Origin of the sequence: Isoptericola halotolerans, assembly GCF_003003075.1 — a bacterium.
Lineage (GTDB): Bacteria > Actinomycetota > Actinomycetes > Actinomycetales > Cellulomonadaceae > Isoptericola > Isoptericola halotolerans_A.
On the sequence record NZ_PVTX01000007.1, the window covers coordinates 1 to 113,003 of the forward strand.

Here is a 113,003-nt window from a genome sequence, read left to right on the forward strand (position 1 = left end):
CACCCGTTCGCCACTGATCCACCCAGCAAGCTGGGCTTCACCGTTCGACTTGCATGTGTTAAGCACGCCGCCAGCGTTCGTCCTGAGCCAGGATCAAACTCTCCGTAAAAGAGAGAAAACAACCAACGACCCCCGAAGGAGCCACCAGTCGCCTATCGATACTGGCCAGACCAAACAGACTAGCTGTTCAATCCAGTCCAAAGGAACCAAAAAGGTTCAAAATTTGGCATTGACTATCAAGCACACTGTTGAGTTCTCAAACAACCGACGCACACCATCCACGACCGGAACACCGTCCCGACCCCGTCCGGGGCAACCCTTCAACCTTACCCGATCCGATCTTCGTGGTCAACCTGCGCTCTGTGAGCGGCAGCCGGCCGAACATCGGTGGGTCCTCGATCGTCGGGCACATTACTGTACCCGATCTGAAGGTCGAGGTGAACACCCACGGGACCGGCCACCGGTACCCAGCCCGTGGGCTGTCTCCTCGGTGTCCGTGCCTCCCTCTCGGGCGAACGACCAGAACATTACACACGCTCTGGCCTGACGACCAAATCCGCAGGTCAGTGCGCATCTTGGGCCTTCTCGAGCACGTTCGACGCGTGCTCGAGAAGGCCCCGCAGGCGCGGCCGTCAGTCCGCGACGGCGACGGCGAGCGTCTTCTTGCCCCGCCGCAGCACGGCGTACCGGCCGTGCAGCAGGTCCTCCGCCCGCAGGACGGCGTCCTCCGACTCCACCTTGGCGTTGTTGACGTAGGCCCCGCCGTCCGCGACGGCTCGCCGGCCCGCGGCGCGGGAGGCGACCAGCCCGCTGTCGACCAGCGCGTCCAGCACCGGTGTTCCGACGGCGACGTCGGCGCGCGGCAGCTCAGCCGTCGCTGCCCCGAGCGTCTCGGCGTCGAGCGTGGCGAGCTCGCCCCGACCGAAGAGCGCCTGGCTCGCCGCGACGACCGCCTCGGTCGCTGCGGCGCCGTGCACCAGCGTCGTGACGTCTGCGGCGAGGGTCTTCTGGGCCACGCGTGCGAAGGGGCGTTCCGCCACCTCGCGCTCCAGCTCGGCGATCTCCTCGCGCGAGCGGAAGGTGAAGATCTTCAGCCACGGCACGACGTCGGAGTCGGACGCGTTCAGCCAGTACTGGTAGAAGGCGTACGGGCTCATCAGGTCGGGCGCCAGCCAGACGGCACCGCCCTCGGTCTTGCCGAACTTGGTGCCGTCGGCCTTGGTGATCAGCGGGGTCGTCATGACGTGGACGGCCTCACCCTCGGTCCGCCGCACGAGCTCGACGCCGGAGAGCAGGTTGCCCCACTGGTCGTTGCCCCCGGTCTGCAGGGTCACCCCGTGGCGCCGGTAGAGCTCCAGGAAGTCGATGCCCTGCAAGATCTGGTAGCTGAACTCCGTGAAGCTGATGCCCTCGTCCGAGCTCAGCCGGCGCGCCACCGTGTCCTTCGCCAGCATGGTGCCGAGCCGATAGTGCTTGCCGACGTCGCGCAGGAAGTCGATCGCCGACATCCCGGCGATCCAGTCGAGGTTGTTGACCAGGACGGCGGGGTTGTCCCCCTCGAAGTCGAGGAAGCGCGAGATCTGCGCCTTGAGCCGCTCGGACCAGTCGGCGACCGTCTCCTTCGTGTTGAGCACCCGCTCTCCGGACTGCCGAGGGTCGCCGATCATCCCGGTCGCGCCGCCCACCAGCGCGACGGCGCGATGGCCGGCACGCTGCAGGTGCCGCAGCAGGATGAGCTGGACGAGATGGCCGTGGTGCAGGCTCGGCGCCGTCGGGTCGAAGCCGCAGTAGTACGCGATCGGACCCTCCGAGAGCGCGTCGCGCAGCGCAGCCTCGTCGGTGGTCTGCGCCACCAGGCCCCGCCAGTGCAGCTCGTCGAGAACGTCGGTCACCGTGTGCTCCTTGAGGTGGTTCGTCGCGGCCCGGACGAGCCGCCCACCTAGTGTGCCCGATGCGGCCACCGCGTCACCGCACGTCTCAGCGCACGCGTCGTGCCACCGGCCGGTACGCCGACACGCTCGGCTCGTCGACGAGCCACGACCGCCAGCCGAACCGCGACGGGTCGGCGCCCTCGCCACCGACGCCGACGCGGGGCCCGGTCGCGATGGTGCGCGGCAGCGGGTCCACGGGCAGGTGCACGACGACGGCGCCGTCGGCGTCCGTGACGCCCACGCCGTCGTCCTCACGATCGAGCGCGAGGGCCACCGTGAGCCGCGCGGGCCCGCGGGCGATCTGACGGTCCGAGTCGCAGCGCCCCGCGGCCGTGCGACGCGAGCGCGCGAGGTCGGTACCGGCGACGACCTCTCCGGCGCGCAGCAGGACGGCCGAGGCGGTCCCGGCCGGCCCGCACACCACGTTCACGCAGTGGTGCAGGCCGAGGTGACGGTAGACGTAGAGACGGCCAGGTGCGCCGAACATGGACCGGTTGCGCTCCGTGCGGCCCCGGTAGGCGTGCGACGCGGGGTCGACGGCCCCCGCGTACGCCTCGACCTCGGTCAGGCGGAGCGTGACGTCGCCCTCCGCCGTCCGGCGCGTGACATAGGCACCGAGCAGGTCGCGGGCCACGGTGTGCACGTCCCGGTCGTACCAGGACGGCCCGGGAACCTGCCACGGCGCGGTGGGCACCTGCGCCGGACCCGCCGTCGTGCCTGTCATCCCGCCTCCCGAGGACCCGGTGCCGTGGCGCGCGGCCGACCGAGGCCGTCGAGGTGGACGTCGGCCCTCGCGCACGTCTGCTCCGCAGCGTAGTGGGCCGCCTCGTCGGCCATCCACCGCTGCCAGTGCGCTCGTGCCGCCTCCCCGTCACGCACGAGACCGCGGTGCAGGCGCTCGGCGTCGTCGGCCTCGACCCAGATGCGCAGCGCGGCCCACGGGTCCACCTGCCGTGCGGCCGCACCGCACCCCTCGACGACGAGGAACGGCGCCGGCTCCACGGTGTGCGCCTCGGCGTAGGAACCGGTGACCCAGTCGAACCGTCGGTACTCCCCCGCCCTGCCGGCCACCAGCGGCTCCAGGACCCACGAACGCAGCCGCGCCGCCCCACCGCCGGGCCCCGCCTCCCAACCCTCGTAGAGGTCGTCCATGTGCACCACCTGGCACGCCAGCTCGACGGCGAGCTGCGTGGCGAGCGTCGTCTTGCCCGACCCGGCCGGGCCGTCGACGCAGACCAGCCGGGTGCGTCGCCACGGAGCCGGCGCACCCGGTCCCGGCAGGCGCGGCGCGCCGTCGTGCACCCGCTGCACGACGGCGGCCAGCACCTCCGCGCCGACGCTCACTCAGCCCTCGGCCCAGAACCTGAACTCGGTGGCGCGCTCCTTGGCCGCCTCCAGCTGTTCCGCCACGCGCCGCGGCGACGTCCCGCCCACGCCGTCCCGGGAAGCGACGGAGCCCTCGACGGTCAGGACCTCGCGCACCGCCGGCGTGAGGTGCGCCGAGATGGCCGCGAGGTCCTCGTCCGAGAGGTCCCACAGCTCGATGTCGCGCTCCTCGCACACCCGGACGCAGGCGCCGGCGACCTCGTGCGCCACCCGGAACGGCACCCCGGAGCGCACCAGCCACTCCGCCACGTCGGTGGCCAGGGAGAACCCCTGCGGCGCGAGCTCCGCCATCCGGTCCGTGTCGAACGTCAGCGTGCGCACCATGCCGGCGAAGGCCGGCAGCAGCACGGTCAGCGTGTCGACCTGGTCGAAGACCGGCTCCTTGTCCTCCTGCAGGTCCCGGTTGTACGCGAGCGGGAGTCCCTTCAGCGTCGCCAGGAGGCCCGTGAGGTCACCGATCAGGCGCCCGGACTTGCCACGTGCCAGCTCGGCGATGTCCGGGTTCTTCTTCTGCGGCATGATGCTCGACCCGGTCGACCAGGCGTCGTCGAGGCGGACGAACCCGAACTCCTTGGTGTTCCACGTGATGACCTCCTCGGAGAACCTGGAGAGGTCCACCCCGATCATCGCGGCGACGAACGCGAACTCCGCGACCACGTCCCGTGCGGCGGTGCCGTCGATGGAGTTCTCGACCGGGCCGTCGAAACCCAGCTCGGCGGCCACCGCGGCCGGGTCCAACCCCAACGACGAACCGGCGAGGGCCCCGGACCCGTACGGCGACCGGGCGGCCCGCACGTCCCAGTCGATGAGCCGGTCCACGTCGCGCAGCAGCGGCCACGCGTGGGCCAGCAGGTGGTGGGCCAGCAGCACCGGCTGGGCGTGCTGCAGGTGCGTGCGGCCCGGCATGACGGCGGCGCCGGCGGCCTCCGCCTGGGAGATGAGCTCGTCGACCACCGTGACGACCTGCTGGGCGATCAGGCGGGCGTTCTGGCGCAGGTACATCCGCACCTGCGTGGCGATCTGGTCGTTGCGCGACCGCCCGGCGCGGAGCTTGCCGCCCAGCTCGTCCCCTGCCCGCTCCAGGAGCCCTCGCTCGAGGGCCGTGTGCACGTCCTCGTCCCCGAGCCGGGGCAGGAAGGTGCCGTCCTCGACGTCGGCCCGCAGCCGGTCGAGCGCCTCGAGCATGGCCGTGAGCTCGTCGTCGGTGAGCAGGCCTGCCCGGTGCAGCACCCTGGCGTGCGCCCGCGACCCGGCGACGTCGTACGCGGCGAGCCGCCAGTCGAAGTGGGTCGACTGCGACAGCGCCTGGAGCTCCGGCGACGGGCCGCCGGCGAACCGGCCGCCCCAGAGGCTCACCGACGCGGGGCTGTCGAGGGTGCCGTCCGTCGCGTGCGCGCCGTCGTCCGACCGCTTGTCGATCTCGCCCATGATCAGAGGTCCCCGGTGCCGAAGTCGACGCCGTTGCCGAAGCGCTCGTCGCGGGCGGCGGCCTGCTTGGCGGCGAGACCGTAGATCTCGATGAAGCCCTTGGCGTGCGACTGGTCGAACGAGTCACCCTCGTCGTAGGTGGCGAGGTTGAAGTCGTACAGCGCGGCGTCGGACCGCCGCCCGGTCACGGTGGCGCGGCCGCCGTGGAGCACCATGCGGATGTCGCCGGAGACGTACTTCTGGGTCTCGTCGACGAACACGTCGAGGTTCTTCTTCAGGGGGCTGAACCACATGCCGTCGTAGACCAGCTCCGACCAGCGCTGCTCGACGCCCTTCTTGAAGCGTGCCTGCTCGCGCTCCAGGGTCACGTTCTCGAGCTCCTGGTGCGCCGCGATGAGCGCCATGGCACCCGGCGCCTCGTACACCTCGCGGGACTTGATGCCCACGAGGCGGTCCTCGACGATGTCGATCCGGCCCACGCCCTGGGCGCCGGCCCGGCGGTTCATCTCCATGATCGCCTGGAGCGGCGAGACCGCGACGCCGTCGAGCGCGACGGGGACACCCCCGTCGAACGTGACGACGACCTCGTCGGCGACCGGCGGGAACGTCGGGTCGTCGGTGTAGGAGTAGACGTCCTTGGTGGGCTCGTTCCAGATGTCCTCGAGGAAGCCCGTCTCGACGGCGCGGCCCCACACGTTCTGGTCGATCGAGAACGGGTTCTTCTTCGTCGTCGCGATCGGCAGGTCGTGCTTCTCCGCGTAGTCGATCGCCTTCTCCCGCGTCAGGGCGAGGTCGCGCACCGGGGCGATGGTCTTGAGGTCCGGCGCCAGCGAGGTGGTGGCCACCTCGAACCGGACCTGGTCGTTGCCCTTGCCGGTGCAGCCGTGCGCCACGGTCTGCGCGCCGAACTGCCGGGCGGCGCGCACCATGTGCTTGACGATGACCGGCCGCGAGATCGCCGAGACGAGGGGGTAGCGGTCGAGGTAGAGACCGTTGGCCTTGAGCGCCGGCATGCAGTACTCGTCGGCGAACTCGTCGCGCGCGTCGGCCACGTAGGCCTCCACGGCGCCGCAGTCGAGGGCGCGCTGGCGGATCATCTCCATGTCCTCGCCGCCCTGGCCGACGTCGACGGCGACGGCGACGACCTCGGCACCTGTGGCCTCGGCGATCCAGCCGATCGCCACGGAGGTGTCCAGGCCGCCGGAGTAGGCGAGCACCACGCGTTCAGTCATGAAAGGTCATCCTTGCTGTGCGGTTGAGGGTCGAGTCTGACAGGCTCACGCGTCCGGTGACGCCGTGAGCTCGAGGAACCGGGCGGCGAGCTCGTCGCCGCCGGCCGGGTCCCGGGCGATCACGAGGATCGTGTCGTCCCCGGCGATGCAGCCGAGGACCCCGGGGAAGACGGAGTGGTCGATGGCGGAGGCCAGGTAGTTGGCCGCCCCCGGTGGTGTGCGCAGGACGACCTGGTTGCCGGACGCCTCGGCCGAGACCAGGAGGTCGGCGCAGAGCCGGGCCAGACGGGCCGCCAGGTAGCCGGTGTCGTGGCCGCCGACCCCGGCCGCCTGCACGCTGCGGTCGCCGCCCTCGCCGGGCACGGCGTAGACGAGCGAACCGCCGGCGCTGCGGACCTTCTCGGCCCGCAGCTCGATGAGGTCGCGGGAGAGCGTGCCCTGGGTGACGGACAGGCCTTCGTCGGCGAGCTCGCGGGCGAGCTCGGCCTGCGAATGGATCGCGGTGCGGCGCACGATCTCCACGATGCGGGCGTGCCGTGCCGCCTTCGTGGTGAGCGGCCCGTGGGCAGGTGCGGTGCTCATCGCTGCTCCAGCAGGAACGTCAGGACGGCCTTCTGGGCGTGCAGGCGGTTCTCCGCCTCGTCCCAGACGACGGACCGGGGACCGTCGATCACCTCGGCGGCGACCTCCTTGCCGCGGTAGGCGGGCAGGCAGTGCAGGAAGATCGCGTCCTGCTTGGCCCGTGCCAGGAGGTCGGGCGTGACCTGGTACGGCAGCAGGTCGGCGACGCGCTCGGCGGCCTCGTCCTCGTCGCCCATCGACACCCAGGTGTCGGTCACCACGACGTCGGCGCCGACGACGGCGGCCTCGGCGTCCGTGGTGACCTCGACGGAGCCGCCGGTCGTCCCGGCGATCCCGGCCGCTCGGGCCACGACGTCGTCGTCCGGGAGGTACCCCGCGGGACCGCAGACGACGACGTGCAGGCCGGCGGTCGCCCCGGCGAGCAGGTACGACACCGCCATGTTGTTCGCCGCGTCCCCGACGTAGACGAGCCGCTGGCCCGGCAGGGCGGCGAGGCCACCGCGGTGCTGCGCGACGGTGAGCAGGTCGGCCAGGAGCTGGCACGGGTGGAACTCGTCCGTGAGGGCGTTCACCACGGGTACCCGCGAGACGGCGGCCATCTCCTCGATCCGGTCCTGGCCGAACGTCCGCCAGACGATCGCGGACACCTGCCGGTCCAGCACCCGGGTGACGTCGGCCACGGACTCGCGCACCCCGACCTGGGCGAGCCGCCCGTCCACCATGACCGGGAAGCCGCCCATCTCGGCGATCCCCGTCGAGAAGGAGACCTGCGTGCGCAGGGTCGGCTTGTCGAACAGGAGGGCCACGCCCTGGGGCCCGGCCAGCGGCGTCCGGACGGTGCGGTCCTCGCGGAACGCCATGGCGAGCTCGAGCACCTCGCGCTGCTCGGCCGGCGTGAGGTCGTCGTCACGCAGGAAGTGGCGGGGCATCATGCCTCCTCCGGGTTCTCGGGGACGGTGACGCCGGCGAAGAAGCGCGCGGCGTCCAGGGCCTGGTCGGCGGTCAGGACGAGGGGCGGTGCCAGCCGGACGGCGTCCGGCGCGACGGCGTTGACGATGATCCCGGCGTCGAGGGCGGCGGCAGCGACCTGCGGTGCCACGGGACGCGCGAGCTCGACGGCGAGCAGCAGGCCGTGCCCGCGGACGCCCCTGACCAGCGGGTTGCCGCCGGCCATGATCGCCTGGCGCAGGACCTTGCCGACCTCCGGGGCGCGGGCCAGCAGGCGGTCGCGCTCGATCACGCCGATCGTGGCCAGGCCGGCCGCCGCGGCGACGGGGTTCCCACCGAACGTCGTGCCGTGCTGCCCGCGGCCCAGCAGCGTCGCCGCCCGCTCCCCCAGCGCCACGACCGCCCCCACGGGGAAGCCGCCCCCGAGCCCCTTGGCCAGCGTCACGACGTCGGGCACGACGCCCCCGCCGATCTCCGGCTGCTGGAAGGCGAACCAGGCGCCCGTGCGCCCCATGCCCGTCTGGACCTCGTCGAGCACGAGGAGCGCGCCGGCGGCGCTCGTGAGGCGCCGGCCCAGCGCCAGGTATCCCGGCGGCAGCGCCCGGACACCGGCCTCGCCCTGCACGGGCTCGACGACGAGTGCCGCGACCTCGCCCCGCTCGGCGACGGCGTCCGGGGAGAACGCGGCCTCCAGCGCGTCGGTGTCACCGAAGGGCAGGTGCTCGACGCCGCCGGGCAGCGGTTCGAAGGGTTCGCGGTAGGCCGGCTTGTGCGTGAGGGCCAGCGCACCCATCGTCCGCCCGTGGAACCCGCCCTCGAGAGCCAGCACCCGGGTCCGGCCCGTGCGTCGGGTCATCTTGAAGGCCGCCTCGTTGGCCTCCGTGCCGGAGTTCGTGAAGAAGACCTTCGAGCCCTCCGGGGCCCCGGCGAGCTGCAGCAGCCGCTCGGCCAGCGTGATCTGCGTGGGCGTGCCGAAGAAGTTCGACACGTGGCCGAGCGTGCCGAGCTGCGCGCTCACGGCGGCGGTGAGCGTGGGGTGGGCGTGGCCGAGGACGTTGACCGCGATGCCGGCGAGCAGGTCCAGGTACCGCTTGCCCTCCGCGTCCCACACGTACGCACCCTCGCCGCGCACCAGGATCCGCTGGGGCGGGCCGAAGGTGTCCATCACCGAGCGGGTGTACGCCTCGGTCCACCCGGCGGCGCTCAGGTCCCGGGCGGTGCTGATGAGCTCGCTCATGCGTCCACGCTCGCAGTCTCGGGGTCGGGGTCGGGGTCGGGGACGACCATCGTGCCGTTGCCGCGGGAGGTGAAGACCTCCAGCAGCACGGAGTGGGGCTGGCGGCCGTCGATCACGGAGGCCCGCGGCACGCCGCCCTGGACGGCTCGCAGGCACGCCTCCATCTTCGGGACCATGCCGGAGGTCAGGCTGGGCAGCAGCGTCGCCAGCTCGCCGGCCGTGATCTGCTCCACCAAGGAGGTCGGGTCGGGCCAGCTCGTGTACAGGCCCTCGACGTCGGTGAGCACGATGAGCTTCTTCGCGCCGAGCGCCACCGCGAGCGCCGCCGCGGCGGTGTCCGCGTTGACGTTCAGCACCTGGGTGGGATCGTCGACGTCAGGGGCGACCGTGGAGACCACGGGGATGCGGCCCGCCTCGAGCAGGTCCTCCACCGCGGAGGGGTTCACCTGGACCACGTCGCCCACCAGACCGACGTCCACGGGCTCGCCGTCGACCGTGGCGTGGCGGCGCACCGCACCGAACAGTCCGCCGTCCTCCCCCGACAGCCCGACGGCGCGGGGCGCGTGGGCGTTGACCAGGCCGACGAGCTCCCGCGAGACCTGGCCTGTGAGGACCATCCGCACGACCTCCATCGCCTCCGGGGTGGTGACCCGCAGGCCACCTCGGAACTCGGAGGCGATGCCGACCCGGTCCAGCATCTTCGAGATCTGCGGACCGCCGCCGTGCACGACCACGGGGCGCAGGCCGACCTGGCGCAGGAAGACCATGTCCTGGGCGAACGCGGCCTTGAGGTCGTCGTCGATCATGGCGTTGCCGCCGTACTTGACCACGACGAGCGCTCCGGCGAACTCCTGCAGCCACGGCAGGGCCTCGATGAGGACCTCCGCCTTCTGGTCAGGACGCAGGCCGGTCCGGGTGTCGAACCCCGGCCCGGCGGCGGCACCGATCGTCTCGTGGTCGCTCATGAGGAGTACGCGCTGTTCTCGTGGACGTAGTCGTGCGTGAGGTCGTTGGTCCAGACGGTGACCTCGGCGTCGCCGGCGTGCAGGTCGACCTCCACGTGGACCTCGCGGTCGGCGGCCAGGTCGACGAGCTCCCGCGGCTCGCCGACACCTCCTGCCCGGCAGACCTGCACGCCGTTGACGGAGACGTCGAGCGTCAGCGGGTCGAAGGGCGCGACCTCGGGCGGCACCGTGCCGACGGCGGCGAGCACGCGGCCCCAGTTCGGGTCGTTGCCGAACACGGCGGCCTTGAAGAGGTTGGACCGGGTCACGGCGCGGGCGCACGCGAGCGCGGCGTCCTCGGTGGTCGCGTTCCGCACGGTGACCGCGATGTCGTGGCTCGCGCCCTCCGCGTCCGCGACGAGCTGGCGCGCCAGCGACGCGGTGACCTCGGTGATCGCTGCCGTCAGTTCCTCGAGACCGGTCTCGACGCCCGACGCCCCGCTCGCGAGCAGGATCACGGTGTCGTTGGTGGACATGCAGCCGTCGGAGTCGACGCGGTCGAACGTCGTGCGGGTGGCGGCGCGGAGCGCGGCGTCGGCGACGGCGGGGTCCACCACGGCGTCGGTGGTGATCACCGAGAGCATCGTGGCGAGCCCGGGCGCGAGCATGCCTGCGCCCTTCGCCATGCCGCCGACGGTCCAGCCGTCACGCTCGGCGACCGCGGTCTTGGCGACCGTGTCGGTGGTCATGATCGCGTGCGCGGCGTCCGCGCCGCCGTCGGCAGCCAAGGAACCCGCTGCGGCGTCCACGCCACCGAGCAGGGCTTCCAGGTCGAGACGGATGCCGATGAGGCCCGTGCTGCACACGAGGACGTCGCCCGCACCGACCTCGTCGTCGGGAGTCGAGGCGCCGGACGACAGGACGGCCGCGACGTGCTCGGCCGTGCGGTGCGTGTCCGCGAACCCCTCGGGGCCGGTGCAGGCGTTGGCACCGCCGGAGTTGAGCACGACGGCGCGCGCGGCGCCGTCCGAGACCGCCTGCCGCGTCCAGACCACCGGCGCGGCCTGCACGCGGTTGGTCGTGAGCACCGCGGCGGCCGTGCGCCGGGGCCCGTCGTTGACGACGAGCGCGACGTCACGCCCGCCCGAGGCCTTGAGGCCGGCGGCGACGCCGGCGGCCCGGAAACCTGCCGGTGCGGTGATGCTCACGGTGCGACTCCTTCGGTGCCGAGGCCGGCCGTCTCCGGCAGGCCGAGGGCGAGGTTCATGGCCTGGACCGCCTGGCCGGCGGTGCCCTTGACCAGGTTGTCGAGGGCGGTCACCGTAACGACGCGGCCGGCGGCCTCGTCGAGAGCGACCTGGACGAGCGCCGTGTTGGCCCCGAGGGTCGCCGCCGTGGACGGCCACTGGCCTTCGGGGAGCAGCTCGACGAACGGCTCGTCCGCGTAGGCGCCCGCCCAGGTCTCGCGCACCTGCGCGGACGTCGCGTCCTCGTGCCCCGGCGCCAGACGCGCCGTGACGGTGGCGAGGATCCCGCGCGACATCGGCACGAGCGTCGGGGTGAAGCTGATCGTCACCTCGGCCGCACCCGCGGTCCGCAGGTTCTGGGTGATCTCGGGGATGTGCCGGTGCGTGCCGCCGACGGCGTAGGGTGCCGCGGCACCGAGCCCCTCGGCGGCGAGCAGGTGCGGCTTGAGCGCCTTGCCCGCGCCGGAGTAGCCGTTGGCGAGCACCGCGACGAGGTCGGTCGGGTCGAGCAGCCCGGCGGCGACGCCCGGCTGCAGGCCGAGCGTCACGGCGGTCACGTTGCACCCGGGGACCGCGATCCGTCGGGCACCGGCCAGGTGGTCGCGCTGGCGGGTGCCGTCGGCGTGGGCCAGCTCGGGCAGCCCGTAGGGCCAGGTGCCGGCGTGGGGCGAGCCGTAGAAGGCCTCCCAGTCCGCCGCCGACGCCAGCCGGTGGTCGGCACCGAGATCGAGCACGAGGACGTCGTCGGGCAGCTGCGCCGCGATCTCGCCCGACGCGCCGTGCGGCAGCCCGAGCACGACGACGTCGTGCCCCGCGAGCACCTCGGCCGTGGTCGGCTCGAGCACCCGGTCGGCCAGCGAGCGCAGGTGCGGCTGCAGCTCACCCAGACGGCTGCCCGCGGTGGAGTGCGCGGTGAGGGCGCCGACCTCCAGGTGCGGGTGCGCCACGGCGAGGCGCAGGAACTCTCCGCCGGCGTATCCCGACGCACCGGCGACGGCGACGCGCAGCGGGGTGGGGGTGTCCGGTGTGCTGACCATGCATCGCACTATACATACATATGCGCCACTCAGCGAAGATATTCCACGACGCGGTCAGAGCGAGGCGGTCATACCAGGCTGCGGTACATCACGTGCAGCCCGACCTCGCCGTGCGCGGGGCTGCGGAACGCCCCGGGCACCGTGCCGACGATCTCGAAGCCCAAAGACCGCCACAGCCGCACCGCGGCCGTGTTGGACTCGACCACCGCGTTGAACTGGATGCCGCGGTACCCCTCCGCGCGGAGCCGGTCGACGACGTGCTCGGCCAGCGCCCGGCCGACGCCACGGCCGCGCGCGGCCTCGGCGACCATGAACGACGCCGTGCCGACGTGGTCGCCGTGGCCCGGGCGGTTGGGCCCCATCTTCGCGGTGCCGAGCACGACCCCGGCCTCCACGGCGACGACGGTGCGGCCGGGTGGCCGCTCCATCCAGAGCTCGCACGCCTGCCCGGACGTCAGGTCGAGAGGATAGGCGTAGGTCTCGCCGGCACGGACGACCGCCTCGACGACGGGCCACAGGAGCGGCCAGTCGGCGTCGGTCGCGGTGCGGATCTCCAGGGTCACGGCCACAGGCTACGGCGGGTCGTAGGCTCGGACCATGCGTGCAGTCGTGGCCCGTGCGGCGGGCGGTCCCGAGGTCCTGGAGCACATCGAGCGTCCCGACCCGGAGCCCGGGCCGGGCGAGCTGCTCGTGCGCGTGGCTGCGGCGGGGGTGAACTTCATCGACACCTACCGGCGCGCGGGCGTCTACCCGATGGACTACCCGCACGTGGTCGGCGTCGAGGGCTCCGGCACGGTCGAGGCGTGCGGTCCGCAGGTCCACGGGTTCGCCGTCGGCGACCGCGTCGCCTGGCACCAGGCACCCGGGTCGTACGCCGAGCTCGCCGTGGTCGGCGCCGACGTCGCGGTGCACGTGCCCGCCGGCCTCGACCTGAGAACGGCGGCGGCCCTCCCCCTGCAGGGCATGACGGCGCACTACCTGGTCGCCTCGACCTTCGAGGTCGGTCTGGGGCACGACGTCCTGCTCACCGCCGGCGCCGGCGGCGTCGGCCTCCTCGCGACACAGCTCGCCGCGGCGCGGGGCGGACGGGTGCTGACCACCGTCTCGACGCCGGAGAAGGCGGCACTGTCGTCCGCGGCGGGAGCGGCCCACACCATCGACTACGCGGCGATGGACGACCTCACGGCCGAGCTGCCCGCCGTCGTGCACGAGCTGACCGACGGAGCCGGCGTGCACGTGGTGTACGACGGCGTCGGCGCGGCGACCTTCGACGCCTCGCTGGCGTCGTTGCGTCCGCGAGGGACCCTGGTGCTGTTCGGCGGGGCGTCGGGACAGGTGCCACCGTTCGACCTGCAGCGGCTCAACGCGGGTGGATCGCTCTACGTCACCCGCCCCACGCTCGCGCACTACACCGCGACCCGCGCGGAGCTGGAGTGGCGGGCCGGCGAGGTGCTCGGCGCCGCGGCCGACGGCGACCTCGAGGTGCGCGTCGGGGCGACCTACCCGTTGGCGGAGGCCGCCGCAGCGCACACGGCCCTCGAGGGCCGGGCGACGACCGGCAAGGTGCTCCTGCTCCCCTAGCATTGTATCTTGACGTCAAGATACTTGATGTCAAAGGAGCCTGCCGTGCCCGACTGGTCCCCCACCGCCTACCTGCGATACACCGACGAACGGTCGCGGCCGTTCGCGGAGCTCCTCGCGCGCGTTCCCGGCCGACCCGCCACCGTGGTCGACCTCGGCTGCGGGCCGGGCCACCTCACCGGGCGGCTGCGCGCCCGGTGGCCCGACGCCGACGTCCTGGGCATCGACGCCTCCCCCGCCATGATCGAGCGGGCGAGCGCAGACAACACCGACCCCCACGTGCGGTACGAGATCGCCGATCTGCGCGACCTCGCCCGCGGCCGTGCGTCGGTGGCAGGCGCCGACCTCGTCCTCAGCAACGCTGCGCTGCAGTGGGTGCCCGACCACCGCCGGTACCTGGCACCGTTGGCCGCGGCCGCCGCCCAGACCTTCGCCTTCCAGGTACCCGGCAACCACGACGCCCCCAGCCACACCCTGCTCCGCGAGGTCGCGGCCCGCGCACCGTACGCCGACGTCGTCGGGGCGGTGCCCCGCCGCGCGACCGCCGACCCGGCCGAGTACCTCGACCTGCTCGCCGCGCCCGGCTGGGCCGTCGACGCGTGGGAGACCACCTATACCCATGTGCTGGACGGCCCGGACCCGGTGCTGCGGTGGATCGCCGCGACGGGGGCGCAGCCCACGCTCCAGGCCCTGGCGGCGCACGACGCCGCCCACGGCACCGCGCTGCACGCGGCCTTCGAGGCGGAGTACGGCGCGGCGCTCCGTGACGCCTACCCCGAGCGGTCCTGCGGGACACCGCTGGCGTTCCGGCGCGTCTTCGTCGTCGCGACGCGCGTCGGCTGACCGGCTCGTCCCCGCCGACCGATCGGCCGGCGAGTCCCGGCCGGTCGACCGATGCCCCGGGACCGACGGGCGCCGCATGCTCCGAGCATGACCCTCTCCTCCACGCAGCCGCACCCCTCCCGTCCGGCGTCCGGGCCCTCGGCGCGCCGCGCCCGCCTCGCCGTCGCCGGACTCCTGATGCTGTCCCTCGTCCCCGTCCTGGCCGGTGCGCTCCGCGTGGGCGAGGTCGTCGCCGGCGATGTCGGCCCCGACGACGCACGGTTCCTCGCCGCGCCGGTGCCCGTGCTGCTGCACATCGCCGCCGCGACCGTCTACTCGGTGCTCGGTGCGCTCCAGTTCGCCCCCGGCCTGCGGCGTCGCCACAACGCCTGGCACCGTGGGGCCGGCATGATCCTCGTCCCGGCCGGGTTCGTGGTGGCCGGCTCCGGTCTGTGGATGACAGCCACCTACGACATGCCGGCCCACAACGACGCCGGTCTCGCTGCCGTCCGCACCGTCGTCGGCGTGGCGATGATCGCGCAGCTCGCCCTGGCGGTCCGGGCACTCGTGCGCCACGACCACCGTGCCCACGGCGCCTGGATGACCCGTGCGTACGCCCTCGCGCTCGGGGCGGGGACACAGGTCGTCACGCTGTTCCCGATGATCGTCACCGGCACGACCACGGCGTGGGTGAACACCCTGCTGATGACTCTCGGCTGGGCCGTCAACGCTAGTGTGGCCGAGTGGGTCATCGTGCGGCGGCGACGGTCGTGAACACGGCCGGGGTCGTGCGGCGGACCGGGCTGCGCCCTCTCGCCCTCCGGCCCGCGGCGCCCGGGGCGGAACCACCGCGCCGGCGCGACGCGATCCTCAGCGGCCTGCTCGTCGCAGCCGCCGTCGCCGAGGGCGTGCTGCGCACCGACCTGGTCTGGCCCGTGGCCGGCACGGCGGTCACCGTCGTCGCGCTCGCCGCCCTGCCGTGGCGCCGGGTCCACCCCTTGGCGGTGGTGGCGGTCGCCACCCTCGGCGGGACGGCGCTCGCGCTGGTCCAGCTCGCCGCCGGACGGACGCCGACCACCCTCTACACCGCCGTGGCCCTGATCCTCGCCGCGTACGCCTTGTTCCGCTGGGGCAGCGGCCGGGCCGTGCTCGGCGGTGCGACGCTCCTGGTCGCCGGGCTCGCCGTGTCGATCGGCGTGCAGCCCGCCGGGCTCGACGACGTCCTGGGTGGCATCGCGTTCCTCCTCCTCGTGGCCGCGCTGGGCGAGCTGCGGCGACACCACGTCGCGGCGCGGGCTCACGATCTCGAGCAGGCCGGGTTCCAGGAGCGCACGCGCATCGCCCGCGACCTGCACGACACGCTCGCCCACACGCTGTCCGCGATCGCGGTGCGCGCGCAGGCGGGTCAGGTCGCGGCACGCCGCGAGCCCGCCGCCGCCGTCGACGCCCTCGCCCCCATCGAGCACGAGGCCCGCGCGGCCCTCGGCGAGCTGCGCGCGATCGTCGGCGCGATGCGCACCAGCGGCGACGACGCGCTCCGACGCCCCGCACCGGGTCTCGACGACCTGATCGCGCTCGCCGGGCAGGACGGGGCCGGTTCCCTCGAGGTGAGCGTGCGGGTGGCCGACGACGTCGGCGCCCTCGCCCCGTCCGTCGCCACGGCTCTCTACCGCATCGCCCAGGAGGCCGTCACCAACGCCCGGCGGCACGCCGACGCGGCCAGCCGTGTCCGGGTGGACGTCGGGCGCACCTCCGACGCGGTCACCCTGCGGGTGCACGACGACGGCGTACCGCCGGTCGCGCGGCACACCGCCGGACACGGCACCGTCGGGATGGCGGAGCGCGCGGCGCTGCTCGGCGGCCGGTGCACCGCGGGACCGGACCCGGACGGCGGCTGGACCGTGACCGCTGCGCTGCCCACCGGGGCGGTGCGGTGATCCGGGTACTGCTCGCCGACGATCAGGAGATCGTCCGCACCGGCCTGCGCACCATGCTCGAGGCGCACGACGACGTCACGGTGGTGGCCGCGGCACCCGACGGTGCCGAGGCGGTACGCCTGGCCCGCCTCCATCGACCCGACGTCTGCCTGCTCGACATCCGCATGCCGGTCCTCGACGGCGTCGCCGCCACCCGCCGGCTCGCCGGCCCGGACGTCGCGGACCCTGTCCCGGTGGTGGTCATCACCACGTTCGACCTCGACGAGCACGTGCACGCCGCGCTCGGCGCCGGGGCGCGCGGGTTCCTGCTCAAGGACGCCGGACCGGACCTGCTCGCGCAGGCGGTCCGCGCGGCCGCCGCCGGCGACGCCCTCATCGACCCGTCGGTGACGGTGCGGCTGCTGTCGCACTTCGCCCGTTCCGCACCCCGGCCCGCAGCCCCCGCAGAACCCCTGACGAGCCGCGAGACGTCCGTGCTGCGCCTCGTCGCCGACGGCTGCACCAACGGGGAGATCTCCGTGGCGCTGCACCTGAGCCTGAGCACCGTCAAGACCCACCTGGGGTCGGTGCTGGCGAAGACCGGGACGCGCAACCGTGTCGAGGTCGCCCGCTGGGCCATTGAGTCGGGTCTCGCCGGGCGTTAGCGTGCCCGCATGACCTCACGCCCGCTCCGCATCGCCGTCCAGCTCCAGCCGCAGCACGCCGAGTACGCCGACCTGCGCGACGCCGTCCTGCGTGCCGAGGAAGCCGGCGTCGACGTCGTGTTCAACTGGGACCACTTCTACCCGCTGACCGGCGACCTCGACGGCAAGCACTTCGAGTGCTGGACCATGCTCGGAGCCTGGGCGGAGCAGACCGAACGGGTCGAGATCGGCGCCCTCGTGACCGGCAACGGGTACCGCAACCCCGACCTGCTGGCCGACATGGCCCGCACGGTGGACCACATCAGCGGTGGGCGGCTCGTCCTCGGGATCGGTGCCGGCTGGAACCAGAAGGACTACGAGCAGTTCGGCTACGAGTTCGGCACGGCCGGCTCCCGCATCGCGCAGCTCAGCGCAGCGCTCCCCCGCATCCGCGCACGGCTCGCCGCCGGGAACCCCGCACCGACGCGTGACGTCCCGCTGCTCATCGGCGGCGGGGGAGAGAAGAAGATGCTGCGGCTGGTCGCCGAGCACGCCGACATCTGGCACTCGTTCGGCGACGCCGAGGTCCTGCGCCGCAAGTCGGCGATCCTCGACGCCCACGGCGCCGACGTCGGACGGGACACGACGCGGCTCGTCGAGCGGTCCGTCGGCGTCTCGCGGCCGCCGGCCGAGGTCGGTGACGCCGTCACCGCCGCCGGTGCGACGCTCCTGACCATCGGCGTCGACGGACCGGACTACGACCTGTCGCTCGTGGAGCAGTGGGTCGCCTGGCGCGACGAGCGCCGGCAGGACTGACGGCTCGGGCGGCACCGGGCCGGCGCGCGCACGGTGGGCTCACGGTGGGCTCAGCGCCCCGTGAGGTCCGCACCCAACGGGTCCGCGCCGTTCGCCGGCAGCACGCGCAGGTGGCGTGCTGTGGGCCCGGAGCCGCTCGCCACCATCTCCTGCAGCGAGGAGGGCGTGTCGTGGGTGACCCGGATGTACCAGCCCGCGCAGGCGTCCAGGGCACCGGTCGCGATCGCCGCGATCATCTCGACCGTCCGTTCCACCGGGGTCCACTCGGTCCGCTCGGCGTGCATCGGCATCGATCCCGTCATGTCGGTGGCCACCGTCCCCGGTGCCACCTCGAAGACCCGCAGGCCGCGCTCGGCACCGGCGGCGTCGAGGTGGTGGCCGAGACGCAGCAGCGCCGTCTTGCTGACGTTGTAGGCGCTCGCCACCGTCATGTCGTGCGTGCCGGCCCCGCTGTTGAGGTCCACGACCCGCCCGCCGCCGCGGGACAGCATCCCGGGCACGAGGTGCCGGGCGAGGAGGAAGGGACCGCGGACGTTCGTCTCCACCACGGACCACCACTCGTCGGCGTCCGCCTCCCACAGCGGGACCTCCGTGTCGATGCGCCCGGCGTTGTTGACGAGCAGGTCGACACCGCCCAGACCGCCCTCGGCGACCGGCGCCTCGGCACGCCCCACGGCCTCGGCGACCCCCTCCGGGTCCGTGACGTCGACCTCCAGCGCCAGCGCCGTCCGGCCGCGCTCGCGCACGAGATCCGCGACCTCGGTGAGCCGCACGGCATCCCGGGCGAGGAGCGCGACGTCGAGTCCGGCGTCGGCCAGGCCGAGGGCGACCGCCCGGCCGATGCCCCGCGTGGCCCCGGTGACGAGCGCCGTCCGGGCGGCCGGGACGCCGTGCTCAGCCACGCAGGACCGCCCCCACCCGCTCGGCGGCGGCCGCCACCACGCCGTCGCGCACGCTGCGCACGTCGTCGGCGCTCAAGGTGCGGTCGGCGGCACGCAGGCGCAGCGAGTACGCGAGCGACTTCTTGCCTGCGCCGACCTGCTCGCCGGTGAAGACGTCGAAGAGGTTCACGTCCTCGAGGAGCTCCCCGGCCCCCGCCACGATCGCCGCACGGACGTCCTGCGCGGGGACCGCCGCGTCCACGACGAACGCGAAGTCCTCCTTGGCGGCGGGGAACGCCGAGACCGGGGAGGCCGCGACGGGCTCCCCGCTCGACGCCTCGACCAGCACCGACAGGTCGAGCTCGAAGGCCGACGTCCGGGCCGGCAGACCGAGCCGCTCGACGACCTTGGGGTGCAGCTCGCCGGCGTGGCCGACGAGCGTCCCGTCCGGCAGCGAGAGGCGCGCGCACCGTCCGGGGTGCCACGGCTGGTGGTCCGGATCGGCAGACACGACCACGTCGACACCGACGACGTGGGCGACGAGGCGGGCCGCCTCGAGGGCGTCGGCCCAGTCCACCGACCGGCCCTCGCCCCACCATCCGGTGGGCACCGCGTGGCCCGCGAGCACACCGGCCACGCGACGCGGCTGCGGCGGCGTGGCGGCGGCGAGGGCGTCGAGCTGCTCCTCGCTCGGGCGGACGCCGACCGGGAGCTGCGGCGCGGCCGGGGCACCCGGCGTCGGGCGGGAGACCAGGCCGACCTCGAAGACGGCGACGTCGTCGAGACCTCGCGAGACGTTGCGGCGTGCGGCGTCCAGGAGCGTCACCAGGAGGTGCGTCCGCAGCAGCGGCTTGTCGTCCGCCAGCGGGTTCACGAGCCGCAGCGCCGCTCGGCGCGGGTCGTCGGCCGGCAGGCCGAGGGCGTCCAGGTCGGCCTCGCCGATGAACGGGTAGGTGAGCACCTCCACGAGTCCGGCGTCCGCGAGCGCCCTGGCGACCGACCGGCGCGTGCGCTGCTCGGCGGTCAGACCGCGGCCGCCGCGCGCGGCCGGGAGGACCGACGGGATCTGGTCGTAGCCGGCGATCCGCACGACCTCCTCCACCAGCGTCGCCGGCTCGGTGAGGTCCGGTCGCCACGTGGGGGGCGTGACCTCCACCAGGTCGCCGGAGGCGTCGGCCACGGCGCAGCCGATCTGCGCGAGGATCCCGACGACCTGGCTACGGGTGTACGTGACGCCCGCCGTCCGCGAGGGCAGGGCCACGTCGAGGACGATCGGCCGCGGCGGTGTCGTCGCGTCGAGGTCGCTGACGGCGGGGTCGGCCGTGCCGCCGGCCAGCTCCACCAGCAGGTCCACCACGCGCTGCGCCGCCACGGCGGGCAGGTGCGGGTCGACCCCGCGCTCGAACCGCTTGGCCGCCTCGGACGGCAGCTTGTGCCGCCGGGCGGTCCGGGCGACGGTGACCTGGTCGAAGTGCGCGGCCTCGATCAGCACGTCGGTCGTGCTCCCCGTCACCTCCGAGGAGGCGCCGCCCATGACGCCGGCCAGACCGAGGACCCGCGAGCCGCGGGCGCCGTCCGGCGAGTCGGTGATCAGGAGGTCCTCGGTATCGAGGGCGCGGTCGACGTCGTCGAGCGTGGTCAGCCGCTCCGACGGTGCGGCCCGGCGCACCACGATCGGCTCGGCCACCTCGGTCAGGTCGTAGGCGTGCAGCGGCTGGCCCAGGTCGAGCATGACGTAGTTGGTCACGTCGACCGTCAGCGAGACGGACCGCATGCCCGAGCCCTCGAGCCGGCGCTTCATCCACGCCGGGGTCGGGGTCGACGGGTCGATGCCGCGCACGACGCGCGTCACGAACCGGTCGCAACCGACCCGGCCGTCGATCGGCGCGCCGTCGTCGACCGTGACGGCGAACCCGTCCGCGGTCGCGGCCGGCGGCGCCGTCGGCAAGGCGTCGGGCAGGCCGCGGTCCGTGAAGGCGGCCCCGGTGGAGTGCGCGTACTCCCGCGCCACACCGCGATAGCTGAAGGCGTACCCGCGGTCCGGCGTGACGTTGATCTCGAGGACCTCGTCACCCAGCCCGAGCAGCGCGATCGCGTCCTGGCCCGGGGCCAGGTCGGCGGCGTCGAAGCCGGCCTGCGTGAGCACGAGGATGCCGTCGTGGTCGTCGCCCAGCCCCAGCTCCTTCGTGGAGCAGATCATCCCGTCCGAGACGTGGCCGTAGGTCTTGCGCGCCGCGATCTCGAACCCGCCGGGCAGCACCGTGCCGGGCAGCGAGACGACGACGAGGTCACCGACGCCGAAGTTGTGGGCACCGCAGACGATGCCGCGAGCGCCGTCGTCGTCGTTGTGCTCCGGGCCGACGTCGACGCGGCACCAGTTGATGGTCTTGCCGTTCTTCTGCGGCTCGCCCGTCAGCTCGAGGACACGTCCCACGACGAGGGGACCCGACACGGCGGCCGGGTGGATCTCCTCCTCCTCGAGACCGACCCGCACCAGGTCGGCGGCGAGCTGTTCCGTCGTCAGGTCCGCCGGCAGCTCGACGTGGTCGGCGAGCCAGTCAGCAACGATGCGGGGCATCAGATCTCCGTCCCGAACTGGGTGGAGAAGCGCACGTCGCCCTCCACCATGTCGTGCATGTCAGCGATGGAGTGCCGCAGCATGAGGGTGCGCTCGATCCCCATGCCGAAGGCGAAGCCCGAGTACTCCTCGGGGTCCACGCCGGTGGCGCGCAGCACGTTGGGGTGCACCATGCCGCAGCCGCCCCACTCGATCCAGCCCGGGCCGCCCTTCTTCTGGGGGAACCACAGGTCCATCTCGGCGCTGGGCTCGGTGAAGGGGAAGAAGCTCGGGCGCAGGCGCGTGCGCGCCTCGGGCCCGAACATCGCCCGGGCGAACGCGTCCAGCGTGCCGACCAGGTTCGCCATCGTCAGGCCCTTGTCGACGGCGAGGCCCTCGACCTGGTGGAAGACGGGCGTGTGCGTCGCGTCCAGGGCGTCGGTACGGAACGTCTTGCCGGGGCAGGCGATGTACAACGGAACCCCGCGCTCCAGCAGGGACCGGGCCTGCACCGGGGAGGTGTGCGTGCGCAGCACGAGGTTCGGGGCCGCGGCGTCCTGCGCTCCGTCGGTACCCGCCACGTAGAACGTGTCCTGCATCTGACGGGCGGGATGGTCGGGCCCGAAGTTGAGGGCGTCGAAGTTGAACCACTCGGTCTCGACCTCGGGCCCGTCGGCGATCTCCCAGCCCAGGCCGACGAAGAAGTCGGCGATGCGCTCCTGGATCGACTCGATGGGGTGCCGGGCCCCTCGCGGCGCACGGCCCGTCGGCAGCGTGACGTCGACGGCCTCGTCCGCCAGCACCCGGGCGTCCCGCTCGGTCTCCAGCTCGCCCTGGCGGGCGGCCAGCGCCTGGTTGATGCGCCCGCGGCGAGGCCCGACGTTCTTCCCGGCGGCGGACTTGTCCGGCCCGGGCAGTCCCCCGATGGCGCGGTTGGCCAACGCCAGCGCGCTCCGGTCGCCGGTGTGACGCGTCCGGACGGCCTTCAGCGCGTCGAGGTCGGGAGCCGCGGCGATGTCGGCCAGCGCGGCCTCGACGGCCGTGTCGAGGGCGGCGACGTCCAGCGGATCGGGCAGCGGTTCGGGCGCAGACATGCGGGCCTTCCTGGAGATGAGCGTGGCGGCAGGGGTCAGTCTATGGGTCCGCCGAGCGGCACCACCGCGACCTCGCTGTGGGCCGGGCCGCCGGACCGACCGGCCCCGAGGACGGACTGCACGACGCGCACCTCGCGGACGGGCCAGGCGGGACCCCGGTAGACGGCCAGCGCACGCGCCCAGTGCGCGAACGGGGCGTCCTGGGGCGCCGCTCCCGCACCGCGGGATGGTGCGCCACCCCGGCGCCGGCTGCGCGCCGCTCCGACGCGGGCGGCCGACGCACGTGCGACCGTCAGGTGCGGACGGCCACCTGCCCGGTCCTGCCCACCCACGCCGGACACGTCTGCGGTCTCCGCCGCACCAGCGGCGAGCGCACGGAGGCCGTCGACGTCGCCGCCCACGCCGAGCCACAGGGTCCGGCCCCCGAACGTCCCGCTGCCGGCCAGGAACACGTCGAACGGGTCGACCTGACCCAGCGCCGCGGTGAGCGCCTCGACGTATCCGGGCACCGCGCCGTCGGGCACCTCGCCGTGGAACGCGAGCGTGACGTGCCGGTGCTCCCGAGGCACCCAGCGCAGCCCGCTGCCCGGCTGTGCCACGGCCGGACCGCCGACACCACCCAGGGCGAGGTCGAGGTGTGCCGCGGCCTGCGCGGACGGGTAGACCGCCGTGAAGAGTCGCACGCGTCGATGCTAGGCCCCTCGTGCGGCCGGACGACATCTCGCCCAGGTGCATCCGCACAGCACCTCGGGACCGAAGGTTCCCTCGTACAGCCCCCGAAGGAGAGGACAGTCCCATGCACCGCACGATCATCACCGCAGCCTCGGCCGCCCTGGCGGCGCTCACCACCGTCGGCCTCGCCGCCGGCGCCGCCGCCGCGCCGCCCGAGGGCGCCGGGCAAGGCGGCAAGCCCGCGGGCGTCACCTGTCAGCAGTTCGGCCTCGGCGTGCTGCGCGACACCGGTGTGCTGACCGCGGTCGCGAAGGACGGCCTGGAGTACCCGATCGGCAGCGGGGAGACGATCCCGTTCAGCACCGTGCTGGCGATCCACCGCACGGACCCGGCCACCGCCAACGTCGTCCTCAAGGACTACGCCGCGGTACTCCTCCCGGGTGTCGAGGTCGGGGCCGCGATCGACGCCGCCTGCCCGGCCTGAGTCCTGTCCGTCCCGGCGGGGCCGTCGCGGTGCCGCGACCTTCCCGCCGGGACGGTGCTCAGCGCTGCGCGCGGCTCGAGGCGTACAGGCAGACGGTGGCGGCCGTCGCGAGGTTGAGGGACTCGGCCGCCCCGCGGATCGGCACGCGGACGACGGCGTCGGCGAGCTCGCGGTCGGCCTCGTCCAGTCCCCGGGCCTCGTTGCCGAAGACCCAGGCGGTCGACGCCGCCAGGTCGGGCACCGCTGCCGGACGGCCGGCCGCGCCCGCCACGTCCAGGAGCTCGTCCAGGTCGTGGTCGCCGGCGCCGTCGGCGGCGAGCACCGAGCACCCGCTCGCCCGGACGGCTCGCACGACCTCGGCGAGCGGCACGCCCGAGACCACCGGCAGGTGGAAGAGCGAACCAGCCGTGGAGCGCACGACCTTCGGGTTGTGCACGTCGACGCTCTCGCCGGCGAGGACGACGAGGTCGGCACCGGCGGCATCGGCGGCCCGGATCACCGTGCCGGCGTTGCCGGGGTCGCGCACGGTCGCCAGCACGGCGACGAGCAGCGGCCGACGACGGCCCTCGGCGAGCGACCCGAGCGCTTCCGCCAGCGTCGGCCGCACCGCCCGCACGACCGCGAGGACGCCCTGCGCGTCCGGGCTCATGGCCGCCAGCACCTCGGGCGTGCCGACGTGGACGAACAGGCCCGCCTCCAGGGCGGCCTCGTAGATCTCTCGATAGCGCTGTGCCGCGGCCTCGGTGAGGTAGAGGTCGCGCACGGCGGACGGCGCGCACCGGACCGCCTCACGCACCCCCTGCGGTCCTTCGACGAGGAACTGGCCGTGCTGGGAACGCGCAGGACGCCCGGACAGCGCCCTGACCTGCTTGACGCGCGCCGCTCGCGGGTTGGCGAGGGTCACGTCGGGGATGCGGGGCATCGGCAGGTGGGCGGGTCCGGGCGTCCGGGTGGTGCGACGCAGGCTCAGGCGGCCTTGGGCGCGTTGACGTCCGTGGGGAGGGCGTCCTTGGCGACCTGGACCAGCGCGTTGAACGCTGCGATGTCGTTGACCGCGAGCTCGGCGAGCATGCGACGGTCGACCTCGACGCCCGCGGCCTTGAGGCCCTGGACGAAGCGGTTGTAGGTCATCCCCTGCGCGCGGGACGCAGCGTTGATGCGCTGGATCCACAGCTTGCGGAAGTCACCCTTCTTGGCCTTCCGGTCGCGGTACGAGTAGACGAAGGAGTGGGTGACCTGCTCCTTGGCCTTCCGGTACAGGCGCGAGCGCTGGCCGCGGTAGCCGCTGGCGCGCTCGAGGGTCGTACGGCGCTTCTTGTGGGCGTTGACCGCCCGCTTCACGCGTGCCACGTGATGCTCCTTGCAGTTCGGGTCGGAAGATGGCTACCGGCGGGATCGCCGCCGGCGAGGCTCACTTGCCGAGCAGCTTCTTGATTCGCTTGACGTCGGCGGGTGCGACGTCCTGGTCCACGGCGAGCCGACGCGTACGGCGGCTCGACTTGTGCTCGAGGTAGTGGCGAGCGTTGGTCTGCTCGCGCATGAGCTTGCCCTTGCCGGTCACCCGGAAGCGCTTCTTGGAGCCGGAGTGCGTCTTGTTCTTCGGCATGACTGCCGTCTCTCCTCGTGTCGGTCAACCGCCCGAGGGCGGATGACGTGATGCTGACCGCGGCCGGTGCGCCGGCCCGGTGTCAGGTGGTCTGTCGAGCCGTCAGCTGGGCCGCTGGCTCGGCTTGGGTGCGGGCCGCGGCGCCGACGTCGACTCGTCCTGCTCCGGAGCCGGGGCCTCGGCGGGCTGCTCGGCCGGTGCGGCCGCCTTCTCCTCCGAAGCGGCCTTGGCGCGAGCCTCGGCCTTGACCTCCGACTTGGTCTTGCGCTGGGCGTCCACCGCGGCGGAGCGCTTGCGCTGCTCGCTCTTGGCGTCGGCCTTCTTCTTGACCGGTCCGAGGACCATGGTCATGTTGCGCCCGTCCTGCTTCGGCATGGACTCGACGAAGCCGAGCTCGGCCACGTCGTCCGCGAGCCGCTGCAGCAGCCGCACGCCCATCTCGGGGCGGGACTGCTCACGACCACGGAACATGATCATGACCTTGACCTTGTCGCCGGCCGACAGGAAGCGCTCGACGTGGCCCTTCTTGGTGGCGTAGTCGTGCGGGTCGATCTTGAGGCGGAACCGGATCTCCTTGAGGAGCGTGTTCGCCTGCTTGCGGCGCGCCTCGCGCGCCTTCATGTCCGACTCGTACTTGAACTTGCCGAAGTCCATGAGCTTGGCCACGGGCGGCCGGGCTTCCGGCGCCACCTCGACGAGGTCGAGGTCGGCGTCCTGCGCCAGCTTGAGGGCGACCCCTGTGGCGACCACGCCGACCTGTTCCCCGCCCGGGCCGATGAGCCGGACCTCGGGGACGCGGATCCGGTCGTTGATGCGAGGCTCGCTGATGGTGATGCTCCTAGAAGTCGTCGTGAGACCGCCAGGAACGAGGGAAGGCCCCCGACCTGAGCGAGCAGGTGGAGGCCATCGGTCCGGTGACATCGAGCGCGAACGCCGACGACCGGGGCAGGACGACCTGAGTCGCCCGACCGGACCCGGCCCCTGTCGGCGCTGCCTCGCGGCGGGCGCTCGTCGGTGCTCGGGTGGGATGTTCTCCACTTGCTGCACCCGGCCGTCTAGCGGTCGGGTCGGTCAGCACACGAGACTAGCACGGGACACCGCCGCCCGGGCCAGCCCGGCGACACCCGCCGTGTCACGTTCATCACCCGACTATGTTGGAATCGTTCCAGAGAACGTCGTAGGCTGCGGACATGGCCCACACCACCCCCGCCGTCACGGCGACCGCGGAGCACGAGCTCCTGCGTGGCGCCGGCCTGCGGGTGACCGGTGTCCGGCTCGCCGTCCTGCGTGCGCTGGACGGACACGAGCACTCGACGGCCGACGACGTCGTGCGTGCCGTGCGCGCGGACCTCGGCACCGCGTCGGTGCAGGCCGTCTACGACTCCCTCAACGCCCTCTCCACGGCCGGGCTCCTGCGCCGGATGGAACCGGCGGGCCACCCCGCCCGGTACGAGCGCCGCGTCGGGGACAACCACCACCACATCGTGTGCCGCGGCTGCGGCCTCGTCGCCGACGTGGACTGCACCGTCGGTCACTCCCCCTGCCTGGCACCGAGCGACACCCACGGGTTCCGCGTCGACCTCGCCGAGGTGACCTTCTGGGGCACGTGCCCCCGGTGCGCCGAGCACCGTTGACCGACCGCAGCCCCGACCTCTCCCGACCGTCATCCCGAGTTCCCCCGAGTTCCCCTGAAAGCCCTGAGAAAGGACGTCATATGACGACCCCGTACACGACGACGCAGACCGGCACGCCGGTCGCCAGCGACCAGTACTCGCTGACCGTCGGGTCCGACGGCCCCACCGTGCTGCACGACCGCTACCTGGTCGAGAAGCTCGCGTCGTTCAACCGCGAGCGCGTCCCGGAGCGCAACCCGCACGCCAAGGGTGGCGGCGCCTTCGGCGAGTTCGAGGTCACGGAGGACGTGTCGCGGTACACCAGCGCCGCCGTGTTCCAGCCGGGCGCCAAGGCCGAGACCCTCCTGCGGTTCTCGTCCGTCGCCGGTGAGCAGGGCTCGCCCGACACCTGGCGCGACGTGCGGGGCTTCGCCCTGCGCTTCTACACCACCGAGGGAAACCTTGACGTCGTGGGCAACAACACCCCGGTGTTCTTCCTGCGCGACGCGATGAAGTTCCCGGACTTCATCCACTCGCAGAAGCGGCTCGGCGCCTCCGGCCTGCGCAACGCCGACATGCAGTGGGACTTCTGGACCCGGTCGCCGGAGTCGGCGCACCAGGTCACCTACCTCATGGGCGACCGCGGCCTGTCGACGTCGTGGCGCCACCTCAACGGCTACGGCTCGCACACGTACCTGTGGGTCAACGCCGCAGGCGAGCGGTTCTGGGTCCAGTACCACTTCATCTCCCACCAGGGCGTGGAGAACATGTCCCCGGAGGACGCCCAGCGCATCGCCGGTGAGGACGCGGACTACTACCGCCGCGACCTGTACGAGGCGATCGAGCGCGGCGAGCACCCCTCGTGGGACGTCAAGGTCCAGGTCATGCCGTACGAGGACGCGAAGACCTACCGGTTCAACCCGTTCGACATGACGAAGGTCTGGCCGCACGCGGACTACCCGCTGATCAAGGTCGGCACGTTCACGCTGAACCGCAACCCGCGCAACTTCTTCGCGGAGATCGAGCAGGCCGCGTTCTCGCCGGGCAACCAGGTGCCGGGCACCGGCATCTCGCCCGACAAGATGCTCATGGCCCGCGTGTTCGCGTACAACGACGCGCACCGCCACCGCATCGGCGCGAACTTCAACCAGCTGCCGGTGAACCAGCCGCACGCGGCCTCGGTGAGCACCTACATGCACGAAGGCCCGATGCAGTACCACTTCAACGGCCCCGAGCACCCCGTCTACACGCCGAACTCGTTCGGTGGCCCCGCGGCCGACCCGGCGCGGGGCACCGAGGCGACGTGGGAGTCGGACGGCGAGCTCATGCGTTCGGCGTACTCCCTGCACGCCGAGGACGACGACTTCGGCCAGGCCGGCACCCTGTACCGCGAGGTCTTCGACGACGCCGCCCGCGCGCGGTTCCTGGAGAACCTCACCGGTCAGGGGAAGTCGATCACCGTCGACGAGATCCGTGAGCGGTTCTTCCAGTACTGGACGAGCGTCGACGCGGAGCTGGGCGCCAAGCTCCGCACCGAGGTCGCCGCCGGCTGAGCCGGAGCGCAGCAGAGGGTGGGGGCCGAGGGACGAGGCACCCGCCCGCCGCGCAGCGCAGGCTCGGCCGGCATCGACACCGCCGGCTGAGCCGGAGCGCAGCACCCGAGGCCGGGTCCGCCACGTGCGGGCCCGGCCTCGGGCCTCTCTCCGCCTTCCGAAGGTGCCAAGATGGACCCCATGAGCCACACCCCCGAAACCGGTGCCACCCCGGACGCCGGCACGGCGACGCGCGACATCGCCGACGTCGCCGCCGTCGAGGTCATCACCACCGCCGCCGTCCATCTCATGAGTGCCGCCGCCGTCAAGTGCGGTCTCGCCGAGGAGGACCCGGCCGAGCACCTCGACCTCGACGAGGCGCGCAAGCTCATCACGGCGCTGGCCGCACTGGTGACGGCGTCGGCACCGGACATCGGCAACCAGCACGCCCGGTCCCTGCGCGACGGCCTGCGGTCCCTCCAGCTCGCCTTCCGCGAGGCCTCCGTCGTCCCGGACGAGCCGGGCGAGGGCCCGGGCGAGAAGTTCACGGGCTCCGTCGTCTGACATGTCGCAGCCCTCGGGTCCGTGGGAGCCGACGACGGCGCCGGCCGCCGCGGGCGTCCCCGCACCGGACGAGCCTGCGCCGGCGGATCCACCGCGCCGGCGAGGGCGGGCTGCCCGGGTCGCCGCCGTGGTCCTCGCGGTGCTCCTCGTCGGTGCGCTCGTCGCGGCCGGCTACCTGTGGCGGACGACCGCGGCCTGGGAGGACCACGCCGCGCAGTGGGAGTCCGAGGCTCGCGGATACGCCGAGGAGGTGGCTGCGCTGCAGGCGGAGCTGGACGGCGTCACCGCCGAGCTGGTGGCGGCGCGTGAACAGCTCGACACGGCGACGGCCCGGATCACCGACCTGGCGGACGAGAAGGCGCAGCTCGGCGACGAGAACGTCGCGAGCCAGCAGTACCTCGACTACCAGCGGCGCGTGAGCGAGGCGGCCGGTGTGGTCGCCACTGCGCTGGGGCAGTGCACCGCTGCGCAGTCCCAGCTCATCGGTTACCTGGAGGACCGCGACGCCTACGACCCGGCCGACCTGGACCGGTTCGCCGCGGACGTCGAGGCCCTGTGCGACGAGGCCAACGACGCCAACGCCCAGCTGCAGCAGGAGCTCGCGCGGTGAGGGCCCCCACGCGCGACCCCCGGCGACCGAGCGGCCTCCTCGCCGTCCTGGTGACGACGTTCGTGGCCACGTCCTGCGCGGCGGTGCCCGAGCTGCCGCCGCCGGTGCCCCAGGACGTCGTCCCCTCGGTCGCCCCGCCGACGCTGTCGGCCGCAGGGTCCGACCAGCTCTCCCCCGACGGGTTCGACGCCGTCCAGCGCATGGCCGTGCGGATCCGGAACGTCGGCTGCGCCAGCCTGTCGACCGGGTCGGGGTTCGCCGTCGACGAGCACACGCTCATCACCAACCGCCACGTCGTCGCGGACTCCGAGTCCTTGCAGGTGAGCACCTACGACGGCCGCGACCTGGACGTGTCGGCGGCGAGCACGGCCGCGCTGGCCGACCTCGCCGTCGTGCGGACCGAGGACCCGCTGCCGTCCTTCCCGCAGATCGCCGACGACGACCCCGAGGAGGGCGACGACGTGACGGTCGTGGGTTACCCGGCGGGCGGGCGCCTGACCGTGACGGCCGGCCGGGTGATCGGCACGACGCGCGACCCCCTGCACGAGAACCTCGGCGAGGTGCTGGTCACCGACGCGCCCGTCGAGCCCGGGTCGTCCGGCTCGGCGGCGCTGGACGACGACGGCGACGTCATCGGCGTCGTCTACGCCAAGACCACGGACGGCCGGTCGCTGCTGGTCCCGCAGTCGACCTTGCGCGAGATGCTCGACGACACCTCGGCCTTCACCGAGCTCACGCCCTGCTGAGGACCGGCGTCAGCGCGCCGCGGCGATGCGCAGCTCGAGGGAGTCCACCCGGTCCGCCACCACCTTCGCTGCAGCCAACCGGGCGTTCACCTGGCCGAGCACCGTGTCGAGGCCGGCACGGTCCAGGCCCGGATCGAGCGCCAGGACGACGGCGACCTCGGCCGTGCGGCCCGGCTCGGCGGACGCGCGCACGACGTGCTGGACGGGCGCGGCCGCGTCGCCGACGGCGCGAGCCACCTCGGCGTCGACCACCATGCCGTCGGCCGTCGGCACGAGGGCGGGCCGCCACTCGACGCCCTGGGCCAGCGCCCAGACAGCGGGCCGGGGCACGAGCGCGGTCACGGGGCCCGCCGGGTCGACGACCAGCAGGGACCACTTCTCGTTGACGGCGGACAGCGCCGCGCGTGCTGCCTCGACCGGGACGGGGCGCGCGTCGGGACGCCAGGCCTGCATCGACGCCACGGAGGTGAAGACGGGCAGCGCCCGGCGTCCGTCGGGCGACTCGAGCGCCACGACGCCCGACGAGGCTTCCTTGTCCACCGTGTGCTCGACGCCGTCGTGCTCGACCGTCCCGGTCGCCTCCAGCTCGGCGAGCACCGGCACGAGGACCCGGGTCTCCGCGAGCCGAGCCACGACGTCGCGCAACGGGGTGGTGCCGGCGCGCAGGCCCTCGAGCCGGCGCACGAGCTCGGCGTCGGCCGAGCCGTCGTCACCGGCAAACTGGCTGGTCGGCTGGATGGACCTCATGGGCGCCCCGCGACGTCGAGCGCCTCGGGGAGCGTGAACGCGCCCGCGTAGAGCGCCTTGCCCACGACGGCACCCTCGACGCCGTCACCGGTCAGGGCACGCAGCGCCGCCAGGTCGTCCAGCGAGGAGATGCCACCGGAGGCCACGACCTTGGCCGAGGTCCTGGCGGCGACGTCGCGCAGCAGCTGGACGTTCGGGCCCCGGAGCGTGCCGTCCTTGGTGACGTCGGTGACCACGTACCTGGCGCAGCCGGCGTCGTCGAGACGTGCCAGGACCTCCCAGAGGTCCCCGCCGTCCTGCGTCCATCCGCGGGCGGCGAGCGTGGTGCCGCGCACGTCCAGGCCGACGGCGACCTTGTCCCCGTGCTCGGCGATCACCCGCGCGGTCCACTCGGGGTCCTCGAGGGCGGCGGTACCGATGTTGACACGGCGGGCGCCGGTGGAGAGGGCGCGCTCCAGCGACGCGTCGTCCCGGATGCCGCCGGAGAGCTCGACCTGCACGTCGACCTCCGCCACGACGCTCGCCAGCAGCTCCGCGTTGGAGCCGCGGCCGAAGGCGGCGTCGAGGTCCACCAGATGGATCCACTCCGCGCCGCCCGTCTGCCAGTCGAGCGCAGCGGCGCGGGGGTCGCCGTAGGAGGTCTCCGAGCCGGCCTCCCCCTGGACGAGGCGGACGGCCTGGCCGTCGGCGACGTCGACGGCGGGCAGCAGGACGAGGCGTTCGGTCATGCGTGAGTACTCCAGTCGTGGGGGATGGCGGGGCGACGGCGGCTCAGAGCGACCGCACCCAGTTCTCGAGGAGGGTGGCACCGGCGTCGCCGGACTTCTCGGGGTGGAACTGCGTCGCGGACAGCGGGCCGTCCTCGACCGCGGCGACGAACCGCGCGGCCGCTCCGGCGGGGCCGTGGGACGACCAGGTGACACGCGGCGGCGTGTACCGCGGGTCGGCGGAGTCGTCGTGCCCCTGCGTGAACTCCTGGGCCGCGTACGAGTGCACGAAGTAGAAGCGCTCCTGCTCCACCCCGGCGAACAGCGTCGACCCGGTCGCCGCCTCGACGCCGGACCAGCCCATGTGCGGCACGACGGGCGCCTCGAGCCGGTCGACGACGCCGCGCCACTCCCCCAGGCCGTCCGCCCGGACGCCGTGCTCGACGCCGGCGTCGAACATCACCTGCATGCCGACGCAGACGCCCAGCACGGGCCGACCTCCGGCGAGCCGGCGGTCGACGACCTGGTCGCCGCGGACCGCCCGGAGGCCCTCCATGCAGGCGGCGAACGCGCCGACACCCGGTACCACGAGACCGTCCGCCTCGGTCGCGGCGTGCCGGTCGGCCGTGAGCTCGACGTCGGCCCCGACGCGCTCGAGCGCTCGCACGGCTGACCGGACGTTGCCGAAGCCGTAGTCGAGGACCACCACGCGGGGCCGGGCCGCGGGGCCGCCGGGAGCCACGGGCCGGGCGTTGAGCTCCGCGGCGGCGCCGTCGTCGGGCAGCAGGCCGGGTGCGGGGGTCATCGCTTCTTCTTCCGTCCCTTGCGTGCCACCTGCGACAGCATCCGCACGGCCTTGAGCCGGCTGATGCCCGACGACGACACGACACCGGGCAGGTCGGCGAGCGTGAGGTGCCCGGTCAGGAGGTCCTCGAGGGCGTCGGGGGCACCGCCGAGCACGAGACCGGGCGGCAGCTCGCCGTCGTCCGCCCCGTCGGTGTAGCGCACGCAGGTGAGCTGCTCGCCGTGGCGGGTGACGAGGACGAGCGGGACGCCCGCCACGAGCTGGGAGACGGCGGTGGCAGCGCGGTTCGGCAGGTCGCCCGAGGTGTCGCGCAGCACGCCGAGCGCACCGACGGGCGTCGGGACGACGTCGACGTCGAGGCCGGCCAGCACGCACGCGGCCGCGAGCGGCTCGGCCTCGGCGACCTGGGTGATCAGCACGGCGAGCTCGGGGTCCTGCCGTGCGTCCGTGAGGCTCGACAGGTCGTCGGGGATCTCGATGTCACCGAGGACGTCGGGCAGGTCCTCGTGCCCGGGCTGGTCAGGGGTCGAGGGACTGGGCACCCTACAGCGCTCCCTTGGTCGACGGGATGCCCTCGACGCGCGCGTCGCGGGCGACGGCGGCCCGCAGCGCGCGGGCGAGGGCCTTGAACTGGGCCTCCACGATGTGGTGCGGGTCCCGGCCGGCCAGGACCCGCACGTGGAGGCAGATGTCGGCGTGGTGGGCGATCGACTCCAGGACGTGCCGGGTCAGCGACCCGGTGAAATGGCCGCCGATGAGGTGGTACTCCTGCCCGGCCGGCTCGCCGGAGTGCACGAGGTACGGCCGTCCCGACACGTCGACGACCGCCTGGGCGAGCGCCTCGTCGAGCGGGACGAGCGCGTCGCCGAACCGCGCGATGCCCGACTTGTCGCCGAGCGCCGCCTTGAGCGCCTCGCCGAGCACGATCGCGGTGTCCTCGACCGTGTGGTGGGCGTCGATGTGCGTGTCACCGGTCGCCCGGACGGTCAGGTCGACGAGGGAGTGCTTGCCCAGGGCGGTGAGCATGTGGTCGTAGAACGGCACGGTCGTGGAGATGTCGGTGCGCCCGGTGCCGTCGAGGTTCAGCTCGACGACGACGCTCGACTCGCTCGTGGTGCGCTCCACGCGCGCGGTGCGGTCTGCCATCACTGCTCCTTCTCGCCGATCACGGCGGTCAACGCGTCCTTGAACGCCTGGGTCTCGCCGGGCGTTCCCACCGACACCCGCAGCCATCCGTCGGGCCCCGTCTCACGGATGAGCACGCCGCGGTCGAGCAGTCCCTGCCACACGGCGTGCCGGTCGTCGAGCACGCCGAACAGGACGAAGTTCGCGTCGCTCTCGGCCACCTGCAGGGGCCGGCCGCCGACGTGCTGCTGGCGCAACCATGCCACGAGCTCGTCGCGTCCCGCACGCAGGTCCGCCACCTGGGCGAGCAGCGACTCGCGGTGCTCGAGGGCCGCCCGGGCCGCGGCCTGCGTGACGGCGGACAGGTGGTACGGCAGCCGGACGACCCGGAGCGCGTCCACGAGCGCCGACGACGCCGCCAGGTAGCCGAGCCGCAGCCCCGCGGCCGCGAAGGCCTTGGACATGGTGCGCGTCACGGCCAGGTGCGGGTACCGGTCGAGGAGCGCGAGCGCCGAGGGCGTGCCTTCACGCCGGAACTCGGCGTAGGCCTCGTCGACCACGACGACGGCGGGCACCCGCGTCGCGGCGTCGAGCACCGCCTCGATCGTCCCGGGGTCCAGCGCGGTGCCGGTCGGGTTGTTGGGGCTGGCGAGCAGCACGACCGACGGCTGCTCGGCCTCGATGAGCGCGACCGCCGCGTCGGGGTCGATGGTGAAGTCCTCGGCCCGGCGACCGGTCACCCACCGGGTGTGCGTGTCCCGCGCGTACTCGGGGTACATCGAGTACGTCGGGGCGAACGACACCGCGGTCCGGCCCGGGCCGCCGAAGGCCTGCAGGAGGTGCAGCATGATCTCGTTCGACCCGTTGGCGGCCCACACCTGCGTGGGGTCGAGCCGGACGCCCGACTCCACGGCCAGGTAGTCCGCGAGGTCGGCCCGCAGGTCCGCGAAGTCACGGTCCGGGTAGCGGTTCAGGGTGTGCGCCGCCTGCGCGACCCGCTCGGCGACGGTCGCCACGACCTCGTCGGAGGGCGGGTAGGGGTTCTCGTTGACGTTGAGCCGCACGGGCACGTCGAGCTGCGGTGCGCCGTAGGGCACCTCGTCGGCGAGCTCGGGGCGCAGCGGCAGTGCCGGAGCGTCGGGGGTGGTCACCGCCCCAGTCTACGAGCGGGCGGAAGGTGCCCGGGCTGGCGTCAGGAGACGACGACGTCGGCCCCGGAGATCTCGACGGCGATCTCGCCGAGGGGCTCGGGCGCGGGACCGGACTGCACGGAGGCGTCCGTGAGGGAGAACACCGACCGGTGGCACGGGCACTCGAGCACACCGTCGCCGGGGGTGACGGTGCAGCCCTGATGGGTGCAGACCGCGCTGAAGGCGTGCACCTCGTCCTCGGCCGGCCTCGTGACCAGCACCGGGACGCCGGCGACCTCGGCGCTCACCGCACCCCCGACCGGTACGTCCTCGAGCGCCACCACGGCCTGGCCCGCCGCGGACGTGCTGACGTCGTCGGCCGACCGGTCCGGGTCCGTCCCCTCGGCGCACGCCGCGAGGACGCCGCCACCGACCACCACGCCCGCCAGGGCGCCCGCACCGTGCAGCACCTGACGCCGGGACCGGCACGCGGTGTCGGCGGGTCGTGGGACGGCGGTGGGCTCGCTCATGGGAGGGCTCCTCGGAGGGTCTCGTGGTGACGTCGGTCATACCGGGTGGCAGCATGTCCATCATGGACGCCCCCACCGGCAAGGTGCCAGCGCCGCGCGGCCGAGGCGACGTCGGCCCCTCGTGGCTGTGGCGCTCGCTCGCGGCGCTGGGCGTGCTCGTGTCGGCGGTGGTGCACCTGGTCCTCTGGACGCGCGGCTACGACGACATCGACCTCGTGGGGCCGCTGTTCCTGGTCAACGCCGCCGGCGGCGTCGTCCTGGCGACGCTGATGCTCACCTGGCGGCACTGGCTGCCGCTCGTGGGCGGCATCCTCTTCGGCGCCGTGACGCTGCTCGCGTTCGTCACGTCCGCCACCTCGGACCTGCTCGGCATCTCGCCGGAGGTCATCGGGGTGAACGAGCTCGTCGCGGCGGCCGCAGAGCTGGTCGCCGTGGTGGCCTCCACCGTGGCCCTGGTCCGCGAGCAGGCGCGCTGACCCTGTGGACGGCGGCAGCGGTCTGTCGCTCGCTCCGCCTACGATCGCAGGGTGACCTCCTCGGACGACCCGTACGCCGACCTCGTGCCCTCCTGGACCGACGACGACGTCCCACCGGACGACGACGTCCCACCCCCGGACGACGAGCCCGCCCCGCCGACGGACGCCGCGGCGGCGCGCCCGGTCACCGACCGCTCCGAGGCGGCCAAGCGGGCCAAGCTGGCCATGCTGCGAGGCCTGATGGACACCGCGGGCGGCGAGGGCGGGACCTTGCGCGAACAGGCGACCGACGCCCTGCGCGCGCTCGTCGGGCGCGACGACGCCGAGCTCCGTGACGACCAGTGGAGCGCGATCGAGGCGCTCGTCGCGTTCCACCGGCGTGCGCTGGTCGTGCAGCGCACCGGGTGGGGCAAGTCGGCGGTGTACTTCGTGGCGACCAGCCTGCTGCGCGCCCGCGGCGCGGGGCCGACGGTGATCGTCTCCCCGCTGCTCGCCCTCATGCGCGACCAGATCTCGGCCGCGGCCCGCGCCGGGATCCACGCGGTGACGATCAACTCCTCCAACGTCACCGAGTGGGACCAGGTGCACGCCCAGATCGCCGCCGGTGAGGTCGACGTCCTGCTGTGCTCCCCGGAGCGGCTCAACAACCCGGCGTTCCGCGACGAGGTGCTGCCCCGCCTGGCGGCGGACGCCGGCCTGGTCGTCGTCGACGAGGCCCACTGCATCTCGGACTGGGGGCACGACTTCCGGCCGGACTACCGCCGGATCCGCACCCTGCTGACGGACCTTCCGCCCGGCATCCCCGTGCTCGCCACGACGGCCACGGCGAACGAGCGGGTGACCCGCGACGTCGCCGAGCAGATGGCGGTGCAGGCCGACGGGCGTACCGCGGGCGTGGCCGACGGCGACGGCCCGCTGGGGGCCACCGACGACGTGCTGGTGCTGCGCGGAGCCCTCGATCGCGAGTCCCTGCACCTGGCGGTGCTCGAGCTGGGCGACCAGCCGACGCGGGTCGCCTGGCTGGTGGAGGCCCTGCAGGAGATCGACGGCTCCGGCATCGTCTACTGCCTCACCGTCTCCGCCGCCGAGGAGGTGGCGACCCAGCTCCGTGGCGCCGGTCTCGCGGTGGCCGCCTACACCGGGCGGACCGATCCGACGCAGCGTGCGCAGCTCGAGGAGGACCTCAAGGACAACCGGGTCAAGGCCCTGGTCGCGACGTCCGCGCTGGGCATGGGGTTCGACAAGCCGGACCTCGCGTTCGTCGTGCACCTGGGCGCGCCCTCGTCGCCGATCGCCTACTACCAGCAGGTGGGCCGCGCCGGCCGTGGCGTGGACGACGCGGTCGTCGTGCTCCTGCCCGGCCACGAGGACAAGGCCATCTGGGACTGGTTCGGTTCCCAGGCCTTTCCCGCCGAGCAGCAGGTCCGGGCCACCCTCGCGGCGCTCGCGCAGACAGGCGAGACGATGTCGACCGCGGCTCTCGAGACGCACGTCGACCTCAAGCGCTCGCGCCTCGAGTCGATGCTCAAGGTCCTGGACGTCGACGGAGCGGTCCGGCGGGTCAAGGGCGGCTGGGTCGCCACCGGGGCCGAGTGGGTCTACGACGCCGCCCGATACGCACGGGTCGCCGAGACCCGCAGCACGGAGGCCCGGGCGATGCTCGACTACGTCGCCACGACCGGCTGCCGGATGCGGTTCCTCCGCGCGCAGCTGGACGACCCGGCGCTGCCGGACGGCTGGACGTGCGGACGGTGCGACCGGTGCGGCGGTGTCGCCCTCCCCCCGCCGCCCTCCACCGAGTCGGTGGCCGAGGCCCGTGCCGAGATGGACCGTCCGGGCGTCGAGGTCGAGCCCCGCAAGATGTGGCCCTCCGGACTCGACACGCTCGGGCTCGACGTCAAGGGCAAGATCCCGGACACCGAGCGCGCCGAGCCGGGGCGTGCCGTGGCGCGGTTCGACGGGCTGGGCTGGGCCGGCCCCGTGCGTGAGCTGTTCGCACCGACGACGCCGGACGGCGAGACACCGACGGCGCTGCGCACGGCGGCGGCACGGGTGCTCGACGACTGGGACGCGATCCGGGCGGGCTCGGGATCCGAGGACGGGTCGTCGGACGCCACCGGCGCCGGACGCGACCGGACGCTGGTCGTCGAGGGCGTGGTCGCCGTGCGCTCCGTGACGCGCCCGCAGCTCACGTACCACCTGGCCAACGGCCTGGCGTCCTACCTCGGCGTGCCGCTCATCGGCGCCGTGGGACCTGCCTCCGGCGCGGAGGAGCCGGGCCGCCACGACGTGAACTCCGCCATGCGCCTCGCCGGCGTCGCCCGGCGCCTCCGCCTCGAGCTCGGCGACGCGGCCCTGTCGGGACTCCCGGGTCGCACCGTCCTGCTGGTGGACGACTGGACCGAGTCGGGATGGACGCTGACCGTCGCGGCGAGGCTCCTGCGCCAGGCCGGAGCAGCGGCGGTCCACCCCTTCGTGCTGGGCGTGCGCTAGGGATCCAGCAGGCCGCGGACATCGTCGGCGGCGAGCGCCCCGGCGAAGGCTCCGGCGTCGTCGTCGAGCACCGCGTCGAACAGTGCCGCCTTGCGCTGCGCGAGCGCCATCACCTTCTCCTCGATGGTGTCGGCGGCGACCATCCGGGTGACGACGACGTGACGCGTCTGGCCGATGCGATGGGTGCGGTCGATCGCCTGCGCCTCGGCCGCCGGGTTCCACCAGGGGTCCAGCAGGTAGACGTAGTCCGCCTCGGTGAGGTTGAGGCCGACGCCGCCCGCCTTGAGGCTGATGAGGAACACCGGGGCGGTGCCCTGCTTGAAGCCGCGGATGACGCCCGCCCGGTCACGGGTGCTCCCGTCGAGGTAGGCGACGGGCAGGCCCGCCTCGGCGCACCGCTGCTCGACCCGTCGCAGGAACGAGGTGAACTGCGAGAACACGAGGGCACGGTGCCCCTCGGCGGCGACCTCGACGAGCTGGTCGACGACGGTGTCCAGCTTGGTCGACGTGACCCCGGCGTAGGCGTCGTCGACCAGGGCGGCGTCCAGGGCGAGGCGGCGCAGCGTCGTCAGGGAACGGAAGATGGCGGCCTTGTTGGCCTCGAAGTCGGTGAGCAGGCCCAGCAGGCGCTGTCGCTCGCGCTGCAGGTGGGTGTCGTAGACCTTGCGGTGGTCCGGCGCGAGCGGGACCCTCAGCACCTGCTCCTGCCGGGCAGGCAGCTCGGGAGCGACCTGCGCCTTGGTCCGCCGCAGCATCAGCACGCGGATACGTCGCTTGAGCCGTGCCAGCGCACGGTTGCCCGCCGCGACGACCGCGGCGTCGTCGTCCTGCGCGGCAGCGTCGACGGGCCGGATCGTCTCGGCCCGGAACCGGTGCAACGACGGGTACAGCCCCGGGGCCACGATGGCGAGCATCGCCCAGAGCTCGGTGAGGTTGTTCTCCAGCGGCGTGCCCGTGATCGCGAGCTTGAACGGGGTGTCGAGCCGGCGGGCGGTCTGGTTCGCCCGGGTGCGCGGGTTCTTCGCGAACTGTGCCTCGTCGAGGATGAGGCCGGACCACTCGAGCGCGGCGAACGCCTCGAACTCCAGCCGGTACACGGCGTACGACGTGACGACGACGTCGACATCCTTGACGAGCTCCGCCAGGCTGCGACCGAGCTTCTTGGTGGTGGCCGGCAGGGCCACCACGTCGAGGCCTGGGGTGAACCGGGTGGCCTCGTCGACCCAGTTGCCGACGACGGACGCGGGGGCGACGACGACGAACGGCGGCGCGGCGCGCCCGTCGGCCGCTGCTTCCGCGCGGGCACGGGCGAGGAAGGCGAGCGTCTCGACGGTCTTCCCGAGCCCCATGTCGTCCGCGAGGATGCCGCCGAGCCCGTGCCGCCACAGATAGGTGAGCCACTCGTACGCCTGGTGCTGGTACGGACGCAGGTCGGCCCGCAGCCCGTCGGGCACGTCGACGGGCACCGGCGTGCCCCCTCCGTGGGCGATCCGGCGCAGGTCCGCCACCGAGCGCCGCCAACGGTCGGAGACGCGCACCTCGTCCGCGGCGTCCTCCAGCTCGCCCCACAGCTGGGTGTCGTAGCGGCTCAGGCTGAGCCGGCCCGGCCGGTCGCTGAGCGCGGTGGCCTCCTCGATCAGCGAGCGCAGGCGTCCCAGCGAGGGCTGGTTCAGCCGCAGCCACGAGCCGTCGACGAGGAGCAGGCGCTTGCGCCCCTGGGCGAGCGCCGTGAAGAGCCGGGTGAACGGGACTTCCTTGCCCGCGACCGTCACCGAGATCCCGAGGTCGAGCCAGTCGGAACGGCCCGAGGGTGCGCCCTCCACGACCACCCGCGCGGGGCCGTCGAGGTGGTGGTAGTCGGGTGCCGGGTCACCCTCGATGCGCACCTCGGTCGCCGCGAGCGCCGGGAGGACGTCCTGCGCCAGGTCGAGGGCGTCGAGCCCGGTGAACCGCTGGTGGTCGGCGAGCTCGAACCGCTCGAACCCGACGATCCCGCGCACCACGGAGGTGGCCTTCTCCTGGATCTCCGCCTCGGCCTGCGGGTCGCGGGCCGGGTCCACCGCCCCACCCGCCAGCGGGACGGTGCGCGGGTCGCCGTCGCCCCGCGGGTAGTGCCACGACCAGGTCAGCTCGGCCTGCTCGGGAGAGCCGAACCGGGCGGCGGCCACGAGCACCGGCCGAGGGTTCTCGGGCAGGTCGACGCTGCCGTCCGAGACGACCTGGGCGGTGCGCCGCAGGGCGGGCAGGTGCTCGGTGAAGAACTCGTCCACGTCCGACGCCGGGACGTCCGTCGGGCCGAGCCCCACGAGCTCGCGGGCCCCCTCCCCCAGCCGCCGGGGGGTCGGGCCGATCCGGAGCACGGTCCGGCCGTCCTCGGCCTCGACGGCGTACAGGCCGGTGTCGCCGACAGCGCCGAGCTGCGCCCCACCGACGGCGTCGACCCCGTCGTGCGCGACCACCGGGGACAGGCGGACGCCGTCGACCGAGGCCGCCACCTCCAGCCGAAGCGTCGCGGTCCTCGCCAGGTGGACCTCGTCACGGGCACCGTGGCCGACGAACGGGATGTCGAGATCGGTCGCCTCGGCCAGGAGCGCCCACAGGCCGCGCCCGCCGGCGCCCAGCGGGCGCCACGCGTCGCGGGCGCGCACGGAGCCGTCGCCCAGGGTGGCGCCGAGGTCGGCGAACCAGCGCCGCACCTCGGGCGCCGGCGTGGCTCGGACGCCGGCGAACGCGTAGAGCCCGCGGGTCAGGGCGTCCCAGCTCGCCTCGGGGGCGGTCTTCCAGCCCCCGTTCCGCGACGGGACGACGGGCCGGACGGACAGCCCCGGCGCGGCCTCACCCAGGGCGCCGTCGAGGCGGAAGCGCAGCGCCACGGGCAGCACACCGCCCGCCGATGCTGACGCCGTCGGGCCCTCGACGCCCGTGACGGCGGCCAGGCGGCCACGCCAGTCGCCGCCGTCGGTACCGCTGGTGCCCTCCTCGCCGTGCGGGCGGACGTGGAGCAGCGTGGCCGCGACGTGCTTGCAGTCGACGGCCACGGGGCAGGAGCAGGACGAGTCGTGGAACGCGTAGCGGCCCGCGTCGTCGACCACGAACCAGATGCGGCAGTCGTAGGGCTGCGGCCCGCTGCCCGCGACCCGCGCGCTGAGGACCAGGTCGTGACCGTCCCACCGCCACGAGGCGACCATGCCGGCGCGCTGGTACCCCTGGGCACGGCGGAACGTCGTCGTGCCCACGATCCCGCCGACGACGAGCGGGTCGAGCCGGGGCGGCCTGGAGGAGGGGGCGGGCATGGCCCCATGGTCCCACCCCACGCCGACACGACCGGCTCAGAAGCGGCCGCGCACCGCCTCGCCGTGCGCGGGAAGGTCCTCGTCGTTCGCGACGGCCACGATGCGGTCGGCCACCTTCGCCAGCGCCTCGCGGGAATAGTCGACCACCTGCACCGACCGCAGGAAGGCGTGCACGCCCAGCCCGCTCGCGAAGTGCGCCGTGCCCCCGGTGGGCAGCACGTGGTTGGAGCCCGCCATGTAGTCACCGAGGGAGACCGGCGAGTACGGACCGACGAAGATCGCTCCGGCCGACCGGACGCGCTGAGCGACCGCCGCGGCGTCCTCGGTCTGGATCTCCAGGTGCTCGGCGCCGTAGGCGTCGACCACGGCCAGCCCCTGCTCGACGTCGTCCACCAGGACCACCGCCGACTGCGGACCTGCGAGCGCCGTCGTGACCCGGGCGGTGTGCTTCGTGGCCTCCGCGAGGTCGACCAGCTTGGCCTCCACCGCACCGGCGAGCTCCACCGACGGCGTGACCAGCACCGACGCCGCCATCAGGTCGTGCTCCGCCTGGCTGACCAGGTCGAGCGCCACGTGCCCCGCGTCGGCCGTGTGGTCGGCGAGGACCGCGATCTCCGTGGGACCGGCCTCGGCGTCGATGCCGACGACGCCGCGCACGAGCCGCTTGGCGGCTGCGACGTAGACGTTGCCGGGCCCCGTGACGACGTCCACCGGCTCGCAGAGGACCTCGCCGTCGACGGGCTCGCTCCCGGCCGCACCGTAGGCGAACATCGCGACCGCCTGGGCGCCGCCGACCGCGTAGACCTCGTCGACGCCGAGCAGCGCGCACGCGGCCAGGATGGTCGGGTGCGGGAGCCCGCCGGAGGCCTTCTGCGGCGGCGAGGCGACGGCCAGGGCGGGCACGCCCGCCTCCTGGGCGGCGACCACGTTCATGATCACGGACGACGGGTAGACCGCCAGGCCTCCCGGCGCGTAGAGGCCCACGCGCTGGACGGGGATCCATCGCTGCCGCACCTCCGCGCCGTCCGCCAGGACGGTGGTGTGCTCGGTGGGCACCTGGTCGGCGTGCACGGCGCGCACCCGGGCGATCGCCTCCTCGAGCCCGTCGCGGACGACGGGGTCGAGGCCGGCCAGCGCCTCGTCGAGCGCGTGCCGGGGCACCCGCAGATGGCCCGGACGCACCCCGTCGAAACGCTCGCCCAGGTCGCGCAGCGCGGCGGCGCCACGGGCCCGGACGTCGGTCAGGATCGGGGCGACGGCGTCGACGGCCTGCTCCACGCCGATCTCGGGGCGCGGCAGCACCCGGAGCAGCTCGGTGCGGGACAGGACCTGTCCACGGAGGTCGATGCGTTGGATCACGCGCACCAGTCTAGGTCGTGCCGGAGCAGGCCGGCCGGTCGTCCCGGACGGTGGGCGCTGGGACAATACGGAGCATGGACACCCCCCTCGAGGTCCCCATCCGCGACGACGTCATCCGGCTCGGCCAGTTCCTCAAGCTGGCCGGGCTTGCCGAGTCGGGCAACCATGCCCGCGACCTCGTGGCCGACGGCGACGTGCGCGTCGACGGCGAGACGGAGAACCGGCGCGGCCGCCAGCTGCGCCCCGGAGCACGCGTGACCGTCGTCGGTCCCGAGGGCGAGGAGACCGCCGTCGTCGTTCAGGACGACATGTAGGCGGACGCCATCACCCGGTCGGCTGCGAGCTGCAGCACGATCCGGTCCGGGTCGTGCTGCAGCTGCCGGAACCGCTTCGCGTAGCGCCGCACGGCCTCGGCCACCTCGTCGGCGTCCTCGACGACGGTGATGGTGCCCTCGAGCGTCATCCACCGGCCACCGTCGACCTGGCAGACCGCAGCCCGTGGCGGCTCGCCGTCGGGCCCCCGACGGCGGGCGTTGCGTGCTTTCACCGACGTGCGCCGCGCGGTGATGCGCACGACGCCCTGGTCGGCGTCCCAGGTGAAGGCGACCGGGACAACGTGGGGCGTGCCGTCGGCGCGCAGGGTGGTCAGCGTCGCGAGGTGTCGTTCCGTGACGAAGACGAGCTGCTCGGGGTTGAGTCGGATCACGGACGCGAGCCTACGCTCAGGCGTCGGCGTCCGAGCCACCGAAGCCGCGGACCGTGATGCGCGGCACCGCGCCGTCGTGCAGGGCACGCAGCACCGCCAGCTCGTGGGGCACGACCGGCTCGGGCAGGTGCACGAACGGGAACCAGCGCAGGTCCGCCGCCTTGTCCGGCTCCTGCAGCACCGGGTCGCCCTGCCAGCGGCTCACCGCGAAGAAGAAGTCCACCCGCTGCTCCAGGGCCGGACCGCCGGGCAGCCCGCGGTGCGAGACCGTCAGCGCCTCGAGGTCCGACGGCGCGACGGCCACCCCCAGCTCCTCGCGCGCCTCCCGCACGGCGGCCTCGAGCACCGACTCGTCCGGCTCCACGTGGCCGGCCGCGCCGGCCGCCCAGTACCCGTCCATGAATCCCGTGCCGGCGCGCAGCTGCAGCAGCACCTGCCCCTCACGGCGCAGGAGCAGGTAGACGGCCGGCACCACGCGGAACCGGTGGTCCGCGCTGCCGTCGTCCCAGCCGGCGCTCACGAGAGACAGCTCGGGCCGAGGAGTGCCTTGAGGTCGCCGAAGAGCGCCGGCGACTTCTCCACCCGGAGCCGGTCGGCCGCCCGGACCACGGTCTTCTTGCCGGGCTCGGCCACGTGCACGTGGACCTCGGCCGGCCCCGGGTGCGAGACCAGCACCTCGCGCAGCCGGACCATCACGGGCTCGACGCAGCGGGTGTGCGGCACGGTCACCTGCACCGGCGAGTCCGCCACGGCCGAGGTGTCCGGGAGCGTGACCTCCTGCGCCTGCAGCTGCATCTGCTCGTCGCGCCGGCGGACCCGACCCTTGAGCGTGACCACCTGGTCCTCGGCGAGCACCGTCGAGTAGGCCAGGTAGGTCTCGCCGAAGAACATGACCTCGACGGAGCCCTCCAAGTCCTCGATGGTCACCGCCGCCCACGGGTTGCCGTTCTTGCTCATCTTGCGCTGCACGGAGGTCAGCAGCCCGGCGACGGTGACGGAGGAACCGTCCGGACGGCCCTCGTCGGCCATGAGCGACGCGATCGACGTGTCGGCCGCACGGGCCAGCACGTGCTCCATGCCGGACAAGGGGTGGTCCGAGACGTACAGCCCCAGCATCTCCCGCTCGAACGCGAGCAGCTGCTTCTTGTCCCAGTCGGGCAGGTCCGGCACGTCGACGCTGAAGCTCATCTTCTCGTCGGTCGCGGCCAGGTCGGCGAAGAGGTCGAACTGTCCCTTGGCCTCCTCCCGCTTGACCGAGATCACCGAGTCCACGGCCTGCTCGTGGACCACCAGCAAGGCGCGGCGCGGGTGCCCGAGGGAGTCGAAGGCCCCGGCCTTGATCAGCGACTCGATGGTGCGCTTGTTGCAGACCACCGCCGGCACCTTGTCCAGGAAGTCGGTGAACGACGTGAAGTCGCCGTGCTCCTCGCGGGCCGCGATGATCGCCGAGACCACGTTCGCGCCGACGTTGCGGACGGCCGTCAGCCCGAAGCGGATGTCGTCGCCCACGGCCGTGAACTTCGCCGCCGACTCGTTGACGTCGGGCGGCAGGACGGTGATGCGCATCCGACGGCACTCGCCGAGGTACAGCGCCATCTTGTCCTTGTCGTCCCGCACGGACTGCAGGAGCCCCGCCATGTACTCCGTCGGGTACTTCGCCTTGAGATAGGCCGTCCAGTAGGCGACCAGCCCGTACCCGGCCGAGTGCGCCTTGTTGAACGCGTAGCCGGCGAACGGCACGAGCACGTCCCAGACCGCCTTGATCGCGGCGTCCGAGTAGCCGCGCTCCTTGCAGCCGGCCTCGAAGTTGACGAACTCCTTGGCCAGCACCTCGGGCTTCTTCTTGCCCATGGCACGCCGTAGCAGGTCCGCCTGCCCGAGCGAGTAGCCCGCGAGGATCTGCGCGGCGCGCTGCACCTGCTCCTGGTAGACGATGAGGCCGTAGGTCTCGTCCAGGACCTCGGACAGCGGCTCGGCCGTCTCGGGGTGGATCGGCTCGATCTTCTGCAGGCCGTTCTTGCGCAGCGCGTAGTTCACGTGCGAGTTCATGCCCATCGGGCCCGGGCGGTACAGCGCGATGACGGCGGAGAGGTCGTCGAACTTGTCCGGGCGCATCTGCCGCAGGAGCGAGCGCATCGGCCCGCCGTCGAGCTGGAAGACGCCCAGGGTCTCGCCGCGGGCCAGCAGCTCGTAGGTGGCGACGTCGTCGAGCGGGACGTGCTCGATCTCGACCGCGTCCTTGCCGTTCATGATGATGTTCTCGAGCGCGTCGTCGAGGATCGTCAGGTTCCGCAGCCCGAGGAAGTCCATCTTGATCAGGCCGAGGCCCTCGGACGTCGGGTAGTCGAACTGCGTGATGACCGCGCCGTCCTGCGGGCGCCGCATGATCGGGATGACGTCGATGAGCGGCTCGCTGGACATGATCACGCCTGCCGCATGCACGCCCCACTGCCGCTTGAGCCCCTCGATCCCCCGCGCGGTCTCCACGACGCGCTGCGCCTCGGGGTCGGTGTCGTGGACCTGCCGGAACTCGGCGGCCTCGGAGTAGCGCTCGTGCGAGGGGTCGAAGATCCCGGACAGCGGGATGTCCTTGCCCATGACGGGCGGCGGCATCGCCTTGGTGAGCTTCTCCCCCATGGCGAACGGGAAGCCGAGGACCCGCGACGCGTCCTTGAGCGCCTGCTTGGCCTTGATCGAGCCGTAGGTGACGATCATCGCCACCCGGTCGTCGCCGTACTTGTCGCTCACGTAGCGGATGACCTCGGAGCGCCGGCGCTCGTCGAAGTCGACGTCGACGTCGGGCATGGAGACGCGCTCCGGGTTGAGGAACCGCTCGAAGATCAGACCGTGCTCGAGCGGGTCGAGCTCGGTGATGCCCATGACGTAGGAGACCATCGAGCCGGCCGCCGAGCCACGGCCCGGGCCGACGCGGATCCCCTGCTCCTTGGCCCAGTTGATGAAGTCGGCGACCACGAGGAAGTACCCGGGGAAGCCCATCTGGATGATGACCTCGGTCTCGTACTTCGCCTGCGCGCGGACCTCGTCCGGGACTCCCGCCGGGTAGCGGCGGTGCAGGCCGTGCTCGACCTCCTTGACGAACCAGGAGATCTCGTCCTCGCCCTCGGGCACCGGGAAGTTCGGCATGTAGTTCGCGCCGGTGTCGAACGAGACCTCGCACCGCTCGGCGATGAGCAGCGTGTTGTCGACCGCCTCCGGCATCTCCGCGAAGAGCCGCCGCATCTCCGCGCCGGACTTGACGTAGAAGTTGTCGCCGCTGAACGCGAACCGGCTGCCACCCTGGTCGTAGGTCGGCTCGTCGAGGGTCGAGCCGGAGTTGACCGCGAGCAGCACCTCGTGCGCGTGGGAGTCCTCCTGCTTGGTGTAGTGCAGGTCGTTCGTCGCCACGAGCGGGGCCCCGATGTGCTCGGCCAGCCGCAGCAGGTCCTTGGACGTGCGGGACTCGATCTCGATCCCGTGGTCCATCAGCTCGACGAAGTAGTTCTCCTTGCCGAAGATGTCCTGGTACTCCCCGGCGGCCCGGACGGCCTCGTCCCACTGGCCGAGGCGCAGGCGCGTCTGGATCTCTCCCGACGGGCAGCCCGAGGTGGCCATCAGCCCTTCGGAATAGGTCTCCAGCAGCTCGCGGTCCATGCGCGGCCACTTGCCCATCTGGCCGTCCAGGGACGCCAGCGACGACGCCCGGAACAGGTTGTGCATGCCCGTGTTGTCCCGGGACCACAGGGTCATGTGGGTGTACGCGCCGCCCGCGGAGACGTCGTCGCGCCGTTGGCCCTGCTCCCCCCACAGGACCTTCGTGCGGTCGTGCCGGCTCGTGCCCGGCGTGACGTACGCCTCGACCCCGATGATCGGCTTGACCCCGAACTTCTGCGCCGTGCTCCAGAAGTCGAACGCCCCGAAGAGGTACCCGTGGTCGGTGATCGCGATGGCCTTCTGGCCCAGCCGAGCCACCTCGGTGAACAGGTCGTTCATCCGCGCCGCGCCGTCCAGCATCGAGTACTCGGTGTGGACGTGGAGGTGGACGAAGTCGTCGTTCTTCTCAGGTGCGTCCGGCATGGGGTCGAGTCTAGGAGGCACCACCGACCTTCGACGACGCCCCTCGCCGGATCGCCGTCACGGCCGGCCGTGCCCAGTACAGTGCTCCCAACGTCCGGCCGGAGAAGGAGGAGCGGTGGCCTCAGTGACGAGCGCCGACGTCGCCCGCGCCGCGGGGGTCTCCCGCACGACCGTCAGCTACGTGCTCAACGACACGCCCGGGGCGTCGGTCTCCGAGGCGACACGCGAGCACGTCCGCAGCACGGCCGCGCGGCTCGGCTACGCGCCGTCGGCGGCCGCACGGACGCTGCGGCGCGGCCGCAGCGACCTGGTCGTCTGCGTGCTGCCCGACTGGCCGACCGGGCCCGTCGTGGACTCCCTCCTGGACCACCTCACCGACGTGCTCGCCGAGCGCGGGCTGTTCGTGCTCGTCCACCACCACCGCGACTCCCGCGCGCTGGCGGAGCTGTGGCGGGCCGTGACGCCGCGTGCCGTCGTCGGGCTGGCGCCGTTCGCCGCCGAGGACGTCCGGGCGATGGAGCAGGCTGGGATCGCCGTCGTGGGATCGGTGGAACCGGCCGACGGCGGCGCGTTCGACCGCTCGCAGCACGACCTGGCCGTGCTCCAGGTCGACCACCTGGCGTCCCGCGGGCACCGGTCCGTCGCGTTCGCCACGCCGACCGACGACCGGCTGCGCCGGTTCGGGGACGCCCGGTTCGCGGGGGTCCGTGACGCCTGCGCGGCTCGTCGGCTCCCCGCACCGCGCCAGGCCGCCGTACCGGCCGACGAGCCGGCCACCGGCACGGTCCGCGCCTGGCACGCCGAAGGGGTCACCGCCGTCGCCGCGTACAACGACGAGGTCGCGCAGGCGGTGCTCGCCGGGGCACGGGACGCCGGTCTGACGGTCCCCGACGACCTCGCGGTGATCGGCGTCGACGACGCTCCCGCCGCCCGGGTGACGACGCCCCCGCTGACCACGGTGGCGCAGCCCGTGACCCCGCAGTCGGAGCACCTGGCGGCCAGCGTGCTGGCGGTGCTGGACGGACAGGGACCGCCACCGTGGCCGGACGACCCGGCGCGCGTCGTCGTCCGCTCCTCGACGTGAGCCGGCCCCACCCCACGGCTGTGGGGCGGGGCCGGGGCGAGGTCAGGGCGCCGGGTAGTTCACCACGTACTCCGGGGACCCGGACGTCGACGGCGGGACCGCATCACCCACGCCGTTGACGACGTGCTGGATGGTGCCGGCGCTGAGGTTGACCGTCATGACGTGGTGCAGCTGGACGCCCGGTACCTGCGGCACCGAGAACCCGTTCTCGGTGACGATCTCCGGGTTGTTCTGGTTGAACACGTACACGCCTGCACCGAAGAGCCGGTGCCGCTCGACGTCGTCGGCGACCTTGTAGCCCTCCCAGCCGAGGGTGCCGTCGGGCTGGGTCCAGTCCGCCTGGGTGGGCGGGTCGTAGGGCAGCTCGTTCTGGTAGAGCACCACGGTGCCGTCCTCGCCGTTCCAGATCGTGTTGTGCTCCTGGAAGTGCTCGACGAACAGCCCCGTCGCGGTGACCCGGTCGCCGTTCACCACGACGCCGTTGCGTCCGACGTTGGTGGCCCAGCGCTCCGTGTCGCCGTTGACGCCCGCCGACCCGTCCGTCGGGAAGCCCTCCACGCCGTGGTCGCCGCGCCACACCCAGGTGTGGTCGATGAGCACGTCGTGCGCGTTGACCTCCAGCGCGACGTCCGCCTTGCCGACGTGCGGCCCGCCGACGCGGAAGTACACGTCGGACAGCGTGATCGGGTCGACCGGGTCGGACCGGTGGTTCTTGCCGTGCTCCTTGCCCACCCGGAGCAGCGCCGGGGACTCCACGGTGCCGGCGTCGATGGAGACGCCCGCCACGACGACGCCGGAGGTGTCGGCGACCGTCAGCGGCACGGCGCCGTCGACGGCGGTGAGCGTGGCGTGGCCCATGCCGAGCACCACGGTGCCGGGGCGCTTGACGGCGATGCTCCGGTCGACGTCGTAGACCCCGGGCGTGAGCAGCAGGTGCTTGCCGCGTGCGAGGTGGCTGTTGATGGTCGCCACCGAGTCGCCGGGCTTCGCGACGTAGAAGTCCGTGATCGGCACGGTGCGCCCCGGCGTGGCGCCGTCGGCCCACGAGACCCCGCGGGTCTCGGTCTGCGCGGCGGGGACGCGCACCTGGTAGCGGCCGGCGTCGTCGACGAACAGGTACGGCTTCTCGCGACTCACCGGTGTGGTGTCGAGCGTCGTGTACGGCTCGGTCGGGAAGTTGTCCTCGCTCGGAGCGCCCTCGACGCCGGCGAAGACCTGGTTCCACACCGCGTTGGACCAGCCGCCGCCGAGCTCGCTGTTGCGGGTCAGCCACTGCTGCTGCGAGCCGTTGGTCACCTGGGTGTCGAAGCGGGAGTCGGCGATGAAGCCGCCGCTGGCGTACTGCGGTCCGGCCGTGCAGTAGTCCATGAGCGACAGCGGACCGCGCACGTCGAGGCGTCGCATCGAGACGGCCTGGGAGACGGCCCAGAAGTTGGTCGTGGCCTCGCACCCGCCCTGGCCGGCGGTGTTCACGTCGAGAGCCAGGTTGGAGATCGTCCGCCAGAAGTTCACCAGCGCGATGCAGTTCGGGTTCTCGGGGTCGTCCGACAAGCAGCGGTTGCGTACCTCGATGGCGCCCTCGACGGTCACATCCTGCGGGGACTCGCCGAGGCCGGCCACCTCGGTGTAGTACCCGACGCCGAACTGCAGCGGGTCCTCGGCCGAGCCGTAGGTGCCGGGCAGGAAGTAGACGGCGTGCCGGTCCGTGCCCATCTCGGCGTCGACCTGCTGGGCGTGCAGGGCGTCCATGGTCGCCTGGATCTCGTCCTGGGGCGTGTCCGGGCCGAACACGGTCACGTTCGGGCCGAAGTCCGGGGCGGTGGGGGCGGCCGCGTCGGGCGGGGCGGCCTGCGCGCCGGGGACGGTGGCGATGGCGGTCACGAGGGCTGCTCCTGCGGCGACGGTGGGTACGAGCCGGTGGTGCCGTCGTCGTGCGGTCGCCCGGGCCGGTGCGTGAGGTGATGACATGCGTCCTCCTCGTCGAGGTCGCGGGTGACTCGTGTCACCCGTCGTCGCGACTCTAACGGGCGAGAGGTCCCGCGGACAAGTACTCGTCAGGCGTAGGCGCCGCGGACGACCTCGAGCGCCGTCTCCAGGTCGTCGGGGTACTCGCTGGTGACCTCGACGCGACCACCGGTCAGCGGGTGCTCGAACCCGAGGCGCATCGCGTGCAGCCACTGCCGCGTGAGCCCGACCTTCGACGCCAGCACCGGGTCCGCGCCGTACGTGAGGTCGCCCACGAGCGGGTGCCGCAGCGCCGAGAAGTGCACGCGGATCTGGTGCGTGCGCCCCGTCTCCAGGTGCACCTCGGCCAACGAGGCCGCGGGCAGCATCTCCAGCACCTCGTAGTGCGTCACGGACGGCTTGCCCTCCGCCACCACCGCGAACCGGTAGTCGTGGTGCGGGTGCCGACCGAGCGGTGCGTCGATCGTCCCGGTGGTCGGTTCGGGGTGGCCCTGGACGAGCGCGTGGTAGACCTTGTTCACGGTGCGCTCCTTGAACGCACGCTTCAGCCCGGTGTACGCCGCCTCGCTCTTGGCCACCGCCATCAGCCCGGAGGTCCCGACGTCGAGCCGGTGCACGATGCCCTGCCGCTCGGCCGCCCCGGACGTGGAGATGCGGTAGCCCGCCGCCGCCAGCGCGCCGACCACCGTCGGCCCCGTCCACCCCGGCGACGGGTGCGCCGCCACGCCGACCGGCTTGTCGACCACCACGACGTCGTCGTCCTCGTAGGCGATCCGCATCCCCTCGACGGGCTCCGCGACGACCGCCGGTGCCGAGGTGGGTTTCGGCACGTCGACCTCCAGCCAGCCACCCGGGGTGAGACGGTCCGACTTGCCGACCTCGCGGCCGTCGAGCCGGACGGCACCCCCGGCGGCGAGCTCCGCCGCCTGGGTGCGCGAGAAACCCAGCATGCGCCCGAGGGCGACGTCCACCCGTTCGCCCACCAGGCCGTCCGGCACCGGCAGCGTCCGCGCCACCATCAGGCGGCGTCCCGGGCCTCGCGGCTGCCGTCGATGCCCACACCGCGGAAGGAGAGCACCACGATGAGGCCGGCCGCGACGACGATCGCGATGTCGGCGACGTTGCCGACGAAGAAGTCGGCGTAGGCGATCATGTCGACGACCTCGCCCCGGGCGAATCCTGGTTCGCGCAGCAGCCGGTCGACGAGGTTGCCCAGGGCGCCGCCGAGCAGCAGCCCGAGGGCGACGGTCCAGCCCACGGAGCCGAGCCGCCGCATCGCACGGAAGATCACCACGACGACCGCCACGACCACGATCGTCAGGACCCACGTGTAGCCGTTGGCCATGATGGACAGCGCGGCCCCGGGGTTGAAGACGAGGGTGAGCCCGAGCAGGTCGCCCAGCAGCGGGACCCGCACGCCCTCGGTGAGGGCTGTCAGCGCCCACCACTTCGTGAGCTGGTCGACCACGAGGACGGCGCCCGCCAGCAGGAGTGCCCACCGGCCCAGCCGCCCCCGGTGTGCGCACGGCTCGGAGGGAGGCGTCGAGGAGGCGGCCTCGGGCTCGTCGGGGATCTCAGGAACCGGCTGGGCACCGGTGGGCGTGGAGGACATCGCGCCCGATTCTACGGTCAGCGACGCTCCTCGCGCGCCTTCGCCTCGACCGACAGGGTCGCCCGGGGGAAGGCCTGCAGCCGCGCCTTGCCGATCGGGTGGTTCGTGATCTCGCACGTGGCGTAGGTGCCGCTGCGGATCCGGTCGAGCGCGTGCGTCGTCTGCGCCAGCAGGTCGCGCAGGTTGTTGACCAGCGTCAGCTCCTGCTCGCGCTCGAGTGCGCTCGAGCCGTAGTCGGCCTGGTCGTCGCCGGCGCCGTCGCCGGAGTTGCGCAGCAGGTCGCTCAGCTCGGCGTCGGCCGCGGCCAGCTCGCGGGTGAAGCGCTCGCGGTCCTCCAGCAGGAGCAGCGCGAGCTCGGACACCTCCTGGAGGGTCCAGGGGTCCTCCCCGTCACGGACGGGGAAGTTCTTGACGTCCCGCGCGAGGTTCGGGAACTCTTCCCGGACCGTGTCCCGCTGGGAGGTGGAGAGCTTGGCCATTCGCTGCCCTTCCGTTCGTGAGGTCACCGCAGCGTAAGTGCGCGGACCGGCCCGCACAACAGCACGCGCCGACGTGGCGTGTCCTGCGGTGGGGCCGGTCCGCGCAGGGACCGCTCCGGAGGTCCGCTCAGAGTTCCTGGGGACGTCCCGCGTTGGCGTTCTGCCGCTGGGGCGGGAGCGCCGAACCGCGCGCGTCCAGGTCGCCGAGCAGGTTCTGCAGGAAGCTCTTGAGCCGCGTGCGGTAGTCCCGCTCGAACAGCCGGAGCTCGTCGATCTTGCGCTCGAGGAGCGAGCGCTCCTGCTCGAGCTGCGAGAGCGTGCGGTGGCTCGTCTCCTCCGCCTCCCGCACGATGCGGCTGCCCTCGGACTTCGCCTCGGAGATCAGGCGGTCGCCCTCCTCCTGGCCCGAGCGCACGTAGTCGTCGTGCAGCTTCTGCGCCAGCTGGAGCATGCCGGTGGCCGACTCGGGCTCCGCGTGCGGCTTGTCGCCCGCCGGCGGTGCTGCCGCGGCGGCCGCGGCCGCCGCCTGGACCTGCGCCGCGACGTCAGGCTGCTCGGCGGACTGCTGCGCGGCATCGCTGCGGCTCAGCTCACCGACGCGGCGCTCGGCCGCGGCCAGCTTGGAGCGCAGGTCGTCGTTCTCCTCCTGCACGGACGTGAGCGTGCGGACGACCTCGTCGAGGAAGTCGTCGACCTCTTCGACGTCGTATCCCTCGCGGAACTTGGTCGCCGAGAACTTCTTGTTGAGGATGTCCTCTGCCGTCAGCAGTGCCATCGTGTCACCTCGTTGCCGTAGCGCGGTCCAGTGCACGGACCCGGAGCGTCCGTGGATGCCCACGGTAGCCGACGCCCGCGGCGACGGCCCCCCGGGCGGGTCGCGCTCACGGTGTCTTCACAGGTCCGACGGCAGTTGGTCCCGCGTGTCGCGGGACGCACGCCGGGTCGGCGCGCGTCGGCGCGCGCCGCCGCCGCCGCACGGGGATGCTCAGAAGCTCGCCGCGAGCGCGCCGGCGACGCGCAGCAGGATCGACGTGGCCAGGAACAGCACGAGGAACGCCAGGTCGAGGCGGATGCTGCCCAGGCTCAACGGCGGGATGACGCGGCGCAGCGCACGCAGCGGCGGGTCCGTGACCGTGTACACGGCCTCGGCGATCACCAGCACGATGCCGCGCGGACGCCACTCCCTGGCGAAGACCTGCACCCAGTCGAAGACGAGGCGGACGATCAGGCAGACGAGGAACAGGAACAGGGCGAAGTAGACGACGCCGAAGATCACACTCACGAGGGCAACCTACCGGACGCACGACGCGCGGCCCGGGGGGCGCTCCCGGGCCGCGCGTCGCGGTTGGTCTCAGCTCTGGTTGTAGAACGCGCCGGCACGGGGGTCGGGTCGCTCGGCGACCTGCTCCTCGCCCGTGATCTCGACGTGCTCGGGCGAGAGCAGGAAGACCTTGTTCGTCACCCGCTCGATCGACCCGTGCAGGCCGAAGATGAGCCCGGCCGAGAAGTCGACGAGACGCTTGGCGTCGGCGTCGTCCATGTCGGACAGGTTCATGATGACCGGGGTGCCACCGCGGAAGGCCTCCCCGATGAGCCGGGCGTCGTTGTACGACCGGGGGTGGATCGTCGTGATCCGCCGCAGGTCTCCCCCGGCGAACGCGTCCATCGGTGCTCCGTCCCGGTGCAGAGGCGTGACCTCGGCCTGGTAGTCGTCGTCACGCACCGGCTCCAGCTCCTCGTCGAACTCGTCGAGGTACTCCCCGTCAGGGCGCTGGTCGTCGGCCAGCCCCAGGTACAGCATGGTCTTGCGAAGCGCTCCGCCCATCGCCCTGCTCCGTTTCGTCGGTAGGTCTGTGACTTGACGGTAACCAGCACCGCGCGGTAAGCGGCGCACGACACGCCGGGGGCCGCACGGACTCAGGCGAGGACGATCACTCCCGCCTGGCGCCCGGTGACCTCGCCCGCGGCCGTGGCCTGACGGTGCGAGAAGAGATCCGGGTCGGTGCGCGTGCACCGTTCCACCCGGTCGGCCGGAACGCCCATCGCCGACAGGCGGGCCAGCACGCCGGCCGGCAGGTCGAGCGCGGGGGTGCCCGAGGCGGTCGTGGCCCACGCCTCCGGCACGACGGCGGTCACTTCGTCGCGCAGGGCCTCCGGCACCTCGTAGCACGCACCGCAGACGGCCGGGCCGACGGCGGCGCGCAGCCCGTCCCTGCTGGCTCCGCGCGCGACCATCGCGTCGACCGCACGGTCCACGACGCCGGCCACGAGCCCTCGCCGCCCGGCGTGGGCGACACCGGCGACGCGTGCGACGGGATCGACGAGGAGGACCGGGACGCAGTCGGCCACCAGGACCCCGAGCCCCAACCCGGCCTCGGCCGTGACGAGGGCGTCGGCCTCGCCGGCGCTCAGCGGCGGCGTCACCGACTCCCACTCGGTGCGCTCCGCACCGCCGAGCGCCAGCACCGTGGCACCGTGCACCTGGGTGGCGAAGGCGACGGGCGCCCCGATCCATCCGGCCAGCTGCTCACGGTTGCGACGCACCCGGGCCTCCTCGTCGCCCGTCGACGTGCCGAGGTCGAGCGAGGACCAGGGCGCGGGCGACACGCCGCCGTGCCGCGTGGTGAAACCGGCCACGACGCCCGGACCGAGGTCCACACGCAGCAGTCCTGCTCCGAGGTCCGCGGGCAAGAGCGCCTCCTGGGCCCAGGTGGCCGACGACGTCACTTCAGGAAGTCGGGCACGTCGAGCTCGGGCTCCGGCCGGGACCTCTCGGCCACCCGCGGCACCTCGACCGGCCGCTCCACGGTCACGCCCTCGCCGTCCTCGACCACGGTGAAGGCGGGCCGCGCCTGACCGGAGCCCACCGGCTGCAGGCTCGCGGGGACGTCGTCGGGGTCAGCAGGGATGGGCCTCGGCCTGGCGTGCGCCGGCTCGGCGGCGGGCACCGGGGCGGTCGCCGGCGAGCCCCCCTGCGGCGAGGAGGCCGCGGGGGCCGTCCGGGCGCTGTCGGCGACGGCCGGCGAAGCGGCCCCGGCCACCTGACCCAGGGCGCGGGAGTCCTCCCGGGTCTTCGGCAGACCGCCGTCGAACCCCGCCGCGATGACCGTGACGCGCACCTCGTCACCGAGGGCGTCGTCGATGACCGTGCCGAAGATGATGTTCGCCTCCGGGTGGGCCGCCTCCTGCACCAGGCGCGCCGCCTCGTGCACCTCGAACAGCCCGAGGTCGCTGCCGCCCTGGATGGACAGCAGCACGCCGTGGGCGCCGTCGATCGAGGCCTCGAGCAGCGGCGAGGAGATCGCCAGCTCGGCGGCCTGCACCGCCCGATCCTCCCCGCGGGCAGAGCCGATGCCCATCAGGGCCGATCCCGCACCCTGCATCACCGACTTGACGTCGGCGAAGTCGAGGTTGATCAGTCCGGGGGTGGTGATGAGGTCCGTGATGCCCTGGACACCGGAGTGCAGGACCTGGTCCGCCGAGTGGAACGCTGCGATCGCCGAGACGCTCTTGTCGGACATGGACAGCAGGCGGTCGTTCGGGATCACGATGAGGGTGTCGACCTCCTCGCGGAGCGCCTCGATGCCCTGCTCGGCCTGGACCGAGCGGCGCCGACCCTCGAAGGTGAACGGCCGCGTCACGACGCCGACGGTCAGCGCCCCCAACGAGCGGGCGATGCGGGCCACGACGGGCGCGCCGCCGGTGCCCGTGCCGCCGCCCTCGCCGGCGGTGACGAAGACCATGTCCGCCCCGCGCAGGACGTCCTCGATCTCCTCCTCGTGGTCCTCGGCGGCCTTGCGCCCGACCTCGGGGTCGGCGCCGGCCCCCAGGCCGCGGGTGAGCTCGCGCCCGACGTCGAGCTTGACGTCGGCGTCCGACATCAGCAGCGCCTGGGCGTCGGTGTTGATGGCGATGAACTCGACGCCCTTGAGGCCGACCTCGATCATGCGGTTCACGGCGTTCACGCCGCCACCGCCGATGCCGACCACCTTGATCACTGCCAGGTAGTTCTGCGGAGTTGCCACGTCGTTGCCTCTCGGGTCGTTCCGGGTCCTGACCCCACCGCCGTCGTTCAACCTTCAGGTTGTAGTTGAAGGTGAGAGTTATGTCAGGTTGCTGCTGTGACGACGGTAGGTCGCCCGGAGCGGCGCCCGCCGGACGTGGCCCGGCGTGTCGCGACCGCTCGGGCTCACCGGGTGACCGGGAGCTCGGGCGACGACACGTCGATCACCCCCGCGTCCGCCGCCACCTCCCGCAAGGTCTGGACGACCTCCACCTTGAGGGGCAGGCTCGTCTCCCCGCCCCAGCGCACGCTCACGCCGTCGCGCAGGACGGTCTCGACGTCGTCCTGGGTCTGCGCGCTGACCTGCTCGACCTCGAGGGCCAGCTCCACCGGCAGGGCGGCGACCACGGCCAGCGCGGCCCGCAGGCTGTCCGCCGACTCGTCGTCCAGCGGCACCGAGACGACGGGGAGCTTCCGCGGGGCCTTCTGGCGCGATCCCACCCGCACCCCCTCCGCGTCCAGCAGCACGTACCGGTCCCCGTCGGGCACCGCCGCGACCGGCTCCCGGGCGGTCAGCAGCACCTCGATCCCCTGGGGCCACGACCGCTGGACGCTCACGTCCTTGACACCACGCAGCCCGAGGATCTCGCGGCGCATCCCCCCGGTGTCGATCCGCAGCAACGGCGTCCCGGCCGCGGCCTCGACCACCTCGCGGACCCTGTCCGCGTCGACCGTGGTGCCCGCGCCCGACACGCTCACCTCGCTGCGCTCGAGCGCGAGCAGCTCCGACCAGCCGGCCACCCAGCCGGCCCCGCCCAGCAGGGCGAGCACGAGCACGACCGCGACCACGAGACGCCACGACCGGTGGCGCCGCATGGCCGAGCGCTCCGCCAGCCGGTCGGCCATCGCCGAGGACACGCGCCCGGGCGAGCCGGTGCCGGCGGCGCCCGCGGCACTGCTCGTGGTTGCGGCGCTGCTCGGGCTCGCGGCGCTCGCCGCGCTGCTCGCCGAGCGCTCGACCGCCCGGCCGGCCGGACGCGCCGGACGCGCCGGACGCTCCGCCGGCCGCGCCGGGCTCGCCGCGCTGCGCGCCGAGCCGGCACCCGACGCGGACGACGGGCGCTGGGGCGTGCGGGGGCGAGGTGGCGGGCGCATCACCCCATGGTCGCGCCGTCGGCCCCGTCGCCGGGACCCGCCACGCCGTGCCCGGTGCGGAGCCGGGCCAGGATCACCCCGGCGAGCTCGGTCACGTCGCCCGCTCCGACCGTGATCACCAGGTCACCCGGGCGCGCGAGGTCGGCGACGGCGTCCGCGGCCTCGAGCCGGTCCTCGACCGCGCGGAGCCGCCCGCCCGACCGGGTGCCACGGGAGAGGTCCGCGATCGTGCGTGCGGTGACCGTCGGGTCGACGTCCTCCCGCGCACGGTAGACGCCGGTCACGACGACCTCGTCCGCCAGCTCCAGCGCTCGCGCGAAACGGTCCGCGAAGGCACGGGTCCGCGAGTACAGGTGGGGCTGGAAGAGCACCAGGACCCGCCCCTCCCCGGCCGCCGGGCGTGCGGCCGTCAACAGGGCCTCCACCTCTGTGGGGTGGTGGTCGTAGCTGTCGAAGACCCGGACGCCGGCCGCCTCCCCCTTGGGCTCGAACCGGCGCCCGGTGCCGACGAACCCCGCCGCGCCGCGCACGGCGTCGGCCGTGTCCACGCCGAGGAGCACGGCCGTCACGACGGCCGCGGTCGCGTTGAGGACGTTGTGCGCCCCCGGCACGGCCAGGTCCAGCACGTGGTCCTCGGGACCGAGCGGCCCACCACCCACCGTGGCTCGCGCCGTCCCCGCCCCGACCACGACGTCGCGCACGACGACGTCGGCCCCGGCTGAGGTGCCGTACGTCACCGCGCGCCCCCCGGCCTGCCGGTGCGCGGCCGCGAGCCGGGCCGAGCCCGCGTCGTCGGCGCAGGCGACCAGCCAGCCGTCCGGGGTGATGCGGGCGGCGAAGTCGACGAACGCCTGCTCGAACGCCTCCTGCGAGCCGTAGTGGTCGAGGTGGTCGGCCTCGACGTTCGTCACGACCGCCACGGCCGGCGCGTAGTTGAGGAACGAGCCGTCCGACTCGTCGGCCTCCGCGACGACCAGGTCCGAGGTCCCGGCGTGCCCTCCGGGCACGGCGTGCTCCCCGGTGTCGTCGCGGACCCGCACCGTCCCGCCGATCGCGAACGACGGGTCGAGACCACCGGCGCGCAGCACGGTGGCCACCATCGCGGAGGTCGTGGTCTTGCCGTGCGCCCCGGCCACGGCCACCCCGCGCCGCCCGGCCATGAGGGCGGCGAGCGCCTCCGAGCGGTGCAGCACCCGGACTCCGGCCGCCCGTGCGGCAGCCAGCTCCGGGTTGTCCGGTCGCACCGCGGAGGACACCACGACGGTGTCGACCCGGGGAGCCCCCGTCGCGTCCACCACGTGGTCCGCGTCGTGCCCCACCCAGACCCGCACGCCGTCCGCCCGCAGGGCGTCGAGCGCCGCGGACCGCACCGCGTCGGAGCCCTGCACCTCCAGGCCCCGGGCGGCGAGCAGCCGGGCGACCACCGAGACCCCGGCACCGCCCACGCCGATCAGGTGGACGGTACCCAGCCCCGCCACGGGCACCGGCGCGTTCCCCTCGGCCGTGCCGCTCATCGGGCACTCTCGGCGGCGTCGGCCACCAGGTCGGCCATCTTGGCGGCGGCGTCCCGCACGCCGACGGAGCGGGCCGCCGCCGACATCGCCGCGAGCCGCTCCCGGTCACCGGCGAGCGCCGGGACGTGGGTGGCGACCCAGGCGGCGTCGAGGTCCGCGTCGTCGACCAGCAGCCCTCCCCCGGCACCGACGACCCCGGAGGCGTTGAGCCGCTGCTCGCCGTTGCCGATCGGCAGCGGGACGTAGACGGCCGGCAGACCCAGGGCCGCCAGCTCGCAGACGGTGCCGGCGCCGGACCGTGCCACGACCAGGTCGCAGGCCGCGAGCGCCTGGTGCATCTCGGACAGGTACTCGCGCACCTGGTAGCGAGCAGGGTCGTGCCCGCCGGCGGTGACCGCCTCGCCCACCGTGTCCCGCACGGGTCCGGACTTGTCGCGACCGGTGAGGTGCAGGACCTGCAGGCCGACGCCGAGCAGGGCGTCGGCCGCCCCCGCGACGGCCTCGTTGACGCGCAGCGCCCCGGACGAGCCGCCCGTGACCAGGAGCGTGGGCAGCGTCGGGTCGAGGCCGAGCGCCTCGGCCGCCCGTCGCCGCGCGGCGACGGCGTCGCGCTCGCGCTCGTCGACGAGCCCGGCGATCTCGGTCCGCAGCGGCAGACCGACGCAGGTGGCACCCGGCAGGTCGGTCTCGGCGAAGGTCGTCCCCACGGCAGCGGCCCAGCGGGCACCGAGCCGGTTCGCCAGGCCGGGGCGCGCGTTCTGCTCGTGGATGACCACGGGGACGCCCCGGCGGCGGGCCGCGAGGTACGCGGGTGTCGAGACGTACCCGCCGAAGCCGACGACGGCGCGGGCACCGATCTCGTCGATCGCCGCCTCGGCGGCCTTCACCGCGGACCCGAGCCGGCCGGGCAGCCGCAGCAGGTCGACGCTGGGACGACGCGGCAGCGGTACCCGCGGGATCTCGCGCAGCTCGTAGCCGCGCGCCGGGACCAGGTCGGCCTCGAGCCCCGTCGCGGTGCCCAGCACGAGGAACGACGCCTCGGGCTCGCGCGCGCGCAGCTCGTCCGCGACGGCCAGGAGGGGGTTGACGTGGCCGGCGGTCCCGCCGCCGGCCAGCACGACGGATCGTACGGAGGAGGAGTTCACACGCCGGACCCTACCGGCCCGCGCGACGTCCACGGCCGAGCACGGTGAGCGATCGCCGCACGGCCCCGCCCCGCGCGGCGAACGCCTCGGGCGCCCCGGGTTCGGACCGCGCGAAGCTGATCACCATGCCGAGCGCGACCACCGTCGCCACCAGCGCCGACCCGCCCGCCGAGACGAGCGGCAACGGGACACCGATGACGGGGAAGACGCCCACGACGACCCCGATGTTCAGGAACGCCTGGCCCACGACCCAGCACGCGACCGCCGCGGTGGTGATCTTCACGAACGGGTCGGGGTGCCGGCGGACCACCCGGGCCATCGCCACGCCGAGCACGGCGAACAGCGCGAGCACCAGCAGGGTGCCGAGCAGCCCGAGCTCCTCGCCGATGACGGCGTAGATGAAGTCGTTGTGCGCCTCCGGCAGGTATCGCCACTTCTCCCGGCTGGCCCCCAGGCCCACGCCGAAGAGCCCGCCGGTGCCCAGGCCCCACAGGCCGTGCAGCGACTGGTAGCACTCGTCCTGGGTGTCCGTGCAGCCGCTGTACACGGTGAGGATGCGCCCCATGCGGTTGGAGTTGCCGTACACGAAGAAGAACCCGACGACGAAGGTCGCCGCCAACGCACCGAGGCCGAGCAGGCGGGTGGGCGCACCCGCGACCCAGAGGGCACCGGCGACGAGCCCCGCCATGACCAGCACGGTGCCGAGGTCGTTGCCCGCCATCACCAGGCCGAGCACGACCAGGGCGCCCGGCACGGCCGGGACGAGGGCGTGGCCCCACGACCCCAGGAGGTGCTGCTTGCGCCCGAGCACGAAACCCAGCCACAGCGCCAGGGCCAGCTTGCTGACCTCGGCGGGCTGCAGCGACAGGCCGCCACCGAGGTAGATCCAGCCGACGTTCCCGCCCGCGCCACGGGCCAGCGCCGGCACCAGGGTCAAGGACTGCAGCGCCACGGCCGTGATGAGCGCCGGCCAGGCCATCCGCCGGTACCAGCGCACCGGGATGCGGGTCGCCACGACCGCCAGCGGCACCCCGATGAGCGCGAACCGCGCCTGCTCCAGGCCCTCCGCCCACGGTGGGTCGCCCGCGGCGATCGACGTCACGGTCGAGCTCGAGAACACCATGACCAGGCCGATGACGAGCAGCAGCCCTGTCGCGCCCACGAGGAGGTAGTAGCTCGTGGCGGCCGAGTTCCACTGCCCCAGCCACGGCCGGTCCGTGCTGCGTCGCACCCCCTGGGTGACCGCCATCGTGCTCCCTACGCCAGGTCCTGCACCGCGGTGGTGAAGGCGTCACCCCGCTCGGCGTAGGACGAGAACTGGTCCATGGACGCTCCCGCCGGTGCGAGCAGCACGGTGTCGCCGGGGCCGGCGAGCTCCCGCGCGGCTCCCACCGCTCGGCGCATCACCGTGCCAGTGTCCCCGGGATCGACGACGACGACGGGGATCTCGGGTGCGTGTCGGGCGAGCGCGTCCGTCCACGGCGTCGGGTCGGTCCCGACGACCACGGCCGCCCGCAGCCGGTCCGCCCGGCTCGCGACCAGGTCGTCGAAGGACGCGCCCTTGGCGAGCCCGCCGGCGACCCACACGGCGGTGCCCGGCGCGCAGGCGGCCAGCGCGGCCGCGGCCGCGTGCGCGTTCGTGGCCTTCGAGTCGTCCACGTAGGCCACGCCGTCGACGTGCCGCACGACGGCGGCCCGGTGGGCGTCCGGCCGGAAGGCGCGCAGACCGTCGCGCACGGCGTGGGCCGCGACGCCGTGCGCCCGGGCGAGCGCGGCCGCGGCGAGGGCGTCGGCGACGACGTGCGGTGGCGCCCCGGCGGGGCCCAGGTGCGCCAGGTCGTCGAGGGTGCCGAGCTCGGCGGCGGTGCGCAGCCGGTCCCGGGCGTCGGCCGGCGCGTGGAACGCCCGGTCCACGAGGACGCCCTCGACGACGCCGAGCTGGCCCGGGCCGGGCGCCCCGAGGGTGAACCCCACCGCGAGGGCGCCCTCCGCGACGTCGGCGTCCCGCACGAGCTGCTCGGTCCGCGGGTCCGCCACGTTGTAGACGCACGCGACCTGCGCCCCGCGGTAGATGCGGCCCTTGGCGGCGGCGTACGCGTCCAGCGAACCGTGCCAGTCGAGGTGGTCGGTCGCCACGTTGAGCACGGCGCCCGCCTGCACCGCCATCGAGACCGTGTGGTGCAGCTGGAAGCTGGAGAGCTCGACGGCCAGCACGTCCAGGGACGGGTCCTGGGCCGCGGCCAGGACGGGTGTGCCCACGTTGCCCACCGCGGCGGTCCGCAGCCCGGCGGCGGTGAGGATGGAGGCCAGCATCCGTACCGTGGTGGTCTTGCCGTTGGTGCCCGTCACCGCGAGCCACGGCGCACCGGCCCGCAGCCGCCAGGCGAGCTCGACCTCGCTCCACACCGGGACGCCGGCCGCGCGGGCCGCCGCGAGCAGGGCCGCCGAGGGCGGCCAGCCGGGCGAGACCACCACGACGTCGGCGTCCGCGACCAGCCGTGCGGCGACCACGGGGTCCGCCGCGTCCGTCCCGGAGACGTCGGCGTCCTCCGCCCGGGCGTCCACCGTCACCACCGACGCCGCACGTCCCGCCAGGGCGTCGACGACGGCACGACCGGTCACCCCGAGGCCCGCCACCACCGCACGGGCGCCGTCCACCGTCAACTGACGACCCACTCGGCGTAGAAGACGCCCATCCCCAGCGCCGCGAAGAAGCCGGCGATGAGCCAGAAGCGGATGACGATCGTCACCTCTCCCCACCCGGACAGCTCGAAGTGGTGGTGCAGCGGCGCCATCTTGAAGACCCGCTTGCCGGTGAGCTTGAACGACCCGATCTGGATGATGTCGCTCATCACGATGATGACGAACAGTCCACCGATGATCGCCGCGAGGATCTCCGTGCGGCTGAGGATCGACAGCCCGGCGAGGGCGCCCCCCAGCGCCAGCGAGCCCGTGTCGCCCATGAAGATCTTCGCCGGGCTCGCGTTCCACCACAGGAAGCCGACGCAGGCGCCCATGATCGCCGCCGCGACGATCGCCAGGTCCTGCGGGTCGCGCACCTCGTAGCAGCCCGGCCCGGCGGCGGCGGCCCGCTGGCAGGACTGGTTGAGCTGCCAGATGCCGACCAGCACGTACGCACCGAACACGATGAGGGAGGACCCGGTGGCCAGCCCGTCGAGACCGTCGGTGAGGTTGACCGCGTTCGACCAGGCCGTGATGAGGAAGTTCGCCCAGATCACGAACAGGAGCAGGCCCACGGTGGCACCGGCGAACGCGAGGTCGAGGTTGGTGTCGCGCAGGAACGAGATCCGCGTGGAGGCCGGGGTGCGGGAGTTCGCGTTGGGGAACTGCAGGGCCAGCACCGCGAACGAGATGCCGACGAACCCCTGGCCGACGATCTTGGCCCGCGCCGTCAGTCCGAGGGACCGCTGGTTGCGGATCTTGGTGAAGTCGTCGAGGAACCCCACCAGCCCCAGCCCGGTCATGAGGTACAGCGCCAGGAGCGCGGACGCGCTCGGCGGCCGACCGGCGAAGATCATGGACGCCGCCACGCCCAGGAGCGTGGCGCCGATGATGACCACCCCGCCCATGGTGGGCGTGCCACGCTTCGTGAAGTGCGCCGTCGGGCCGTCCTGCCGGACGAACTGGCCGTAGTTGCGACGCACCAGGAACTTGATGAACAGGGGCGTGCCGAGCAGCGCGACGAGGAGCGAGACGCCCGCGGCCGCGAGGACCGCGATCACGCGTCGGCCTCCACGAGCTGGTCGGCGAGACGCCACAGGCCGGAGCCCTGCGACGCCTTGACGAGGACGACGTCGCCCGCGGTCAGCTCGGCGGCGAGCACTTCCCGCGCGGCCTCCAGATCGGGCACGAACACCGACTCCTCTCCCCAGGAGCCCTCCTGCTGGGCCCCCTCGTGGACGTGGTACGCCCCTTCGCCGACCACGACGAGACGCTTGACGTTGAGCCGGACCGCGAGCCGACCGATCGCGTCGTGCTCGACGCGCGCGGCGTCGCCGAGCTCGCGCATCTCCCCCACGACGGCGACCGACCGGCGGGTGCGTCCCGCCATGACCGCCAGCGTACGCAACGCCGCGCGCATCGAGTCGGGGTTCGCGTTGTAGGAGTCGTCGACGATCGTCACCCCGTCGGACCGCTCGGTCACGGCCATGCGGTGCGGGCTCAACGGCGTGGCCGACGAGAGCCGCTCCGCGACCACCTCCAGCGGCACGCCGAGCTGCAGGGCCGTCGCGGCGGCGGCCAGCGCGTTGGTCACGTGGTGGGCTCCGACCAGCCGCAGCTCGACCGGGGCGGTGCCGTCGGCGGTGGTGAGGGCGAACCGGGCCCGGCCGCCGTCGACGACCACCTCGCGGGCGCGGACGTCGGCCGCCGGGATGGTGCCGAACGTGACGACGTCGGTGCCAGGCGCGGCCCGGTTCGACATCGCGGCGACCCGCGAGTCGTCGACGTTGAGCACCACCGTCCCGCCGTGGCGCACACCCTCGACCATCTCCCCCTTGGTGCGGGCGATCGTCTCGACGTCACCGAACCGGCCGAGGTGCGCGGTGCCCACCGCGAGGACGATGCCGACGTCCGGCGGGGCCACCCGCGTCAGGTCGGCGATGTTGCCCGGGGCGTCGGCGCCCATCTCCAGGACCAGCACCCGCGTGGCCGTCGTGGCCCGCAGCACGGTGAGGGGAAGGCCGATCTCGTTGTTGAAGGACCCGGCCGGCACCACGATCGCCTCCGGCCCCACGTCCGGCCCCAGGAGCTGGCCGAGCAGGTCCTTGGTGGTGGTCTTGCCGACCGAGCCGGTCACGGCCACCACCCGGACCTCGCCGGCCGCCCGGAGCCGCTCCAGGACCACGCGGGCGAGCGCGCCGAGCGCGACCTGGACGTCGGCCACGACGACGCACGGGACGCCGTCGACCGGGCGGGTGGCCAGGACCAGCGCGGCGCCTGCTGCGACGGCAGCGGCGGCGAAGTCGTGCCCGTCGACGTGCTCCCCCGGGACCGCCACGAAGAGCGCCCCCGCCTCGACCAGACGCGAGTCGACGACCACGGGGCCGGTCACGGCCGCGCCGGCCTCGGCCCGCAGCGTGCCGGACGTCGCCTCGGCCACCTCGGCGGCAGTGAGCTCGATCATGCGGAAGGGGTCCTCTCTGCACGGGCACGCAGGGCGCTGCGGGCCTCGACACGGTCGTCCAGGGCGACGTCGACGCCCCGGACCTCCTGGATGGTCTCGTGGCCGCGTCCGGCGACCAGCACGGTGTCGGTCGGGCCGGCCTCGAGCACGGCACGCCGGACGGCCTCGGCCCGGTCCCCGACCTCCTGCACGACGATGTCACGCCCGGCCGCGCGAGCGCTCGCGCGGGCGGCCTCGGCCCCGGCGAGCACCTCGGCGCGGATCTTCGCGGCGTCCTCGTCGTGCGGGTCGTCGTCCGTCAGCACGACGACGTCGGCGCCCGCCACGGCCGCGGCGCCCATCGCGGGCCGCTTGCCCGGGTCACGGTCCCCCGTGGCCCCGAAGACCACGACGAGGCGACCCGCCGTCGTCGGCCGCAGCGCCGCCAGGGCGAGCTCGAGCGCGTCGGTGTTGTGCGCGAAGTCGACGACCACCCGCGGGTGCCCGTCGCCACCGGCGCCGACCACCTCCATGCGGCCGGGCACGCGCGCGGACAGCCCGTCCGCCGCGTCCAGGGCGGCGCTGACGTGCTCCGGAGCAGCCCCGGATGCCAGGACCATGACGACGGCGAGCGCCGCGTTCGCCACGTTGAACCCGCCCGGCAGCGCGGTGGAGGTCCGCAGCTCGCGGCCGTCGGTGTGCCGCAGCGTGAACGCCGACCCCGTCCCGTGCGGGGCGACGTCGGAGACGGTCCAGTCCGCCGTCGGGGCGTCGTGCGGCGCCGGAAGGGTGCGGACCGTCTCCACGGGGACACCCGCCGACGCCGCCATCCGCTCGCCCCAGGCGTCGTCCACCACGACGACACCCCGCCGCGACCGCGCCGGGGTGAACAGCTCCGCCTTGGCCGCGAAGTAGGTGGGCAGGTCGCCGTGGAAGTCCAGGTGGTCCTGGCTGAGGTTGGTGAAGCCGGCCACGTCGAAGACGATGCCGTCGACCCGGCGCATCGTCACGGCGTGCGACGAGACCTCCATCGTCAGGGCGTCGACGCCGATCTCCCGCATCCGGGCCAGGAGCGCCTGCAGGTCCGCGGCCTCCGGGGTCGTGAGCCGGCTCGGCAGGACCTGGTCACCGGCGCGGGTCTCCACGGTGCCGACGAGTCCGCCACGGTGTCCCAGGGCGCGCAGCAGGTGGTCCACCTGGTACGTCGTGGTGGTCTTGCCGTTGGTCCCCGTCACGCCGAACGTCGTCAGGTGCTGGGCCGGCTCGCCGTGCACCCAGGCCGCGACGGGCCCCAGCACGCCGCGCACGTCGTCCGCGACCAGCACGGGGACGCCGATGCCGGCCAGCATGCGTGCCCCGGCGGTGTCGGTGAGCACCGCGGGGGCGCCCCGTCGCACGGCGTCCGCCGCGTACGTCGCGCCGTGGCTGCGAGCGCCCGGCAGGGCGACGAACAGGTCCCCGGGGACCACCGCCCGGTTGTCGCTGGCGACGGCCGAGACGAGGACCTCGGACGACGGCCCGCCGGACGCGACGGTCAGGCCGAAGGCCGTGGCGACGTCGGCCAGCCGACGCGGGACGGGATCCGCGGGACGGATGCGATCGGTCGGGGATGTCACGGGGTAGAACCTACCTGCTGTGCGCAGGTCACCAGGTCAGCGGGAACTGGTCGACGGGCTCGTCCGAGGGCGGGACACCCTCCTTGCGCAGCGTGTAGCCCATGAGGTCGGAGAAGACCGGCGCGGCGACCACACCGCCGAAGATCGACGACCGCGGGCTCTTGAGGAAGACCGACACCGTGTAGCGCGGGTCGTCCGCGGGCGCGACGCCGATGTACGACGCCACGTAGGTGGTGCCGCCACCCTCGAACATCTGGGCGGTGCCCGTCTTGCCGGCCACCCGGTACCCGGGCACCTGGGCGGCGGATCCCGTCCCGTCCTCGCTCGTGGCGGCCTCCATCATCGTCAGCACGTCGTCCGCCGTCTCCTCGGAGACCACCTGCTCACCCTCGCCGGGTTCCGCGTCGGTCCGCACGCCGTCGGTCGTCTGCGTACCGGCCAGGAGCCTGGCCGGCAGATGGACCCCGCCGTTGGCGATGGTCGAGAAGACCTGGGTGGCCTGCATCGCGCTGACCGCCACGCCCTGGCCGAAGAGGACGGTGTACGGGGTCCGGTTCTCGATCTCGTCGATGTTCTCGTCCGGCAGGAGCCCGGCGCTCTCTCCGGGTAGACCGAGCGCGGTGCGCTCACCCAGGCCGAACTTGCGCAGGTAGTCGTACCGCACGGCCCAGGGGATCTCCTGACCCATCATCACCGTGCCGGTGTTGGAGGACTGCGCCAGGATGCCGGCGAGCGTCCACCGCTCGACCGGGTGCGGGTGGGAGTCACGGAAGGTCTCGCCGTCCACGGTGAACGTGTCCGGCACCTCGAACTGGTCCGTGGGTTTCCAGTAACCGCCCTCGAGCGCGGCGGCCATCGCGATCACCTTGCCGGTCGAACCCGGCTCGAAGACCACGTTCACGGCCCGCGACCCGTCCGCGACGGCCGAGGTCGAGCGGTCGTTCGGGTCCACGTCCCCCGAGTCCGCCATGGCGACGACCTCACCCGTGCGCACGTCGTGGACGATGGCCATGGCGTACGACGCACCGGTGTCGCGGACGGCGTCGTCGAGCAGCTCCTCCGCCTTCCACTGCACGTCCGCGTCGATCGTCAGGCAGACGTCCTGACCGGGCACCGCCGCCACCGACTCGATCTCCGAGCCGGGGATCGGCACCCCGTCGCGGCCCCGCTCGTACGTGCGCGTGCCGTCCGTGCCCGCGAGCACGTCGTCGTACGCCGCCTCGACACCACCCTGGCCGTCCATCGCGGAGTTCACGTAGCCCAGGATCGGCCCCGCGACGGCTCCCGAGGGGTAGGTTCGCTTGGAGCTCAGCTCGGTGGGGATGTACGCCCGCAGGTCCAGCTCGGTGACGGCACGCTGCACCTCCGGCACCACGCCCTCCTTGAGCTTGACGTACCGGTCCTCGCCGTTGAGCTTGGCCGCGAGCGTCTCCTTCGACTCTCCCAGCACCGGCCCCAGGAGCTGGGCGATGCCCAGGGCGCCGTCCTGGACCGGCTCCCCCTCGGCGTCGTGCCGGGAGTTGCCCCGGAAGTTCTGGATCGCGTCCTGGTCCGCGATGATCGTGTAGCGGTCGACCGACGTGGCCAGGACCGTGCCGTTGCGGTCGAGGATGTTCCCGCGGTGCGCCGGGGTCACCTGGGTGGCGAGCCGGTCCTGCTGGGCGTCCGAGGCCAGCGCGGCACCCTGTACCACCTGGACCTGCACGAGCCGGCCGACGAAGACGGTGAGGACGATCGCCGCCAGGACGATGAGCCACCGCTGCCGACGGGCGGGGTCACCGGCCTCGCGCCGCCGGGTCGGGGTCCGTGTGGTGGGCCGCGCGGTGGAGGCCGGACGCCGGGCGGTCCTGCCCCCACCGGTGGGTCGTCTCGTCACACCTCGATCTTGCGTCCGGACGGGCCCGGAGCCGCGGGACCGCGCCGGGCGTGTCGCGCTCACGGCTCCTCCGCGGACCCCGCGACGATCGTTCCCTCGACCACGGAGAGCATCGTCATGTCCTCCGCCGGGACCATCCCCAGCCGCGTCGCCTGCTGCGGCAACGACGACTCGGCCGCCCGCAGCTCCGCCTGGACCTCCTGGACGTCCTGGGCGACCAGACCGACCTCCCGCTGCAGGCGAGACATCTCGTAGGAGCCCCGAGCCATCGAGGTGTTGAGCAGCAGGGCGGAGAACAGCGCACCGACGAGCACGAGGGCGCACAGCACCATGAACGGCAGGCCCGACGTCGCCTGCAGCGGCGCCCGGACGGCGTCGAGACGGCGACCGGCACCGCCCTCCACGGCGGTGAGCGGCGCGCGCCGGGGCGTCGGCTCGCCGCGACGCTCGGGGAACGTGGCGGGTGCTCGCAGAGCGCTCATCGCGGCTCCTTCCGGGGGGGACTGCTGATCAGGTGGTCAGGCGTGGGGCGCAGCCTGCGCGCGGCCCGCAGGCGGACCGACGCCGACCGCGGGTTGCGCTCGAGCTCGGCCGGGTCAGCTGCCTCGGCGCCTCGCGTGAGGGCCTCGAGGTAGGGCCGGTGCGTCTCGGGCTCCACCGGGAGCCCAGGAGGCGCGCTGGACGTGATGCCGGCGGCGATCGCGCGCTTGACGATCCGGTCCTCGAGCGAGTGGTACGACTCCACGACGATCCGGCCGTCGACGGCCAGCGCCTCGATCGCGGCCGGCACCGCCCGCTCGAGCACCTCGAGCTCGCCGTTCACCTCGATGCGCAGCGCCTGGAACGTGCGCTTGGACGGGTTGCCCCCCGTCTTGCGCGCGGCGGCCGGGATGGCGGCACGCACGGCGTCCGCGAGCTCCGCCGTCCGCTCCCACGGATGCTCCTCGCGCCGGCGGACCAGCGCACGGGCGACGCGGGGGGCGAACCGCTCCTCGCCGTACACCCGCAGGATCCGCGCGAGGTCTCGTTCGTCGTAGGTGTTGAGCACGTCCGCCGCCGTCATCCCGCGCGACTGGTCCATCCGCATGTCCAGGGGCGCGTCCTGGGCATAGGCGAAGCCACGGTCCGCCTCGTCGAGCTGGAGCGACGACACCCCGAGATCCATGAGCACGCCCTGCACGAGCCCGTCGGGGGTGCCGGCGTGCTCGGCCGCGACGTCGGCGACCTCGTCGTAGACCGCGTGCACGGGGGTGAACCGGTCGCCGAACCGCGCCAGGCGGGCGGACGCGAGCTCCAGGGCCTGGGGGTCGCGGTCGATGCCCAGCACCCGCACCCCGGGAAGCTGCTCGAGGACGGCCTCGGTGTGCCCGCCCATCCCGAGGGTGCAGTCCACGAGCACGCTGCCCGGCGCGGAGAGCGCCGGCGCGAGCAGGTCCACGCAGCGCTGCAGCAGCACGGGCACGTGGCGGTCCTGCGCGGGCCGCGCGCCGTCGTCGTGCGTGCTCATGCTGCCTCCTCTCCGGGAACCTTGCGTGGTCCTTGCGTGGTCCTTCGTCCGTCGTGCTGGGTCCGGCCCGCCCGACCAGGTCTCCCTCCGCGTCGTTCTGGCGCCGGGGAAGTGCGCCAGACCCTCGCGGGAGGAGGCCTCGTCGTGCGGGCCGGTCGGTGACTGTGCTGTTGTACGTGCCGTTCAGAACTGCAGGTCGGGGAAGATCTCCTCGGCCACGTCGGAGTACGAGGACTCCTGTTCCGCCAGGTAGGTCTCCCAGGCCCTGGCGTCCCACACCTCGACGCGGGTGCCGGCGCCGATCACGGCGACGTCCCGGTCGAGACCTGCGTACTCGCGCAGCGCCGCGGGGATCACCACGCGGCCCTGCTTGTCCGGCACCTCGTCGCTCGCCCCCGACAGGAACACGCGCAGGTAGTCGCGTGCCTGCCGGCTGGTGACCGGCGCCTGCCGGACCTGCTCGTACATGCGGGAGAACTCGTCCATCGGCAGCAGGAACAGGCATCGCTCCTGGCCACGCGTCATGACGAGCCCTGCGGCGAGCCGGGCGCGGAACTTCGCGGGGAGGATGAGCCGGCCCTTCTCGTCGAGCCGAGGGGTGTACGTGCCGAGGAGCAGCCCCGTGCCCGGGAACTGGTCCCCCAGTGCTGCTGCCACGGTCCGCACCTCCCCTCGGGCTCCCGCTTCCTCCACGCTACTCCACTTTCCTCCACCCGGCGCGGGACGACACGGGTAGAACTCCCCGTGCCGGCCGTTCTGCTGGCATCACCGCAGGTCACGAGCACGGGGTGACGGTGGAGCGGGGTGGAGGGCCGAGCAGCGTCCTGCGTGATCGACGTCACGTGCAGGTCACGGACGGACTAGGCTGCTCGCAGCACCATGACGGACGACCGGAGGCCACCCTGTGCAGACCGACCACGCCACCAGCTCCGTCAGCAACGGCCACGTCACGGCGCCGCACACCGATGCCGGCCCCGAGGCGCTGCGCGCGGGGCTCGGGGAGCTGGTCGCCGCCACCGGGCGGGTGCGTGCGGCCGTCGAGTCCGTGGTGCCGAACCGTCCGGACCTCGCCCGGCTGACCGTCGCCGTCCTGCTCGCCGAGGGCCATCTGCTCGTCGAGGACGTCCCCGGGGTCGGCAAGACCACCCTGGCCAAGGCCCTCGCCCGGACCATCGACTGCCGGGTCGGCCGGGTGCAGTTCACCCCCGACCTCCTGCCGAGCGACCTCACCGGCGTCAACATCTACCGGTCGTCCAGCGGCGAGTTCGAGTTCCGCCCCGGCCCGGTGTTCAACAACGTCGTCATCGGCGACGAGATCAACCGCGCCTCGCCCAAGACACAGTCGGCCCTCCTCGAGTGCATGGAGGAGGGCCAGACCACCGTCGACGGCACCACCTACACCCTGCCGCGGCCGTTCCTCGTCCTGGCCACGCAGAACCCCGTCGAGATGGAGGGCACCTACCCTCTGCCGGAGGCTCAGCGCGACCGGTTCATGGCCCGGCTCGCCATCGGGTACCCCGACAACGACGCCGAGCTGCGGATGCTCGACTCGCAGCAGTCCACCGACCCGTTCGCGCACCTCGAGCCGGTCACGACCGCCGAGGCCATGACCCGCTACGCGGCCTGGGCGCGCGCCGTCCACGCCTCGCCCGCGGTCAAGCAGTACGTCATCGACCTCGCCGTCGGCACCCGCGGCCACGCGGGGCTGCGGCTCGGCGCCTCGCCACGGGCGTCCCTCCAGCTCCTCCGCGTCGCCAAGGCCCACGCGGCGATGGCGGGCCGGCAGCACGTGCTGCCCGACGACGTCCAGTCGCTCGCCGTACCGGTGCTGGCGCACCGGCTCATCCTGTCCACGGAGTCACGGCTGGCCGGAGTCACCGCCGCCGAGATCGTGCGCGACGTGGTCGACCGCACGGTCGTGCCCGCCGGTACCACCTCACCCGCGGCGGCGCAGCGCCGCTCGACGCTCGGCAGGACCACGAACCAGAGCCGCTGACATGACACGACTGCGAGGTGGGTCGGCGCTCCGCCGCCTGGCCCGGGTACGACCGACCGGACGTGGCGGCGCGCTGCTGGTGGCCGGTGCGGCGCTGGTGGCCGGTGGTGTGGTCCTGGACCTGCCCGACGTCGTCGGCCTCGGCGCCGCCGCCGTCCTGGCCGTCTCGGCCGCGTGCCTCGCCCTCGGGTGGCAGCGGCTCGACGCCGGGCGTGGCGCGCTCGACGTCGAGCGCGACATCGAGCCGGACCCCGTGGTCGCCGGCCGTTCGGCGACGACGCGCCTGACGGTCCGCGCCCGCGCCCGGACCGGGGCGGCCTACGAACGGCTCGCTCGCCTGCGGCTGTCCGAGCAGGCCGCCCACGAGCTCGCCGGACCGTCCGGGATCCGGGCGCACGTGCGCGCTCACCCGGACCGTATCGCCGTGCAGTACTCCCTGTCGCCCGTGCGTCGCGGCCGCTGGCCGCTGGGGCCCGTGCTCACCACCCGGACCGACGTCTTCGGGCTCGCACGGACCACGCAGCCGCTCGGCGGGGCGACGCGCGTCTCGGTCTGGCCACGGACGACCCCGCTGCCGGCCCGGGCCGCGGCGCTCGGGGACGTCGACCGCGCGGCCGTCGGCGCCCGGCTCGCCTCCAGCGACGACTCGGTGCTGCGGGAGTACGTCCCCGGCGACGACCCCCGCCGCGTGCACTGGGCGGGGTCGGCCCGCCAGGGCCGGCTGATGGTCCGCGCCGACGAGAGCGCCGGGCTGCGTCCGGTCACCGTGCTGCTCGACCGGGGCCTGCTGGCACCACCGCCCGACGAGCGTCCGGGAGCGCGGCCCCCCGTCCGCGAGGTCGTGGACGACGGCGAGTGGGCGGTCGAGCTCGCGGCCTCCGTCGCGACGTCGTTCCTCGACGCCGGGCACCCGACGCGCCTGGTCGCCACGACGACCACGCCCGCGCGGACCGACCACGCCGCCGGCCGCGGCAGCGGCCGTGCACAGCTGCTCGACGCGACCGTGGACCTCACCGGGCTGCGTGGCAGCGAGGCGGCCGAGGCACTCACGACGACCGCACGATCACTGCGCGCCGACCGGGCCAGGTCGGAGGTGACCGTCGCCGTCATCGCACCGACCGGCGGCGGACCTCAGCGGCACGCCGTCGCCTCCCTCGGGGCGGACGGCGTGGGGTGGGCCCTGCTCGTCGTCCCCCGCGCGACCGGGATGCGCCACGACGTCGACCCCACGGCCGACGACCTGCGCGCCGCCGGCTGGCACGTGGCGTCGTGCACCCCGGGCACCCCGGTGGCGCGGGCGTGGTCCCTCCTGACGGAGAGTGCTGCATGATCCCCGCGTACGCCGGCCCGACGGCGCGGCTCGTCGCCACGACCGCCCTGGTGGCGGTGGCCGTCGCCGCCTCGATGCTCGCCCTCACCGCCCTCGTCCTGCCGGGCGACTGGGTGCGGACCGGCCTCGTCGGCATCGCGCTCGTCGCCGGGACCACCGGGCTCACGCGGGTCCTGGTCGAACGTCGAGCGCGCCGTCGCCGTCGCGACGACACCGCCGGCGGGTCGGTCGTCCCGACGCTCGTCGGCGCCGCCGTCGCCGCGTGGTACGTGCTGTCACGCTACGGGGCACCGACCTCCGAGGCGCAGCTGTTCGTCGGGCCGGACGGCGTGGGCCGGGTCCTGGAACGGCTGGGGGACGCGGGCGAGATCATCCGCTCCGAGGTCGCCCCCGTGCCGGGGACCCTGCCGATCGCCCTGCTCACCGTGGGCGGCACGCTCGCCGTGCTGCTCCTCGCCGACGCCCTCGCCGGAGGTCTGCGCTGGCCGGCGGCGGTCGGCCTGCCGCTCCTCGCCCTGTGGTCCCCGCCCCTCGTGCTCGTCGGGTCGGTGCCTCCGGCAGTCTTCGTCGTCGTGGTCGCGGCGCTGCTCCTGCTGCTGTCGGTCGGCGCCGGGGAGCGGCGGCGTCCCGGGAACGAGAGCCCCCCGGCGGCCGTGCGTCGCGCCGAGGGCGCACGGAGCGTCGTCACCACCGCGGTCGCTCTCGTGGTCGCGCTCGCCGCCGGGCTGGTGGCCGCGGCGTCGAGCACGCTGCCCGGCTATGCGGGCGCCTGGTACCAGAGCTTCACGACCACGGGCGACACCATCCAGCTCTCCGAGGACCTCGACGTCCTGAGCAGCCTGACCGAACGCTCCGGCGAGGTGGTGCTCACCTACACAGGGGTCGAGGACGATGTCGGGCCGCTGCGCACCTACACGGCCACCGCGTTCGACGGCCGGCGCTGGCAGCGCGGCGAGGAGCGCGACGGCCGACCGCTCGCACCGGACGAGCTGCTCTGGCCCGACGACCTCGGCAGCGTGGCCCTGCAGGACCGCCAGGACCTGTCGGTCACCGTGGGCTCGCTGCGCGACGACCAGCTGCCCGTCACCCTCGAGCCCCGACGGGTGGACGCCGGCGGCACCTGGGGCTACGACCCGCTGCGTGACGAGGTGGTCGGCGACCGGACCGACGTGGGCGACGTCTACACGTTGAGCGTCCGCCCCCGTGACCTGGACCCGGAGATCCTGCGCGGTGCCGGCCCGGGCGTCACCGAGGACGCCTATCTCACCGTGCCCGAGAACGAGCACTCCCAGGAGGTCGCGGAACTCGCGGCGGAGGTCACCGACGACGCGGACACCGCCTACGACCAGGCCGTGGCCCTGCAGCGGTGGCTCCGTGACCCTGCCACCTTCACCTACTCCACGCAGCTGCCCCGCGGGAGCACCGGCGACCCGGTCTGGGACTTCCTGCAGCACCGCACCGGCTACTGCGTGCAGTTTGCGACGACCATGTCCGTCATGGCTCGCACCCTGGGCATCCCCACCCGTCTGGGCGTCGGTTTCCTGCCGGGCGAGGCCGTCGAGGACGCGGAGGGCGACGTCACCCGCTGGCAGGTCACGGGCCAGGACTCCCACGCCTGGCCGGAGCTCTACTTCGAGGGGGTGGGTTGGGTCCGCTTCGAACCGACGCCGGCGACGCAGACGGGCACCGCACCCGACTACACCGCGGCAGAGGTCGACGCACCCGCCGACGCCGTCGCTCCGCAGGAGGTGCCGCCGCCCGCGGCGGAGCAGCCGGAGCCCCAGGAGCAGACGGCGGCCCCGACGGAGCCTCCCGTGGCCGTCGGGCCGGAACCCGCGGACACCCTGCCCGTCTGGGCCTGGGCCGCGCTGGCCGCGGGCCTGCTGGTCGGCGCCGGCGCGACGGCGTTCCTCCTGCTGCGGCGCCGCCGGGGCACGGACCCGGTCGACGCAGAGCGGGCCTGGCAGCAGGTCGTCGCGGCACTGGCTCGCGAGGGCGTGGCGCTACCTGCGCCCACGACGCCGCGGCAGGCTCCCCGGGCCGTGATGGACGCCGTCACCAGGGCCCGCGGAAAGGCTCCGGCACCCGAGGTGCACGACGACCTCACCATCCTGGCGCAGGCCGTGGAACAGGCGCGCTACGCGAGACCGGAGGAGGCCGACGAGAGCCTCACCGACCAGGAGGAGGGACCCGAGCAGCCCGACCTCGCGGAGGTGGCGGCGCGGGTGAGACAGCGCTTGGCCGACAGGTCGTGAGCTATCGGCCCTGTTCGCGGCGGCGGTCCCACCGCTCCTCGAGGCGGGCCAGGAAGCCCGGACCCTTGCTCGGCGCCGCCGTGCGGCCCCGATGCCCTCCGGAGCCAGCGTGCGCCGCGGACGACGGGCCGACGGTGCCGTCAGCGTTGACGACTCCCTGCGGTCCCTTCTTGCGCGGCGCGGAGAACGCGTAGACGACGCCGGCGAACATCAGGACGAAGCCGGCGACCCCCAGCAGGGTCAGCGACGACGCGACCCCGATCACCAGGAGCACCAGGCCCAGCACGACGCACAGACCTGCCAGCACATACCGCAGCGGCGATCGATGGCGGGACCGCTGGAGCGTCGTGGCCAGCCGGGGGTCATCGCTCTCGAGCGCGCGCTCCATCTGCTCCAGCACGCGCTGCTCGTACTCGGACAGAGGCATCGGGCCCCCCGATCTCGCTGTAGTTTCGTGGCCTGCCTCTAGGATATGCCCGCCGGGCGCTGGACGGTAGTCGGCGACGCCCCCAGTGCGATCGCCGCGGAGCCGAACCTCTCCCGGACGGCGTCCACCGCCAGCTCCGCGTCCCGCCGCGCACCGACGTGCGCGTCGTCGTCGAACAGCGACGGCTGCGAGGTGAGGTCCGCCCGGGCCCGCAGGTTCTCCGCCCGCACACCGACGAGCCGGACCGGCAGCCCCTCGAGATCGACTCCCGAGAGCAGCTCGCGTGCCACCCCGTAGACGTCCTGCGCCACGTCGGTCGGCACCTCGAGCGTGCGGGACCGTGACATCGTCCGGAAGTCGCTGGTCCGCACCTTCAGCGCGACCGTCCGCGCCACGACCCCCTGGTGACGCATCCGACCGGCCACCCGGTCGCTGAGCTCGCGCAGCCGCCGTGCGACCTCGCCGAGGTCGTGGAGGTCCTGGCCGAACGTGGACTCTGCCCCGATGCTCTGCTCGGCGCGACCCGCCACCACGGGACGGGGGTCACGCCCCCAGGCGAGATCGTGCAGATGCGCTCCGGAGACCCGGCCGACCGCCGCCTGCAGCACCGCGACGTCGGTGTCCGCGAGCTGCGCGACCGTCGTGATCCCCCACCTCGCCAGGACCTGCTCCGTCTTCTCGCCGACGCCCCAGAGCGCGCCGACCGGCAGCGCACGCAGGAACGCCTCGGTCGCCGCCGCCGGGACGAGCAGCATCCCGTCGGGCTTGGCGTGCGTCGAGGCCAGCTTCGCGACGAGCTTGTTGCGGCCGATGCCGACCGAGCAGGTGATGCCGTGCGCGGCGCGCACCTGCTCGCGGAGCGCCGCGCCGATCTCCGTCGGCCGGCCGAGACGGCGGCGGGCCCCGGCGACGTCCAGGAAGGCCTCGTCGACCGAGACCTGCTCGACGACCGCCGTGATGTCGCCCAGCATCGACATCACCGATCGCGACACCTCGCGGTAGCGGCGGTGGTCGGGCGCCACCACGACGGCGTGCGGGCACCGGCGCATCGCGTGGGCCATCGACATCGCGGACCGGACGCCGTAGGCCCGCGCCTCGTAGGTGGCCGCGAGGACCACCCCCCGCTCCCGCCCGCCGACGATGACGGGACGCCCACGGAGCTCTGGCCGTCGCGCGAGCTCGACGGACGCGAAGAACGCGTCCATGTCGACGTGCAGGGTCGACGAGCCGTCCTCGTCGTGCCCCCAGTCGCGTCGCACGTCCGCGGACCGCGGGCCCCGGCTCACGACGCCGCCGTCACGGCGCCGCGCGCGGACCGCAGGGAGAAGCCGGCGTCCGGGTCCAGCCGCAGCCCGACCTCGTCACGGAAGTCCTCGGCGCACGCGAGCAGCTCGTCCGCGCGGGCCGGCGTCACGTCCTCGCCGTGCCCGGCGTCGACGGCGGCGCGCAGTCGTGCACCGGACGCGAAGTAGACGCTCCACGCCGCCAGCTCGGGCTCCACCCTCGTGAGCAGCTCCCACACCGCCCTCGCCCGGCCCCGGGGCGCGTCCCCGTGGAGCGCCACGACAGCGGCGGCAGAGCGCAACGCCGCCAGGTGGGCGTGGACGAAGCGCTCCGGAGGTGCGGTCGCCGCGACCGCGGCGGCCAGCTCCGCATCGGCGCGCACCAGGAGCCTGTCCACGCGGTCGGGCACGGGTGCACCGCCTCGTGCTGTCATCGCACACCTCCTGACCGCCGGGCGGGACGTTCCCACCCTCGCATCTTCGAACGCCTGTTCGATCCTGTCAAGGCCGTGACGCACGAGAGACTGTGCCCATGGCCAGACGCTCCCGTACGACCCGTCCGGACCGATCCTCGCGCGAGGCACCGACACTCCCGGTGGGGCCCGTGCCGATCGACACCGGCACGGCGCACCTCGAGCAGGACCCCGACCACGCCGCGCGGGTGACCCTGCACGTCAACGGCGTGCCCAGCTCGTGCCTCGACCTGGCCGACCCGGGCTTCCTCGCCTTCGAGTACCTCCAGCAGATGGCCGCCGTCGTCGACCTGCTGCCCCCCGGACCGGTCCGTGCCCTCCACCTCGGCGCCGCAGGGTGCGCTCTGCCCCGTCAGATCGAGCACGTCCGGCCCGACTCGCGCCAGCTGGGGGTCGACATCGACGCGCGCCTGCTGACCTTGGTGCGTGAGTGGTTCTCCCTGCCCCGTTCACCCCGCCTCCGACTGCGGGCCGACGACGCCGGCCATGCGTTGGCCTCCCTGCCGGCCGCGTCGTTCGACGTCGTGGTGCGCGACGCGTTCGACGGCGACACGACCCCCGGGCACCTCGTGGGCCGCGCCTTCGCGGGTGCCGCTCTGCGGGTGCTGCGCCCCGGCGGACTCCTGCTCGTCAACTGCGCCGATCGCCCACCCCTGGAACGCACACGGCAGGAGCTGGCCTCGATCGTGCCGTCCCTCGACGAGGACGCCGTCGCGGACGGACGCCTCGCCGTGGTCGCCGAGCCGGCCGTGCTCAAGGGCCGCCGCTACGGCAACGTCGTGATCGCGGCCGTCGCCCCGGGCAGCGCGGACCCGGCGGCCGGGCCGGACCTGGGTGACGCGGGGCTCGCCCGTGCGCTGCGATCCCTGGCCGTTCCCGCGCGGGTCCTCGTCGGCGACGAGCTCGCTCGGCTCGTCGGGTCGGCCGCGCCGCTCCCCTGAGACGCGGCAGGCCGCCCCCGGGAGCCCGGGAGCGGCCTGTCGCGGAGCGCCCCGCCTCAGAGCGGGACGACCTGCTCCGCCTGCGGACCCTTCGGCCCCTGGGTGATCTCGAACTCGACCCGCTGGGCCTCGTCGAGCGTGCGGTAACCCTGCGTCTGGATCGCCGAGTAGTGGACGAAGACGTCGGCGCCGCCGCCGTCCTGGGCGATGAACCCGTAGCCCTTCTCGGAGTTGAACCACTTCACAGAACCCTGCGCCATGCTGATCCTTCGACCTTCCGTCCGGTGCACGGGTGCACCGGACGGGCACCCGCCGTCGCACCGCCCCGGAACCGGTCGGTGCGCCGGTGAGCAGGTGCGACGCCCGACAGTGTGGCACGGACCACAACGGCGTGCACCCGATGGGCACCGCACGCGACCCCCGGCGGGACTCCCCGCCGGACACTCCCCGATCAGTCCTCGTCGCGCTGGGCGAGGAACCTCTCGAACTCCGCGCCGAGCTCGTCGGCCGTGGGCAGCGCGGCTTCCTCGGCCAGCAGGTTCGTCCGGCCGACGGAGCGCGTGAAGGCGTCGTACTGCTCCTCGAGCTGGCGCACCACGGCGGCGACCTCCTCGTTCTCGGCGACGAGCTCGGCCACCTCGACCTGCGTCTCCGCCGCGGCCTCGGCGAGACCGTCCGTGCCGAGCGCCAGCCCGGTCGCCTTCTCCAGGTGCTGCAGGGCGACCACCGCAGCGGGGACGTAACGCGACTGCGCCAGGTAGTGCGGCACGTGGACCGTCACACCGAGCGCGTCGTGCTCGGTCTGCCCCAGCCGCAGCTCCAGGAGCGCGCCGAGCGAGCCGGGCACCCGCACCTGACCGAAGAACGAGGTGTAGTCCTCCACCAGCCCCTCGCGGGTGCCGTGCGCCGTCAGGGTCAGGGGGCGCGTGTGGGGCACGCCCATCGGGATCCCGTGGACCCCGACGGTCAGCGAGACGCCGAGCTCCTCGACGATCTCGCGCACGGCCGCGACCACGCGCTCCCACTGGACGTCCGGCTCGACGCCGTGCAGCAGGAGGAAGCCTGCGCCGTCGTCGTCCGTCAGGTGGTCGACCACGAGGGACGGCTCGTCGTAGTCCGCCCACCGGTTGGCGTCGAACGTCATCGCCGGGCGCCTCGAGCGGTAGTCCACCAGGCGGTCGACGTCGAAGGTGATCAGCCGCGTGGCCGTGAACCGTTCGAGCAGGTGCGCGACGGTGATCTCGCCGGCCGACCCGGCGTCGACGAAGCCGCGCAGCGCGTGCACCAGGACCGGCGCGGCGTTCGCCGCGGGCTCGTCGCCCAACGTGCGCTCGACCGCCTCGTCGTCGACCTCATAGATCCCCTGCGGGTCCAGCACTCGTTCCTCCTCGTCTCGACCGCCACCATGCAGCAGCGTCCATCGGGGACAACCAGGCCGACCCCTCGGATCATCCCGGCCTCAGTGGCGCGGGAGCCGCACCACGGAGACGAAGAACTCGTCGATCTGCTGCACGACGTCGATGAACCGCTCGAAGTCGACCGGCTTGGTGACGTAGGCGTTGGCGTGCAGGGCGTACGAGCGCAGGACGTCCTCCTCCGCCTCCGACGTCGTCAGGACCACCACGGGGATGTGCTTGAGCACCGGGTCCTCCTTCACCAGCGCGAGGACCTCCCTGCCGTCCATGCGCGGCAGGTTGAGGTCGAGCAGGACGAGGTCGGGCCGCGGCGCCTCGGCGTACGCGCCCTCTCGGCGGAGGAACTCCATCGCGCTCACGCCGTCGGACACCACCGACAGATGGTTCGCGACCTTGTGCTCGGCGAACGCCTCACGGGTCATGAGGACGTCGCCGGGATCGTCCTCCACCAGGAGGACCTCGATACCGACCTGCTGCTCCGTCATCCCGCCACCCTAAGCGGACGCGGCGAGGGTCCACCGGATGGTCGTGCCCTGCGTGGCGTCCGGGTCGATCCAGACCCGACCGCCGTGGTGCTCGACCACACGCTTGACGAGCGCCAGCCCGATGCCGGTGCCGCTGTACACCTCCTTCGGGTGCAACCGCTGGAAGATCACGAAGACCCGCTCCGCGTACTGCGGGTCGATGCCGATCCCGTTGTCGCTGCAGGCGAGCTCCCAGCTCGCCCCGTCCTCGCCGCGACGTGCCGTGACGTGTACGCGAGGCGGGCGGTCCGGGTGGCGGAACTTCAACGCGTTGCCGACGACGTTGCGCAGGAGCATCGTCAGCAGGCCCTTCTCGCCCCGCACCACCGGCAGCGGGTCGTGGGTGACCTCGGCGCCCTCGTCCTCGATCCGCTGGGAGAGGTCGGCCAGCACCTGCCGCAGGACCGACTCCAGGTCGACGTCCTCGTGGGCCACCCCGCTGCGCCCCACCCGGGAAAAGCTCAGGAGGTCCTGGATGAGGCGCTGCATGCGGTGGGCACCGTCCACGGCGAACGCGATGTACTGGTCGGCCCTGTCGTCCAGCTGGCCGCCGTAGCGCTTCTGCAGCAGCTGGGTGAAGCTGGCCACCTTGCGCAGCGGCTCCTGCAGGTCGTGCGAGGCGACGTAGGCGAACTGCTCGAGATCGCGGTTCGAGCGCTCCAGCTCGCGGGCCTGCTCCTGGAGCCTGTCCTGGGCGTCCTCGGCCTCGGCGTGCGCCTCACGGGCCTCGGCGACCTGCTGGACCAGCTCGCGGCGCATGTTCTCGACGTCCCGGCTGAGGGCTGCGACCTCCCCGGCACCGACCCGGGGGATCTCGTGGTCGTGCTCCCCCGCGCTGGCCTTGCGCACCTCGGCCGCGAGGGTCCCGAGCGGCGCGGTCACGCCGCGCTGCACCGCCTGCCAGACCATCCAGCCGAGCACCACGGCCACGACGCCCAGCACTCCGACGACGACCAGCACGACCTCGTTCCAGCGCCGGGCGAGCTCGATCGCCTCGGCGTCGGCGCCGTCCGCGAGCAGCCGCAGCGACACGAGGACCGCGACGAACGCCACCACCAGCACCAGGAGCAGCACCACGCCGGCCCCGCGCAGCAGCCGGCGCAGGCCCGTCAGGACGGAGGGACGCTCGCTCACCAGCGGGCCCACTCGGCCGAGTCCGCCAGCGTCGACGATCGCTCCCCGACGACCTCGCTCGTACCGGTCCACCCGATCACGAGCATGGCGGCGTCGTCGACGAGCGGACCGCCGTGGACGGCGCGCACGCGGCGCAGGACCCGCTCGACGACCCCGACGAACCCCGACTCGTCGAGCTCCAGCTGCACGAGCCGGTGCAACCCGTCCACACCGATGCGTTCCGGCCCGCGACCGCCGGGCCTCCCCGGACCGCCGGGACCGGCGGGACCGGCGGGACCGCCGACCGGGTCCGCGACAGAGGCCTCGACGAGTCCGTCGGTGTACATGAGCACGGCGAAGGGACCGTCCACCTCCAGGCGCTGCGGGACCCAGCCGCCGTCGATCGGGATGCCGAGCGCGCGCCCGCGGGACGTCGGATCGACCTGGTCGCAGCGGACGGCGCCGACGGGTCCGGTGAGGAGCATCGGTGCGGGGTGCCCCGCGAGGTAGAGGTCGATCGCTCCGCGGTCGGCCGCGACCGCCACCTGGCACAGGGTCACGAACGTCTCCGGCCGGGACCGCTCGGTGACCAGGACGCGCTCCAGGTGGCCGAGCACGTCGACCGGCGGCGTGCCCGTCAGCACGAGGGTGCGCCACGCCGTGCGCAGCGTCGCGCCGAGCGCGGCCTCGTCCGGTCCGTGCCCGGCCACGTCCCCGACCATCGACAGCACCGTGCCGTCGGCCATCTCGACGGAGTCGAAGAAGTCCCCGCCGAGCAGGCCGTTGCCCCCGGGCAGGTAGCCGACCATCACGGACACGGCGACGTCCTCGACGAGCGGCTTGGGCAGCAGGGCGCGTTCGAGCCGTGCCGTCTCCGCGGCCCGCACCTCGCTGCGGTACAGGGCCCGCTGCTGCGCCGCCGACCGCCGGCGCTGGAGCGCGTAGCGCAGCGAGCGCCCCAGCAGGTCAGGACCCGTCTCGCCCTTGACCAGGTAGTCGTCCGCACCCGCCGCGACGGCGCGCACGCCCTGGTCGATCCCGGCGTGGCCCGTCAGCACGACGAGGGCGGGCGGCACCGGGTGCCGCTCGGTCGAGCGGCGCAGGCGTTCCACCGCTCCGAGACCGACGGCGTCCGGCAGACCCAGGTCCACGATGAGGCAGTCCACCGCCGACTGGGCGAGCTCGTCGGCGGCCTGGGCCACCGACGTCGCCCGGCGCACCTCGATCTCGATCTCGGCGTCGGCGAGCAGCTCGGTCACGAGCAGGGCGTCACCGTCGTCGTCCTCCACGAGCAGCACCACGGTCGGCTCCGCCGACGCGCCGCCCTCGGACCCGGCGCGTCCCCCGTCGCCGCTGATCATGACCGTGATCCTATGCCGTCGCACCGGTCGGCGTCATCGCCCACGGTCCGGCGCGTCGCCGCTCCGCCGCCCCGCGCGGCGCACTCGACCCGCCGCGCGTGGAATGATGGTCGGCCGCGGATCGAGGAGCATCGGGAGGACGTGTGGCGGGCAGGCACGAAGAGCTGGCGCGCGAGCAGGCGGTCGTGACCCGGCTGTACGACCGCCTCGACACGCTGCGCGCCGTCGCGCGCGAGCGCCTGGCGGACGTCCGTCGGGTGGGCCCCTCCGGCTCGCCCCAGAACCGGAGCGAGCGCGACGCGTTCGCCACGCTGTACGCGGACCGTGCGGCGCAGCTCGATGCCGTCGAGGACCGGCTCGCCTTCGGCCGGCTGGACCTCGACGACGGCGAGGTGCGGTACGTGGGACGGATCGGCCTCGCCGACGAGGAGCACCGGACCCTGCTCACCGACTGGCGGGCCCCGGCGGCACAGGCGTTCTACCGCGCGACGGCGGTGCACCCTGACGGGATCCGCCGTCGTCGGCACGTGGTCACCGCAGGCCGGACGGTCACCGGCTACGAGGACGAGGTGCTCGACCTCGACGCCGTCTCGGACGGCCTGGACGTGTCCTCGCTGTCCGGGGAGGGCGCGCTGCTCGCGTCGCTCGCCACCCGACGGACGGGCCGGATGGCCGACATCGTCGCGACGATCCAGGGCGAGCAGGACCGCATCGTCCGCGACGACCTCGGCGGCGCCCTCGTCGTCCAGGGCGGCCCGGGGACCGGTAAGACGGCGGTCGCGCTGCATCGTGCCGCCTACCTGCTCTACGCGCACCGACGGGTGCTGGAGCGTTCGGGCGTGCTGCTCGTGGGGCCCAGCCGCGCGTTCCTGCGCTACATCGACCAGGTGCTGCCCTCGCTCGGCGAGACCGGCGTGGTCTCGACGACCGTGTCCGAGCTGCTGCCGGGGCTGCGGGCCGAGGGTGTGGACGAGGGCCCGGTCGCCGAGATCAAGGGGCGGCTCCTGTGGCGGACGGCGATCCGCCGCGCCGTCCGGGCCCGCGAGCGGATCCCCGAGCGCGACGTGCCGGTGCGCGTCGACGGCGTCGACCTCGAGGTCCGACGGCGGGACGTGCGGGACGCGATCGCCCGCGCCCGGCGGACCCACAAGCCGCACAACGAGGCGCGGGCCACGTTCGTGCGCGAGATGCTGGCGCGGCTCGTCGACCAGTACCGCGCACGGACCGACTCCGAGCTGTCCGACCACGACGTCGCCGTGCTGAACGAGGACCTGCGGGCCGACCGGGACGTCCGGGTGGCCATCAACCTCGCCTGGTTCCCGCTGACTCCCGAGAAGCTCGTCGCCGACCTCTGGGCCAAGCCGCACCGGCTCGCGGAGGCCGCACCCGAGCTGACCGCGCGGCAGCGGCAGCTGCTGCGCCGCTCGCCCGACGCGCCCTGGACGGAGTCCGACGTCCCGCTCCTCGACGAGGCGGCCGAGCTGCTCGGCGTCGACGACTCCCTGGCCAGGGCCGAGTCGCGCGCTGCGGAGGCGCAGCGCGCCGCCGAGCTGGAGTACGCCCGCTCCGTGCTCGAGTCCACCGGGGCCGGCGGCGGGCTGGTCGACGCCGAGACCCTCGCGGCGCGGTTCGCCGAGTCCGGTCCCGTGCTGACCACGGCCGAGCGCGCCGCAGCCGACCGTTCGTGGACCTACGGCCACGTCGTGGTCGACGAGGCGCAGGAGCTGAGCCCCATGGCGTGGCACGCGATCGTCCGCCGTGTCCCGTCCCGGTCGCTGACGATCGTCGGCGACGTCGCCCAGACCTCGTCCGCAGCGGGTGCGACGTCGTGGCCCGCGGCGCTCGACGCCGTCCTGCGGGACGGCTGGCGGCTGAGCGAGCTCACCGTCAGCTACCGGACGCCGGCCGCCGTCGCCGACTCCGCCCAGCGCGTGGCGACGGCGGCCGGGCTGCCGGTCTCCCCCCTGACCGCCGCCCGCGACCTCCCTGACGCCCTGCACGTCGAGCGGGTCGACGACCCGGTCGTGGCCGCGGCCGCGCGCGCGGCCGACCTCGCGCGCGAGCACGTCTCCCGCGACGGGTCGGGGCGGGTGGCCGTCATCGCCGCGCAGCAGTCGGTCCCGGCGCTGGGCGAGCGGGTGGCCGCCGCGCTCACCGACGCGCTGGGGCCGGCCGAGGCCTCACGGCTCGCCGCCCAGCGCCCCGAGGACGCCCAGGTCGTGGTCACCTCGCCCCGCGAGGCCAAGGGGCTCGAGTACGACGCCGTCGTGCTGGTCGAGCCGGCGGACGTCGCCGCCGGACCGGGTCGCTGGGGCGACCTGTACGTGGCCATGACCCGCCCGACCCAGCAGCTCGTCGTGGTGCACGCCCGCCGCCTGCCCGACGGCCTGGTGGACGAAGGATGAGACGGGTTTGTGGGGCGGGGCGCGGTGGCGCACCATAGGTCCGTGCTGCGCGCCCTCCTCCTCGAGAACGTCCATCCTGCTGCCGTCGAGATCCTCCGCGATGCGGGGATCGAGGTCGAGACGCGCTCCGGCGCCCTCGACGAGGCCGAGCTGATCGAGACGCTCGCCGACTTCCAGATCCTCGGGATCCGCTCCAAGACCCAGGTCACCCGCCACGTCCTGGAGTCCGTCCCCGGCCTGCTGGCGGTCGGGACCTTCTCCATCGGGACGAACCAGATCGACCTCGACGCGGCGTCGTCGCACGGCGTCGCCGTGTTCAACGCCCCGTTCTCCAACACCCGCTCCGTCGTGGAGCTGGCGGTCGCGGAGATCATCGCCCTCACCCGTCGCCTCGCGGTGCGGGACAAGGCGCTGCACGACGGCGTCTGGGACAAGACGGCCGAAGGATCCCACGAGGTCCGCGGGCGCACCCTGGGCATCATCGGGTACGGCAACATCGGCTCCCAGCTGTCGGTGCTCGCCGAGAACCTGGGCATGAACGTGGTGTTCTACGACACGGCCGAGAAGCTCGCGCTCGGCAACGCGCGTCGCGTCGAGACGCTGGGCGAGCTGCTCGAGGTCGCCGACGCCGTGACGATCCACGTGGACGGGCGTGCCGGCAACGCCGGGATGTTCACCAGCGACATGTTCGCGCGGATGAAGCCGGGGTCGATCTTCCTCAACCTCTCCCGCGGCTTCGTCGTCGACGTCGAGTCCCTGCGCGAGCACATCCTGTCCGGACACCTCTCCGGCGCGGCCGTCGACGTCTTCCCGACCGAGCCGAAGAAGCGCGGCGACCACTTCGAGTCCCCGTTGCGCGGGCTGGACAACGTCATCCTCACGCCGCACGTCGGCGGATCGACGCTCGAGGCGCAGGAGTCGATCGGCCACTTCGTCGCGAAGAAGCTGCGCGACTACTTCCTGACGGCGTCGACGACCCTCTCGGTCAACCTGCCGAACCTGCAGCTCGAGCACACCGGCGTGGGGCGCATCGCCCTGCTGCACCGCAACGTGCCGGGGGTGCTCGCGGCCGTCAACCAGGTCTTCGCCGACCACGGTGCCAACATCGAGGCCCAGATGCTGGCCACCCGAGGCGACCTCGGGTACGTCGTCACGGATATCTCCGACGTCACCCAGCGCGGCGCCTCGAAGAAGCTCATGGCGATGGACACCACGGTGCGGCTGCGCATCCGCGACGCCTTCGAACGTCCGGAGTTCCCGCCCGGCCCGGCCGCCGGCTGACCGGCCGCCGCACCCGAGCACGGCGGAGGGCCTGCACCAGCGCATGGTGCAGGCCCTCCGTCGTGCGGAGCGGCAGCTCAGCCGGACTTGCGCCGGAACATCGGCTGCACGGGACCCGAGGTCTCCGACCCGTGCACGGACCCGGTGTTGCGCTCGGAGTCCGACGTGCGGTGGCGGGCCGCGTTCTTCTTGTCGAGCGCCTCCTTGAACCGGGCCTTGGCCTCGTCACCGGGGGCGGTGGTCCTCTTGTCGTCTGTCATAGGGCTCAGCATGCGCCACCGGGCCTGCGAGCGCGAGGGGATTTCGGATCAGGTGGGCCCCGGGCTCGTCGACTCCGACGATTCACCCGGTGTCGCCCCGGAGCCGGCCTCGCGCTCGGCGCGTTCCGCACGCAGCGAGGTGATCGCGGCGTCGAAGTCGTCCAGCGAGTCGAACGACTGGTAGACCGACGCGAAACGCAGGTAGGCCACCTCGTCGAGCTCCCGCAGCGGCCCGAGGATCGCCAGCCCGATCTCGTAGGCGTCGATCTCCGCGCTGCCCGACCCGCGCAACGTCTCCTCCACCCGCTGCGCCAGCAGGGCCAGGTCGTCGGCACTCACTGGCCGGCCCTGGCACGCCTTGCGCACCCCGGAGACGACCTTGTCCCGGCTGAACGGTTCCGTGGCGCCGGAGCGCTTGACGACGGACAGGCTGGCGGTCTCGATCGTGGTGAAGCGCCGCTGGCAGTTCGGGCACTGACGGCGACGGCGGATCGACGATCCGTCGTCGGCGGTACGCGAGTCCACCACGCGCGAGTCGGCGTGTCGGCAGAACGGGCAGTGCATCCGGGGTCTCCTGCGGTCGAGGCCGGGCCCGTGCCCGGCTGCCCGACGAAAGTATGCGCCAGCCAGCCCTCGGTGCAACACCGGGTGCGGCTACTCGAGAGGCAGCACCAGCACCTGGCCCGCCCTGAGCTCGGCGCTGCCCAGACCGTTCAGCTCCCGCAGGGCGGCGACGACGTCGCGCAGGTCCTCCCCCGGCTCCGCCACCGTCCGTGCGTACTGCCACAAGGTCTCCCCCGGAGCCACGGTCTCCAGCCGGACCTCCTGGGCCCGGTCGGGCGGGTTCGCGACGGCGAGGGCACCCCAGGCGACCGCCGGCACCGCCAGGAGCAGGGCCACGAGTCCGACGAGCACGCGGCGACCCCGCGCCGTGAGCCGCAGGCCGCCGAGCCCCAGCACGCCGGCCTCACCACGGCCGAACGGACCGGTGGGACCCGGGTCGGCCTGCGGAACCACTGCGATCGATGCCATTGCGTCGTCCTCTCCCTCGGACCTGTCCCCGACCGGTGCCAGCCGTCTGCGAGACGCTGCGCTCGAACGCCCGTCCGTAGAACGCCTGTTCGTCGAACACCTGTACCCATTGGTACCACGGCACACCGACACGCGTCGAGAGATCTCGAACAAACGTTTGATGTCCGGGGCGATCTGGCCTACGCTGACGGGAGCGATGACAGGTTTGTCTGGTTCTTGACGGGAGAGACGCATGACGACGACACGCGAGACCGAAGGCGCCGGGTCCGGTTCGCACGACGGCACGCTCGCGTCCGTCTCCGAGATCTCCGCGGGCCCCGACCGGCTGACGCCGCGCCAGCGTCGGGTCCTGGACACGATCCGCGACTCGGTGGAGAGCCGGGGCTACCCGCCCACGATGCGGGAGATCGGTGAGGCGGTGGGCCTGGCCAGCCCCTCGTCGGTCAAGCACCAGCTCACCACGCTCGAGCGGAAGGGGTACCTGCGCCGCGACCCGAACCGGCCGCGGGCCATGGAGGTCGTCGACCCGGCCGCGGGTGGCGCCGCCGCGAGCGTGGCCTCACCCGCCGAGGCGCCGGTCGCGCCGTTGCGTCCGCCGATGCCGGACGGCGCGGAGGACGCGACCCCGACCCCCTCCTACGTCCCGCTGGTCGGCCGCATCGCCGCCGGTGGCCCGATCCTGGCCGAGCAGGTCGTCGAGGACGTCTTCCCGCTCCCCCGCCAGCTGGTGGGCGACGGCGAGCTCTTCCTGCTCAAGGTGGCCGGGGACTCGATGATCGATGCCGCCATCTGTGACGGCGACTGGGTCGTGGTGCGCCGGCAGAACGTCGCGGAGCAGGGCGAGGTCGTCGCCGCGATGCTGGACGGAGAGGCCACGGTCAAGACGTTCAAGCAGTCCGGCGGGCACACCTGGTTGATGCCGCAGAACCCGGCCTACGACCCGATCTCAGGTGACGAGGCACAGGTCCTCGGCCGTGTCGTGGCGGTCCTGCGCAGCCTGTAGTCGGGGCGGCCTCGAGAGGACGCCGGGCTGCTGCGGCCGCGTCGCCGCGGCGGCTACAGGCCGAAGCGCTGCTGCACGGAACGCACGCTCGCCGCCGACGACCGCAGACCGGCCACCTCCTGCTCGGACAGCGGCGTGTCGACGACCGTCGTCGCACCGCGGGCATCCACCAGCGTCGGCAGGGAGAGGCACACGTCGCGGATGCCGTGGAAGTCCTCGATCCGGGTGGAGACGGGCATCACGCGGTGCTCGTCGTTCAGCACCGCCTCCACGATCCTGGTCGCGGCGAGGCCGACGGCGTAGTTCGTGGCACCCTTGCCCGCGATCACGCGATACGCCGACTCGACCACGTCGCGCGCGATCGACCTGCGGGCGTCGTCGTCGAGCGGCGGGCGGCCGGGCAGCGCCTCCCAGTCGAGGAGCGGGACGCCGGCGATGCGCGCCGAGCTCCACAGCGCGATCTCCGAGTCGCCGTGCTCGCCGGCGATGTAGGCGTGCACGTTCGCCGTCGCCACCCCGCAGTGCTGCGCGAGAGCAGCGCGCAGTCGTGACGAGTCGAGTACCGTGCCCGAGCCGAAGACACGCTCGGGCGGCAGGCCGGAGATCTGCTGCGCCGCGTACGTCACCACGTCGACCGGGTTGGTCACCATGAGGAACACGGCGTCCGGCGCGGCCTCGACCAGCCCCGGAAGGATCTCGCGGGTCAGCGAGATGGTGGCCTCGGCAAGGTCCAGGCGCGACTGCCCCGGACGCTGCTTGGCCCCGGCGGTGACCACCACGACGTCCGCGCCGCGGCAGACCTCGACGTCGTCCGAGCCGAGCACCTCGGCCTGGGGGACGAACATCCCACCGTGCTGCAGGTCGAGCACCTCGGCCTCGACCTTGGCCCGGTTGACGTCCAGGAGGGCGACCGTCCGGGCGGAGCCACGGGCGAGCGCGGTGAAGGCGAGGGTGGCACCGACCGCTCCGGCACCGACGACGGCGAGCTTGGTCGTGCTGCGGGGTGCTGTCACCCGGCCAGCGTAGGCGGCACTCCGGCGGTGCGCTATGCGAGCCGCCGGAGCGCCGAACGGACCAGGTCCGCGTCGGTCGTGCGCCAGAAGTCCGGCATCGACCGGGTCAGGAAGGTGCCGTACCGCGCGGTGACGAGACGAGGGTCGAGCACCGCCACGACACCCCTGTCGGAGGTCGACCGGATGAGCCGCCCCGCGCCCTGGGCCAGCAGGAGCGCGGCGTGCGTCGCGGCGACCTGCATGAACCCGTTGCCGCCCGCCTGCTCCACCGCACGGGCGCGAGCAGCCTTCACCGGGTCGTCCGGCCGGGGAAAGGGCACCCGGTCGATGATGACGAGCCGGCAGGCGTCACCCGGGACGTCCACGCCCTGCCACAGCGACAGGGTGCCGAAGAGGCACGTCGCCGGGTCCTGCGCGAACTGCTGCACCAGCGTCGGCAGCTGGTCGTCCCCCTGGCAGAGCACCGGGACGTCCAGCCGCTCACGCATCGCCTCGGCGGCCGCGGTGGCCGCCCGCCGGGACGAGAACAACCCGAGCGTCCGCCCGCCGGCCGCCTCGATCAGCCCCGCGATCTCGTCGAGCTGGGCCTCGGTGGTCGGCTCACGGCCAGGGGCCGGGAGATGCTTGGCGACATAGCAGATGCCCTGCTTGCGATAGTCGAACGGGCTGCCCACGTCCAGACCCCGCCACACCGTGTCGTCCTCGCCCGTCGACGCGGCGAGCCCGAGGGACCGGGCCACCGGGTCGAACGTCCCGCCGAGCGCGAGCGTCGCCGAGGTGAGGACGCCGGTCCGGTCGCCGAGGAGCTGGCTGCTGATCAGGCCGGCGACGGCGAGCGGTGCGGCGTGCAGCCGGCCCACGCCGTCCCCCCACGGGACGTCGGCCGGCGGTCGCGAGCACCACAGGACGTCGTCGCTCGTGTCCTGCGCCGCCATGCGCTCGGCGACCTCGAAGAGCTGCTGGAGGGCCGACTGCGCCATCTTGAGGCCGGCGTCCGGCTCGGCGCCCTTGTCCGGCTTGAGGTCGCTCAGCAGCGACCGTGCGGCGTCGCGCACCGCACCGACCGTCGACTGCAGCTCGGCGGGCAGACCCTGCGGATAGCGCTCGGCCGGGACCCGTGCGAGCACCTCCGCCAGCGACCGGGCGGCGGCGTCGAGGTCGTCCGTCAGGGTCCCGCCGTGCTGACGCACGAGGCGGGCGGCGTGCTCCACGGTCCCGCCGGACAGGTCCACCGTCGCGGCCGCCGTGATCCGGTCGACCAGCTCGTGGGCCTCGTCGACCACGAGCACGTCGTGCTCCGGCAGCACGTTGGTGTTGCCCGACGCGGCGATGCCGAGCATCGCGTGGTTGGTCACCACGACGTCGGCCTCGCGGGCGGTGTTGCGCGCCCGCTCGCCGAAGCACTCGTCGATGAGCGGGCACCGCTGCCCCAGGCACTCCAGGGACGTCACCGACACCTGGCGCCACGCCCGGTCGGGCACGCCGGGCACCAGGTCGTCCCGGTCCCCGGTGTCGGTCTCCTGGGCCCACGCGTGCAGACGGCGGACGTGGTCGGCGAGGCGTGCGCCGTCGTCGGAGCGGCCGTGCGACGCCGCGGCGGGGTGCTGCTCGGCGGACGACCCCTCGCCGGGGCCAGGGTCGGCCGGGAGGTCGAACAGCGTCGCACCGTCGACCGGGTACCCGCCGGTGACCTTGTGTCGGCAGAGGTAGTTGTGCCAGCCCTTGAGCAGCGCCACGCGGGGCGGCCGCGGCAGGCGCGGCGCGACGGCATCGGCCACCAGGGGCAGGTCACGCGTGATCACCTGCCGCTGCAGCGCGAGCGTGGCCGTGGACACGACCACCCGCTCGCCGGCCGTGACCGCGTGCCGCACCGCGGGCACCAGGTAGCCGAGGGACTTGCCGGTGCCGGTACCGGCCTGGACGAGGAGGTGCCGACCCGACTCCACGGCACCCGTCACCGCTGCGGCCATCCGGTCCTGACCCTCGCGTCGCGACCCGCCCAGGGCCGCCACGGCGAGGTCGAGCAGCTCGGTGACCTCGGGCGGGTTCTCGGGAGCGTCGGCAGACGCGGCGGACGAGTTCACCGGACGATCCTACGGGCGCACGGCACGCCGCTGCCGCCGGGTCCACAGCCCCGCGGGGCGGGGACGTGGGCCCGGGGCGGTGCGGCGTGGTTCAGAGCGCCACGTCCTCCAGCTCCGCGGCGAGCGCCGCGTCGACGCGGCCCCTCAGTCGCGTGCCGTCCGGGAGGTGTTCCTCACCGACGAGCTCGCCGTTCTCGTGGACCCGGTGGACCAGGTCGCCGCGCGAGTACGGCACGACGATGTCGATCTCGACGGCAGGCCGTGGCAGCGCGTCGGCGATGAGCGCGCGCAGCTCGGCGATGCCCTCGCCCGAGTGCGCCGAGACGACCGCCGTGCGACGTTCCCGGCGCTGCACGCGTCCGACGACCGTGGGATCGGCCACGTCGGCCTTGTTCAGCACCACGACCTCCGGCACGTCGTCCATGCCGGGGATCTCGGCGAGCACCTCGCGGACGGCGTCGATCTGCCCCTCGGGGTCCGGGTGGGAGGCGTCGACGACGTGCAGCAGCAGCGCCGCGTCCCCCACCTCCTCGAGGGTGGACCGGAAGGCCTCGACGAGCTGGTGCGGCAGGTGCCGCACGAACCCGACGGTGTCGGCGTAGGTGAAGACGCGGCCGTCCTCCGTCCGCGATCGGCGCACCGTCGGGTCGAGGGTGGCGAACAGCGCGTTCTCGACGAGCACGCCCGCACCGGTGAGCGCGTTGAGCAGCGACGACTTGCCGGCGTTCGTGTAGCCGGCGATCGCCACGTTGGGGATGGCGTGCCGCTTGCGGTCGTGCCGCTTGGTCTCCCGTGCCGGTGCCATCGCCGCGATCTCGCGACGGAGCTTGGCCATGCGGTTGCGGATGCGGCGGCGGTCGAGCTCGATCTTGGTCTCACCGGGGCCGCGCGAGCCCATGCCGGCGCCGGCACCACCCACCTGGCCACCGGCCTGGCGGGACATCGACTCGCCCCAGCCGCGCAGGCGCGGCAGGAGGTACTCCAGCTGGGCGAGCTCCACCTGCGCCTTGCCCTCCCGTGACTTGGCGTGCTGGGCGAAGATGTCGAGGATCAGGGCGGTCCGGTCGACCACCTTGACCTTGACGATGTCCTCCAGGCCACGTCGCTGGGAGGGGGCCAGCTCGGTGTCGACCACCACGGTGTCCGCACCGGACGCCGCGACGATCTCGGCCAGCTCGGCCGCCTTGCCGGAGCCGAGGAAGGTGCCGGGGTCGGGCTTGGCGCGCTTCTGCAGCAAGCCGTCGAGCACCTGCGACCCGGCCGTCTCCGCCAGCGCCGCGAGCTCGCGCAGCGAGACGTCGGCCTCGCGCGCCGCGGCCTCCCCGCCGGGGAAGATCCCGACCAGCACCACCTTCTCGAGCCTCAGCTGGCGGTACTCGACCTCGGTGACGTCGTCGAGCTCGGTCGAGAGCCCGGCCACGCGACGCAGCGCGGCCCGCTCGACCAGGTCGAGCTGCTCGCCGTCGTGGGCGGAGTGGACCGTCGTGCCCTCGGCCCGTGCGGTCCCGGCCCGCGCCAGCACCCGCGCGACGACGTCGTTCGCGATCGACTGCGCGTCACGGGACGCGCTCGGCTCGGTGGCTGCGGGTGTCTGCTCGGGATCGGTCGGGATGTGGGTCAAGGTGGTCCTCTCCATGGGGTACGTCGGATACAACAAGGATCCCACGCGGATTCGTCCCGTCCGAAGGGAATTACGCACGGCTCTACCATGGCCACCGTGAGCGACCACTACTTCACGGCCGAGCCGGCCTCCGACGCCGAACGACGGCTCGTCGCCGTCGACCTCGCGGGCGTCTCCGCCCAGGTCGAGGTCGCGGCGGGCATCTTCTCCCCCGGCGGCCTCGACAAGGGCACCCGGGTGCTGCTCGACGAGGTGCCCGCACCGCCCGCCGGCGACCTCCTGGACCTCGGCTGCGGCTGGGGCCCGATCGCCCTGACCATGGCGCGGCGGGCGCCGGGCGCGACGGTCTGGGCCGTCGACGTCAACCTCCGCGCGCTCGACCTGGTGCGCCGCAACGCGGACCGGCTCGGTGTCGCCCGGCAGGTGCACGCCGTCACCCCGGACGAGGTGCCCGACGACGTCACGTTCGCCGCGCTCTGGTCGAACCCGCCGATCCGGGTCGGCAAGCAGGCGCTGCACGACATGCTGCGGCGGTGGCTGCCGCGGTTGGCGCCCGGCGGTGCCCCGGGGGGCGGGTGGATGGTCGTCCAGAAGAACCTCGGCTCGGACTCCCTGGCCCGCTGGATCCAGGCCGACCTCGGCCTGCCGACGCAGCGCGCGACCTCGTCCAAGGGGTTCCGCGTCCTGCACACGACCCGCTGAGGTCCGGCGCCGCCGCCGGCACTACAGCTCGACGTCGCCGCTGAAGACGAGCTCGGCCGGTCCGGCCAGCTCCACGTGCCCCCCGTCGAGAAGCCGTACGCGCAGCTCGCCGCCCGGCACCTCGACGAACCAGGTCGTCGGCACCAGGTCCGGTTCCGCGGCACCGGCCGCCGCCCAGGCCCGGACCGCGAGCGCCGCGGCGCAGGCTCCGGTCCCGCACGACTGCGTCTCCCCCACGCCGCGCTCGTGCACGCGCATGCGTACCCGGCCGACGGTCGCGCCGTCGGGCGTCGTCTCCTCGCCCAGCGGCACGACGAGCTCGACGTTGGTCCCGTGCGGCGGCGGCGGGTCGACGGCAGGGGTGCGGGTGAGGTCCAGGGCGTCGAGCTCGGCAGGCCGGGACAGCGCGACGACGGTGTGCGGGTTGCCGAGGTCGACGCTGAGCGCGGGGCGCGGGGCGTCCCAGCCGGCCGTCATGACCGCCGCGTCGGCTCCGGCCGCCACGGCCTCCGGACCGCCGGGGAAGGACCACGGGCCCATGTCGACCGCGTACCAGCCGTTGGGCTCCTTGCGGACGCGCTTGACGCCGCCCCGCGTGCCGAGGGCGAGCTCACCGCCGTCCGAGAGGTCGACGAGCCCGAGGTTCTCGGCGAACGCGGCGAAGACCCGCACGCCGTTGCCGCACATCTCGGCCACCGTGCCGTCGGAGTTGCGGTAGTCCATGAACCAGATCGCCTCCGGCTCCTCGGCCAGGACGGCGTCGGCTGCGGGTTCGCCCGCACGGGCGACGGCGGCCGTCGGGGCGAGGCGGACGACCCCGTCGCCGCCGATGCCCCCGCGGCGGTCGGCCAGGTGCTGCACCTGCTGGGGCGTCAGGTCCAGGTCTCCCCGCGTGTCGGCGACCAGGACGAAGTCGTTGTGCGTCCCGTGGCCCTTGGTGAAGCGCAAGGTCATGAGCCCAGACTACGGCGTACGGGCCCCTCGCCCGGTGCGGGCAGCTCGCCCGCGTCGGCGGCGCGCACGACGGCGAGCGCGTCGTCGCGCAGGGTCGGTGAGCCGGCGTCGAGCCACCGCACGCGGGGGTCGCGCCCGAACCAGCCCATCTGCTTGCGGGCGAGGCGGCGGGTGTTGGCCACGACGGCGGCACGCGCCTCGTCCTCGGTCCACTCCCCGGCGAACCAGCGCAGCACCTCGGCGTAACCGACAGCGCGGGCGGCCGTGGCCCCGAGGCCCGGGCCCGTGCCGCCCTGGGCTGGTGCGGCGAGGCGCCGCACCTCCTCGACGAGCCCGGCGTCCCACATGCGGTCCACGCGGCCGGCCACCCGGGCGTCCAGCGTCTCGCGGTCGCAGTCGAGGCCGATCTGCACGGCCGGCCGGACGTACTCCTGTCGGGGCAGGTTGGCGGTGTACGGCCGGCCGGTGATCTCGATGACCTCCAGCGCGCGGACGACGCGCCGGGTGTTCGCGGGACCGATGGACTCGGCGGCCGCCGGGTCGAGGCGCGCGAGCTCGGCGTGCAGCGCACGCCCGCCCTCCGTCTCGGCACGCTGCTCCAGCCGTGCCCGCACCTCGGCGTCCGTGCCGGGGAAGTCCATGTGGTCCAGCAGCGCTCGCACGTAGAGTCCCGACCCGCCCACGACGACAGCGCGTGCGCGACGCGCGTCGATCGCGTCGAGGTCGGCCCGGGCCGCCTCCTGGTAACGCGCCACCGAGGCGTCCTCGTCGGGTCCGAGGACGTCGATCTGGTGGTGGACGATCCCCCGCCGCTCGGCGACGGGCACCTTCGCCGTGCCGATGTCCATCCCGCGGTAGAGCTGGAAGGCGTCGGCGTTCACGATCTCGGCGGGCGCGCCGGCACCGGTCGCCTCCGACAGCACCTGCGCGAGGTCCAGGGCGAGGTCCGACTTGCCGGTGGCGGTGGGTCCTACGACGGCGACGATCACGGCCCCACGGTATCGGCCCCCGGTGTCCGGCCCCCGGTGTCCGGCCTCCGGTGTCCGGCCCCCGCCGGGCCAGGACCGCGCCGGGTAGGCTCCGCGGGTGCTGCTGCTGACCACCTTCGCCGTGAGCCTGCTGTCGGGCCTGGTCCCCGTGGTCAGCGTCGAGGTGTACCTCGGCGGGGTGGCCGCTGCCACCGACGCCGCGGGCTCCCCCCTGCTCCTGGCCGGCCTCGCGCTGGCGGCGGGCGTCGGCCAGACGGTGGCGAAGGTGGCCTGGTACCTCGCGGCCGCGCGGTCGATGGAGTCCCCGCGGCTGCAGCGCAAGCTGGCTCAGGACAAGTGGCGCCGCGGTTTCGAGCGATGGCGCGACCGCGTCACCGGCCGTCCGGTCCTCACTGCGGCGGTCTTGCTCGCCTCCGCGTGCCTGGGCTTCCCGCCGCTGATGATCATCGCCGTCGTCGCCGGGTCGCTGCGCGTGCCCCTGGCCGTCTACGTCCCGACCGTCCTCGTGGGGCGCACGGTGCGCTTCTGGCTGCTGCTGGCGGGAGTCGGCTGGTTCGCCGCGGCCGCGGTCTGATCCGTCGGGGCCGGTCGCCCGCTCCAGGTCACCACGTCGTAGCGGTCGGGCAGGTGGGGTGCGGTCACGACGACGGACCGCGTCGCCGACGTCCAGCCGCCGCGTGCGGCGAGCAGCTCCAGGACCGCGGTCACGCCCGGGGTGCAGGTCGACGCCCTGGCGGTGCCTGGGTCGCCCCCCGCCACCAGCAGCGCGTCGCAGTCACCGAGCTCGTCCGCCATGGCGGCCAGCAGCGCGTCGTCACCGTCCTCGGCCAGCTCGACGACGAGCGCGTCGGCCGCGGCATCGGGGCCCACGGCGTCGGCGAGCACGAGCTGTGCCACCGATGCCGGGACCGCGGCCGGCGTCGTCCCTGGTCCCGCCGCGTCGTGCGCCGGCCATCCGTCGAGGCCGCCGAGCCAGCGGTCGCTGATCCCGGCGCCCGCGAGCGACGGCCGGCGTCGCCCGACGGCGGTGCGGGCGGCCGGCGCGAGCACGCCCCATCGCACCGGGGACGCGCCGGTCGGCCCGGTCACCTGCGAGAGCTCGTCGAGCACCGCACGGCGCAACGGCTCGAGCGGGCGGGCGACACCGCCCGCCCCTGGCACGAGGAGGACGGTGGCAGGCAGGACCACGGCGTGGACGGGCACCGTCCCACGGTACCGGGCCGTGTAGCGTGGGTCGTGTGAGGTTCTTCGGATCACGTCGGGCCACCAGGTCGTCCGCACCATCGGTCTCCGAGGGCGGTGAACCGGACCGGCTCCGCGCCGACGTCCAGAACGTCCTGCTCGCCGGCCCTGTCGGCGACGCCGTCGGAGCGGTCCCCGCCCCGGTGTCGAACGAACGGATCAGCGCCTGGCTGGACCAGTCGGGTTTCACCTACTTCGTCGACACCGACGGCGACCTCGGCGGTCTGTGGCACGGCAGGCTCTTCTACTTCCTGCCGCTGGGCCCCGACGGTGAGGTGCTCCAGGTCCGCGGTCAGTGGCACCGCGAGGCCACCATCGAACGTCTCAGCGACGTGCTCGAGGTCTGCAACGAGTGGAACGCGGAGCGCATCTGGCCCAAGACGTACGCACGCGTGCGCGACGACGGCGCGATCGTCGTCTGCGCGGAGGTCACCGTGAGCGTCGAGCACGGCGCGAACGACGACCAGCTGGCCCAGCACCTGCAGTGCGGGCTGTCCACGTCGGCCATGTTCTTCGAGCACCTCGATGCCGTCTTCGCCGACCCGCTGGGGAGCGCCCCGTGAGCGGCGGCCCGCTGCGGCGTGCCACGGACGCCGTGCTGCAGGCCGCCCGACTCCGCGGCCGGGGCGGTCAGGGCGGGGTCCGGCCCCCGCTCCCGACGCCGGTCTCGCTGGCCCGGGTCGGCAACGACCTGGCTCGACGCGGCTACCGGTTCCGCACCGACGACGACGGCGACATCACCGGCACGTGGGACGGCAACCGGTTCTGGTTCCTCCTGCTCGGCGAGGAGTCGGAGATCCTCCAGGTGCGGGGCCGCTGGGCCGGCACGGTGCCGGAGTCCGCACGTCCTGCCGTGCTGCAGGCGTGCAACGACTGGAACCGCGAGCGCATCTGGCCCAAGGTCTACACCCGCCCGGAGGGCGGCGGCCTCGCGCTCTACACCGAGGTGTCGGTCGACCTGGAGCACGGCGCGACGGACAGCCAGCTCGCCGAGACGGTGTCCTGCGGCCTCGTCACGGCCGCACAGTTCTTCGCGAGCGTCGGCCCGCTGACGGACCCGTCCGCACCGTCCTGACCGCGCCGTCCTGACCGCGCCGTCCTGACCGCGCCGGTCAGGCGCGCAGCGTCGGCATGCCGAGCACCACGGGTCCGTCCGGCACGGGTGCGCCGTGCGAGTGCTGGTCCTCGCCCCCGCCGAGGCGGGCCCGCTCCCGCTGCACCCACGCGTCACCCGACCGCGTGCGGCGCACGGCGTAGGTCCCGCCGTCGACGGCAGAGTCCGCGATGAGGTGGTGCGGCGCCGCGCGGGTGACCTCGACCGTGACCACGTCGCCCGGACGGGGCAGCCGCGCGTCGAGCTCCGCCGGGTCGGCGAGGCGAGCGTCGGCGAGGCCGGCCGGCTGGTCGGCCAGGACGTCGCCGTCGGGCAGAGCACCCGACGGCAGGGCGAGGTGCACCAGCCGGTTGTCGCGCGCCCGGCCGCTCACCCGGTGCGTGGTGCCGTCCTTCTTGCCGGACCCCTCGGCGACCAGCACCTCGAGCGTGCGGCCCACCTGCCGTGCCGACTCCTCGCCGCTGATGCGCTCCTGCAGGGCCAGGAGCCGCTCGAAGCGCTCCTGGACCACCTCCTTGGGGAGCTGGTCGTCCATCGTCGCCGCCGGAGTACCCGGACGGGGAGAGTACTGGAACATGTAGGCCGAGCTGAAGCGCGACGCCTCCACGACGCGGAGCGTCTCGGCGAAGTCCTCCTCCGTCTCGCCCGGGAAGCCGACGATGATGTCCGTGGTGATGGCGGCGTCGGGCATCGCTGCCCGTACCCGCTCGAGGATGCCGAGGAACTTCTCGGACCGGTAGCTGCGACGCATCGCCCGCAGCACCGTGTCCGAGCCGGACTGCAGCGGCATGTGCAGCTGCGGCATGACGTTCGGCGTCTCGGCCATCGCGTGGATCACGTCGTCCGTGAACGCCGCCGGGTGCGGCGAGGTGAACCGCACGCGCTCGAGCCCGTCGATCTCGCCGCAGGCGCGCAGCAGCTTGGCGAACGCACCGCGGTCGCCGAACTCGACGCCGTAGCTGTTCACGTTCTGACCGAGCAGGGTCACCTCGACGGCACCCGCACCGACCAGGGCCTCGACCTCGGCGAGGACGTCGCCCGGGCGGCGGTCCCGCTCCTTGCCCCGCAGGTGCGGCACGATGCAGAAGGTGCACGTGTTGTTGCAGCCCACGGAGATCGAGACCCAGCCCGCGTAGACAGACTCGCGCCGGGTCGGCAGCGTCGAGGGGAAGACCTGCAGGGACTCGGCGATCTCGACCTGGGCGGACTCGTTGTGCCGGGCGCGCTCCAGCAGCACCGGCAGCGCGTCGAGGTTGTGCGTGCCGAAGACGACGTCCACCCAGGGCGCCTTGGTCACGATCTCGCCACGGTCCTTCTGGGCGAGGCAGCCCCCGACGGCGATCTGCATGCCGGGCCGCGCGGCCTTGAGGCTCGCGAGCTGACCGAGGTTGCCGTAGAGCCGGGTGGCGGCGTTCTCGCGCACCGCGCACGTGTTGATGACGACGACGTCGGCGTTGCTCGCCGCGTCGTCGGCGGCCGTCGCCCGGGAGTACCCGGCCTGCTCGAGCATGCCGGCCATGTGCTCCGAGTCGTGCACGTTCATCTGGCACCCGAGCGTGCGGACCACGTAGGTCCGGGCGTCGGGTGCCGGGACCACGGGCGAGCGGGTGTCGTGCGGTGTAGGCATGGTGGTGGACATCGCCACCCAGGATACGGCGCCGGGACGTCGTTACCGATTCGTTGCCGACGCAGGACCCTCGATGCTGGTGATCGAAACATCGACTGGTTAGGTTCAAGGGATGGATAGCAGCGGATCGGCTCGTGCCGCGGGTGAGCACCTCGGTGCTCCGCTCGTCGAGCTCGAGCGAGTCAACAAGCACTTCGGTGACCTGCACGTGCTGCAGGACATCGACCTGACCGTGCGCAAGGGCGAGGTGCTCGTCGTCATCGGTCCGTCCGGCTCCGGCAAGTCCACCCTCTGCCGAGCGATCAACCGGCTGGAGACGATCGACGACGGCGACATCCGCATCGACGGCGAGCCGCTGCCCGCCGAGGGGCGCGACCTCGCCCGGCTCCGCGCCGACGTCGGCATGGTGTTCCAGGCATTCAACCTGTTCGCGCACAAGACCGTGCTCGAGAACGTCACCCTCGGGCCGCGCAAGGTGCGCCGGGTCCCCAAGGCCAAGGCCGACGAGGAAGGCCTGGCCCTCCTCGACCGCGTCGGGGTGAAGAACCAGGCGGACAAGCTGCCGGCCCAGCTGTCCGGGGGCCAGCAGCAGCGCGTGGCCATCGCCCGGTCGCTCGCGATGCACCCCAAGGTCATGCTCTTCGACGAGCCGACGTCGGCCCTCGACCCCGAGATGATCAACGAGGTGCTCGACGCGATGGTGCAGCTCGCGCACGAGGGGATGACGATGATCGTCGTCACCCACGAGATGGGTTTCGCCCGCAAGGCCGCCGACCGCGTCGTCTTCATGGCCGACGGGCAGATCGTCGAGTCGGCCACGCCGGAGGAGTTCTTCACGAACCCCCGCAGCGACCGCGCCAAGGACTTCCTGTCCAAGATCCTCACCCACTGACTCCCCCACCCTGCACAACCGACGAAGGGAACACCATGCGCACACGCACCACCGGGGCGATCGCGCTCGCGGCCACCGCCGCGCTGACGCTCGCCGCCTGCTCCGACGACTCCGGCTCGGGCGGTGGCGAGACCGAGGGCGGCGACGACTCGGTCACCATCGGCATCAAGTTCGACCAGCCGGGCCTCGGCTTCATGGAGGGCGACACGCCCTCCGGCTTCGACGTCGAGGTCGCCAAGTACGTGGCCAACGAGCTGGGCTACTCCGAGGACCAGATCGAGTGGACGGAGGCACCCTCCGCCCAGCGCGAGACGCTGCTGTCCACCGGCCAGGTCGACATGATCTTCGCGACCTACTCGATCACCGACGAGCGGCGCGAGCAGGTCTCCTTCGCCGGCCCGTACTTCGTCGCCGGCCAGGACCTCCTGGTCGCCGCCGACAACACGGACATCACCGGGCCGGACACCCTCGACGGTAAGAACCTGTGCTCCGTCACCGGTTCCACGTCCGCCCAGCGGATCAAGGACGAGTACTCCGAGGGCGTCAACCTGCTCGAGCAGCCGGGGTACGCCGAGTGCGTGACCGCGCTCATCGCGGGCCAGGTGGACGCGGTCACCACCGACGACATCATCCTCGCGGGCCTGGGCGCACAGCCGTCCAACGCCGGCCAGGTGAAGGTCGTCGGCAACACCTTCTCCGAGGAGCTGTACGGCGTCGGCATCCCGCAGGAGTCCGACCAGTGCGAGGCCATCAACGAGGCCATCACCAAGATGGTCGACGACGGTTCCTGGCAGGAGGCGCTCGACGCGGCGACGGAGGGCACCGGCTACGTGCCGAACGACGAGCTCAACCCGCCGGAGTACGAGCCCTGCGACATGTGACGCAGGTCTGACCCTGTCCGGGCCCGTCGCGCACCGCGCGGCGGGCCCGGTCCACCCGGCGCGCGACGTCCGCACCCGCCGCCGACCGAACCACTCACCGAAGGAGCGACTGCCGCGTGCAGGAGTACCTCGACATCGTCCGCCAGTACGACGTGCTCGGCGCGTTCTGGGTGAACATCCAGCTCGCGTTCTGGGCCGCGATGCTGTCCCTCGCCCTCGGCTCGGTGCTGGCGCTGTTCCGCATCTCGCCGATCGGCAGCCTGCAGTGGGCCGGCAGCGCCTACGTGACGGTGTTCCGCAACATGCCGCTGACGATCATCATGGTCTTCATGGTGCTCGGCGCCTGGGGCCAGCTCGAGCTGTCGCTCTCGACGGACTTCAACACGAACTTCTTCTGGCTCGCCGTGATCGGGTTGTCCGTCTACCACGCGGCCTTCGTGTGCGAGGCGATCCGCTCCGGGGTGAACACCGTGCCGATCGGTCAGGCCGAGGCCGCGCGGTCCATCGGGCTGTCGTTCCTGCCCGCGGCGCGACTCGTCATCCTGCCGCAGGCCTTCCGGGGTGCCATCGCGCCGCTCGGCAACGTCCTCATCGCGCTGATCAAGAACACGACGGTGGCTGCGGCAGCCTCGGTCGCGACCGAGACCTCGTCCGTGATGAAGACGATGATCGAGTTCCGGTCCGACTACATCTATGCGATCTTCTTCACCTTCGCGATCGGGTACGTGATCCTCGTGACGCCGATCGGGCTGTTGACCACGTCCTTGTCGAGGAGTCTGGCGGTGTCCCGATGAGCGCCCAGTCCGTCCTGTTCGACGCGCCGGGCCCGCGCGCTCGGCGCCGCATCCTGCTCGGCAACGTCGTCGGCGCCGTCGTCGTGGCCGGCGTGGCCGCCCTCGTCCTGCTGCGGTTGGCCGACAGGGGCCAGCTCGACCCGACGCTGTGGCTGCACGCCGTCGATGCCGACGCCTGGCGCTACTACTACTGGCCTGGGTTCCTCAACACCGTGCGAGCCGCCGCGCTGGCGATCGTCGGCGCGATGATCTTCGGCCTGCTGTTCGGCGTCGGCCGCTTGTCGTCGCTGCTGCTGGTCCGCACGGTGTGCGGCACCGTCGTCGAGTTCTTCCGCGCCGTGCCCGTGCTGCTCATGATGGTGTTCTTCTGGCTGCTGCTGGCCAACGGCGGCGTCGAGAACTCCTCGTTCTGGGGTGTCGTCATCGCGCTCGTGCTCTACAACGGCGCTGTGGTGGCCGAGCTGGTGCGCTCCGGCGTCCACGGCCTGCCGGGCGGCCAGCGAGAGGCCGCGCTGTCCGTCGGTCTCACGCGGGGGCAGTCCCTGCGCTCGGTGGAGGTGCCGCAGGCGCTGGTCGCCATGCTGCCGGCGCTCGTGTCCCAGCTGGTCGTGGTCCTTAAGGACTCCGCGCTCGGCGCGATCATCTCCTACCGGGAGCTGCTCCAGAACGCCCGCCAGCTCGGCGCGGGCGAGGGCAACATCCTCCAGGCTCTGGCCGTCGCGGCGGTGCTGTTCATCCTCATCAACTACGGCCTGTCGAAGCTGGCGGAGCGACTCAGCCGCAGCATGCGACGGACCTCCGGCAAGACGGGGACGATGGCTGCCGGGCTGGACGCCGGAGTCGGCACGGGTGCCACGGCCGTCGCCGCAGGGCCGGCCACCGGTGTGGAGGAGGGGCCGGGAGCCGGCACCGGCGACCGGGACCACCCGACGCGCTGGTCCTAGGCGACGACTCAGTCGTCCAGGACCACGTCGTCGAGCTCGTCGACAGCGCCCTCGTCGCCCTCGGCGGCGAGGGCGTCCTTCACCGCTGCGAAAGCCACCGAGGGGTTGTGCCCCTTGCGGCTGAGCGAACCGACGGCCCGCCGCACCCGCTTGTCGCGGTCGAGGCCGCGCGTCCGCGCCACGTGCTTGCGGGCGAGCTCGGCCGCCGCGATCCGTTCGTCGTCCGCGTCGATCTGCTCGAGCGCCTCCGCGGCCGTCTCCGTGTCGACTCCACGGCGTCGCAGCTCTGCCGAGATCGCCCGTCGCGCCTGGCCCTTCTCGGAGTGACGGGTCCGGACGATCATCTCGGCGTACTCGGCGTCGTCGACGAGCCGGACCTCCTCGAACCGGTCGAGCACCGGTTCGACGACGTGCTCGGGGAAGCCCTTGCGTGCGAGGGAGCGCGCGAGCTCCGCACGGCTCTTGGGAGCCGCCGTGAGCGCCCGCAGCACGGACTCGCGGGCCAGCTCTCCGGCCGCCTCGACGGAGAGCTCCCCCGCCTCGAGGCGCTCCGCCACGTTCGGGCGGCCGCGACGCTTCCCCTCGCCGCGACCGCCCTGCTGCTGCCCCCAGGCCATCAGCTCGCGCCTGTCAGAACGGCGCCTTCTTGGCCTTGGCGGCCGGCGACCGGGTCGCTGCCTTCGCCTTGGCCGATGTCTTGGCGTCGTCCGGGCTCGCCGCCGAGGCCGTCGACGCCGCGGCGTCCGTCACCGGATCGGTGCCGTCGCCCTCGGCGGGGGCATCGATCGTGGCTCCCACACCGAGCTTCTCCTTGATGCGCTTCTCGAGCTCGTTGGCCAGGTCGGGGTTGTCCCGCAGGAAGGCACGCGCGTTCTCCTTGCCCTGCCCGAGCTGGTCCCCGTCGTAGGTGAACCACGACCCGGACTTGCGCACGAACCCGTGCTCCACGCCCATGTCGATCAAGCCACCCTCACGGGAGATGCCGACGCCGTAGAGGATGTCGAACTCTGCCTGCTTGAACGGCGGGGCCATCTTGTTCTTGACGACCTTGACCCGCGTCCGGTTACCCACCGCGTCGGTCCCCTCCTTGAGGGTCTCGATCCGGCGGATGTCCATGCGCACCGAGGCGTAGAACTTCAGCGCCTTGCCACCCGTGGTCGTCTCGGGCGAGCCGAAGAACACGCCGATCTTCTCGCGGAGCTGGTTGATGAAGATCGCCGTGGTGCCCGACGAGCTCAGGGCACCGGAGATCTTGCGCAGCGCCTGCGACATCAGCCGTGCCTGCAGGCCCACGTGGCTGTCGCCCATCTCGCCCTCGATCTCCGCCTTGGGCACGAGGGCCGCGACGGAGTCGATGACGATGATGTCGATCGCGCCCGACCGGATGAGCATGTCCGTGATCTCCAGGGCCTGCTCACCGGTGTCCGGCTGCGAGACGAGCAGCGCGTCGGTGTCCACACCGAGCTTCTTGGCGTAGTCCGGGTCCAGGGCGTGCTCGGCGTCCACGAACGCCGCGATGCCGCCGTTCCGCTGGGCGTTGGCCACCGCGTGCAGCGCGATGGTCGTCTTGCCGGAGGACTCCGGGCCGTAGATCTCGACGACGCGACCGCGGGGCAGCCCCCCGATCCCGAGCGCGACGTCGAGCGCGATCGACCCCGTCGGGATGACCTCGACCGGGGCGCGCCCCTCTTGGCCCAGGCGCATGACGGAGCCCTTGCCGAAGCTGCGGTCGATCTGGGCGAGCGCGGCCTCGAGGGCCTTCTCGCGGTCTTCCGATGCTGGCATGTTGGTCACCTTCGGGTTCTGGGCGCGGCCGCGCGCCTTCGGCTTGCTGTTCATGTTGCGACGACCGTACTCGGGGCCACCGACAACGACCCGCGCCGACCACCAGGCTGTGGACGGCCGGCGCGGAGGTCCGGCTGTGGTCACACTCTACCCGAACGCCTGTTCGACCCGCCGACCGCCGACCCGGCGTGTCGCCCGTCGCGGTCGCCCCGGTGCCCGATGCCCGGTGCTCCGGCCCCGCGCTCCTCAGCGGGGCGGGGGCGCCTGGCGGTTCCGGTCGGAGCCCCACCGCCGGTCCTCGGGCACGTCGAGCGCGTCGCACAGCGCGTGCCACACGTCCCGGGGCTCCACGCCGGCCGCGAGCGCCTCGTCCGGCGTCCGGTCGCCGAGGCGGGGCAGCACCTGCTCGCGCACGAGCGTGCGGCCGAAGGCCCGGCCGAAGACCTCGTCGACGAGCTGGGAGAAGTCGGAGTAGCGCACACCTCCAGGGTGCCACGCCGGCGGCGCGCGGCTGTCGGTGGTGCGGTGCACGATGGGGCGGTGGCCCCGACCCCCGACGACCCCCTCGCCCGGTTCGCCCCCGCCACCCGGGCGTGGTTCACCGACGCGTTCGCCGGGCCGACGGCGGCGCAGGCCGGCGCCTGGGAGGCCGTCGGCGGCGGCCGGCACGCCCTGGTGGTCGCCCCGACCGGCTCCGGGAAGACGCTGGCGGCGTTCCTGTGGGCGATCGACCGGCTGACCTCCGTACCGCCCCCACCCGACCCGGCCCGTCGGTGCCGCGTGCTCTACGTCTCCCCGCTGAAGGCGCTCGCCGCGGACGTGCAGCGCAACCTGCGCGCCCCGCTCGCCGGCATCCGGCACGCCGCCGCGCGTGACGGTGGCGTCGCCCACGAGGTGACGGTCGGCATGCGCACGGGCGACACCCCGGCGTCCGAGCGCCGGGCGTTCGCCACCCGGCCCCCGGACGTCCTCGTGACCACGCCGGAGTCGCTCTTCCTCGTGCTGACGTCCGCGGCGCGCACCGGCCTGAGCGGCGTCGGCACCGTGATCGTCGACGAGATCCACGCCGTCGCCGGCACCAAGCGCGGCGCGCACCTGGCCGTCACGCTGGAGCGTCTCGACGAGCTGCTGGACCGGCCGGCCCAACGCATCGGGCTCTCCGCCACCGTCCGTCCGGTGGACGAGGTCGCCGGGTTCCTGGGCGGCGGCCGGACCCTGGCCGAGGGCGGGCGCGAGGTGGTCGTCGTGCAACCGCCGGCCGACAAGCGCTGGGACCTGCAGGTCGCCGTCCCCGTCCCCGACCTCACGGACCTCGGGGGGACGGACGAGCCGGACCTGTCCGGCGCGGCGGCGGCGCCGCAGCGGCAGGCCTCGGTGTGGCCGCACGTGACCGACCGGGTGGTCGACCTGGTCGCCGCGCACCGATCGACGCTCGTGTTCACCAACTCGCGGCGTGGCGCGGAGCGGCTGACCGCCCGGATCAACGAGACGTGGACGGAACGGCAGGGGCTCGGTGTCCTCGACCCCGGTGCCCAGCAGGCCGCGCAGGCACCCGGCCAGTCCGGTACGGCGGCGCCCCGGCCCGACGACGCGCCCGTGCTGGCCCGCGCCCACCACGGGTCGATGAGCCGGGCCGAGCGCACCCGCACCGAGTCCGACCTCAAGGCGGGCCTGCTGCCCGCCGTCGTCGCGACGTCGTCCCTCGAGCTCGGCATCGACATGGGCGCGGTCGACCTCGTGGTCCAGGTCGGCGCACCACCGTCGGTGGCCAGCGGGCTGCAGCGCATCGGCCGGGCCGGCCACCAGGTGGGCGCCGTCTCCCGCGGCGTCGTGCTGCCCACCTTCCGCGGCGACCTCGCGCCCGCGACCGTCGTCGTGCAGCGCATGCAGGACGGCGACATCGAGCCGCTGCACGTCGTGAGCAACCCGCTGGACGTCCTCGCCCAGCAGGTGGTGGCGGCGCTCGCCGTCGACGACTGGCCCGCCGACGAGCTGCTCGCGCTCGTGCGCCGATCCGCCCCGTTCACCGGGCTCGGCGACGCCACCTGGCACGCCGTCCTCGACATGCTCGCAGGACGCTACCCGAGCGAGGAGTTCGGCGAGCTGCGCGCCAGGATCGTCTGGGACCGGATCACCGGCCGGCTCTCGGCGCGGCCCGGGGCGCAGCGCCTCGCGGTCACCAGCGGCGGGACCATCCCCGACCGCGGCCTCTACGGGGTCTTCCTGGCCGGGGACGACGGCGGCCGCGGCGGCAAGCGCGTCGGCGAGCTGGACGAGGAGATGGTCTACGAGTCCCGTGCGGGCGACACCTTCACGCTCGGCTCCTCGACGTGGCGCATCGAGGACATCACGCCCGACCGCGTCGTCGTCACCCCGGCACCAGGACTGCCCGGCCGGCTGCCGTTCTGGAAGGGCGACGCCCCGGGCCGCCCGGCGCCGCTCGGGCGCGCCGTCGGGGCGTTCGTCCGGGAGGCCGACGACGCGCTCGCCGCCGACCCGGCCGCCGGCCGCGCCCACCTCCGGGCCGCCGGCCTGGACGCCTGGGCCGCGGACAACCTGGCGGGCTACCTCACCGAGCAGCGGGCTGCCACGGGGCGGCTGCCGGACGACCGGACGGTCGTGGTGGAACGTTTCCGGGACGAGCTCGGCGACTGGCGGGTGGTGGTGCACTCACCGCTCGGCGCCCGGGTGCACGCACCGTGGGCCCTGGCCGTGGCGGCCCGGCTGCGGGAGCGCCTGGGCGCCGACGTCGCGGCGATGCCCGCCGACGACGGCATCGTGCTGCGCCTGCCCGGTGACTCCCCGTGGGACGTCGAGGCCGGCGAGGCCGGTACCGAGCCCGTCATCACCACCGAGGACCTCCTGCTGGACCCCGACGAGGTGACCGACACGGTGCGCACCGAGCTCGGCTCGTCGGTGCTGTTCGCCGCGCGTTTCCGGGAGGCGGCGGCTCGCGCCCTGCTGCTCCCGCGCCGTCGGCCGGACCGACGGTCCCCGCTGTGGCAGCAGCGCCAGCGCGCGGCGCAGCTGCTGCAGGTGGCCTCCGTGCACCCCGAGTTCCCGATCATGCTCGAGGCCGCCCGGGAGTGCCTCCAGGACGACTTCGACGTCGCGGCCCTGCGCACCCTCATGGCGGACCTGGCCGCCGGCCGCGTCCGGCTGGTCGAGGTGACCACGCCGGAACCGTCGCCGTTCGCACGCTCCCTGCTGTTCGGCTACACCGCGCAGTTCCTGTACGACGGCGACGCCCCGCTCGCCGAACGGCGCGCGGCGGCGCTGTCCCTCGACCCCGCGCTGCTGGCCGAGCTCCTCGGTGAGCAGGGGGCGACCGACCTCGCCGACCTCCTCGACCCCGCCGCGGTCGAGCGCACCGAGGCAGAGCTGCAGGGACTCGACCCGGCACGCCAGGTCAAGGACGCCGAGGGCCTGTGGGACCTGCTGCGCAGGACGGGCCCGCACCCGCTCGCCGCGCTGCGCGACCGGACCCGCGACGACGCCCGCGACGACGTGGACGCGTGGCTCGACGACCTCGCGCGGGCCCGCCGGGTCTTCCCGGTCCGGGTCGCCGGGGGCGAGCAGTGGGCGGTCGTCGAGGACGCCGCGCGCTTGCGCGACGCCCTCGGCGCCGCCCTGCCCACCGGCCTGGCCGACGCGCACACGGCTCCCGTGCCCGACCCCCTGGGTGACCTGGTGCGCCGGCACGCCAGGACCCACGGGCCCTTCACGACCGGTGACGTCGCGCGCCGGTTCGGGCTGGGTGTGGCGGTCGTGGCCGCGGTGGTCGCGCGCCTCGAGCCCGACGGGATCCTCGTCCGGGGCGCTCTGCGCCCCGAGGTGCTGGGCGGCACGGGCGACGACCTGTGCGACCCGCGCGTCCTCCGGACCCTGCGACGGCGTTCGCTGGCCGCCCTGCGGGCCGAGGTGGAACCCGTCGAGCCGGAGGCGCTCGGCGTGTTCCTGCCCCGCTGGCAGGGAGTCACGTCGACACCGCTGCGAGGCACCGACGGCGTCCTGCGCGTCGTGGAGCAGCTCGCCGGGTCCGCCGTCCCGGCGTCCGCCCTGGAGACCCTCGTGCTGCCCGCCCGCGTGGCCGGCTACTCCCCCGCGCTGCTCGACGAGCTGACGACCACCGGAGAGGTCCTGTGGGCCGGCCACGGCTCGCTCGCCGGTGGCGGCGGCGGGGACGGGATGGTCAGCCTGCACCTGAGCGACGACGCACCCCTGACGCTCGCCGCGCCGTCGGACCTGGCACCGGACGGCCCGCTGGACTCCGACCTCCACCGGGTGGTGCTCGACCTGCTCTCAGGCTCCGGCGGGCACTTCCTGCCACGCCTGGCCGAGCTCGCCGACGCCTCGCCCCACGACACCCTCGAGGTCCTCTGGGACCTGGTGTGGGCCGGCCACGTCACGAACGACGGTCTCGCGGTGCTGCGCGAACGGGTCGGCGCCGGCGGCGGGGCGCACCGGGCGCCGCGGACCCCGGCCCGCGCCCGTCCCGTGCGCCGTTCCCGGTTCGCCCTCGCCCGGCCGGTGGCGCCTCGCGGGGGCGGCGGCCGTTGGTCGGCGCTGCCGGTGCGCGAGACCGACCCGACGCTGCGCACGCACGCGCTGACGCAGGTGCTGCTGGACCGGCACGGCGTGCTCACCCGGGCCGTGGCGCCCTCCGAGGGCGTGACCGGGCAGTTCCGGGACGTCTACCGCGTGCTGTCCGGCCTCGAGGAACGCGGGGCGGTGCGGCGCGGCTACTTCGTCGAACGGCTCGGCGGGTCCCAGTTCGCGCTCCCCGGGGCCGTCGACCAGCTCCGGGTCGACGCCGCGGAGCGCGACCGCCTGCGCGCCGACCCGGACGCGGTACGTCGTGCCGTCGTGCTCGCGGCCACCGACCCGGCCAACCCCTACGGGGCCGCCCTGGCCTGGCCGCACCCACCGGCCGCAGCGGGCGACCCGCCGGCGCACCGTCCCGGTCGCAAGGCCGGAGCCGTCGTCGTGCTGACCGCCGGGTCGCTCACGCTCTACGTGGAACGCGGCGGCCGCACGCTGCTGTCCTTCACCGACGACCCGGCCGAGCTCGGGCCTGCCGCCACCCGCCTCGCCGAGGCCGCCGGCGACGGGCGGCTGGGCAGGCTGCTGGTGCAGCGCATCGACGGGGAACCGGCCCTGACCGCTGCGCGGGACCGTGGGCCCGCCGCCGCGGCGCTGCTCGACCACGGCTTCGGGATCACGCCGCAAGGTCTACGGGTCGTGCCTCGCTGACCGCCGTGGTGGCGGGTACGGGCGACGGGTCGCGGGCGGGTCCCGGCGACTCACGGTCGACGATGTCGGCGAGGAGGAACAGGTAGCCGATCATGAGGACGAAGCCGACGCGCTCCAGCAGCCCGAAGGCGACGATGCCCGAGCCCACCGCCGCGAGCGGCAGGTGGACGGCCAGGAAGGCCGCGACCAGCACCGCCAGCGCCACCGTCGCCCGCCGCAGACGCCGGGGCGCCGCGGAACGGGGCGCGCCGACCTGCCGTGCCACGCAGTGGCCCACGACCGGGAGCACCACGAACGCGGCAGCAGCGCTGGTCCGGTGCACCACGGCCGAGAGGGTGGTCGCCACCCCGGGCGGATCCGTCGGGAAGACGCCGACCAGCACCATCGCGACGGCAAAGACCATCATCGCGGCACCAGGCAGAGGGCCGGTCGCCAGTCCCGTCCGGTACGCCCGTCCCACCACGACGAGCCCGACGAGCGCGAGGACCGTCCCGCCGAGCAGGATCGCCTCGCCACCGCCGGGGACGAAGGCGTAGAAGCTGACAGGGTCGATCACCGGGTCCACGATGCCGGCTCCGAGGACGTGGGCGACGACCATCGCGCCGAGGGCCACCGCGCCCCACCGACCGACCGTGCGCACGCTGCCACGAACTGCCTGGTCGTGGCGGGGTTCTGGGGCAAGGGGAGACATGGCCCCAAGGATGTCCGAAAAGTCCGCGTCGATCCATCGGGTACTTCCCTGGTGCGTCCCTGATCCGTGCCCGTGGCACCCTGAAGCCACCATCGAGAGGAGCGGAGGGACAGATGCCCGAGGGAGACGTGCTGCGGCTCACGGCCGAGCGTCTCGAGCAGGCGCTCCGCGGCTCGCCGCTCGTGCGGGCGGAGCTGCGCTGGCCGAGCGCCGCCGGCGCCGACCTCGTCGGCCGCACCGTGACGTCGTGCACCGCGTACGGCAAGCATCTGCTGACCCGGTTCGACGACGGCCGCACGCTGCACACGCACCTGCGGATGGACGGGTCGTGGCGGGTCGAGGCCACCGGCGGGCGCGCCGCGGCCGCGCGCCGGCCGGAGGTCCGGGCCGTCCTGGCCACGTCCCGCTGGACGTGCGTGGGATGGCGTCTCGGCATGCTGGACCTGCTGCGCACCCACGACGAGCCGCACCTGCTCGCTCATCTGGGGCCCGACGTCCTCGGAGCAGAGTTCCCGGGTGCCGGCATCACCGAGGGCATCCGCCGGATGCAGGACCAGGGTTCCCGTCCGCTGTGCGACGTGCTGCTCGACCAGGGGGTCGTCGCCGGCCTCGGGACGATCTGGATGGCCGAGACGCTGCATGCCCTGTCGCTGTGGCCCTGGACCCCGGCGGACGCGCTGGA

The 113,003-nt window shown here is 73.7% G+C and carries 108 protein-coding genes and 1 rRNA gene (1 of these 109 running past the window's edge); 33 read left to right on the forward strand and 76 right to left on the reverse strand.

All coding sequences use genetic code 11. From position 1 onward, the window contains the following. The 13 genes from BCL65_RS10695 to BCL65_RS10755 all read right to left on the reverse strand — a co-directional run. Positions 1-109: ribosomal RNA gene (locus tag BCL65_RS10695) — 16S ribosomal RNA — on the reverse strand; the annotation flags it as partial. Positions 110-632: 523 nt separating this feature from the next. Next, positions 633-1,892, reverse strand: a complete 1,260-nt coding sequence (tyrS, locus tag BCL65_RS10700) for a tyrosine--tRNA ligase (protein WP_106267872.1) — start codon at positions 1,890-1,892, stop codon at positions 633-635. 85 nt (positions 1,893-1,977) lie between these two features. Further along, the gene (locus tag BCL65_RS10705) at positions 1,978-2,655 is read right to left on the reverse strand and encodes a DNA-3-methyladenine glycosylase (RefSeq protein ID WP_106267874.1); all 678 of its coding nucleotides are present in this window, start codon (positions 2,653-2,655) and stop codon (positions 1,978-1,980) included. Continuing rightward, complete coding sequence (locus tag BCL65_RS10710; RefSeq protein WP_106267875.1) at positions 2,652-3,275, reverse strand: uridine kinase family protein; 624 nt, start codon at positions 3,273-3,275, stop codon at positions 2,652-2,654. Before BCL65_RS10710 ends, BCL65_RS10705 begins: the two co-directional genes overlap by 4 nt. After that, a complete protein-coding gene (argH, locus tag BCL65_RS10715) occupies positions 3,276-4,745 on the reverse strand; it encodes an argininosuccinate lyase (protein ID WP_106267877.1) in 1,470 nt (489 codons plus the stop codon). A 2-nt stretch (positions 4,746-4,747) separates the two neighbouring features. After that, positions 4,748-5,977: an argininosuccinate synthase gene (locus BCL65_RS10720; RefSeq protein WP_106267879.1), complete on the reverse strand. Its 1,230-nt coding sequence runs from the start codon at positions 5,975-5,977 to the stop codon at positions 4,748-4,750. Between the two features lie 45 nt (positions 5,978-6,022). Next, positions 6,023-6,559, reverse strand: coding sequence for an arginine repressor (locus BCL65_RS10725; protein WP_106267881.1), 537 nt, complete (start codon positions 6,557-6,559; stop codon positions 6,023-6,025). Then, positions 6,556-7,488 carry an ornithine carbamoyltransferase gene (gene argF / locus BCL65_RS10730; RefSeq protein WP_106267883.1) on the reverse strand — a complete coding sequence of 311 codons (933 nt, stop codon included), beginning with the start codon at positions 7,486-7,488 and terminating at the stop codon, positions 6,556-6,558. The genes BCL65_RS10725 and argF overlap by 4 nt, the downstream gene beginning before the upstream one ends. Further along, on the reverse strand, positions 7,488-8,744 hold the full coding sequence (locus BCL65_RS10735) for an acetylornithine transaminase (RefSeq protein ID WP_106267885.1): 1,257 nt from the start codon (positions 8,742-8,744) through the stop codon (positions 7,488-7,490). The genes argF and BCL65_RS10735 overlap by 1 nt, the downstream gene beginning before the upstream one ends. Beyond that, positions 8,741-9,709, reverse strand: coding sequence for an acetylglutamate kinase (gene argB / locus BCL65_RS10740; protein ID WP_106267887.1), 969 nt, complete (start codon positions 9,707-9,709; stop codon positions 8,741-8,743). The genes BCL65_RS10735 and argB overlap by 4 nt, the downstream gene beginning before the upstream one ends. Continuing rightward, positions 9,706-10,896 (reverse strand): bifunctional glutamate N-acetyltransferase/amino-acid acetyltransferase ArgJ, encoded by a 1,191-nt coding sequence (gene argJ / locus BCL65_RS10745; protein ID WP_106267888.1) that lies wholly within the window; start codon positions 10,894-10,896, stop codon positions 9,706-9,708. The genes argB and argJ overlap by 4 nt, the downstream gene beginning before the upstream one ends. Beyond that, a complete protein-coding gene (gene argC, locus BCL65_RS10750; RefSeq protein WP_106267890.1) occupies positions 10,893-11,972 on the reverse strand; it encodes an N-acetyl-gamma-glutamyl-phosphate reductase in 1,080 nt (359 codons plus the stop codon). Before argC ends, argJ begins: the two co-directional genes overlap by 4 nt. Before the next feature lie 68 nt (positions 11,973-12,040). Next, positions 12,041-12,535 carry a GNAT family N-acetyltransferase gene (locus BCL65_RS10755; RefSeq protein WP_308701013.1) on the reverse strand — a complete coding sequence of 165 codons (495 nt, stop codon included), beginning with the start codon at positions 12,533-12,535 and terminating at the stop codon, positions 12,041-12,043. Positions 12,536-12,569: 34 nt separating this feature from the next. Here BCL65_RS10755 and BCL65_RS10760 point away from each other — a divergent pair, with 34 nt between their 5' ends. The 6 genes from BCL65_RS10760 (at position 12,570) to BCL65_RS10785 (ending at position 17,751) form a co-directional block, all read left to right on the forward strand. Then, positions 12,570-13,553 (forward strand): quinone oxidoreductase family protein, encoded by a 984-nt coding sequence (locus tag BCL65_RS10760; protein ID WP_106267892.1) that lies wholly within the window; start codon positions 12,570-12,572, stop codon positions 13,551-13,553. A gap of 45 nt (positions 13,554-13,598) precedes the next feature. Then, the gene (locus BCL65_RS10765; RefSeq protein WP_106267894.1) at positions 13,599-14,396 is read left to right on the forward strand and encodes a methyltransferase domain-containing protein; all 798 of its coding nucleotides are present in this window, start codon (positions 13,599-13,601) and stop codon (positions 14,394-14,396) included. Positions 14,397-14,483: 87 nt separating this feature from the next. Continuing rightward, positions 14,484-15,149, forward strand: a complete 666-nt coding sequence (locus tag BCL65_RS10770; protein ID WP_106267896.1) for a DUF2306 domain-containing protein — start codon at positions 14,484-14,486, stop codon at positions 15,147-15,149. Continuing rightward, positions 15,119-16,312 carry a sensor histidine kinase gene (locus BCL65_RS10775; protein WP_207767706.1) on the forward strand — a complete coding sequence of 398 codons (1,194 nt, stop codon included), beginning with the start codon at positions 15,119-15,121 and terminating at the stop codon, positions 16,310-16,312. Before BCL65_RS10770 ends, BCL65_RS10775 begins: the two co-directional genes overlap by 31 nt. Further along, a complete protein-coding gene (locus tag BCL65_RS10780) occupies positions 16,309-16,956 on the forward strand; it encodes a response regulator transcription factor (RefSeq protein WP_106267898.1) in 648 nt (215 codons plus the stop codon). The genes BCL65_RS10775 and BCL65_RS10780 overlap by 4 nt, the downstream gene beginning before the upstream one ends. Before the next feature lie 9 nt (positions 16,957-16,965). Beyond that, on the forward strand, positions 16,966-17,751 hold the full coding sequence (locus tag BCL65_RS10785; RefSeq protein ID WP_106267899.1) for an LLM class F420-dependent oxidoreductase: 786 nt from the start codon (positions 16,966-16,968) through the stop codon (positions 17,749-17,751). 50 nt (positions 17,752-17,801) lie between these two features. Here the strand turns inward: BCL65_RS10785 and BCL65_RS10790 are convergent, their stop codons facing one another. Genes BCL65_RS10790 through thpR form a run of 4 tightly spaced genes read right to left on the reverse strand, consistent with a single transcriptional unit; the run spans position 17,802 to position 22,966 of the window. Beyond that, positions 17,802-18,653: an SDR family NAD(P)-dependent oxidoreductase gene (locus tag BCL65_RS10790; RefSeq protein WP_106267901.1), complete on the reverse strand. Its 852-nt coding sequence runs from the start codon at positions 18,651-18,653 to the stop codon at positions 17,802-17,804. Continuing rightward, complete coding sequence (gene pheT / locus BCL65_RS10795; RefSeq protein WP_106267903.1) at positions 18,646-21,210, reverse strand: phenylalanine--tRNA ligase subunit beta; 2,565 nt, start codon at positions 21,208-21,210, stop codon at positions 18,646-18,648. The genes BCL65_RS10790 and pheT overlap by 8 nt, the downstream gene beginning before the upstream one ends. Continuing rightward, positions 21,210-22,283 carry a phenylalanine--tRNA ligase subunit alpha gene (gene pheS / locus BCL65_RS10800; protein ID WP_106267905.1) on the reverse strand — a complete coding sequence of 358 codons (1,074 nt, stop codon included), beginning with the start codon at positions 22,281-22,283 and terminating at the stop codon, positions 21,210-21,212. The genes pheT and pheS overlap by 1 nt, the downstream gene beginning before the upstream one ends. A 35-nt stretch (positions 22,284-22,318) precedes the next feature. Then, positions 22,319-22,966 (reverse strand): RNA 2',3'-cyclic phosphodiesterase, encoded by a 648-nt coding sequence (gene thpR / locus BCL65_RS10805; RefSeq protein WP_106267907.1) that lies wholly within the window; start codon positions 22,964-22,966, stop codon positions 22,319-22,321. A gap of 113 nt (positions 22,967-23,079) precedes the next feature. Here thpR and BCL65_RS10810 point away from each other — a divergent pair, with 113 nt between their 5' ends. Then, positions 23,080-23,439 (forward strand): hypothetical protein, encoded by a 360-nt coding sequence (locus tag BCL65_RS10810; RefSeq protein ID WP_106267908.1) that lies wholly within the window; start codon positions 23,080-23,082, stop codon positions 23,437-23,439. A gap of 58 nt (positions 23,440-23,497) precedes the next feature. On the opposite strand, the gene BCL65_RS10815 is transcribed toward BCL65_RS10810, so the two are convergent. The 4 genes from BCL65_RS10815 to infC all read right to left on the reverse strand — a co-directional run bounded on the left by BCL65_RS10815 (position 23,498) and on the right by infC (position 25,879). Next, positions 23,498-24,361, reverse strand: a complete 864-nt coding sequence (locus BCL65_RS10815; protein ID WP_106267910.1) for a TrmH family RNA methyltransferase — start codon at positions 24,359-24,361, stop codon at positions 23,498-23,500. Positions 24,362-24,405: 44 nt separating this feature from the next. Further along, positions 24,406-24,789, reverse strand: a complete 384-nt coding sequence (gene rplT / locus BCL65_RS10820; RefSeq protein WP_106267912.1) for a 50S ribosomal protein L20 — start codon at positions 24,787-24,789, stop codon at positions 24,406-24,408. Between the two features lie 61 nt (positions 24,790-24,850). Further along, positions 24,851-25,045 carry a 50S ribosomal protein L35 gene (gene rpmI / locus BCL65_RS10825; RefSeq protein ID WP_106267914.1) on the reverse strand — a complete coding sequence of 65 codons (195 nt, stop codon included), beginning with the start codon at positions 25,043-25,045 and terminating at the stop codon, positions 24,851-24,853. A gap of 102 nt (positions 25,046-25,147) precedes the next feature. Then, positions 25,148-25,879: a translation initiation factor IF-3 gene (infC, locus tag BCL65_RS10830; RefSeq protein WP_243401025.1), complete on the reverse strand. Its 732-nt coding sequence runs from the start codon at positions 25,877-25,879 to the stop codon at positions 25,148-25,150. Between the two features lie 356 nt (positions 25,880-26,235). On the opposite strand from infC, the gene BCL65_RS10835 reads away from it, so the two are divergent. From BCL65_RS10835 to BCL65_RS10855, 5 genes are all read left to right on the forward strand, one after another. Further along, the gene (locus BCL65_RS10835) at positions 26,236-26,679 is read left to right on the forward strand and encodes a Fur family transcriptional regulator (protein WP_106267918.1); all 444 of its coding nucleotides are present in this window, start codon (positions 26,236-26,238) and stop codon (positions 26,677-26,679) included. A gap of 80 nt (positions 26,680-26,759) precedes the next feature. Beyond that, positions 26,760-28,211, forward strand: a complete 1,452-nt coding sequence (locus BCL65_RS10840) for a catalase (RefSeq protein ID WP_106267920.1) — start codon at positions 26,760-26,762, stop codon at positions 28,209-28,211. A 180-nt stretch (positions 28,212-28,391) separates the two neighbouring features. After that, entirely contained in the window at positions 28,392-28,754 is a 363-nt protein-coding gene (locus tag BCL65_RS10845; RefSeq protein ID WP_106268277.1) for a DUF1844 domain-containing protein, read from the forward strand. A 1-nt stretch (position 28,755) separates the two neighbouring features. Beyond that, positions 28,756-29,364 (forward strand): hypothetical protein, encoded by a 609-nt coding sequence (locus BCL65_RS10850; RefSeq protein ID WP_106267922.1) that lies wholly within the window; start codon positions 28,756-28,758, stop codon positions 29,362-29,364. Further along, positions 29,361-30,110 (forward strand): S1C family serine protease, encoded by a 750-nt coding sequence (locus BCL65_RS10855; protein WP_374956680.1) that lies wholly within the window; start codon positions 29,361-29,363, stop codon positions 30,108-30,110. The genes BCL65_RS10850 and BCL65_RS10855 overlap by 4 nt, the downstream gene beginning before the upstream one ends. A gap of 9 nt (positions 30,111-30,119) precedes the next feature. Here BCL65_RS10855 and BCL65_RS10860 read toward each other — a convergent pair whose 3' ends face one another. From BCL65_RS10860 to BCL65_RS10890, 7 genes are read right to left on the reverse strand one after another with little or no spacing between them, the layout of a single operon-like run. After that, entirely contained in the window at positions 30,120-30,857 is a 738-nt protein-coding gene (locus BCL65_RS10860) for an SseB family protein (RefSeq protein WP_106267924.1), read from the reverse strand. Beyond that, positions 30,854-31,585 carry a bifunctional 1-(5-phosphoribosyl)-5-((5-phosphoribosylamino)methylideneamino)imidazole-4-carboxamide isomerase/phosphoribosylanthranilate isomerase PriA gene (priA, locus tag BCL65_RS10865; RefSeq protein WP_106267925.1) on the reverse strand — a complete coding sequence of 244 codons (732 nt, stop codon included), beginning with the start codon at positions 31,583-31,585 and terminating at the stop codon, positions 30,854-30,856. The genes BCL65_RS10860 and priA overlap by 4 nt, the downstream gene beginning before the upstream one ends. Positions 31,586-31,628: 43 nt before the next feature. Continuing rightward, complete coding sequence (gene hisH, locus BCL65_RS10870; protein ID WP_106267927.1) at positions 31,629-32,369, reverse strand: imidazole glycerol phosphate synthase subunit HisH; 741 nt, start codon at positions 32,367-32,369, stop codon at positions 31,629-31,631. Next, positions 32,366-32,911 (reverse strand): hypothetical protein, encoded by a 546-nt coding sequence (locus BCL65_RS10875; RefSeq protein ID WP_106267929.1) that lies wholly within the window; start codon positions 32,909-32,911, stop codon positions 32,366-32,368. Before BCL65_RS10875 ends, hisH begins: the two co-directional genes overlap by 4 nt. Position 32,912: 1 nt before the next feature. Beyond that, on the reverse strand, positions 32,913-33,515 hold the full coding sequence (gene hisB / locus BCL65_RS10880) for an imidazoleglycerol-phosphate dehydratase HisB (protein ID WP_106267931.1): 603 nt from the start codon (positions 33,513-33,515) through the stop codon (positions 32,913-32,915). Then, positions 33,515-34,645, reverse strand: a complete 1,131-nt coding sequence (locus BCL65_RS10885) for a histidinol-phosphate transaminase (protein ID WP_106267933.1) — start codon at positions 34,643-34,645, stop codon at positions 33,515-33,517. The genes hisB and BCL65_RS10885 overlap by 1 nt, the downstream gene beginning before the upstream one ends. Positions 34,646-34,686: 41 nt before the next feature. Further along, positions 34,687-35,154 (reverse strand): QcrA and Rieske domain-containing protein, encoded by a 468-nt coding sequence (locus BCL65_RS10890; RefSeq protein WP_106267935.1) that lies wholly within the window; start codon positions 35,152-35,154, stop codon positions 34,687-34,689. A gap of 62 nt (positions 35,155-35,216) precedes the next feature. On the opposite strand from BCL65_RS10890, the gene BCL65_RS10895 reads away from it, so the two are divergent. Together BCL65_RS10895 and BCL65_RS10905 are read left to right on the forward strand one after the other, a co-directional pair. Next, the gene (locus tag BCL65_RS10895) at positions 35,217-35,630 is read left to right on the forward strand and encodes a hypothetical protein (RefSeq protein ID WP_165799995.1); all 414 of its coding nucleotides are present in this window, start codon (positions 35,217-35,219) and stop codon (positions 35,628-35,630) included. Positions 35,631-35,855: 225 nt separating this feature from the next. Next, on the forward strand, positions 35,856-38,123 hold the full coding sequence (locus tag BCL65_RS10905) for a RecQ family ATP-dependent DNA helicase (RefSeq protein ID WP_106267939.1): 2,268 nt from the start codon (positions 35,856-35,858) through the stop codon (positions 38,121-38,123). Here BCL65_RS10905 and BCL65_RS10910 read toward each other — a convergent pair. Both BCL65_RS10910 and hisD read right to left on the reverse strand, forming a co-directional pair. Then, positions 38,120-41,416 (reverse strand): DEAD/DEAH box helicase, encoded by a 3,297-nt coding sequence (locus tag BCL65_RS10910; RefSeq protein ID WP_106267941.1) that lies wholly within the window; start codon positions 41,414-41,416, stop codon positions 38,120-38,122. The two genes, BCL65_RS10905 and BCL65_RS10910, sit on opposite strands and share 4 nt — an antisense overlap. A gap of 36 nt (positions 41,417-41,452) precedes the next feature. Further along, positions 41,453-42,775 carry a histidinol dehydrogenase gene (gene hisD / locus BCL65_RS10915; RefSeq protein WP_106268281.1) on the reverse strand — a complete coding sequence of 441 codons (1,323 nt, stop codon included), beginning with the start codon at positions 42,773-42,775 and terminating at the stop codon, positions 41,453-41,455. A 74-nt stretch (positions 42,776-42,849) separates the two neighbouring features. Between hisD and BCL65_RS10920 the strand changes: the two genes are divergently transcribed. Beyond that, positions 42,850-43,089, forward strand: coding sequence for an RNA-binding S4 domain-containing protein (locus BCL65_RS10920; protein ID WP_106267943.1), 240 nt, complete (start codon positions 42,850-42,852; stop codon positions 43,087-43,089). Here BCL65_RS10920 and BCL65_RS10925 read toward each other — a convergent pair. The 3 genes from BCL65_RS10925 to dnaE are packed head-to-tail and all read right to left on the reverse strand — an operon-like array spanning position 43,074 to position 47,555. Further along, complete coding sequence (locus BCL65_RS10925; RefSeq protein ID WP_106267945.1) at positions 43,074-43,481, reverse strand: pyridoxamine 5'-phosphate oxidase family protein; 408 nt, start codon at positions 43,479-43,481, stop codon at positions 43,074-43,076. The genes BCL65_RS10920 and BCL65_RS10925 overlap by 16 nt on opposite strands. Before the next feature lie 16 nt (positions 43,482-43,497). After that, positions 43,498-44,001, reverse strand: a complete 504-nt coding sequence (locus BCL65_RS10930; protein WP_207767707.1) for an NUDIX hydrolase — start codon at positions 43,999-44,001, stop codon at positions 43,498-43,500. Then, complete coding sequence (gene dnaE, locus BCL65_RS10935; protein WP_106267947.1) at positions 43,998-47,555, reverse strand: DNA polymerase III subunit alpha; 3,558 nt, start codon at positions 47,553-47,555, stop codon at positions 43,998-44,000. Before dnaE ends, BCL65_RS10930 begins: the two co-directional genes overlap by 4 nt. Positions 47,556-47,670: 115 nt before the next feature. On the opposite strand from dnaE, the gene BCL65_RS10940 reads away from it, so the two are divergent. Continuing rightward, entirely contained in the window at positions 47,671-48,639 is a 969-nt protein-coding gene (locus tag BCL65_RS10940) for a LacI family DNA-binding transcriptional regulator (RefSeq protein WP_106267948.1), read from the forward strand. 42 nt (positions 48,640-48,681) lie between these two features. On the opposite strand, the gene BCL65_RS10945 is transcribed toward BCL65_RS10940, so the two are convergent. The 21 genes from BCL65_RS10945 to mraZ form a co-directional block, all read right to left on the reverse strand. Then, entirely contained in the window at positions 48,682-50,607 is a 1,926-nt protein-coding gene (locus BCL65_RS10945) for a glycosyl hydrolase family 28-related protein (protein ID WP_106267950.1), read from the reverse strand. Positions 50,608-50,693: 86 nt separating this feature from the next. After that, positions 50,694-51,623, reverse strand: coding sequence for an RluA family pseudouridine synthase (locus tag BCL65_RS10950; protein WP_106267951.1), 930 nt, complete (start codon positions 51,621-51,623; stop codon positions 50,694-50,696). Then, complete coding sequence (gene lspA / locus BCL65_RS10955; protein ID WP_106267953.1) at positions 51,623-52,216, reverse strand: signal peptidase II; 594 nt, start codon at positions 52,214-52,216, stop codon at positions 51,623-51,625. The genes BCL65_RS10950 and lspA overlap by 1 nt, the downstream gene beginning before the upstream one ends. Positions 52,217-52,233: 17 nt before the next feature. Further along, the gene (locus tag BCL65_RS10960) at positions 52,234-52,695 is read right to left on the reverse strand and encodes a TraR/DksA family transcriptional regulator (protein WP_106267955.1); all 462 of its coding nucleotides are present in this window, start codon (positions 52,693-52,695) and stop codon (positions 52,234-52,236) included. Positions 52,696-52,822: 127 nt separating this feature from the next. Further along, positions 52,823-53,470, reverse strand: coding sequence for a DivIVA domain-containing protein (locus BCL65_RS10965; RefSeq protein WP_106267957.1), 648 nt, complete (start codon positions 53,468-53,470; stop codon positions 52,823-52,825). 210 nt (positions 53,471-53,680) lie between these two features. Beyond that, positions 53,681-53,977, reverse strand: coding sequence for a YggT family protein (locus BCL65_RS10970; RefSeq protein WP_106267959.1), 297 nt, complete (start codon positions 53,975-53,977; stop codon positions 53,681-53,683). A 69-nt stretch (positions 53,978-54,046) separates the two neighbouring features. Next, positions 54,047-54,520 (reverse strand): cell division protein SepF, encoded by a 474-nt coding sequence (locus BCL65_RS10975; RefSeq protein ID WP_106267961.1) that lies wholly within the window; start codon positions 54,518-54,520, stop codon positions 54,047-54,049. Positions 54,521-54,612: 92 nt separating this feature from the next. After that, positions 54,613-55,422, reverse strand: coding sequence for a polyphenol oxidase family protein (locus BCL65_RS10980; protein ID WP_106267963.1), 810 nt, complete (start codon positions 55,420-55,422; stop codon positions 54,613-54,615). Then, entirely contained in the window at positions 55,419-56,720 is a 1,302-nt protein-coding gene (ftsZ, locus tag BCL65_RS10985) for a cell division protein FtsZ (RefSeq protein WP_106267965.1), read from the reverse strand. The genes BCL65_RS10980 and ftsZ overlap by 4 nt, the downstream gene beginning before the upstream one ends. Positions 56,721-56,884: 164 nt before the next feature. After that, a complete protein-coding gene (locus tag BCL65_RS10990) occupies positions 56,885-57,853 on the reverse strand; it encodes a cell division protein FtsQ/DivIB (RefSeq protein WP_106267967.1) in 969 nt (322 codons plus the stop codon). Further along, positions 57,853-59,367 (reverse strand): UDP-N-acetylmuramate--L-alanine ligase, encoded by a 1,515-nt coding sequence (gene murC / locus BCL65_RS10995; protein ID WP_106267969.1) that lies wholly within the window; start codon positions 59,365-59,367, stop codon positions 57,853-57,855. The genes BCL65_RS10990 and murC overlap by 1 nt, the downstream gene beginning before the upstream one ends. After that, positions 59,364-60,512: an undecaprenyldiphospho-muramoylpentapeptide beta-N-acetylglucosaminyltransferase gene (murG, locus tag BCL65_RS11000; RefSeq protein ID WP_106268285.1), complete on the reverse strand. Its 1,149-nt coding sequence runs from the start codon at positions 60,510-60,512 to the stop codon at positions 59,364-59,366. The genes murC and murG overlap by 4 nt, the downstream gene beginning before the upstream one ends. Positions 60,513-60,522: 10 nt before the next feature. After that, positions 60,523-61,761 carry an FtsW/RodA/SpoVE family cell cycle protein gene (locus tag BCL65_RS11005; RefSeq protein ID WP_106267970.1) on the reverse strand — a complete coding sequence of 413 codons (1,239 nt, stop codon included), beginning with the start codon at positions 61,759-61,761 and terminating at the stop codon, positions 60,523-60,525. Positions 61,762-61,769: 8 nt separating this feature from the next. Next, positions 61,770-63,188, reverse strand: a complete 1,419-nt coding sequence (murD, locus tag BCL65_RS11010) for a UDP-N-acetylmuramoyl-L-alanine--D-glutamate ligase (RefSeq protein ID WP_106267972.1) — start codon at positions 63,186-63,188, stop codon at positions 61,770-61,772. Beyond that, positions 63,173-64,255, reverse strand: a complete 1,083-nt coding sequence (gene mraY, locus BCL65_RS11015; protein ID WP_106267974.1) for a phospho-N-acetylmuramoyl-pentapeptide-transferase — start codon at positions 64,253-64,255, stop codon at positions 63,173-63,175. Before mraY ends, murD begins: the two co-directional genes overlap by 16 nt. Then, the gene (locus tag BCL65_RS11020) at positions 64,252-65,658 is read right to left on the reverse strand and encodes a UDP-N-acetylmuramoyl-tripeptide--D-alanyl-D-alanine ligase (protein ID WP_106267976.1); all 1,407 of its coding nucleotides are present in this window, start codon (positions 65,656-65,658) and stop codon (positions 64,252-64,254) included. The genes mraY and BCL65_RS11020 overlap by 4 nt, the downstream gene beginning before the upstream one ends. Then, entirely contained in the window at positions 65,655-67,253 is a 1,599-nt protein-coding gene (locus BCL65_RS11025) for a UDP-N-acetylmuramoyl-L-alanyl-D-glutamate--2,6-diaminopimelate ligase (protein WP_106267978.1), read from the reverse strand. The genes BCL65_RS11020 and BCL65_RS11025 overlap by 4 nt, the downstream gene beginning before the upstream one ends. 28 nt (positions 67,254-67,281) lie before the next feature. Then, positions 67,282-69,129: a peptidoglycan D,D-transpeptidase FtsI family protein gene (locus BCL65_RS11030; protein WP_243401010.1), complete on the reverse strand. Its 1,848-nt coding sequence runs from the start codon at positions 69,127-69,129 to the stop codon at positions 67,282-67,284. Between the two features lie 59 nt (positions 69,130-69,188). After that, on the reverse strand, positions 69,189-69,611 hold the full coding sequence (locus tag BCL65_RS11035) for a hypothetical protein (protein ID WP_106267981.1): 423 nt from the start codon (positions 69,609-69,611) through the stop codon (positions 69,189-69,191). Further along, on the reverse strand, positions 69,608-70,636 hold the full coding sequence (gene rsmH / locus BCL65_RS11040; protein WP_106267983.1) for a 16S rRNA (cytosine(1402)-N(4))-methyltransferase RsmH: 1,029 nt from the start codon (positions 70,634-70,636) through the stop codon (positions 69,608-69,610). The genes BCL65_RS11035 and rsmH overlap by 4 nt, the downstream gene beginning before the upstream one ends. A 183-nt stretch (positions 70,637-70,819) precedes the next feature. Further along, entirely contained in the window at positions 70,820-71,254 is a 435-nt protein-coding gene (gene mraZ / locus BCL65_RS11045) for a division/cell wall cluster transcriptional repressor MraZ (protein ID WP_106268287.1), read from the reverse strand. 286 nt (positions 71,255-71,540) lie between these two features. Between mraZ and BCL65_RS11050 the strand changes: the two genes are divergently transcribed. From BCL65_RS11050 to BCL65_RS11060, 3 genes are read left to right on the forward strand one after another with little or no spacing between them, the layout of a single operon-like run. Then, entirely contained in the window at positions 71,541-72,632 is a 1,092-nt protein-coding gene (locus BCL65_RS11050; protein ID WP_106267985.1) for an AAA family ATPase, read from the forward strand. A gap of 1 nt (position 72,633) precedes the next feature. Next, positions 72,634-73,962, forward strand: a complete 1,329-nt coding sequence (locus BCL65_RS11055) for a DUF58 domain-containing protein (RefSeq protein WP_106267987.1) — start codon at positions 72,634-72,636, stop codon at positions 73,960-73,962. Then, a complete protein-coding gene (locus BCL65_RS11060) occupies positions 73,959-76,217 on the forward strand; it encodes a transglutaminase family protein (RefSeq protein WP_106267989.1) in 2,259 nt (752 codons plus the stop codon). The genes BCL65_RS11055 and BCL65_RS11060 overlap by 4 nt, the downstream gene beginning before the upstream one ends. A 1-nt stretch (position 76,218) precedes the next feature. Here BCL65_RS11060 and BCL65_RS11065 read toward each other — a convergent pair whose 3' ends face one another. The 3 genes from BCL65_RS11065 to BCL65_RS11075 are packed head-to-tail and all read right to left on the reverse strand — an operon-like array spanning position 76,219 to position 78,361. After that, positions 76,219-76,644 (reverse strand): DUF3040 domain-containing protein, encoded by a 426-nt coding sequence (locus BCL65_RS11065; protein WP_106267991.1) that lies wholly within the window; start codon positions 76,642-76,644, stop codon positions 76,219-76,221. Positions 76,645-76,682: 38 nt separating this feature from the next. Beyond that, positions 76,683-77,903, reverse strand: a complete 1,221-nt coding sequence (gene dinB, locus BCL65_RS11070) for a DNA polymerase IV (RefSeq protein WP_258176965.1) — start codon at positions 77,901-77,903, stop codon at positions 76,683-76,685. 23 nt (positions 77,904-77,926) lie between these two features. Next, positions 77,927-78,361 (reverse strand): SAV_6107 family HEPN domain-containing protein, encoded by a 435-nt coding sequence (locus BCL65_RS11075; protein WP_106267994.1) that lies wholly within the window; start codon positions 78,359-78,361, stop codon positions 77,927-77,929. Between the two features lie 170 nt (positions 78,362-78,531). Between BCL65_RS11075 and BCL65_RS11080 the strand changes: the two genes are divergently transcribed. Continuing rightward, positions 78,532-79,341 carry a spermidine synthase gene (locus BCL65_RS11080; protein WP_243401011.1) on the forward strand — a complete coding sequence of 270 codons (810 nt, stop codon included), beginning with the start codon at positions 78,532-78,534 and terminating at the stop codon, positions 79,339-79,341. 56 nt (positions 79,342-79,397) lie between these two features. Here BCL65_RS11080 and BCL65_RS11085 read toward each other — a convergent pair whose 3' ends face one another. From BCL65_RS11085 to BCL65_RS11105, 5 genes are all read right to left on the reverse strand, one after another. Beyond that, positions 79,398-79,601, reverse strand: coding sequence for a cold-shock protein (locus BCL65_RS11085; RefSeq protein WP_106267998.1), 204 nt, complete (start codon positions 79,599-79,601; stop codon positions 79,398-79,400). Between the two features lie 191 nt (positions 79,602-79,792). Then, a complete protein-coding gene (locus BCL65_RS11090) occupies positions 79,793-80,719 on the reverse strand; it encodes a PAC2 family protein (protein ID WP_106268000.1) in 927 nt (308 codons plus the stop codon). Between the two features lie 81 nt (positions 80,720-80,800). Beyond that, complete coding sequence (locus tag BCL65_RS11095; RefSeq protein WP_106268002.1) at positions 80,801-81,241, reverse strand: response regulator; 441 nt, start codon at positions 81,239-81,241, stop codon at positions 80,801-80,803. 9 nt (positions 81,242-81,250) lie between these two features. Beyond that, the gene (locus BCL65_RS11100; RefSeq protein WP_106268289.1) at positions 81,251-82,414 is read right to left on the reverse strand and encodes a sensor histidine kinase; all 1,164 of its coding nucleotides are present in this window, start codon (positions 82,412-82,414) and stop codon (positions 81,251-81,253) included. Next, entirely contained in the window at positions 82,411-83,754 is a 1,344-nt protein-coding gene (locus BCL65_RS11105; RefSeq protein WP_106268003.1) for a PP2C family protein-serine/threonine phosphatase, read from the reverse strand. Before BCL65_RS11105 ends, BCL65_RS11100 begins: the two co-directional genes overlap by 4 nt. Before the next feature lie 143 nt (positions 83,755-83,897). Between BCL65_RS11105 and BCL65_RS11110 the strand changes: the two genes are divergently transcribed. Beyond that, positions 83,898-86,159 (forward strand): HelD family protein, encoded by a 2,262-nt coding sequence (locus BCL65_RS11110; RefSeq protein ID WP_106268005.1) that lies wholly within the window; start codon positions 83,898-83,900, stop codon positions 86,157-86,159. Positions 86,160-86,201: 42 nt separating this feature from the next. After that, positions 86,202-87,440: a phosphoglycerate dehydrogenase gene (gene serA, locus BCL65_RS11115; protein WP_106268007.1), complete on the forward strand. Its 1,239-nt coding sequence runs from the start codon at positions 86,202-86,204 to the stop codon at positions 87,438-87,440. Positions 87,441-87,517: 77 nt separating this feature from the next. Here serA and BCL65_RS11120 read toward each other — a convergent pair whose 3' ends face one another. From BCL65_RS11120 to BCL65_RS18000, 3 genes are all read right to left on the reverse strand, one after another. After that, complete coding sequence (locus tag BCL65_RS11120) at positions 87,518-87,700, reverse strand: DUF5302 domain-containing protein (RefSeq protein WP_106268009.1); 183 nt, start codon at positions 87,698-87,700, stop codon at positions 87,518-87,520. A gap of 48 nt (positions 87,701-87,748) precedes the next feature. Next, positions 87,749-88,264 carry a transcriptional regulator NrdR gene (gene nrdR / locus BCL65_RS11125; RefSeq protein WP_106268011.1) on the reverse strand — a complete coding sequence of 172 codons (516 nt, stop codon included), beginning with the start codon at positions 88,262-88,264 and terminating at the stop codon, positions 87,749-87,751. Positions 88,265-88,354: 90 nt separating this feature from the next. Next, positions 88,355-88,732 carry a LysM peptidoglycan-binding domain-containing protein gene (locus BCL65_RS18000; protein ID WP_106268013.1) on the reverse strand — a complete coding sequence of 126 codons (378 nt, stop codon included), beginning with the start codon at positions 88,730-88,732 and terminating at the stop codon, positions 88,355-88,357. Positions 88,733-88,964: 232 nt separating this feature from the next. On the opposite strand from BCL65_RS18000, the gene lexA reads away from it, so the two are divergent. Beyond that, positions 88,965-89,735 (forward strand): transcriptional repressor LexA, encoded by a 771-nt coding sequence (gene lexA, locus BCL65_RS11135; RefSeq protein WP_106268015.1) that lies wholly within the window; start codon positions 88,965-88,967, stop codon positions 89,733-89,735. Between the two features lie 53 nt (positions 89,736-89,788). On the opposite strand, the gene BCL65_RS11140 is transcribed toward lexA, so the two are convergent. From BCL65_RS11140 to hflX, 3 genes are all read right to left on the reverse strand, one after another. Next, positions 89,789-90,748: an L-lactate dehydrogenase gene (locus BCL65_RS11140; protein ID WP_106268017.1), complete on the reverse strand. Its 960-nt coding sequence runs from the start codon at positions 90,746-90,748 to the stop codon at positions 89,789-89,791. Positions 90,749-90,780: 32 nt separating this feature from the next. Beyond that, positions 90,781-92,832 (reverse strand): ATP-dependent DNA helicase, encoded by a 2,052-nt coding sequence (locus tag BCL65_RS11145; RefSeq protein WP_106268019.1) that lies wholly within the window; start codon positions 92,830-92,832, stop codon positions 90,781-90,783. Between the two features lie 91 nt (positions 92,833-92,923). Then, positions 92,924-94,468: a GTPase HflX gene (hflX, locus tag BCL65_RS11150; protein ID WP_106268021.1), complete on the reverse strand. Its 1,545-nt coding sequence runs from the start codon at positions 94,466-94,468 to the stop codon at positions 92,924-92,926. Between the two features lie 72 nt (positions 94,469-94,540). On the opposite strand from hflX, the gene BCL65_RS11155 reads away from it, so the two are divergent. After that, positions 94,541-95,155 carry a class I SAM-dependent methyltransferase gene (locus BCL65_RS11155; protein ID WP_106268023.1) on the forward strand — a complete coding sequence of 205 codons (615 nt, stop codon included), beginning with the start codon at positions 94,541-94,543 and terminating at the stop codon, positions 95,153-95,155. A gap of 21 nt (positions 95,156-95,176) precedes the next feature. Here BCL65_RS11155 and dapF read toward each other — a convergent pair whose 3' ends face one another. Together dapF and miaA are read right to left on the reverse strand one after the other, a co-directional pair. Continuing rightward, entirely contained in the window at positions 95,177-96,109 is a 933-nt protein-coding gene (gene dapF / locus BCL65_RS11160; protein ID WP_106268025.1) for a diaminopimelate epimerase, read from the reverse strand. Continuing rightward, on the reverse strand, positions 96,106-97,098 hold the full coding sequence (gene miaA, locus BCL65_RS11165; RefSeq protein WP_106268027.1) for a tRNA (adenosine(37)-N6)-dimethylallyltransferase MiaA: 993 nt from the start codon (positions 97,096-97,098) through the stop codon (positions 96,106-96,108). Before miaA ends, dapF begins: the two co-directional genes overlap by 4 nt. A gap of 97 nt (positions 97,099-97,195) precedes the next feature. Here miaA and BCL65_RS11170 point away from each other — a divergent pair, with 97 nt between their 5' ends. After that, positions 97,196-97,672 carry a hypothetical protein gene (locus tag BCL65_RS11170; protein WP_106268029.1) on the forward strand — a complete coding sequence of 159 codons (477 nt, stop codon included), beginning with the start codon at positions 97,196-97,198 and terminating at the stop codon, positions 97,670-97,672. Here BCL65_RS11170 and BCL65_RS11175 read toward each other — a convergent pair. Beyond that, a complete protein-coding gene (locus tag BCL65_RS11175) occupies positions 97,585-98,301 on the reverse strand; it encodes a hypothetical protein (protein ID WP_106268031.1) in 717 nt (238 codons plus the stop codon). The genes BCL65_RS11170 and BCL65_RS11175 overlap by 88 nt on opposite strands. A 35-nt stretch (positions 98,302-98,336) precedes the next feature. On the opposite strand from BCL65_RS11175, the gene BCL65_RS11180 reads away from it, so the two are divergent. Both BCL65_RS11180 and BCL65_RS11185 read left to right on the forward strand, forming a co-directional pair. After that, a complete protein-coding gene (locus BCL65_RS11180; protein WP_243401013.1) occupies positions 98,337-98,903 on the forward strand; it encodes a type III secretion system chaperone family protein in 567 nt (188 codons plus the stop codon). Next, positions 98,900-99,415 carry a type III secretion system chaperone family protein gene (locus BCL65_RS11185; RefSeq protein ID WP_374108530.1) on the forward strand — a complete coding sequence of 172 codons (516 nt, stop codon included), beginning with the start codon at positions 98,900-98,902 and terminating at the stop codon, positions 99,413-99,415. Before BCL65_RS11180 ends, BCL65_RS11185 begins: the two co-directional genes overlap by 4 nt. A 37-nt stretch (positions 99,416-99,452) precedes the next feature. Here the strand turns inward: BCL65_RS11185 and miaB are convergent, their stop codons facing one another. Next, positions 99,453-101,093: a tRNA (N6-isopentenyl adenosine(37)-C2)-methylthiotransferase MiaB gene (miaB, locus tag BCL65_RS11190; RefSeq protein ID WP_106268035.1), complete on the reverse strand. Its 1,641-nt coding sequence runs from the start codon at positions 101,091-101,093 to the stop codon at positions 99,453-99,455. Positions 101,094-101,193: 100 nt separating this feature from the next. On the opposite strand from miaB, the gene BCL65_RS11195 reads away from it, so the two are divergent. From BCL65_RS11195 to BCL65_RS11210, 4 genes are all read left to right on the forward strand, one after another. Then, a complete protein-coding gene (locus tag BCL65_RS11195) occupies positions 101,194-101,973 on the forward strand; it encodes an amino acid ABC transporter ATP-binding protein (protein ID WP_106268037.1) in 780 nt (259 codons plus the stop codon). Between the two features lie 35 nt (positions 101,974-102,008). Further along, complete coding sequence (locus BCL65_RS11200) at positions 102,009-102,854, forward strand: glutamate ABC transporter substrate-binding protein (RefSeq protein ID WP_106268039.1); 846 nt, start codon at positions 102,009-102,011, stop codon at positions 102,852-102,854. Between the two features lie 116 nt (positions 102,855-102,970). Next, entirely contained in the window at positions 102,971-103,648 is a 678-nt protein-coding gene (locus BCL65_RS11205) for an amino acid ABC transporter permease (RefSeq protein ID WP_106268041.1), read from the forward strand. Further along, the gene (locus BCL65_RS11210; RefSeq protein WP_106268043.1) at positions 103,645-104,592 is read left to right on the forward strand and encodes an amino acid ABC transporter permease; all 948 of its coding nucleotides are present in this window, start codon (positions 103,645-103,647) and stop codon (positions 104,590-104,592) included. Before BCL65_RS11205 ends, BCL65_RS11210 begins: the two co-directional genes overlap by 4 nt. Positions 104,593-104,600: 8 nt before the next feature. On the opposite strand, the gene BCL65_RS11215 is transcribed toward BCL65_RS11210, so the two are convergent. The 3 genes from BCL65_RS11215 to BCL65_RS11225 all read right to left on the reverse strand — a co-directional run bounded on the left by BCL65_RS11215 (position 104,601) and on the right by BCL65_RS11225 (position 106,857). Then, a complete protein-coding gene (locus BCL65_RS11215) occupies positions 104,601-105,209 on the reverse strand; it encodes a regulatory protein RecX (protein ID WP_106268045.1) in 609 nt (202 codons plus the stop codon). Positions 105,210-105,222: 13 nt separating this feature from the next. Continuing rightward, complete coding sequence (gene recA / locus BCL65_RS11220) at positions 105,223-106,377, reverse strand: recombinase RecA (protein WP_106268293.1); 1,155 nt, start codon at positions 106,375-106,377, stop codon at positions 105,223-105,225. 246 nt (positions 106,378-106,623) lie between these two features. Beyond that, positions 106,624-106,857: a DUF3046 domain-containing protein gene (locus tag BCL65_RS11225; RefSeq protein ID WP_106268297.1), complete on the reverse strand. Its 234-nt coding sequence runs from the start codon at positions 106,855-106,857 to the stop codon at positions 106,624-106,626. Positions 106,858-106,917: 60 nt separating this feature from the next. Between BCL65_RS11225 and BCL65_RS11230 the strand changes: the two genes are divergently transcribed. Then, positions 106,918-111,630, forward strand: coding sequence for an ATP-dependent helicase (locus tag BCL65_RS11230; RefSeq protein WP_181340735.1), 4,713 nt, complete (start codon positions 106,918-106,920; stop codon positions 111,628-111,630). Here BCL65_RS11230 and BCL65_RS11235 read toward each other — a convergent pair. Further along, a complete protein-coding gene (locus BCL65_RS11235) occupies positions 111,596-112,270 on the reverse strand; it encodes a DUF998 domain-containing protein (protein ID WP_165799998.1) in 675 nt (224 codons plus the stop codon). The two genes, BCL65_RS11230 and BCL65_RS11235, sit on opposite strands and share 35 nt — an antisense overlap. A gap of 164 nt (positions 112,271-112,434) precedes the next feature. On the opposite strand from BCL65_RS11235, the gene BCL65_RS11240 reads away from it, so the two are divergent. Then, positions 112,435-113,003 carry the 5' portion of a DNA-formamidopyrimidine glycosylase family protein gene (locus tag BCL65_RS11240; RefSeq protein WP_106268049.1) on the forward strand. It continues 241 nt past the right edge of the window, so the window shows 569 of its 810 coding nt (coding positions 1-569); it begins with the start codon at positions 112,435-112,437; its stop codon lies off the right edge, out of view.

Bases quoted from the DNA above. Each gene is read 5' to 3' on its own strand.
- BCL65_RS10965 (WP_106267957.1), bottom strand. From the start codon at position 53,470: ATGGCACTGCTGACGGCAGAGGACATCCTCAACAAGAAGTTCTCGGCG.
- BCL65_RS11105 (WP_106268003.1), bottom strand. From the start codon at position 83,754: ATGATCAGCGGCGACGGGGGACGCGCCGGGTCCGAGGGCGGCGCGTCG.
- BCL65_RS18000 (WP_106268013.1), bottom strand. From the start codon at position 88,732: ATGGCATCGATCGCAGTGGTTCCGCAGGCCGACCCGGGTCCCACCGGT.
- BCL65_RS10815 (WP_106267910.1), bottom strand. From the start codon at position 24,361: ATGCCCCGCATCCCCGACGTGACCCTCGCCAACCCGCGAGCGGCGCGC.
- BCL65_RS10890 (WP_106267935.1), bottom strand. From the start codon at position 35,154: ATGAGCGAGCCCACCGCCGTCCCACGACCCGCCGACACCGCGTGCCGG.
- hisB (WP_106267931.1), bottom strand. From the start codon at position 33,515: ATGGCAGACCGCACCGCGCGCGTGGAGCGCACCACGAGCGAGTCGAGC.
- BCL65_RS10760 (WP_106267892.1), top strand. From the start codon at position 12,570: ATGCGTGCAGTCGTGGCCCGTGCGGCGGGCGGTCCCGAGGTCCTGGAG.
- priA (WP_106267925.1), bottom strand. From the start codon at position 31,585: ATGACCGAACGCCTCGTCCTGCTGCCCGCCGTCGACGTCGCCGACGGC.
- BCL65_RS10975 (WP_106267961.1), bottom strand. From the start codon at position 54,520: ATGGGCGGAGCGCTTCGCAAGACCATGCTGTACCTGGGGCTGGCCGAC.
- BCL65_RS10850 (WP_106267922.1), top strand. From the start codon at position 28,756: ATGTCGCAGCCCTCGGGTCCGTGGGAGCCGACGACGGCGCCGGCCGCC.
- BCL65_RS10785 (WP_106267899.1), top strand. From the start codon at position 16,966: ATGACCTCACGCCCGCTCCGCATCGCCGTCCAGCTCCAGCCGCAGCAC.
- murC (WP_106267969.1), bottom strand. From the start codon at position 59,367: ATGAGCGGCACGGCCGAGGGGAACGCGCCGGTGCCCGTGGCGGGGCTG.
- pheT (WP_106267903.1), bottom strand. From the start codon at position 21,210: ATGCCCCGCATCGTTGCTGACTGGCTCGCCGACCACGTCGAGCTGCCG.
- argF (WP_106267883.1), bottom strand. From the start codon at position 7,488: ATGCCCCGCCACTTCCTGCGTGACGACGACCTCACGCCGGCCGAGCAG.
- BCL65_RS10725 (WP_106267881.1), bottom strand. From the start codon at position 6,559: ATGAGCACCGCACCTGCCCACGGGCCGCTCACCACGAAGGCGGCACGG.
- BCL65_RS10720 (WP_106267879.1), bottom strand. From the start codon at position 5,977: ATGACTGAACGCGTGGTGCTCGCCTACTCCGGCGGCCTGGACACCTCC.
- BCL65_RS11095 (WP_106268002.1), bottom strand. From the start codon at position 81,241: ATGACGGAGCAGCAGGTCGGTATCGAGGTCCTCCTGGTGGAGGACGAT.
- BCL65_RS10835 (WP_106267918.1), top strand. From the start codon at position 26,236: ATGGCCCACACCACCCCCGCCGTCACGGCGACCGCGGAGCACGAGCTC.
- BCL65_RS10895 (WP_165799995.1), top strand. From the start codon at position 35,217: ATGGACGCCCCCACCGGCAAGGTGCCAGCGCCGCGCGGCCGAGGCGAC.
- BCL65_RS10735 (WP_106267885.1), bottom strand. From the start codon at position 8,744: ATGAGCGAGCTCATCAGCACCGCCCGGGACCTGAGCGCCGCCGGGTGG.
- BCL65_RS10920 (WP_106267943.1), top strand. From the start codon at position 42,850: ATGGACACCCCCCTCGAGGTCCCCATCCGCGACGACGTCATCCGGCTC.
- BCL65_RS10840 (WP_106267920.1), top strand. From the start codon at position 26,760: ATGACGACCCCGTACACGACGACGCAGACCGGCACGCCGGTCGCCAGC.
- BCL65_RS11215 (WP_106268045.1), bottom strand. From the start codon at position 105,209: ATGGCCTGGGGGCAGCAGCAGGGCGGTCGCGGCGAGGGGAAGCGTCGC.
- argC (WP_106267890.1), bottom strand. From the start codon at position 11,972: ATGGTCAGCACACCGGACACCCCCACCCCGCTGCGCGTCGCCGTCGCC.
- lexA (WP_106268015.1), top strand. From the start codon at position 88,965: ATGACGACGACACGCGAGACCGAAGGCGCCGGGTCCGGTTCGCACGAC.
- BCL65_RS11075 (WP_106267994.1), bottom strand. From the start codon at position 78,361: ATGACAGCACGAGGCGGTGCACCCGTGCCCGACCGCGTGGACAGGCTC.
- recA (WP_106268293.1), bottom strand. From the start codon at position 106,377: ATGCCAGCATCGGAAGACCGCGAGAAGGCCCTCGAGGCCGCGCTCGCC.
- BCL65_RS10770 (WP_106267896.1), top strand. From the start codon at position 14,484: ATGACCCTCTCCTCCACGCAGCCGCACCCCTCCCGTCCGGCGTCCGGG.
- BCL65_RS10960 (WP_106267955.1), bottom strand. From the start codon at position 52,695: ATGGCCAAGCTCTCCACCTCCCAGCGGGACACGGTCCGGGAAGAGTTC.
- rpmI (WP_106267914.1), bottom strand. From the start codon at position 25,045: ATGCCGAAGAACAAGACGCACTCCGGCTCCAAGAAGCGCTTCCGGGTG.
- BCL65_RS11120 (WP_106268009.1), bottom strand. From the start codon at position 87,700: ATGACAGACGACAAGAGGACCACCGCCCCCGGTGACGAGGCCAAGGCC.
- dnaE (WP_106267947.1), bottom strand. From the start codon at position 47,555: ATGCCGGACGCACCTGAGAAGAACGACGACTTCGTCCACCTCCACGTC.
- BCL65_RS10845 (WP_106268277.1), top strand. From the start codon at position 28,392: ATGAGCCACACCCCCGAAACCGGTGCCACCCCGGACGCCGGCACGGCG.
- BCL65_RS10905 (WP_106267939.1), top strand. From the start codon at position 35,856: ATGCTGCGAGGCCTGATGGACACCGCGGGCGGCGAGGGCGGGACCTTG.
- BCL65_RS11065 (WP_106267991.1), bottom strand. From the start codon at position 76,644: ATGCCTCTGTCCGAGTACGAGCAGCGCGTGCTGGAGCAGATGGAGCGC.
- BCL65_RS10990 (WP_106267967.1), bottom strand. From the start codon at position 57,853: ATGCGCCCGCCACCTCGCCCCCGCACGCCCCAGCGCCCGTCGTCCGCG.
- BCL65_RS11200 (WP_106268039.1), top strand. From the start codon at position 102,009: ATGCGCACACGCACCACCGGGGCGATCGCGCTCGCGGCCACCGCCGCG.
- BCL65_RS11085 (WP_106267998.1), bottom strand. From the start codon at position 79,601: ATGGCGCAGGGTTCTGTGAAGTGGTTCAACTCCGAGAAGGGCTACGGG.
- argB (WP_106267887.1), bottom strand. From the start codon at position 9,709: ATGAGCGACCACGAGACGATCGGTGCCGCCGCCGGGCCGGGGTTCGAC.
- nrdR (WP_106268011.1), bottom strand. From the start codon at position 88,264: ATGCACTGCCCGTTCTGCCGACACGCCGACTCGCGCGTGGTGGACTCG.
- BCL65_RS10860 (WP_106267924.1), bottom strand. From the start codon at position 30,857: ATGAGGTCCATCCAGCCGACCAGCCAGTTTGCCGGTGACGACGGCTCG.
- BCL65_RS10910 (WP_106267941.1), bottom strand. From the start codon at position 41,416: ATGCCCGCCCCCTCCTCCAGGCCGCCCCGGCTCGACCCGCTCGTCGTC.
- BCL65_RS10945 (WP_106267950.1), bottom strand. From the start codon at position 50,607: ATGTCATCACCTCACGCACCGGCCCGGGCGACCGCACGACGACGGCAC.
- BCL65_RS11005 (WP_106267970.1), bottom strand. From the start codon at position 61,761: ATGGCGGTCACCCAGGGGGTGCGACGCAGCACGGACCGGCCGTGGCTG.
- BCL65_RS11035 (WP_106267981.1), bottom strand. From the start codon at position 69,611: ATGAGCGCTCTGCGAGCACCCGCCACGTTCCCCGAGCGTCGCGGCGAG.
- BCL65_RS10950 (WP_106267951.1), bottom strand. From the start codon at position 51,623: ATGGTGGCGCGGACGCTGCCGGTGCCGGACGGCCTGGTGGGCGAACGG.
- pheS (WP_106267905.1), bottom strand. From the start codon at position 22,283: ATGTCTGCGCCCGAACCGCTGCCCGATCCGCTGGACGTCGCCGCCCTC.
- lspA (WP_106267953.1), bottom strand. From the start codon at position 52,216: ATGTCCTCCACGCCCACCGGTGCCCAGCCGGTTCCTGAGATCCCCGAC.
- miaB (WP_106268035.1), bottom strand. From the start codon at position 101,093: ATGTCCACCACCATGCCTACACCGCACGACACCCGCTCGCCCGTGGTC.
- BCL65_RS11055 (WP_106267987.1), top strand. From the start codon at position 72,634: ATGACACGACTGCGAGGTGGGTCGGCGCTCCGCCGCCTGGCCCGGGTA.
- argH (WP_106267877.1), bottom strand. From the start codon at position 4,745: ATGGGCGAGATCGACAAGCGGTCGGACGACGGCGCGCACGCGACGGAC.
- rsmH (WP_106267983.1), bottom strand. From the start codon at position 70,636: ATGAGCACGCACGACGACGGCGCGCGGCCCGCGCAGGACCGCCACGTG.
- BCL65_RS11210 (WP_106268043.1), top strand. From the start codon at position 103,645: ATGAGCGCCCAGTCCGTCCTGTTCGACGCGCCGGGCCCGCGCGCTCGG.
- BCL65_RS11155 (WP_106268023.1), top strand. From the start codon at position 94,541: ATGGCCACCGTGAGCGACCACTACTTCACGGCCGAGCCGGCCTCCGAC.
- BCL65_RS10810 (WP_106267908.1), top strand. From the start codon at position 23,080: ATGCACCGCACGATCATCACCGCAGCCTCGGCCGCCCTGGCGGCGCTC.
- BCL65_RS11020 (WP_106267976.1), bottom strand. From the start codon at position 65,658: ATGATCGAGCTCACTGCCGCCGAGGTGGCCGAGGCGACGTCCGGCACG.
- BCL65_RS11195 (WP_106268037.1), top strand. From the start codon at position 101,194: ATGGATAGCAGCGGATCGGCTCGTGCCGCGGGTGAGCACCTCGGTGCT.
- hisH (WP_106267927.1), bottom strand. From the start codon at position 32,369: ATGACCCCCGCACCCGGCCTGCTGCCCGACGACGGCGCCGCCGCGGAG.
- dapF (WP_106268025.1), bottom strand. From the start codon at position 96,109: ATGACCTTGCGCTTCACCAAGGGCCACGGGACGCACAACGACTTCGTC.
- hflX (WP_106268021.1), bottom strand. From the start codon at position 94,468: ATGGAGAGGACCACCTTGACCCACATCCCGACCGATCCCGAGCAGACA.
- BCL65_RS10705 (WP_106267874.1), bottom strand. From the start codon at position 2,655: ATGACAGGCACGACGGCGGGTCCGGCGCAGGTGCCCACCGCGCCGTGG.
- BCL65_RS11060 (WP_106267989.1), top strand. From the start codon at position 73,959: ATGATCCCCGCGTACGCCGGCCCGACGGCGCGGCTCGTCGCCACGACC.